The organism is Halobiforma lacisalsi AJ5, assembly GCF_000226975.2.
Lineage (GTDB): Archaea > Halobacteriota > Halobacteria > Halobacteriales > Natrialbaceae > Natronobacterium > Natronobacterium lacisalsi.
In genome coordinates this window covers 3,719,558-3,827,722 of the sequence record NZ_CP019285.1, presented here as the reverse complement: position 1 = coordinate 3,827,722, position 108,165 = coordinate 3,719,558, and the positions used below count along the sequence as shown (strand labels likewise).

119 protein-coding genes and 3 pseudogenes (2 of these 122 only partly in view) are annotated in these 108,165 nt (G+C 67.1%); 71 read left to right on the top strand and 51 right to left on the bottom strand.

Annotation, left to right across the window (positions count from 1 at the left end):
* From CHINAEXTREME_RS22325 to CHINAEXTREME_RS18570, 15 genes are all read right to left on the bottom strand, one after another.
* Positions 1-318: the 5' portion of a hypothetical protein gene (locus CHINAEXTREME_RS22325; protein ID WP_169855122.1), read on the bottom strand. It extends 222 nt beyond the left edge of the window; only the first 318 of its 540 coding nucleotides appear in the window; its start codon is at positions 316-318; its stop codon lies off the left edge, out of view.
* Positions 319-550: 232 nt separating this feature from the next.
* A complete protein-coding gene (locus CHINAEXTREME_RS22320; protein WP_169855121.1) occupies positions 551-1,078 on the bottom strand; it encodes a hypothetical protein in 528 nt (175 codons plus the stop codon).
* A 105-nt stretch (positions 1,079-1,183) separates the two neighbouring features.
* The gene (locus CHINAEXTREME_RS18630) at positions 1,184-2,473 is read right to left on the bottom strand and encodes an outer membrane protein assembly factor BamB family protein (RefSeq protein WP_007140724.1); all 1,290 of its coding nucleotides are present in this window, start codon (positions 2,471-2,473) and stop codon (positions 1,184-1,186) included.
* Positions 2,470-2,841 (bottom strand): DUF3209 family protein, encoded by a 372-nt coding sequence (locus CHINAEXTREME_RS18625; protein ID WP_007140725.1) that lies wholly within the window; start codon positions 2,839-2,841, stop codon positions 2,470-2,472. The genes CHINAEXTREME_RS18630 and CHINAEXTREME_RS18625 overlap by 4 nt, the downstream gene beginning before the upstream one ends.
* A gap of 64 nt (positions 2,842-2,905) precedes the next feature.
* Positions 2,906-4,123, bottom strand: coding sequence for a CbiX/SirB N-terminal domain-containing protein (locus tag CHINAEXTREME_RS18620; RefSeq protein WP_007140726.1), 1,218 nt, complete (start codon positions 4,121-4,123; stop codon positions 2,906-2,908).
* Positions 4,120-4,896, bottom strand: a complete 777-nt coding sequence (locus CHINAEXTREME_RS18615; RefSeq protein WP_007140727.1) for a hypothetical protein — start codon at positions 4,894-4,896, stop codon at positions 4,120-4,122. The genes CHINAEXTREME_RS18620 and CHINAEXTREME_RS18615 overlap by 4 nt, the downstream gene beginning before the upstream one ends.
* Entirely contained in the window at positions 4,893-5,159 is a 267-nt protein-coding gene (locus tag CHINAEXTREME_RS18610) for a ferredoxin (RefSeq protein WP_007140728.1), read from the bottom strand. Before CHINAEXTREME_RS18610 ends, CHINAEXTREME_RS18615 begins: the two co-directional genes overlap by 4 nt.
* A 13-nt stretch (positions 5,160-5,172) precedes the next feature.
* Positions 5,173-6,171: a precorrin-3B C(17)-methyltransferase gene (gene cobJ / locus CHINAEXTREME_RS18605; RefSeq protein ID WP_007140729.1), complete on the bottom strand. Its 999-nt coding sequence runs from the start codon at positions 6,169-6,171 to the stop codon at positions 5,173-5,175.
* Positions 6,172-6,177: 6 nt separating this feature from the next.
* Positions 6,178-7,053, bottom strand: coding sequence for a precorrin-3B C(17)-methyltransferase (locus tag CHINAEXTREME_RS18600; RefSeq protein ID WP_007140730.1), 876 nt, complete (start codon positions 7,051-7,053; stop codon positions 6,178-6,180).
* The gene (cbiG, locus tag CHINAEXTREME_RS18595) at positions 7,050-8,036 is read right to left on the bottom strand and encodes a cobalt-precorrin 5A hydrolase (protein ID WP_007140731.1); all 987 of its coding nucleotides are present in this window, start codon (positions 8,034-8,036) and stop codon (positions 7,050-7,052) included. Before cbiG ends, CHINAEXTREME_RS18600 begins: the two co-directional genes overlap by 4 nt.
* 7 nt (positions 8,037-8,043) lie before the next feature.
* Positions 8,044-8,946, bottom strand: coding sequence for a cobalt-precorrin-4/precorrin-4 C(11)-methyltransferase (locus CHINAEXTREME_RS18590; RefSeq protein WP_007140732.1), 903 nt, complete (start codon positions 8,944-8,946; stop codon positions 8,044-8,046).
* On the bottom strand, positions 8,946-9,809 hold the full coding sequence (locus CHINAEXTREME_RS18585; protein WP_007140733.1) for a cobalt-factor II C(20)-methyltransferase: 864 nt from the start codon (positions 9,807-9,809) through the stop codon (positions 8,946-8,948). Before CHINAEXTREME_RS18585 ends, CHINAEXTREME_RS18590 begins: the two co-directional genes overlap by 1 nt.
* The gene (gene cbiT, locus CHINAEXTREME_RS18580; protein WP_007140734.1) at positions 9,806-10,384 is read right to left on the bottom strand and encodes a precorrin-6Y C5,15-methyltransferase (decarboxylating) subunit CbiT; all 579 of its coding nucleotides are present in this window, start codon (positions 10,382-10,384) and stop codon (positions 9,806-9,808) included. The genes CHINAEXTREME_RS18585 and cbiT overlap by 4 nt, the downstream gene beginning before the upstream one ends.
* A gap of 177 nt (positions 10,385-10,561) precedes the next feature.
* On the bottom strand, positions 10,562-11,929 hold the full coding sequence (locus CHINAEXTREME_RS18575; protein WP_007140735.1) for a cobyrinic acid a,c-diamide synthase: 1,368 nt from the start codon (positions 11,927-11,929) through the stop codon (positions 10,562-10,564).
* A gap of 259 nt (positions 11,930-12,188) precedes the next feature.
* Positions 12,189-13,967, bottom strand: a complete 1,779-nt coding sequence (locus CHINAEXTREME_RS18570) for a M3 family oligoendopeptidase (protein WP_007140736.1) — start codon at positions 13,965-13,967, stop codon at positions 12,189-12,191.
* 281 nt (positions 13,968-14,248) lie between these two features.
* On the opposite strand from CHINAEXTREME_RS18570, the gene CHINAEXTREME_RS21955 reads away from it, so the two are divergent.
* Entirely contained in the window at positions 14,249-14,422 is a 174-nt protein-coding gene (locus CHINAEXTREME_RS21955) for a hypothetical protein (protein WP_007140737.1), read from the top strand.
* A gap of 35 nt (positions 14,423-14,457) precedes the next feature.
* Here CHINAEXTREME_RS21955 and CHINAEXTREME_RS18565 read toward each other — a convergent pair whose 3' ends face one another.
* From CHINAEXTREME_RS18565 to cobN, 3 genes are read right to left on the bottom strand one after another with little or no spacing between them, the layout of a single operon-like run.
* Positions 14,458-15,252 carry a cobalt-precorrin-7 (C(5))-methyltransferase gene (locus tag CHINAEXTREME_RS18565; RefSeq protein ID WP_007140738.1) on the bottom strand — a complete coding sequence of 265 codons (795 nt, stop codon included), beginning with the start codon at positions 15,250-15,252 and terminating at the stop codon, positions 14,458-14,460.
* Positions 15,249-16,073, bottom strand: coding sequence for a precorrin-8X methylmutase (locus tag CHINAEXTREME_RS18560; protein ID WP_007140739.1), 825 nt, complete (start codon positions 16,071-16,073; stop codon positions 15,249-15,251). Before CHINAEXTREME_RS18560 ends, CHINAEXTREME_RS18565 begins: the two co-directional genes overlap by 4 nt.
* Before the next feature lie 56 nt (positions 16,074-16,129).
* Positions 16,130-20,083 carry a cobaltochelatase subunit CobN gene (gene cobN, locus CHINAEXTREME_RS18555; protein ID WP_007140740.1) on the bottom strand — a complete coding sequence of 1,318 codons (3,954 nt, stop codon included), beginning with the start codon at positions 20,081-20,083 and terminating at the stop codon, positions 16,130-16,132.
* A gap of 34 nt (positions 20,084-20,117) precedes the next feature.
* Between cobN and CHINAEXTREME_RS18550 the strand changes: the two genes are divergently transcribed.
* From CHINAEXTREME_RS18550 to CHINAEXTREME_RS18535, 4 genes are all read left to right on the top strand, one after another.
* Entirely contained in the window at positions 20,118-22,352 is a 2,235-nt protein-coding gene (locus CHINAEXTREME_RS18550; protein ID WP_007140741.1) for a VWA domain-containing protein, read from the top strand.
* 102 nt (positions 22,353-22,454) lie between these two features.
* Positions 22,455-24,086: a uracil-xanthine permease family protein gene (locus tag CHINAEXTREME_RS18545; protein ID WP_007140742.1), complete on the top strand. Its 1,632-nt coding sequence runs from the start codon at positions 22,455-22,457 to the stop codon at positions 24,084-24,086.
* 44 nt (positions 24,087-24,130) lie between these two features.
* Positions 24,131-24,982, top strand: a complete 852-nt coding sequence (locus tag CHINAEXTREME_RS18540; RefSeq protein WP_007140743.1) for an alpha/beta fold hydrolase — start codon at positions 24,131-24,133, stop codon at positions 24,980-24,982.
* Between the two features lie 157 nt (positions 24,983-25,139).
* A complete protein-coding gene (locus CHINAEXTREME_RS18535; RefSeq protein WP_029601589.1) occupies positions 25,140-25,862 on the top strand; it encodes a MaoC family dehydratase in 723 nt (240 codons plus the stop codon).
* Positions 25,863-25,897: 35 nt separating this feature from the next.
* On the opposite strand, the gene CHINAEXTREME_RS18530 is transcribed toward CHINAEXTREME_RS18535, so the two are convergent.
* Positions 25,898-26,617 carry a hypothetical protein gene (locus CHINAEXTREME_RS18530; RefSeq protein ID WP_007140745.1) on the bottom strand — a complete coding sequence of 240 codons (720 nt, stop codon included), beginning with the start codon at positions 26,615-26,617 and terminating at the stop codon, positions 25,898-25,900.
* Between the two features lie 132 nt (positions 26,618-26,749).
* Here CHINAEXTREME_RS18530 and CHINAEXTREME_RS18525 point away from each other — a divergent pair, with 132 nt between their 5' ends.
* The 4 genes from CHINAEXTREME_RS18525 to CHINAEXTREME_RS18510 all read left to right on the top strand — a co-directional run bounded on the left by CHINAEXTREME_RS18525 (position 26,750) and on the right by CHINAEXTREME_RS18510 (position 29,901).
* Positions 26,750-27,790: a thiamine pyrophosphate-dependent dehydrogenase E1 component subunit alpha gene (locus tag CHINAEXTREME_RS18525; RefSeq protein ID WP_007140746.1), complete on the top strand. Its 1,041-nt coding sequence runs from the start codon at positions 26,750-26,752 to the stop codon at positions 27,788-27,790.
* Complete coding sequence (locus CHINAEXTREME_RS18520; RefSeq protein WP_007140747.1) at positions 27,790-28,875, top strand: alpha-ketoacid dehydrogenase subunit beta; 1,086 nt, start codon at positions 27,790-27,792, stop codon at positions 28,873-28,875. The genes CHINAEXTREME_RS18525 and CHINAEXTREME_RS18520 overlap by 1 nt, the downstream gene beginning before the upstream one ends.
* On the top strand, positions 28,872-29,135 hold the full coding sequence (locus CHINAEXTREME_RS18515; RefSeq protein ID WP_007140748.1) for a lipoyl domain-containing protein: 264 nt from the start codon (positions 28,872-28,874) through the stop codon (positions 29,133-29,135). Before CHINAEXTREME_RS18520 ends, CHINAEXTREME_RS18515 begins: the two co-directional genes overlap by 4 nt.
* A 100-nt stretch (positions 29,136-29,235) precedes the next feature.
* The gene (locus tag CHINAEXTREME_RS18510) at positions 29,236-29,901 is read left to right on the top strand and encodes an MBL fold metallo-hydrolase (protein WP_007140749.1); all 666 of its coding nucleotides are present in this window, start codon (positions 29,236-29,238) and stop codon (positions 29,899-29,901) included.
* Between the two features lie 100 nt (positions 29,902-30,001).
* On the opposite strand, the gene CHINAEXTREME_RS21580 is transcribed toward CHINAEXTREME_RS18510, so the two are convergent.
* The 5 genes from CHINAEXTREME_RS21580 to CHINAEXTREME_RS18490 form a co-directional block, all read right to left on the bottom strand.
* A complete protein-coding gene (locus CHINAEXTREME_RS21580) occupies positions 30,002-30,175 on the bottom strand; it encodes a hypothetical protein (RefSeq protein WP_156875548.1) in 174 nt (57 codons plus the stop codon).
* A gap of 52 nt (positions 30,176-30,227) precedes the next feature.
* Positions 30,228-31,577 carry an FAD-dependent oxidoreductase gene (locus tag CHINAEXTREME_RS18505; RefSeq protein WP_007140750.1) on the bottom strand — a complete coding sequence of 450 codons (1,350 nt, stop codon included), beginning with the start codon at positions 31,575-31,577 and terminating at the stop codon, positions 30,228-30,230.
* A 124-nt stretch (positions 31,578-31,701) separates the two neighbouring features.
* Positions 31,702-31,953 carry a HalOD1 output domain-containing protein gene (locus CHINAEXTREME_RS18500; protein ID WP_007140751.1) on the bottom strand — a complete coding sequence of 84 codons (252 nt, stop codon included), beginning with the start codon at positions 31,951-31,953 and terminating at the stop codon, positions 31,702-31,704.
* A gap of 22 nt (positions 31,954-31,975) precedes the next feature.
* Positions 31,976-32,560: a DsrE/DsrF/DrsH-like family protein gene (locus CHINAEXTREME_RS18495; protein ID WP_007140752.1), complete on the bottom strand. Its 585-nt coding sequence runs from the start codon at positions 32,558-32,560 to the stop codon at positions 31,976-31,978.
* A 1-nt stretch (position 32,561) separates the two neighbouring features.
* A complete protein-coding gene (locus CHINAEXTREME_RS18490) occupies positions 32,562-32,807 on the bottom strand; it encodes a sulfurtransferase TusA family protein (RefSeq protein ID WP_007140753.1) in 246 nt (81 codons plus the stop codon).
* A 244-nt stretch (positions 32,808-33,051) separates the two neighbouring features.
* Here CHINAEXTREME_RS18490 and CHINAEXTREME_RS18485 point away from each other — a divergent pair, with 244 nt between their 5' ends.
* Genes CHINAEXTREME_RS18485 through CHINAEXTREME_RS18470 form a run of 4 tightly spaced genes read left to right on the top strand, consistent with a single transcriptional unit; the run spans position 33,052 to position 36,533 of the window.
* Positions 33,052-34,245, top strand: coding sequence for an MBL fold metallo-hydrolase (locus tag CHINAEXTREME_RS18485; protein WP_007140754.1), 1,194 nt, complete (start codon positions 33,052-33,054; stop codon positions 34,243-34,245).
* Between the two features lie 15 nt (positions 34,246-34,260).
* Positions 34,261-34,818: a YeeE/YedE family protein gene (locus CHINAEXTREME_RS18480; RefSeq protein ID WP_007140755.1), complete on the top strand. Its 558-nt coding sequence runs from the start codon at positions 34,261-34,263 to the stop codon at positions 34,816-34,818.
* Between the two features lie 52 nt (positions 34,819-34,870).
* Positions 34,871-35,332: a YeeE/YedE family protein gene (locus CHINAEXTREME_RS18475; protein ID WP_007140756.1), complete on the top strand. Its 462-nt coding sequence runs from the start codon at positions 34,871-34,873 to the stop codon at positions 35,330-35,332.
* Positions 35,333-35,369: 37 nt separating this feature from the next.
* Positions 35,370-36,533 (top strand): inorganic phosphate transporter, encoded by a 1,164-nt coding sequence (locus CHINAEXTREME_RS18470; RefSeq protein WP_007140757.1) that lies wholly within the window; start codon positions 35,370-35,372, stop codon positions 36,531-36,533.
* Here the strand turns inward: CHINAEXTREME_RS18470 and CHINAEXTREME_RS18465 are convergent, their stop codons facing one another.
* The 3 genes from CHINAEXTREME_RS18465 to CHINAEXTREME_RS18455 form a co-directional block, all read right to left on the bottom strand.
* The gene (locus CHINAEXTREME_RS18465) at positions 36,534-37,331 is read right to left on the bottom strand and encodes a ZIP family metal transporter (RefSeq protein ID WP_007140758.1); all 798 of its coding nucleotides are present in this window, start codon (positions 37,329-37,331) and stop codon (positions 36,534-36,536) included.
* A 48-nt stretch (positions 37,332-37,379) separates the two neighbouring features.
* Entirely contained in the window at positions 37,380-38,255 is an 876-nt protein-coding gene (locus CHINAEXTREME_RS18460; RefSeq protein ID WP_007140759.1) for a universal stress protein, read from the bottom strand.
* 66 nt (positions 38,256-38,321) lie between these two features.
* Positions 38,322-39,665, bottom strand: a complete 1,344-nt coding sequence (locus CHINAEXTREME_RS18455; protein ID WP_007140760.1) for an MFS transporter — start codon at positions 39,663-39,665, stop codon at positions 38,322-38,324.
* Positions 39,666-39,859: 194 nt separating this feature from the next.
* On the opposite strand from CHINAEXTREME_RS18455, the gene CHINAEXTREME_RS18450 reads away from it, so the two are divergent.
* The 3 genes from CHINAEXTREME_RS18450 (at position 39,860) to CHINAEXTREME_RS18440 (ending at position 43,395) form a co-directional block, all read left to right on the top strand.
* Positions 39,860-42,436 carry a calcium-translocating P-type ATPase, PMCA-type gene (locus CHINAEXTREME_RS18450; protein WP_029601588.1) on the top strand — a complete coding sequence of 859 codons (2,577 nt, stop codon included), beginning with the start codon at positions 39,860-39,862 and terminating at the stop codon, positions 42,434-42,436.
* Positions 42,437-42,522: 86 nt separating this feature from the next.
* Entirely contained in the window at positions 42,523-42,816 is a 294-nt protein-coding gene (locus CHINAEXTREME_RS18445; protein ID WP_007140762.1) for a DUF211 domain-containing protein, read from the top strand.
* Between the two features lie 9 nt (positions 42,817-42,825).
* Positions 42,826-43,395, top strand: coding sequence for a VIT1/CCC1 transporter family protein (locus CHINAEXTREME_RS18440; protein WP_007140763.1), 570 nt, complete (start codon positions 42,826-42,828; stop codon positions 43,393-43,395).
* A 1-nt stretch (position 43,396) separates the two neighbouring features.
* Here the strand turns inward: CHINAEXTREME_RS18440 and CHINAEXTREME_RS18435 are convergent, their stop codons facing one another.
* Together CHINAEXTREME_RS18435 and CHINAEXTREME_RS18430 are read right to left on the bottom strand one after the other, a co-directional pair.
* Entirely contained in the window at positions 43,397-43,933 is a 537-nt protein-coding gene (locus CHINAEXTREME_RS18435; RefSeq protein ID WP_007140764.1) for a DUF1684 domain-containing protein, read from the bottom strand.
* 69 nt (positions 43,934-44,002) lie between these two features.
* Positions 44,003-44,443 carry a thioredoxin family protein gene (locus CHINAEXTREME_RS18430; RefSeq protein ID WP_007140765.1) on the bottom strand — a complete coding sequence of 147 codons (441 nt, stop codon included), beginning with the start codon at positions 44,441-44,443 and terminating at the stop codon, positions 44,003-44,005.
* Between the two features lie 224 nt (positions 44,444-44,667).
* On the opposite strand from CHINAEXTREME_RS18430, the gene CHINAEXTREME_RS18425 reads away from it, so the two are divergent.
* The 7 genes from CHINAEXTREME_RS18425 (at position 44,668) to CHINAEXTREME_RS18395 (ending at position 50,245) form a co-directional block, all read left to right on the top strand.
* Positions 44,668-44,907, top strand: coding sequence for a sulfurtransferase TusA family protein (locus tag CHINAEXTREME_RS18425; RefSeq protein WP_049918404.1), 240 nt, complete (start codon positions 44,668-44,670; stop codon positions 44,905-44,907).
* A 1-nt stretch (position 44,908) separates the two neighbouring features.
* Positions 44,909-46,051 carry an NAD(P)/FAD-dependent oxidoreductase gene (locus tag CHINAEXTREME_RS18420; RefSeq protein WP_007140767.1) on the top strand — a complete coding sequence of 381 codons (1,143 nt, stop codon included), beginning with the start codon at positions 44,909-44,911 and terminating at the stop codon, positions 46,049-46,051.
* The gene (locus CHINAEXTREME_RS18415) at positions 46,051-46,695 is read left to right on the top strand and encodes a DUF1641 domain-containing protein (RefSeq protein ID WP_007140768.1); all 645 of its coding nucleotides are present in this window, start codon (positions 46,051-46,053) and stop codon (positions 46,693-46,695) included. Before CHINAEXTREME_RS18420 ends, CHINAEXTREME_RS18415 begins: the two co-directional genes overlap by 1 nt.
* Before the next feature lie 214 nt (positions 46,696-46,909).
* On the top strand, positions 46,910-48,334 hold the full coding sequence (locus CHINAEXTREME_RS18410; protein WP_007140769.1) for a cytochrome ubiquinol oxidase subunit I: 1,425 nt from the start codon (positions 46,910-46,912) through the stop codon (positions 48,332-48,334).
* A complete protein-coding gene (locus tag CHINAEXTREME_RS18405) occupies positions 48,327-49,328 on the top strand; it encodes a cytochrome d ubiquinol oxidase subunit II (protein WP_007140770.1) in 1,002 nt (333 codons plus the stop codon). Before CHINAEXTREME_RS18410 ends, CHINAEXTREME_RS18405 begins: the two co-directional genes overlap by 8 nt.
* Positions 49,328-49,615 (top strand): hypothetical protein, encoded by a 288-nt coding sequence (locus CHINAEXTREME_RS18400; RefSeq protein ID WP_007140771.1) that lies wholly within the window; start codon positions 49,328-49,330, stop codon positions 49,613-49,615. Before CHINAEXTREME_RS18405 ends, CHINAEXTREME_RS18400 begins: the two co-directional genes overlap by 1 nt.
* Positions 49,616-49,690: 75 nt before the next feature.
* Positions 49,691-50,245 (top strand): class I SAM-dependent methyltransferase, encoded by a 555-nt coding sequence (locus CHINAEXTREME_RS18395; protein ID WP_007140772.1) that lies wholly within the window; start codon positions 49,691-49,693, stop codon positions 50,243-50,245.
* A gap of 7 nt (positions 50,246-50,252) precedes the next feature.
* Here the strand turns inward: CHINAEXTREME_RS18395 and CHINAEXTREME_RS18390 are convergent, their stop codons facing one another.
* Positions 50,253-51,098, bottom strand: coding sequence for a universal stress protein (locus CHINAEXTREME_RS18390; RefSeq protein WP_007140773.1), 846 nt, complete (start codon positions 51,096-51,098; stop codon positions 50,253-50,255).
* A gap of 355 nt (positions 51,099-51,453) precedes the next feature.
* On the opposite strand from CHINAEXTREME_RS18390, the gene CHINAEXTREME_RS21950 reads away from it, so the two are divergent.
* From CHINAEXTREME_RS21950 to CHINAEXTREME_RS18340, 11 genes and pseudogenes are all read left to right on the top strand, one after another.
* Positions 51,454-51,600 carry a DUF7512 family protein gene (locus tag CHINAEXTREME_RS21950; RefSeq protein WP_007140774.1) on the top strand — a complete coding sequence of 49 codons (147 nt, stop codon included), beginning with the start codon at positions 51,454-51,456 and terminating at the stop codon, positions 51,598-51,600.
* A complete protein-coding gene (locus CHINAEXTREME_RS18385) occupies positions 51,601-52,644 on the top strand; it encodes a sulfite exporter TauE/SafE family protein (RefSeq protein ID WP_007140775.1) in 1,044 nt (347 codons plus the stop codon).
* A gap of 96 nt (positions 52,645-52,740) precedes the next feature.
* Complete coding sequence (locus CHINAEXTREME_RS18380; protein ID WP_007140776.1) at positions 52,741-53,148, top strand: helix-turn-helix domain-containing protein; 408 nt, start codon at positions 52,741-52,743, stop codon at positions 53,146-53,148.
* A 187-nt stretch (positions 53,149-53,335) separates the two neighbouring features.
* Entirely contained in the window at positions 53,336-53,869 is a 534-nt protein-coding gene (locus CHINAEXTREME_RS18375; protein WP_007140777.1) for a DUF2243 domain-containing protein, read from the top strand.
* Positions 53,870-54,158: 289 nt separating this feature from the next.
* Positions 54,159-55,184, top strand: a pseudogene (locus CHINAEXTREME_RS18370) (formate/nitrite transporter family protein); the annotation flags it as partial.
* Between the two features lie 74 nt (positions 55,185-55,258).
* Complete coding sequence (locus CHINAEXTREME_RS18365; protein ID WP_029601587.1) at positions 55,259-55,639, top strand: DUF7575 domain-containing protein; 381 nt, start codon at positions 55,259-55,261, stop codon at positions 55,637-55,639.
* Positions 55,640-55,733: 94 nt separating this feature from the next.
* Positions 55,734-56,111 (top strand): annotated as a pseudogene (locus CHINAEXTREME_RS18360) (helix-turn-helix domain-containing protein); the annotation flags it as partial.
* Positions 56,112-56,251: 140 nt separating this feature from the next.
* Positions 56,252-57,496 (top strand): M20 family metallopeptidase, encoded by a 1,245-nt coding sequence (locus CHINAEXTREME_RS18355; RefSeq protein WP_007140781.1) that lies wholly within the window; start codon positions 56,252-56,254, stop codon positions 57,494-57,496.
* 64 nt (positions 57,497-57,560) lie between these two features.
* Positions 57,561-59,096 carry a dihydrolipoyl dehydrogenase gene (locus CHINAEXTREME_RS18350; protein ID WP_007140782.1) on the top strand — a complete coding sequence of 512 codons (1,536 nt, stop codon included), beginning with the start codon at positions 57,561-57,563 and terminating at the stop codon, positions 59,094-59,096.
* Positions 59,097-59,165: 69 nt separating this feature from the next.
* Positions 59,166-60,296 (top strand): bactofilin family protein, encoded by a 1,131-nt coding sequence (locus CHINAEXTREME_RS18345; RefSeq protein ID WP_007140783.1) that lies wholly within the window; start codon positions 59,166-59,168, stop codon positions 60,294-60,296.
* Position 60,297: 1 nt separating this feature from the next.
* Positions 60,298-61,776: a serine hydrolase domain-containing protein gene (locus tag CHINAEXTREME_RS18340; protein WP_007140784.1), complete on the top strand. Its 1,479-nt coding sequence runs from the start codon at positions 60,298-60,300 to the stop codon at positions 61,774-61,776.
* Positions 61,777-61,832: 56 nt separating this feature from the next.
* Here the strand turns inward: CHINAEXTREME_RS18340 and CHINAEXTREME_RS18335 are convergent, their stop codons facing one another.
* Positions 61,833-62,684, bottom strand: coding sequence for a CPBP family intramembrane glutamic endopeptidase (locus CHINAEXTREME_RS18335; RefSeq protein ID WP_007140785.1), 852 nt, complete (start codon positions 62,682-62,684; stop codon positions 61,833-61,835).
* Between the two features lie 269 nt (positions 62,685-62,953).
* Here CHINAEXTREME_RS18335 and CHINAEXTREME_RS18330 point away from each other — a divergent pair, with 269 nt between their 5' ends.
* The 9 genes from CHINAEXTREME_RS18330 (at position 62,954) to CHINAEXTREME_RS18290 (ending at position 69,952) form a co-directional block, all read left to right on the top strand.
* Positions 62,954-63,853, top strand: a complete 900-nt coding sequence (locus CHINAEXTREME_RS18330) for a CPBP family intramembrane glutamic endopeptidase (RefSeq protein ID WP_238593317.1) — start codon at positions 62,954-62,956, stop codon at positions 63,851-63,853.
* A gap of 264 nt (positions 63,854-64,117) precedes the next feature.
* Entirely contained in the window at positions 64,118-64,978 is an 861-nt protein-coding gene (locus CHINAEXTREME_RS18325; protein ID WP_007140787.1) for a hypothetical protein, read from the top strand.
* Between the two features lie 124 nt (positions 64,979-65,102).
* Complete coding sequence (locus tag CHINAEXTREME_RS18320) at positions 65,103-65,552, top strand: hypothetical protein (RefSeq protein ID WP_007140788.1); 450 nt, start codon at positions 65,103-65,105, stop codon at positions 65,550-65,552.
* Positions 65,553-65,625: 73 nt separating this feature from the next.
* Entirely contained in the window at positions 65,626-66,039 is a 414-nt protein-coding gene (locus tag CHINAEXTREME_RS18315) for an abortive infection protein (protein WP_238593316.1), read from the top strand.
* Between the two features lie 255 nt (positions 66,040-66,294).
* A complete protein-coding gene (locus CHINAEXTREME_RS18310) occupies positions 66,295-67,191 on the top strand; it encodes a hypothetical protein (protein WP_007140790.1) in 897 nt (298 codons plus the stop codon).
* A 350-nt stretch (positions 67,192-67,541) separates the two neighbouring features.
* Entirely contained in the window at positions 67,542-67,892 is a 351-nt protein-coding gene (locus tag CHINAEXTREME_RS18305) for a hypothetical protein (RefSeq protein ID WP_007140791.1), read from the top strand.
* Positions 67,893-67,978: 86 nt separating this feature from the next.
* The gene (trxA, locus tag CHINAEXTREME_RS18300) at positions 67,979-68,338 is read left to right on the top strand and encodes a thioredoxin (protein WP_007140792.1); all 360 of its coding nucleotides are present in this window, start codon (positions 67,979-67,981) and stop codon (positions 68,336-68,338) included.
* On the top strand, positions 68,335-69,375 hold the full coding sequence (locus CHINAEXTREME_RS18295; RefSeq protein WP_007140793.1) for an NAD(P)/FAD-dependent oxidoreductase: 1,041 nt from the start codon (positions 68,335-68,337) through the stop codon (positions 69,373-69,375). Before trxA ends, CHINAEXTREME_RS18295 begins: the two co-directional genes overlap by 4 nt.
* Positions 69,376-69,556: 181 nt before the next feature.
* Complete coding sequence (locus CHINAEXTREME_RS18290; protein ID WP_007140794.1) at positions 69,557-69,952, top strand: hypothetical protein; 396 nt, start codon at positions 69,557-69,559, stop codon at positions 69,950-69,952.
* Between the two features lie 92 nt (positions 69,953-70,044).
* Here CHINAEXTREME_RS18290 and CHINAEXTREME_RS18285 read toward each other — a convergent pair whose 3' ends face one another.
* On the bottom strand, positions 70,045-70,530 hold the full coding sequence (locus tag CHINAEXTREME_RS18285; protein WP_010546679.1) for a cupredoxin domain-containing protein: 486 nt from the start codon (positions 70,528-70,530) through the stop codon (positions 70,045-70,047).
* A 115-nt stretch (positions 70,531-70,645) separates the two neighbouring features.
* Between CHINAEXTREME_RS18285 and CHINAEXTREME_RS22090 the strand changes: the two genes are divergently transcribed.
* Positions 70,646-71,098: a helix-turn-helix domain-containing protein gene (locus CHINAEXTREME_RS22090; RefSeq protein WP_029601586.1), complete on the top strand. Its 453-nt coding sequence runs from the start codon at positions 70,646-70,648 to the stop codon at positions 71,096-71,098.
* Entirely contained in the window at positions 71,079-71,798 is a 720-nt protein-coding gene (locus CHINAEXTREME_RS22085; protein WP_202970145.1) for an IS630 family transposase, read from the top strand. The genes CHINAEXTREME_RS22090 and CHINAEXTREME_RS22085 overlap by 20 nt, the downstream gene beginning before the upstream one ends.
* A gap of 94 nt (positions 71,799-71,892) precedes the next feature.
* Here the strand turns inward: CHINAEXTREME_RS22085 and CHINAEXTREME_RS18270 are convergent, their stop codons facing one another.
* A complete protein-coding gene (locus CHINAEXTREME_RS18270) occupies positions 71,893-72,336 on the bottom strand; it encodes a pyridoxamine 5'-phosphate oxidase family protein (protein ID WP_007140796.1) in 444 nt (147 codons plus the stop codon).
* A gap of 239 nt (positions 72,337-72,575) precedes the next feature.
* Between CHINAEXTREME_RS18270 and CHINAEXTREME_RS18265 the strand changes: the two genes are divergently transcribed.
* From CHINAEXTREME_RS18265 to CHINAEXTREME_RS18220, 10 genes are all read left to right on the top strand, one after another.
* Entirely contained in the window at positions 72,576-73,358 is a 783-nt protein-coding gene (locus tag CHINAEXTREME_RS18265) for a sugar phosphate isomerase/epimerase family protein (RefSeq protein ID WP_029601584.1), read from the top strand.
* A gap of 68 nt (positions 73,359-73,426) precedes the next feature.
* Positions 73,427-73,918 carry a universal stress protein gene (locus CHINAEXTREME_RS18260; RefSeq protein WP_007140798.1) on the top strand — a complete coding sequence of 164 codons (492 nt, stop codon included), beginning with the start codon at positions 73,427-73,429 and terminating at the stop codon, positions 73,916-73,918.
* 440 nt (positions 73,919-74,358) lie between these two features.
* On the top strand, positions 74,359-75,510 hold the full coding sequence (gene aroC, locus CHINAEXTREME_RS18255) for a chorismate synthase (protein ID WP_007140799.1): 1,152 nt from the start codon (positions 74,359-74,361) through the stop codon (positions 75,508-75,510).
* A gap of 85 nt (positions 75,511-75,595) precedes the next feature.
* Entirely contained in the window at positions 75,596-76,381 is a 786-nt protein-coding gene (locus CHINAEXTREME_RS18250) for a DUF7847 domain-containing protein (RefSeq protein ID WP_238593315.1), read from the top strand.
* A gap of 68 nt (positions 76,382-76,449) precedes the next feature.
* On the top strand, positions 76,450-77,226 hold the full coding sequence (locus CHINAEXTREME_RS18245; RefSeq protein WP_007140801.1) for a PHP domain-containing protein: 777 nt from the start codon (positions 76,450-76,452) through the stop codon (positions 77,224-77,226).
* Positions 77,227-77,256: 30 nt separating this feature from the next.
* Positions 77,257-77,964, top strand: coding sequence for an HAD family hydrolase (locus CHINAEXTREME_RS18240; RefSeq protein ID WP_007140802.1), 708 nt, complete (start codon positions 77,257-77,259; stop codon positions 77,962-77,964).
* A gap of 240 nt (positions 77,965-78,204) precedes the next feature.
* Positions 78,205-79,251 (top strand): thiamine pyrophosphate-dependent dehydrogenase E1 component subunit alpha, encoded by a 1,047-nt coding sequence (locus CHINAEXTREME_RS18235; protein WP_007140803.1) that lies wholly within the window; start codon positions 78,205-78,207, stop codon positions 79,249-79,251.
* Positions 79,248-80,255, top strand: a complete 1,008-nt coding sequence (locus CHINAEXTREME_RS18230; protein WP_007140804.1) for an alpha-ketoacid dehydrogenase subunit beta — start codon at positions 79,248-79,250, stop codon at positions 80,253-80,255. The genes CHINAEXTREME_RS18235 and CHINAEXTREME_RS18230 overlap by 4 nt, the downstream gene beginning before the upstream one ends.
* Before the next feature lies 1 nt (position 80,256).
* The gene (locus CHINAEXTREME_RS18225) at positions 80,257-81,321 is read left to right on the top strand and encodes an NAD(+)/NADH kinase (protein WP_007140805.1); all 1,065 of its coding nucleotides are present in this window, start codon (positions 80,257-80,259) and stop codon (positions 81,319-81,321) included.
* A gap of 68 nt (positions 81,322-81,389) precedes the next feature.
* Positions 81,390-81,623: a UPF0058 family protein gene (locus CHINAEXTREME_RS18220; protein WP_007140806.1), complete on the top strand. Its 234-nt coding sequence runs from the start codon at positions 81,390-81,392 to the stop codon at positions 81,621-81,623.
* A gap of 15 nt (positions 81,624-81,638) precedes the next feature.
* On the opposite strand, the gene CHINAEXTREME_RS18215 is transcribed toward CHINAEXTREME_RS18220, so the two are convergent.
* Positions 81,639-83,507 (bottom strand): 2-oxo acid dehydrogenase subunit E2, encoded by a 1,869-nt coding sequence (locus CHINAEXTREME_RS18215; RefSeq protein WP_007140807.1) that lies wholly within the window; start codon positions 83,505-83,507, stop codon positions 81,639-81,641.
* A gap of 259 nt (positions 83,508-83,766) precedes the next feature.
* On the opposite strand from CHINAEXTREME_RS18215, the gene CHINAEXTREME_RS18210 reads away from it, so the two are divergent.
* The 3 genes from CHINAEXTREME_RS18210 to CHINAEXTREME_RS18200 all read left to right on the top strand — a co-directional run bounded on the left by CHINAEXTREME_RS18210 (position 83,767) and on the right by CHINAEXTREME_RS18200 (position 87,971).
* Positions 83,767-85,671: a 2-oxoacid:acceptor oxidoreductase subunit alpha gene (locus CHINAEXTREME_RS18210; protein WP_007140808.1), complete on the top strand. Its 1,905-nt coding sequence runs from the start codon at positions 83,767-83,769 to the stop codon at positions 85,669-85,671.
* A gap of 3 nt (positions 85,672-85,674) precedes the next feature.
* Entirely contained in the window at positions 85,675-86,610 is a 936-nt protein-coding gene (locus CHINAEXTREME_RS18205; RefSeq protein WP_007140809.1) for a thiamine pyrophosphate-dependent enzyme, read from the top strand.
* Positions 86,611-86,894: 284 nt separating this feature from the next.
* Positions 86,895-87,971 (top strand): double zinc ribbon domain-containing protein, encoded by a 1,077-nt coding sequence (locus CHINAEXTREME_RS18200; RefSeq protein WP_007140810.1) that lies wholly within the window; start codon positions 86,895-86,897, stop codon positions 87,969-87,971.
* Between the two features lie 27 nt (positions 87,972-87,998).
* Here the strand turns inward: CHINAEXTREME_RS18200 and folP are convergent, their stop codons facing one another.
* Positions 87,999-90,539, bottom strand: a complete 2,541-nt coding sequence (gene folP, locus CHINAEXTREME_RS18195; protein WP_007140811.1) for a dihydropteroate synthase — start codon at positions 90,537-90,539, stop codon at positions 87,999-88,001.
* 212 nt (positions 90,540-90,751) lie between these two features.
* Here folP and CHINAEXTREME_RS18190 point away from each other — a divergent pair, with 212 nt between their 5' ends.
* Complete coding sequence (locus CHINAEXTREME_RS18190) at positions 90,752-91,123, top strand: cupin domain-containing protein (RefSeq protein ID WP_007140812.1); 372 nt, start codon at positions 90,752-90,754, stop codon at positions 91,121-91,123.
* 37 nt (positions 91,124-91,160) lie between these two features.
* Here the strand turns inward: CHINAEXTREME_RS18190 and CHINAEXTREME_RS18185 are convergent, their stop codons facing one another.
* The 3 genes from CHINAEXTREME_RS18185 to CHINAEXTREME_RS18175 all read right to left on the bottom strand — a co-directional run bounded on the left by CHINAEXTREME_RS18185 (position 91,161) and on the right by CHINAEXTREME_RS18175 (position 95,347).
* A complete protein-coding gene (locus CHINAEXTREME_RS18185; RefSeq protein WP_007140813.1) occupies positions 91,161-91,988 on the bottom strand; it encodes a hypothetical protein in 828 nt (275 codons plus the stop codon).
* Positions 91,989-92,043: 55 nt separating this feature from the next.
* Entirely contained in the window at positions 92,044-92,853 is an 810-nt protein-coding gene (locus tag CHINAEXTREME_RS18180) for an ABC transporter ATP-binding protein (RefSeq protein WP_007140814.1), read from the bottom strand.
* A 193-nt stretch (positions 92,854-93,046) separates the two neighbouring features.
* Complete coding sequence (locus tag CHINAEXTREME_RS18175) at positions 93,047-95,347, bottom strand: AAA family ATPase (protein ID WP_007140815.1); 2,301 nt, start codon at positions 95,345-95,347, stop codon at positions 93,047-93,049.
* 154 nt (positions 95,348-95,501) lie between these two features.
* Here CHINAEXTREME_RS18175 and CHINAEXTREME_RS22475 point away from each other — a divergent pair, with 154 nt between their 5' ends.
* The gene (locus CHINAEXTREME_RS22475; RefSeq protein ID WP_007140816.1) at positions 95,502-95,636 is read left to right on the top strand and encodes a DUF7128 family protein; all 135 of its coding nucleotides are present in this window, start codon (positions 95,502-95,504) and stop codon (positions 95,634-95,636) included.
* 80 nt (positions 95,637-95,716) lie between these two features.
* On the opposite strand, the gene CHINAEXTREME_RS18165 is transcribed toward CHINAEXTREME_RS22475, so the two are convergent.
* Together CHINAEXTREME_RS18165 and CHINAEXTREME_RS18160 are read right to left on the bottom strand one after the other, a co-directional pair.
* Entirely contained in the window at positions 95,717-95,962 is a 246-nt protein-coding gene (locus tag CHINAEXTREME_RS18165; protein WP_029601583.1) for a DUF7508 domain-containing protein, read from the bottom strand.
* 2 nt (positions 95,963-95,964) lie between these two features.
* Positions 95,965-96,453, bottom strand: a complete 489-nt coding sequence (locus CHINAEXTREME_RS18160) for a DUF5796 family protein (RefSeq protein WP_007140818.1) — start codon at positions 96,451-96,453, stop codon at positions 95,965-95,967.
* A 154-nt stretch (positions 96,454-96,607) separates the two neighbouring features.
* On the opposite strand from CHINAEXTREME_RS18160, the gene CHINAEXTREME_RS18155 reads away from it, so the two are divergent.
* A complete protein-coding gene (locus tag CHINAEXTREME_RS18155; protein WP_007140819.1) occupies positions 96,608-97,495 on the top strand; it encodes a shikimate kinase in 888 nt (295 codons plus the stop codon).
* Positions 97,496-97,511: 16 nt separating this feature from the next.
* Complete coding sequence (locus CHINAEXTREME_RS18150) at positions 97,512-97,841, top strand: chorismate mutase (RefSeq protein WP_007140820.1); 330 nt, start codon at positions 97,512-97,514, stop codon at positions 97,839-97,841.
* A 19-nt stretch (positions 97,842-97,860) separates the two neighbouring features.
* Here CHINAEXTREME_RS18150 and CHINAEXTREME_RS18145 read toward each other — a convergent pair whose 3' ends face one another.
* From CHINAEXTREME_RS18145 to CHINAEXTREME_RS18105, 8 genes and pseudogenes are all read right to left on the bottom strand, one after another.
* Complete coding sequence (locus CHINAEXTREME_RS18145) at positions 97,861-98,049, bottom strand: PIN domain-containing protein (protein WP_007140821.1); 189 nt, start codon at positions 98,047-98,049, stop codon at positions 97,861-97,863.
* 45 nt (positions 98,050-98,094) lie between these two features.
* On the bottom strand, positions 98,095-99,087 hold the full coding sequence (locus tag CHINAEXTREME_RS18140) for a transposase (RefSeq protein WP_076738695.1): 993 nt from the start codon (positions 99,085-99,087) through the stop codon (positions 98,095-98,097).
* Positions 99,051-99,329: a PIN domain-containing protein gene (locus tag CHINAEXTREME_RS22515; RefSeq protein WP_338013389.1), complete on the bottom strand. Its 279-nt coding sequence runs from the start codon at positions 99,327-99,329 to the stop codon at positions 99,051-99,053. The genes CHINAEXTREME_RS18140 and CHINAEXTREME_RS22515 overlap by 37 nt, the downstream gene beginning before the upstream one ends.
* Entirely contained in the window at positions 99,326-99,586 is a 261-nt protein-coding gene (locus tag CHINAEXTREME_RS18130) for an antitoxin VapB family protein (protein WP_007142607.1), read from the bottom strand. The genes CHINAEXTREME_RS22515 and CHINAEXTREME_RS18130 overlap by 4 nt, the downstream gene beginning before the upstream one ends.
* Before the next feature lie 430 nt (positions 99,587-100,016).
* Complete coding sequence (locus CHINAEXTREME_RS18120; RefSeq protein ID WP_007142605.1) at positions 100,017-100,289, bottom strand: nitroreductase/quinone reductase family protein; 273 nt, start codon at positions 100,287-100,289, stop codon at positions 100,017-100,019.
* A gap of 93 nt (positions 100,290-100,382) precedes the next feature.
* On the bottom strand, positions 100,383-100,943 hold the full coding sequence (locus CHINAEXTREME_RS22315; RefSeq protein ID WP_007142604.1) for a Rossmann-fold NAD(P)-binding domain-containing protein: 561 nt from the start codon (positions 100,941-100,943) through the stop codon (positions 100,383-100,385).
* Between the two features lie 59 nt (positions 100,944-101,002).
* Positions 101,003-101,125: pseudogene (locus CHINAEXTREME_RS22310) on the bottom strand (NmrA family NAD(P)-binding protein); the annotation flags it as partial.
* Positions 101,122-101,496 carry a DUF6069 family protein gene (locus CHINAEXTREME_RS18105; RefSeq protein ID WP_394295316.1) on the bottom strand — a complete coding sequence of 125 codons (375 nt, stop codon included), beginning with the start codon at positions 101,494-101,496 and terminating at the stop codon, positions 101,122-101,124. The gene CHINAEXTREME_RS18105 and the pseudogene CHINAEXTREME_RS22310, both read right to left, overlap by 4 nt.
* A gap of 195 nt (positions 101,497-101,691) precedes the next feature.
* On the opposite strand from CHINAEXTREME_RS18105, the gene CHINAEXTREME_RS18100 reads away from it, so the two are divergent.
* From CHINAEXTREME_RS18100 to CHINAEXTREME_RS18075, 6 genes are all read left to right on the top strand, one after another.
* Positions 101,692-102,063 (top strand): winged helix-turn-helix transcriptional regulator, encoded by a 372-nt coding sequence (locus tag CHINAEXTREME_RS18100; RefSeq protein ID WP_010546672.1) that lies wholly within the window; start codon positions 101,692-101,694, stop codon positions 102,061-102,063.
* Between the two features lie 212 nt (positions 102,064-102,275).
* On the top strand, positions 102,276-103,067 hold the full coding sequence (locus tag CHINAEXTREME_RS18095; RefSeq protein ID WP_007142601.1) for a helix-turn-helix transcriptional regulator: 792 nt from the start codon (positions 102,276-102,278) through the stop codon (positions 103,065-103,067).
* 234 nt (positions 103,068-103,301) lie between these two features.
* Complete coding sequence (locus CHINAEXTREME_RS18090; protein WP_007142600.1) at positions 103,302-103,475, top strand: DUF1059 domain-containing protein; 174 nt, start codon at positions 103,302-103,304, stop codon at positions 103,473-103,475.
* 3 nt (positions 103,476-103,478) lie between these two features.
* Complete coding sequence (locus CHINAEXTREME_RS18085; protein WP_007142599.1) at positions 103,479-104,084, top strand: OsmC family protein; 606 nt, start codon at positions 103,479-103,481, stop codon at positions 104,082-104,084.
* Positions 104,085-104,095: 11 nt separating this feature from the next.
* Positions 104,096-104,863, top strand: coding sequence for a methyltransferase domain-containing protein (locus tag CHINAEXTREME_RS18080; RefSeq protein WP_007142598.1), 768 nt, complete (start codon positions 104,096-104,098; stop codon positions 104,861-104,863).
* Between the two features lie 5 nt (positions 104,864-104,868).
* Complete coding sequence (locus tag CHINAEXTREME_RS18075; protein WP_007142597.1) at positions 104,869-105,369, top strand: hypothetical protein; 501 nt, start codon at positions 104,869-104,871, stop codon at positions 105,367-105,369.
* A gap of 172 nt (positions 105,370-105,541) precedes the next feature.
* Here the strand turns inward: CHINAEXTREME_RS18075 and CHINAEXTREME_RS22655 are convergent, their stop codons facing one another.
* From CHINAEXTREME_RS22655 to CHINAEXTREME_RS18065, 3 genes are all read right to left on the bottom strand, one after another.
* Positions 105,542-105,751: a DUF7351 domain-containing protein gene (locus tag CHINAEXTREME_RS22655; protein ID WP_449289600.1), complete on the bottom strand. Its 210-nt coding sequence runs from the start codon at positions 105,749-105,751 to the stop codon at positions 105,542-105,544.
* Positions 105,752-105,888: 137 nt separating this feature from the next.
* Positions 105,889-106,020 (bottom strand): hypothetical protein, encoded by a 132-nt coding sequence (locus tag CHINAEXTREME_RS22470; protein ID WP_007142596.1) that lies wholly within the window; start codon positions 106,018-106,020, stop codon positions 105,889-105,891.
* Positions 106,021-106,126: 106 nt separating this feature from the next.
* A complete protein-coding gene (locus tag CHINAEXTREME_RS18065; RefSeq protein WP_007142595.1) occupies positions 106,127-106,360 on the bottom strand; it encodes a DUF6684 family protein in 234 nt (77 codons plus the stop codon).
* 137 nt (positions 106,361-106,497) lie between these two features.
* Between CHINAEXTREME_RS18065 and coxB the strand changes: the two genes are divergently transcribed.
* The 3 genes from coxB to CHINAEXTREME_RS18050 form a co-directional block, all read left to right on the top strand.
* Positions 106,498-107,337 (top strand): cytochrome c oxidase subunit II, encoded by an 840-nt coding sequence (coxB, locus tag CHINAEXTREME_RS18060; RefSeq protein WP_007142594.1) that lies wholly within the window; start codon positions 106,498-106,500, stop codon positions 107,335-107,337.
* A complete protein-coding gene (locus tag CHINAEXTREME_RS18055; protein WP_007142593.1) occupies positions 107,334-107,750 on the top strand; it encodes a DUF6789 family protein in 417 nt (138 codons plus the stop codon). The genes coxB and CHINAEXTREME_RS18055 overlap by 4 nt, the downstream gene beginning before the upstream one ends.
* Before the next feature lie 138 nt (positions 107,751-107,888).
* A protein-coding gene (locus CHINAEXTREME_RS18050) for a cbb3-type cytochrome c oxidase subunit I (protein WP_394295315.1) crosses the window boundary here: on the top strand, positions 107,889-108,165 show its start. 1,532 nt of this gene lie beyond the right edge of the window; the window shows 277 of its 1,809 coding nt (coding positions 1-277); the start codon lies at positions 107,889-107,891; the stop codon falls past the right edge of the window.

Below are 108,165 nucleotides of genomic sequence, written 5' to 3'. Positions count from 1 at the left end.
CGTGACTCTGGAGATCGGACCCGGGCCTTCGGCCGTCTCCTCGTCACCCTCTTCGGGTTTGGGCTCCTCCTCGTCGGCCTCGACGTCCGCTTCCTCCGGTGGTTCTTCCGGCGTTTCCGTCTCGCCGCTACCGAGTCCACGGAGTAGCTCCATCGGCTTGCGAACCAACCCGCGAAGGAACTGCCCCGGCTTCCTCGCCAGCGACCCGAGTTGGTCCCGGACGCCACCGGCCAACGATCGAAGCCACGCCGCGGGTTTGCCGAGCATCGATTTCGCCTTGTTCACCAGGGCGCTCGGACCGTCGAGCAGGCCCGTCACTGCCGAGAGCAGGTTCCCGAGCAGGTTGTTCCCTCCCGGCCGAGCGGAGACGTCGAGCGTGACCTGGTTCAGGTTGACCTCGAGGCCGAGCAGATCCAGAAAGAGCCCGTCGAGGTCGAGATGGAGGACGCCGGAGGCGTCGTCGCCCTCGTAGACGTCCTCGGCATCGTCAGCGTGGCCCTCCTCTCGCTCGTCTTCCTCGTCGGCCGGTTCCTCGTCGGTCGATTCCTGGTCAGCCGGTTCCTCGTTCCTCGCCAGCCGGTTCTTCGTTGGTCGATTCCTCGCCAGCCGGTTCCTCGCCAGCCGGTTCTTCGTTGGTCGATTCCTCGCCAGCCGGTTCCTCGCCAGCCGGTTCTTCGTTGGTCGATTCCTCGCCAGCCGGTTCCTCGCCAGCCGGTTCTTCGTTGGTCGATTCCTCGCCAGCCGGTTCCTCGCCAGCCGGTTCCTCGTCGGTCGATTCCTCGTCGGTCGATTCGTCTGCGGAGTCCGGTTCTGCCTCGGGTTCGGATTCGTCTTCCTCCGGTTCCGCTTCGTCGTCTTCCGCAGTCGGCTCCTCGCCCATCTGCTCGTCGCTCTCGTCCTCTCCGCTGGCTTCAGTTTCGGAGGGTTCGTCGTCGCCTTCCTCCTCCTCGGGTTCTTCGACTTCTGCCTGTCCGCCGTCGGGGAGTAGTCTCCGACTCGTTCGATCCGCCCTATCGCCGCCGCGTGGAGGTGGCCCGAGGTCCGGACGCCCTCCGGAGCCGTGGTCGCCGTAGCCCATTGTTAGCGGGAAGATTCACAAGCGACAGCGTTGTGGTGGTTTCGCTTGCGTGTGCGTCCGTACAGGCGGCCGCGCGAGCAGGAAAGAGCGAAAAAAGAACGCCGCTCAGACGACCGATCCGACGCGGAGGGCGTACTCGCCGCGGGTCTCTCCTTGGTCGTGGTACTCGACCGGCTCCTCGATCGCAGCGATCGTCCCGTCGTGGATCGCGGCCGCCGCAGCGATCCCGTCGAACCGCTCCGTGCCGGCCGCGTCTCCCGGTTCGGACTCGAGGTCGAACCAGCGCACCGCGTGGGTGTCCGGATCCCGCACGCGGAAGTTCTGTGCACACGGGGCGACGAGCGTCCCGTCGTCGGACGCGAGCCCGTTCACGAAGCCGCCGAGATCGGCGTCCCACAGCGGGCCGCCCGTCTCGGCGTCGACGACGGCAAGGCGGTGCTCGTTCGGGTGCCGGTGCTCCGTCTCGCGACCCGCCACGGCGTACGTGTTCCCGGTCGCGAACGCGACGGCGCCGTCCGCGAGACACGCGTGATTCGGATAGGCGTACAGCGTCTCCGCGCCGATTTCGGTTTCGACGGCGAGGTCCACCCGCCACCGTTCGGCTCCGCCGGACTCGAGCAGGTAGCCGCGCTTGTCCCCGTGGCTCGCGACCGCCGCGCGGCCGCCCTCGAGGGAGACGTCGCCGACGCGGCGCTCGCCGTCGGTTCCGGGATCCCAGGTCCAGGCGAGGTCGCCCGTCTCGGCCTCGAGGACGACCAGGCCGTTGTCGTGGCGGCCGGGACAGCGATTGTACGCGACCGCAAGCCGTCCCGTGGCCTCGTCGGGATCCAGGTCGATCGCGATCGGCGACGCGTCGGTCCCGTACTGCCAGCGGACCGTCCCGTCGGTCCCGAACGCGTAGACGACGCTCTCCCAGCGGCGCTCGTCGCCGTCGCGTTCGTAGCGCCTGGCCGCGGCGTACAGGCCGCCGTCGTCGTTGGACTCGAGCGCAACGACGTATGGGAGGGCGAACACTCCCGTATCGGCGGGGTCCCCGACGTCCTCGGCCGCCTCGTATCGCCAGCGGGAGTCGCCCGTCTCCGCGTCGTAGCCGACGATGGCTCCGCGTTCGCCGCGGCCGGCGACTGCGACCGTCGGTCCGTCCGCCCCCTCGAGTGTCGTGATCCCGACCGCCTGACCTGGATGGGTCGCCGACCACTGCGGCTCGAGGGAGTCGCGATCGTACGCGGTCACGGTACCGTCCTGCGTCCCGGCGAAGATCCGCCCGTCCGAGATGTGGACGGCCGATCTGGTCCACATGTGACGACTGCGCGCCGGCTCGATCTCGCCGAGTGCGCGTCGACGGAACTCCCCGGAACGCGGTCGGTCGGCCGTCTCGGTGTCCCTCGCGCTCATTCTTCGACCGGGAACGTCTCGTGGAGCGCGTCGTGGGCCTCGCCCAGCCCGTCGACGACGCTCTCGCCCTGCGTTCGTAACCGCTTTACCGCACGCTCGGCGTTTCGAAGCTCGAGCAGTCGCCCCCGCGTGTAGTCGTAAGCGGGATCGTCGGCCTCCATCGCGGCGAGGTCGCTCTCGAGGTCGACCAGGGCCGCGTCGAGGTGGCGTTCGATCTCGGCCAGGCTGTCGGCCTCGACGAGGCCCTCGATCGGTCCCTCGAGGTGGCCCTCGAGTTCCTGTCGTGCGTGTTCGCGGTCGCTGTCGTCCCCGACGCCGAGGACGGTTATCAGTCCGAGTCGTAGCGCTTCGATTTCGTGGCAGCTCATGTCTGATCTCGTGGTTTCGTCGTGTGTTTTCGTCGTGTGGTCGAAGTCGGTTGGCGGACGATACTCACAGCGTCTGGTCGACGAGGTCGCTGACGATCCGGTCGTCCGTGAGGTGTTCCCCGACGATCCGGTCCGTGTCGTCTTCGGCGACGTCGCCGTACCAGACCCCGTCGGGATAGACCGCGACCATCGGCCCGTCGCCACAGCGTCCCAGACAGGACGAGCGCGTAACCCGTGCGTCGCAGTCGTCAGCGTCCCGGACCGCCTGTCGCAGGCGCTCGAGGACGGCCGGCGCGCCCGCCTCGGCGCACGTCCGGTTCGTACAGACGGCGACGTGTTTCGCGGGCGCGTCGTGGCTGTGGGGTTCGTCGTCGACGTCGTCGCGGTCGGCATGGCTCTCCTGGTGGGTCAGCGCACGCAGCATCGCCCGCGCGCCGCCGACGTCCTCCTCGTAGCCCTCGAGGCCGACCTTGTACTTGCACGTGTCACAGGACATCTCGACGCTGTCCGTGCGGGCCTCCTGCCATCGGTCGGCGAAGACGTCGAGCAGCCGGGAGTCGGTCCCGAGCGGGTCGCCCGCGAGGGCGTCGACGTAAGGGTAGTCCTCGTCGAAGTCGGCCGTCCAGTCCCGTACCCGCTGGGTGAGGACGCCGTCCCCGAGCATGTAGGGGAGCACGACGACGGCGTCCGGCCGGTGCTTGGAGAGATCGTGCAGCGTCTCCTCGAGGGTCGGCTCCGTGACGCCGACGAACGAGGCCTCGACGCGGTCGAACCCCCGTCCCTCGTACAGGAGGCGAGCGAGTTTGTGGACGTCGGCGTTGGCGTCCGGATCGCTCGAGCCCCGGCCACAGAGCACGACCGTGACCTCGTCGTCCTCGCGGTCGACGCCGAGGTCCCGCTCGACCGCGGCGGCGCGATCGTCCAGCACCTCGAGCATGGCCGGGTGGATCCCCAGGTGCCTGCCGTTGTTGATCGCCAGGCCGTCGTGTTCCGCACGCGCCTGCTCGATCGAGACCGGGACGTCGTTTTTGACGTGGCTCGCGGCGAACAGCGAGCAGTGGACGACCGTCAGTTCCGAGACGACCGTCGCGAGGTCGGCGATCGCGTCCTCGATCGACGGCTTCGCGAGTTCGAGGAAGGCGGCGTCGACGGGGACGCCGAGCCGCGACTCGAGGCCAGCGGCCAGTTCCCGGACCTGTTCGTTGGACTTCTCGCGTCGCGACCCGTGGCCGACCAGGAGGACGGCTTCGTCGTCGACGCCGGTCGCCGCCGCGTCCGTCACGACTGCTCACCTCCCGAACCTGGGTCGTCACTGTCACCGCCACTGCCACCGTCGCCGAGATCCGCTTGCTCTAGGCTGCGCTCGAGCTTTCGGCGGCGACTCGGCGCGTAGAGGCCGGTCCCCTCGGCGGTCTCGTAGAGCCAGCGTCCGAACGCGGGGACCGCGTCGTCGTCGAGGCCGAACCAGTAGCTCCCCGACGAGGTCTCCGCGACGTCGTCACAGGGGGCGTCGATCGGGTGGTCGGCGATCAGGTCCCGGACGCTCTCGAGGAGTCCCCGGTCTTCGTGGACGAACGAGATGCCGACGGTGCCGCTCGAGGACTTGAAACAGATCGTGCCACAGCCCTCGAGCAGACCCCGCAGGAGTTCGCGCCGGTGGTCCGCGAACGCGCCGAACCGGTAGTTTCCGCGCCCGTCGACAGGGAGTCCGAGCGGCGAGCGGCGGCCGAGCAGCGTCCCGTCGTCTCCGGTGGTCGAGAGCGAGAGCGTGTAGTCCTCCTCGGTCCGGGTGATCGAGGCGTCGTGGGCGTACTCGCGACTCGTGGTCTCGCGGTCGAGGTCGCCACCGTCCGCGCCCGCGATCGCCGCGAGCACGCGAGCGGCACGCTCGTCGCCGGTGACGACCTCGAGGCCGTCTTCCGAGACGCGACCACCGCCCGCGACGTGTCCCCAGAAGTACGCCGACGCCGGGTGGCCGGCGAGGGGGTCGGCCGGAACCTCGATCTCGAGAGCGTCGTCCTTGACCGGTTCGTCCGTCCCGGTGGTCTCGGTCATTCGTCCACCTCCTCGACGATGATCGCGTCCGTCGGACAGGCCGCTGCGGCCCGTCTGGCCTCCTCGAGGCGGTCGTCGTCGAACGCGGCCACCACTCGCTCGCCGTCGTCGCTGACTTCGCCGTCGCAGTCGTAGACCGGGTCCGCGTCGGGATCGATCGTCGCCAGCCCGTCCGGGGCTTCCACGAAGCGCGGATCCCGGGTGAGGCAGGCGAAGATCCCGTCGCAGGCGTCCTTCTCGATCGTGATTTCGTATCGTGGCATGTGGTTTATCGAGTCAGTAGTCGTACTTCGTCTCGTAGCCGCGGGGCCGTACCATCCGGTCGTCCCAGACGTAGGTGTCCTCCGTCCCGACGACGATCGTCGTCGTCATGTCGACGATCTCGCGCTCGCCGAACTCCTCGAGGTCGCCGAGTTCCGTGATTACCACTTCTTCGTCCTCGCGGCCCGCGCCGTGGACAATGCCGACCGGGGTGTCCTCGTCGCGGTGGGTCAGGAGGATCTCGCAGGCTTTTTCGAAGTTCTCGCGGCGCTTCCGACTCCAGGGGTTGTAGATCGTGATCGTGAAGCCCTCCTTCGCGGCCGCGTGGAGCCTGGACTCGATCTCGGGCATCGGCACGAGGTGATCGGACAGCGAGATCGAGACGGTGTCGTTGACGAGCGGCGCACCGAGCCGAGCGCCGCAGGACTGGGCCGCGGGAACGCCCGGAACGACCTCGAAGTCGACCATCGTCGCCGTCGCGCCCTTGGACTCGAGGATCTCGAGTGCCAGCCCGGCGAGCGCGTAGACGTTGGGGTCGCCGCTGCCGACGATCGCCACGTCGTTGCCCGCGAGCGCCCGGTCGATCGCCTCCTCCGTGCGGGAGACTTCGCCGCACATGGGCGTGTCGTAGATCTCGTCGGCCCCTTCGGTGATCTCGTCCGGCAGCAGTTCGATGTAGGTCGTGTAGCCGACGATGTGTTCGGCCTCGTGCAGCGCCGTCTTCGCGCGCTCGGTCATCCCCTCGGGCTGACCGGGGCCGAGGCCGACCGCCACGAGCTGGCCAGGGTCGGCGTCGAAGTCCTCGACGGTCGCGCCGACCTCTTCTTCGTTCGAGTCGTCTTCGGAACTCGAGGCGCCGCATTTCGACCCGCTCGAGTCGTCACTCCCACTCGAACCACCACACTTCGAACTCGAGCGGCTCGTCTCCGATTCGGCGCCCGACGCGCCGCAGTTCGACGTCGATTCCTCGTTTTCAGCGTCCGCGTCCGTATCCGTGTCTGTCTCCGTGCTCATGTGTGGTCAGAAGTCGTCGACGTCACGCCCGCCGCGCGGGGTGACGAGGTACGTTCGGTCGTCGTTGCTCCAGGTTTCGGTCTCGTGGGTGCCGATGATCAGCGAAGTGCCCATCCCCGACACCTTGTCGTCGTGGTCGGCGGCCTCGCCGAGCGTCGTCACGTGCCGGCTCTCGCCGTTGCGGCCGGCGTCCGCACGGCCCGCGTCGTTGACGATCGCCACGAGGGCGTCGTCGGTGCGTTCCTCACGAACGATCTCGACCGCCCGCTCGTAGTTGCGCCAGCAGTTGTAGAGGACGATCACGAAATCGGAGACCGCCGCGGCGCGCAGTTTCTCCTCGATCTCGTCCCAGCCGCGCCACTTGTCCGACAGCGAGACCGTACAGAAGTCGTTACACAGCGGCGCGCCGACGTTTGCCGCTCCGCCGAGCGCCGCCGTCACTCCGGGGACGATCTCGATCGGGACGTCCGTGGCAGACTCCTCCTCGGCCATCTTGAAGATGAGGTCGGACTTGCCGTAGACGGAGGGATCGCCGCCCGAAACGTGGGCGACCGTCTTCCCCTCGCGGACGTAGTCGAACGCCGCGCGGGCGAGTTCGATCTGGCGACCCATCGTCGAGCGAACGATCTCCTGCTGGCTCCCGTCCTCGCGGGTCGCGATCCCGTCCTCGTCGGTCCGTGACTCCGGCGGAATCGTGCCGTCCTCGCGCAGGAACTCCTGGTAGAGGTTCGAGGCGATGACAACGTCCGCGGACTCGATGACCGACTTCGCGCGCTGGGTCATGTGGGCGGGCAGCCCGGGGCCGATGCCGACGACGTAGAGGGTGCCGTGATCGTCGGGGGTACCCTCGGTCGTGTCCGCGTCGGCGTCCTCGGCGCTCATCGGCCGATCGCCACCGTTACCTCGTCCTCGTAACCGATCTTCTCGAGTACCAGTTCCTGCTCGCGCCCCCCGGCGATGGCGCTCGCCTCGGAGACGCCCGGCCAGCCGATCAACTCCTTCGATTTCGAGGGGGTCGGCCCCTCGTGCTCGAGCAGCGTTTCCTTGTCGAAGGCGACGACGCCCAGGTCGCGTTCCCGGGCCGCCTCGAGCAGTCCCTCCTCGTCTTCCTTCCGCGTCGCGGTGGCGACGAACTCGACGTCCTCGAACCCGTACTCGGTGCGCTCGAGGGCCGCCTCCCAGGCCTCGAGGAAGGCGTCCGCGCTCGCGCCGGAGACGCTGCCCGTGCCGATGACGACGCCGTCCTCCTTGTTGCGTTTGAGGACCGTCACGTCGTCACCGACGAGCACCGCCTTCGGGCCGTCCAGTCGGGCGACGGGGCCGAGTTCGTCGTCGAGGACGGCGAGGTTCGTCTGGACGGTCGAATCCCCGTTGACGACGTGGGCGTCCATCGCCTTCGCGCGGGACTCGACGCCCTGCTTGCCGGCGGCCTCGCTCGCGGTCGTCATCGCCGGCACGGCACCCATCGTCGCCAGGTCCTGTGCGACCTGGTTCGCGCCGTGGTGGCCGCCCGTGATCGGGATCGCCCACGTCAACTCCTCGTCGACGACGCAGATCGCGGGATCGTCCCACTTGTCGTCGAGCAGGTGGGCCGTCTTCCGCATCGCGATGCCCGAGGCCATCAGGCCGACGAAACAGTCGTACTCGCCCCAGTGCTCCTCGAAGACGTCGCCGTGGTACTCGAGGATCTCGATCCGCTCGTAACGGTCCGCGAGTTCGGCCGCGATCTCCTCGGCGGTCGCCATCTTGCGTTCGAAGGCGACGATCGCGATCTCCTCGGCGACCTCGCCGTCCGAGTCGGGCGTCGAGCAGTGACCGCCGTCCGATCCGTCGTCGGTCGTCTCAGTGGTGTCGTCCGTACTCATGTCGATGTCAGTCGATCTCAGCTTCGTCGGCGTCGTTCGATCCGCCGTTCGATCCGTCGTTCGCCCAGTCGCCATAGAGGTAGGACCGTTCGTAGCCCGCACCCGTCACGGCCTCGCCGATGACGACCAGCGCCGAGGCGCGGTAGCCGGCCGCCTCGACCCTGTCCGCGATGTCGTCGATCGTCCCGACGATCACGTCCTCGTCCGGCCAGGAGGCGTGGTAGACCACCGCGACCGGCGTTTCGGGGTCGTGGCCGTCCGCGAGCAGCCGCTCCATCGTCTCCCGGACGGCGTGGGTCCCGAGGTAGAGACAGGTCGTCACGTCGCCCATCCCCACGAACTCGGAGACGTGGTCTTCCTCCTCGCTCAGGGTCTTGCCCTGCGGTCGGGTGAACGCCACGTGGTTCGCCACCTCGTTGAGCGTCAGTTGCGTCCGCAGCGTCGCGCTGGCCGCGAACGCGGAGGTGACGCCCGGAACGAAGTAGGTCGGCACGCCTTCGCCCTCCAGGGCGTCCATTTGTTCGAGGGCGGCCCCGTAGATCGCGGGATCGCCGCTGTGGAGGCGGACGACGGTCCGGCCCTCCTCGTAGGCGTCCCGCATCAGGGGAACGAGTTCCTTGAGGTCCTTGCCGACCGAGTTCACGAGTTCGGCGCCGTCGCAGTAGGCCTCGAGGAGTTCGCTGTTGACCAGCGAGCCGGCGTGAACCACGAGGTCCGCGTCCTCGAGCAGTTCCTTCCCGGCGACGGTCAGCAGCCGCGGATCGCCGGGGCCGGCGCCGACGAACGGGATCCCCTCCTGCTCGTCGCCGGCGCTGTGCTCGACGATCCGCTCGTCGAACTCGTCCGGGAGGCCGGACTCCCCGTCGGTATCGATACGATTCTCGCCGTCTGCGTCCGTGTTTCCGGTCATCAGTACCAGTCCCGGTCTCGGTGCCAGTCGCCGCCCTCTAAGGCTTCGCTACGCTCGAGATCGGCCAGCTCGGAGCCGCGAGACTCGGCTCGGATCGGCTCCGCCGTCTCGAGCGTCGCGCTCGCGTCGGTCTCCGCGCTGGACTCGGATTCCGTCGCGCCGTCGGCGTTCGGGGTCTCGGTCTCGAAGGCCGCCGTCGCCGGCTCGACCTCGAGGTCCGCCCGTTCGGCGTAGGCGAGCGTGTAGTAGTCCCGCTCGGCGATCGCGTCGGGGTCGTCGGTGACGACCGTCTCGCCCTGTTCCATGAACAGGCGACGGCCGTAGGTCACCTCGTAGCCGGCCTCGGCGAGTCCCTCGTGGGTCGCGGGCGCGTCGGTGACCTTGAACAGGATCATCCGGTCCGGACCGGTCGGACTCGCGCCGCCGGCGGCTTCCCGTAGCGCGAGTCCCGCCCCGGCCTCTATCTCGACGCCGAGCGCGGTCGCGAACGCGGTCACCGCGCTGACCCCAGGGACGATCTCGAGCTCCACGTCCGGGTGAAACGCCGCCATCGTCCGGTGCAGGTGGCCGAACGTCGAGTAGACGTTCGGATCGCCGAGGGTGACGAACGCGACGTCGCCGTCCGCGGCCGTCGAGGCCACCTCCTCGGCGGCTGCTTTCCAGGCGCTGCGGAGCTTCTCCTCGTCCCTCGTCATCGGGAACTCGAGGTCGCCGATCGTCGACTCGTCGACGTGCTCGAGCGCGACCGTCCGGGAGAGCCGTCCCGGCGAGTAGACGACGTCCGCACGCTCGAGGACGCGCTTGCCGCGGACGGTCACGAGGTCTGCGTCGCCGGGGCCGAGCCCGACGCCGTACAGCGTCATCGCGGCTCACCTCGGTCCGCGCTCCCTTCGGCCGCGCTCCCGACGAGCATGTACACCGGGTTGTCCGCGTCGAAACTCGTCGCGCCGGCGAGTTCGTAGCCGTGGCTCACCTGGAACTGGACGACCTCCTCGAGGAGGTCGCGCTCGCGGAAGGCCTCCGCCGCGGCGCCCGCTACCTCGAGCCGTGAGACGTTCATCACGATCCGGTCGACCCCGGTCTCGACCGCGTGATCGAGGACGGCCTCGAAGTTCCGGCTCCCGCCGAGGAAGAGCGCGTCTGCATCGTCGGGGAGCCCGTCGGGCGCCTCCGCGTTCCGGAGTTCGACGTCGGCGCGCGTCGACTCCGCGTTCGCCGCGAGGTTCTTCTCGGTGGTCTCGAGCCGGTCCGCCTTCCGCTCGAGGGCGGTCACGCGTCCCGCCGTCCGTGCGGCGTCGATCGTGACGGCCCCGGTACAGGAGCCGACCTCCGCGAAGTGGTCGTCCTCCTCGAGCGCGAGTTTCGACTGGAGGACGGCCCGAACCTCGGGTTTCGTCGGTCCGGCCTTCGCGTCGTGTGGCAACGCGATGGATGACATCAGCCGTGAGAACAGTAGCCGTCCCTAAAACAATTGTGTTTGGTGTAGAGCAAATTCGGTTGCGAATTCTCGGTTGTGTTAGTACAAAACGAGTTTCTAACGGTGACGTAACTGTTCACAGACGACGATTTTCACTATGAATCGGGTGTCGTAGCGGGGCCGGATCGAAAACCAGCGCTACCGATGACCGGCGCTCGACTCGAGTACTTCGAGGAACCGGTCGAACGCCCCGCTCTCCGGGTGAACGTGGGCGTACGTCCCGAGCGACTCGTACTCGAGGAGGCCGTCGTGGTCCCCGTCGATACCGTCGCCGCGAACCGTCTCGAACGCGAACCGGGCGTCGCCGTCGACGGCCGCGCTCGAGTAGTGGAACTCGTGGCCGCGGAGTCGGTCGCCGGCCGTCGCCGTGAGTGTCCCTTCGCGGGCCTCGAGTTCGACGTGATCGAGCGCCCGGTAGCGGTCGTGCATGGTCACGTCCGCCGGCAGGATCCCCGCCATCTCGTGGCGATCGCCGTCAGCGGTCGTCAACGACTGGCTCATCGCCATGAGCCCGCCACACTCCCCGAAGACGGGAAGTCCCTCGCTCGCGAGTTCTCCCAACTCGGTGAGCGTATCGGCCGACTCGAGCGCGTCGGCGTGGAGTTCGGGGTAGCCACCGGGGAGGTAGACCCCGTCGCAGTCGGGGACGGGATCGCCCGCGACGGGAGAGAACGTCCGGACCGTTGCTCGTTCACGGAACCGTTCGATCGTCGCCGGATACCGGAAGACGAAAGCGGCGTCGCTGGCGACGGCGACCGTCGCGTCGACGGGGTCGGCCTCCATTTCCGACGTTTCGGGCTGTACGGCCTCGCTCGCCGCCGCCACGAGCCGTTCGACCGCGATCGACTCGGCGGCTTCCCGAAGCGCCTCTCGGGGCAGCGCCGCCTCGTCGCCCATCTCCAGACCGAGGTGCCGGTCGGGGATCTCGAGGTCGTCGTTCGGCGGGATCCGGCCGAAGTACTCGAGTTCCGGCGGCAGAGCGTCGCGGATCCCCGCCTCGTGGCGGCCGCCGTGGGCGCGTTGGGCGACGACGCCCGCGACCTCGATCCCGCGGCCGATCCGGTCGGCGTACTCCCGGAACCCCAGTGCGGTCGCGGCGACGCTTTCCATCCCCGCCGCGGCGTCGACGACCAGCACGACGGGGAGATCGAGCGCCTCGGCGACCATCGCAGTACTCGAGCCGTCGCCGTCGTACAGCCCCATGACTCCCTCGACGACGCAGATAGCGGGGGACGACGTCCCCCGGGCAGACGGGTGTGACCCGTCGACGCCGCCCTCGCCGCGGGCGTAGTTGCGCCGCAGCCCCTCCTCGCCCTCGAGCCAGCGGTCGAGCGTCCGGGAGGGTCGGCCCGCGATCGCCTCGTGGTGGCTCGGATCGATGAAGTCGGGGCCGGCCTTCGCGGGCTGGACGCCGTAGCCGGCGTCCTCGAGGGCCTGGATGATCGCCAGCGTCGCGACCGTCTTACCGACGCCGGAGCTGACGCCGCCGAGGACGAACCCCTTCATCGGTCTCCTCCCCGGGTCGGCACCGGGTTCCGATCGCGGACCGGGGCAATGCGTCCGCACGGGTCGGCTGTGACGTTTCCCATCGTTGTCGCTTGGATTACGACAAGTAGACTTGAATCCGTCGGTGATTTCGCCCGTCGACGGTCGGGCGCGTCGCGTCCCCTGCCGACACGGCCCGCTCGAGGCCGCTTTCGCTCTCTCGTGGGGGTTTCCCGAGTGTGCGACCGCGGTAAATCGATAGGCGCTATATCGATTGCGGCTACAGCCCGTCGAGGTAGCCGTCGAACGTCGCCGCGGCGCGTTCGAACGGGTCGTGCGATCGAACGTCGAGATCCAGCGCCGCGAACGACTCGAGCGGCGGCCGCCGACCCGTTCGACCGAGGAATCCCCGGTACTCGTCCGCCGCGAGCGTTCCATCGCGAAGCCGATCGCGGACCGCGAGCGCCCCCGTCGCGCCGAGAACGTACTGGTAGCTCGAGTAGGGGATCCGCAGTCCGATCCCCTCGATCCGGTCGGCGACGCCGTCGCGGTCGTACACCGGGTCGAACTCCTCGAGCAGGTCGGCGTACGCGTTCCGGGCGCGCTCGACGGTTAGGTCCTCGCCGGACTCGACCGTCGTCGCGAGGGCGTGGTTGTACGCCGCGGTGCGGGCGTTCCGATAGAGGTTCCCCGCGATACACTCGACGAGGCGGTTCCGGGCGTGGGCGGCGAGCGCACCGCCCCGTTCCAGACAGTGCTCCGCGAGCAGCAGTTCGTGCAGGATCGAGGGGATCTCACAGACCGCGGTCGGGCACGTCGCGTACCGCGTCGGCCCCTCGCGGTTGTACGCGACGGCGAGTGCGTGCCCCAGTTCGTGGGCGACGTAGAACGTCGTCCGGACGTCGCCGCGGAAGTTCGCGAGGACGAACGCGCCGTCCGCCGCGGACGACGGGCAGTACGCGGGAATATCGGTCCGCTTGTCCTGCGTGGGGTAGACGTCGATCCGGCGGTCGTCCAGGAACGCCCGCGCTCGAGCGACGTACTCCTCGCCGAGCGGCGCGAGCGACTCGAGGATCAGCTCCCGCGACTCCTCGTAGTCGAGGTCGGGTTCTGGGGGGTCGGCCAGCGAGACACGGCGATCCCACGGCCGGAGCCGCTCGAGGCCGAGCTTCTCGCGTCGAACACGCTGGGCGCGGTGGTAGGGCTCGAGGTTCGCCCGAACGGCCTCGAGGATCGTGTCGTGGACCGGTTCCGGGAGCGCCGGCTCGAGTCCCGACTCCGGATAGGTCCCGCGGAGGTCCCGGTCCCTGATCGAATCGTAGCCGCGGACGTCGGCCTCCGTCGCCGCCGCGGCGAGTTTCTCCGCGGAGGCCCGGACGATCGTCGCGGCGAACCGGTTTCGCTCCGCGTGGTAGGCCTCGTACACTCGCCGTCGGTAGTCCCGGTCGGGGTTGGAGAGTTCAGTCCGGTAGTTCCCCGGCCGAACCTGGACCGTCTCGCCGTCGGGACGTTCGAGGGTCGGCGGATCGAAGTCCGCGGTCGTGATCTCCCTGAGGATCCGATCGGACCCGGACCGTGCTTCCTCGTGGTCTGCGATCACGTCCTCGACGGCCGGCGATCGAACGTGTGACGCCTGTCGCCGCAGGTTGGCGGCGTAGTACCGGTACTCCTCGAGCGGTTCCACGAGGTCGTCGAACGTCCCCTCGGAGAGGTCACCAAGGGCTCGGCGGACTGCCGCGGCGACGGGTTCGAACGCGGCCGTTGCCTCGCGCAGCGCACGCTCGCGGTCCGCTGCCGACTCCGAGTCGGTGTTCACGTTCTTCGACAACTGGGCGTAGAGCTCTAACCGCTGTCGACGCTCGTAACACGCCTCCGTTTCGGCGAGCAGTTCCTCGAGTTCCGCGGCCGTCTCCGGGGTGTCGGCCGCCAGCGACTCCAGCCGCTCGAGTCGTTCGCGGAGGTCGTCGCGGGCGGCGCTCCAGTCCGCCGGCGCGTCGAAGATTGCGGTCAGGTCGAAGCGATACTCCGGGTCGATCTCGGTTCGTGGTGGTAGATGCATTCGTCTCTAGCGACGGTAGGCACTTTCGGCGAAGGCGAAGCAACGGCGACGACGGCGGGCGCGATCGAGCGCCGACTGAGAAGTTAGTTGGTCATGGATCGACCGCTGTTACGGTTCGATTGCACGGGCACCGGTATAATGTCTTCGACGCTGACAGCTCGTTCGACCGAGTGTCCGCGATCACGTCACCGGCCCGACCGGGACCCGAAGGGAACGGGAACGACCGGGCCGACCACCGACGCGCTTACCCGTTTCGATCACGTACTCCGGTTCCGATCACTATGACCGGAGACGACGCCGATCACGGAGCCGAGTACCACCTCCGGGAGGCGCTTCGCCATCTCAACGAGGCGCGGGAGACGGGCGATCTCCGGAAGACGAACGACGTCGCACTCGAGGAGGTCTCCGACACGGTCGCGTCCGTCCTCAACGAGTACGATCAGGACGGGCAGTGAGGTCCCGTCCGGTCGAGGGCGACGCTGACTCCTTCTTACGAGCGCCGAACCGCGAGGACGACCAGATCCGAAAACGGCGTGTCCTCCTTCCCGTCGCCGCCGGCGTGTTCCGATAGCTCCGCCAGCGTCCGTCGATCTACGGTCTCGTCGGCGTGGGTCAACTTCTCGAGCACCAGTGCCTCGAGTTCGGGGTCGGCCCCGCGCTCGAGGAGGAACGCGGCGACGTCGCCGGGCATCAGGTCGTAGGGCCGCGGGAGCACGAGCAGGTGGCGATCCCCGACGGCGTCGGACAGCCGTTCCATCTCGGACTCGAGGTCGCCGCTCTTGTGCAGCGTGACGAACTCGGTCTCCTCCATCGGCGTCCGGGCACGGCTGGCGGCCACCTGGAGCGAGGAGATACCCGGTACGATCCGAACCGGGGTTTCGGGGGCCGCGGTCGCGACGGCGTCTTGGACCTTCCCGACGAACTGGTAGCCCGAGTGGTTCGGATCGCCCATCGCGACGGCGACTCCCGACTCGCCGGCCGCGACGCGGTCGCCGAACGCCTCGAGGGCGTCGGCTTCGTCCCTGTAGCCACACGTGAGCAGGTCCGTGCTGTCGTCCGTCAGTTCCTCGACGAACTCGACGACGGTCGTGAACCCGACGACGACGTCCGCCTCGCGGATCGCCCGCTCGCCCCTCGGAGTCAGGTACTCGCGGTTCCCCGGTCCGATGCCGACGACGTGGACCGGGTCCGCGTGGCTCTCGTCGACGTCGGGCTTGGGTTCGGGTTCGGCGGCCGCGAACGTCGCCGGGTCCGGGCCGGACTCGAGGTCGTAGTCGTCGCTCATGTGCCGTCCCCGTCCCCGTCCCCGTCCCCGTCGGCGTCGGCGTCGCCGCCGTCACCGGATCGAGCCCTGGCCGCTCGAGTCTCCGCCTCGAGGTCCAACTCGAGCCCCTCGGCCCGGACGTCCTTCGCGACGTGGATCAGTTCGTTCGTCAGCGCGGCGGCAAGGCCGCTGCCGCCGCGGCGGCCGACGTGGGTGATCGCCGGGACGCCGTACTCCTCGCTGACCTCACGGATCCGTTCCCGGCTCTCCTCGGCCTTGACGAACCCGACCGGGTTCGCGACGACGACGGCGGGTCGGGTCCCCTGCTCGATGCAGTCCGCGAGGGCGAGTGCCGCCGTGGGCGCGTTGCCGATCGTGACGATCGATCCCTCGAAGGCGTCCTCCTTGTCGAGTTCGAGCATGGCTGCTGCCGTGCGTGTCATTCCGGTCCGTTCGGCGAGTTCCGTCCCGTGGCCGATGGCCTTCGAGACCTCGCAGTCGTGGCCGCGGCCGGTGACGCCGGCTTTCACCATCGTGATGTCGGTGATCACGTCCGCCTCCTCGAGGACGGCGCGAGCGCCGGCCCGAACGGGGGCGTCCTCGTCGTCGCCGAGGCTGTCCGTGCCGGTAAAGCGGACCAGGTGCTGGAACTCGATGTCGCCCATCGAGTGGACCGACTTCTGGCGGATCCGGTCCGCGAGCGTCTCGTCGGGGACGAACTCCCGGACGATGTCCATGCTCGTCTCCGCGATGTCCATCGCGTTCCGGGTGGTCGCGCCGAGGTCGGCGTACTCCTCCTCGAACTCCTGATCGTGGTCCTGATCGTGGTGGCTATCGCTCATCGTGTCTCACACTCGTCGTGTCGGTGTCGGTGTCGGTCGCCGGGCGAACAGCCTCGTCAGTCATCGTTCGATACCTCCACCGCTTCGTTGGTCGTCCGCGCCTCGAGGTCTCCCTCCACCGAGAGGTTCAGGTCCCGCAGTCGGTCGACCGTCTCCTCGTCGGCGTCCCAGAGGTCCCGCTCTACCGCCTCGAGCAGGGTGTCCGTGATCGACTCGAGCGCCCAGGGGTTGACGTCGCGCATCCATTCCTGTCGATCCTCGTCGAAGGCGTACTTCTCGGCGACCTCCGCCCACAGCGTGTCGCTCACGACGCCGGCCGTCGCGTCCCAGCCCAGCGTCACGTCGACCGTCGTCGAGAGGTCGCCGGCGCCCTTGTAGCCGTGCTCCTCCATCGACTCGAGCCAGTCGGGGTTGAGCACCCGCGAGCGCATCGCCTTGCGGACCTTCTCCTCGTTCGTGTAGACCGAGACATCGTCGGGGTTCGAGGAGTCGCCGACGTAGGACGCCGGCTCCTCGCCCGACACCTCGCTCACCGCGGAGATGAACCCGCCGTGGAAGGCGTACCAGTCCGAGGAGTCGAACTCGTCCTGTTCCATCGTGTCCTCGAGTTTCACCGTGGCGTCGACGCTCGAGAGTCGCCGTTCGAAGGCGTCGTGGGCGTCCGACACCCGACCGCGCGACCCCATCGCGTAGCCGCCCCACTGGACGTAGACGGAGGCGAGATCGGCGCGGTCGTCCCAGTTACCCTCGTCGACGGCCTTGTTCGTCCCGGCGCCGTAGCCGCCGGGTTTCGTCGTGAAGACGCGGTGTTTCGCCGCCTTTCGGGCGTCCGACTCGTCCAGCCCGTCCTCGTCCTGCAGTTCTTCGGCCTCCTCCTCGACGTGTTTCTTCACGTAATTCATCTCGTGGGGCTCGTCGAGGTCGACGACCGCGTCGACGGCGTCGTGGATGACGCCCGCGGCCGCGGGGAACGCGTCCCGGAACAGGCCCGAGACCCGGGTCGTCACGTCGATCCGGGGCCGGTCGAGGTCCTCGAGCGGGATCGGCTCGACGTCGTCGATCCGACCGGCATCGGTCCAGACGGGTTCGACGCCCATCATGGCGAGTACCTGGGCGATGGTCTCGCCGCGAGTCCGTACGGTGGGGGTTCCCCAGGCGACGACACCGATCTCCTCCGGATAGTCGCCCGCCTCGTCGCGATGGCGCTCGAGGACGCCCTCGGCGACCTCCTTGCCGACCTGCCAGGCGGGCTTCGCGGGCACCTTGCGGGGATCGAGCGTGTAGAAGTTCCGCGCGGTCGGCAGCAGATCGACGCCGCCACGGGTCGGCGCGCCCGAGCCGCCGGGGGGCACGTACTCGCCCGAGAGCGCGTCGGCGGTGCGTGGAATCTCGTCCTCGGCCCCCTGCACGCGGGGCTGGGCCTCCTCGCAGATGTACGCCAGCACCTCGCGGAGGTCGTCGTGAGCACCCGGTTTCGCCTTCGCATCGCCGATCGTCTCGAGGTCGACGATCATGAGGTTGATGTTGACCTCAGCATCGGGACCGCTCTCGAGTTCCGACACGGGTACGTCGAAGTCGTTCGCTGCCAGCGTCTCGATCAGGTCGACGCTGGTCTCGCGGACCCTGTCGGCGGCTTCGGCGTAGGTCATACCGAGATCGTCGTCGTACTCGCCGGGGGCGTTCAGCATCTTGTCGTAGTCCACACCCAGCGCGCCGGCGACGCTCTCGCGCAGGCTCGGCGCGCCGGGGTTCTCGAGGCGAGTCAGCGCGACGAGGTACTCCACGAGGCGCTCGCCTTCCGGCGGCTCTGACATGGTGTGAAGCCCGAGCCGGATCTGGGTCGTCTTCACGTCGGTGAGGTACTCGTGGACGCGTTCGACGAGTTGGTCGATCGCGAGGTCGTCTCCGCTGACGTCACCCTCGGCGAGGCTCGAGCCGGCCTCGTCGGGGCCGCGGACGTCGGCTTTCTCGTCGATCGTCCCCTCGATACCCAACTCGACCGCGAGGTCCAGTTCCGCGACTTTCTCCCGGATCAGCGTCTCGAGGTGCTCGCCGTCGTCCGCGCGGGCGTCCTCCATCCCCGCCTCGCGGTACTGGTTCGCGAGGTCCTCGAGTTCCGAGAGTTCGTCGTAGGTCCCCGCGGCCCGCATCACGGGGGTCAGGTAGTCGACGATCGCGGCGTAGGAGCGGCGCTTCGCCTGGGTGCCCTCGCCGGGGTTGTTGACGATGTAGGGGTAGACGTTCGGGAGGTCGTCGATCAGTTGGTCCGGCGCGCTCTCGCCGTCGAGGCCGACCGTCTTGCCGGGCAGCCACTCGAGGCTGCCGTGGGTCCCGAGGTGGACGACGGCGTCGGCCTCGAACGCGTTGCGCAGCCAGCCGTAGAACGCGTAGTAGTCGTGTGGCGGCTGCAGATCCGAGTCGTGGTAGACCGTCGAGGGGTCCATCCCGAACCCGCGCGGGGGCTGGACCGTGACGAGCACGTTGCCGAACTCGACGCCTGGAATCGCGAACGGGCGGTCGGGAACCTCGCCCCACTCCTCGACGACGTTCTCCCGGAAGCGCTCGTCGGCGGCCTCGAACCACTCGGCGTACGTCTCCGGCGAAACGGTGTCGACCGAGAGGTCGCGGACGTCCTCCGGCGCGACCCAGCGGTCCTCGAGGGTGAGCTGTGCGGTCAGGTTTTCGACCAGCGTCCGGCCGTCCTCGGGCAGACCGTCGCCGAGGTCGTACCCGCGGGCGTGGAGTTCCTCGAGCAGGTTCACGGTCGACTCGGGGCTGTCGAGGCCGAACGCGGTCCCGATCCCGTCGTCGCTCGGCGGGTAGTTGTGCAGGACGACGGCGACGTTCTTCTCCTCGTTGGGCGTGTGGCGGAGACGTGCCCAGTTGACCGCGAGCCGGGTCGCGTGGTCGATCCGGTCCTCGATCGGGAAGTGGTGTTTCGGCGCGGAGCCGATGCCGGCCTCGTCGTCGGTGCGTTCCTTCCCCGAGATGGGATGGGTGATGACGTTGCCGTCGAACTCCGGCAGCGCCACGGAGAGGGCGAGTTCGAAGCCCATCACGCCCGTATCGCTGGACTGGTATCGTGACCGCGACCGCATCGTCGTCACCGTCTGCAGGACGGGCACCCCAAGGCGGTCGAGGAAGACGTCCTCCGCGCTGTCGCCCTCGTCACTTGCGCTGCGACCGCGCTCGTCCATCGAGAGGGAGAACATAAAGGAAGAGAGGACGGCGTCGACGATCGGTTCGCCGTCCTCGGTTAGCAGCCAGTTGTCGGTTACCCATTCCGCGTCTCGCGGCTTCGCCGCTCGACTTTCCGAGGCGTCGTCCGACGCCTCGCTCTCCTCCTGTTCGTCAGTGTCGGTCGCCGGATTACAGAAGATCGGGAGCGCGTTCGCGCCCTGCTCCTCGAGCGCCCGGATCTGCCGATCGACGTAGCGGGTGTTCTCGTGGGTCCAGTGGGACTCGTAGAACCAGATCGCGACCGTCGGCTTCCCTGGGTCGTGGGTCTCGAGCAGTTCCTCGTACCCGATTCCGGGGTAGTCGGGATGGTAGACGCCCTCCGTGGGGAGGTCGGTCGGCCCGTCGTACTCGAGGTCTCGCCCCTCGTACTCGGCCGCCAGGAACCGACACAGGTTCTCGACGTTGATCGTCCCGCCGCGCTCGAGGTAGTCGTAGACGCGGTCCCGATGCTCGGTAGAGACCGTCGTGTCCTCGAGGGCGAACGCATCGCCGGTCGCCTTGACGATCAGCGGGACGCCGGCCTCCTCGAGCGCTCCCGTGGCGTACTCGTAGCCGGGCATGCTGTCATCGGCCCCGTGGAGCCAGAAGATCGCCGCCGCGGCGTCCCGGAGGTCGTCGACGAACGCCTCGATGTCGGCTTCGTCCTCGAGGTCGCTCTCCGAGCGGACGACCAACTCGATGTCCGTTCGTTCGTCGGCGAGCCGTTCGGCGGCCCGCCCGATCGATCCGAGCTCGTTCTCCGTCGCCGTGTAGATCCCGATCCGTGTCATCGAGTTTTTAAACCTCTATTGTATTAGCTCAACCATGGTTGCAAACGCCGGGGACAAAAAGCTATCGTCGCTCCCCTTTCCGGCGATCGTCGGCCAGCGGGAGCTCAAGCGAGTGTTGCTCGCCGTCGCGGTCAACGACGACCTGGACGGAGCGTTGATCGCCGGCGAGAAGGGGACCGCGAAGTCCACGGCGGTCCGCGGACTCGCAGACTTGCTCCCCGACCAGCGTGCCGTCGCGGACTGTCCCTACGGCTGTGACCCCGAGGACCCCGCCCTCCAGTGTGCCGACTGTCGAGACCGGGACCCGGACGAACTCCCGGTCGAAACCCGGCCGGTCCCGCTCGTGACGCTCCCGCTCGGCGCGACGCGTGATCGGGTCGTCGGCACCCTCTCGGTCGAGGACGCGCTCGCCGGCGAGGCCGACTTCGATCCCGGCCTGCTGGCCCGCGCCCATCGGGGGATCCTCTACGTCGACGAGGTGAACCTGCTCGAGGACCACCTGGTCGACGTACTCCTCGACGCCGCCGCGACCGGCGTCAACACGGTCGAACGCGACGGCATGAGCGTCTCCCATCCGGCCGAGTTCACGCTGATCGGAACGATGAACCCCGAGGAGGGCGACCTCCGCCCACAGTTGCGTGACCGGTTCGCGCTCCGGGCGGCCGTCGAGGGGTGTCGGGACGTGGCGGACCGCGTCGAGGTCATGGATCGCGTGCTCGAGGACGGAAGCGACGACGATGCGGGCGACGGAGACGGCGGCGAGCCGTCGACGGGGACGGCGTTCGCGGACGATGTCGCCACGCTCCGGACGGACCTCCGCGAGGCTCGCGAGCGACTTCCCGAGGTCTCCCTCCCGAGGGAGTTCAAGGAGGAGATCGCGCGCCTCTGTCTGGATGCGGGCGTCGACGGCCACCGCGGCGACGTGGCCATCGCCCGGACGGCGACGACCCTGGCCGCGCTCGAGGGCCACACGACGGTCATCGAGTCGGACGTCCGCGAGGCGGCCCGGTACGCGCTCCCGCATCGGCTCCGCAGCGATCCGTTCGAGGAGCCGCCGGACCTCGAGGAGTTGCTCGAGGAACGGTTCGACGAGCCCCGCGAGGAGGGCGACCCGGAGGACGACGGCGACGGCGAGGAGCGATCCGACCGCGAGGACGAGTCGACCGCCGATCGGGACGGGAGCGACGGTGATGACGGTGCGGACTCGCCCGGCAGCGTCGACGATGACGGTACGGAGGCGGACGACGGGTCCGCAGACCGCTCCGGGCGGTCCGGCGACGGCGATCCGAACGGGAACGAAAAAGGTGAGGGAGGCGGAGAGGGCGAACCCGCGCCTACGACGCTCGAGGACCGTTCCGGCTCGAGTGACCCGACGGACTCGAGCAGGGAGACCGACTCGAGCGGGGACGGTCCCGAAACCGACGGAAACGAGAACGCGACCCCCATCGTTCCCGGCCAGCGGCGCGCCGAGATCGGGGACGCCGCGGCTCCCGACCTCGAGTCGGCCGACCTCGAGGACTCGCCGGATGCGGCGGCCGCCGGAGCCGGGGACAGGGGGTCAGCGACGCCGAGCGCGAACAATCGGGGTGCACGCGTCAGGACCGAACGCGCCTCGGCTTCGGGTGACGGCCCCGTCGACGCGGCGGCGTCGGTTCGCGCGGCGGCCTCCCGAGGCGACTCGAGCGTCCGCGAACGTGATCTCCGGCGGTCGGTTCGCGCCGGCGACGCGGCGGCGACGATCGTCTTCGCGGTCGACGCCAGCGCCTCGATGCGGCCGGCGATGCGGGCCGCGAAAGGCGTCGTCCTCGAACTGCTGCGGGACAGCTACCGCCAGCGGGACCGGGTCGCGTTCGTGACGTTCGCGGGCGACGACGCCGAGGTCCTGCTGCCGCCGACGGACAGCGTCTCCCTCGCCGCGCGCCACCTCAAGGAACTCCCGACCGGGGACCGGACGCCGCTTCCGGCGGGGCTCGAGACCTCGCGGCGCGTCCTCGAGCGGGCGGAGACCGAGGCGTCGGTGGTCGTCCTCGTCACGGACGGCCGGGCGAACGTCGCGGACGGCAGTCCCACGGCGGCGACTCGGCGGGCGGCCCGCGGACTGGCGGACAGCGGCGCGCGCGTGCTCGTGGTCGACGCTGGGGGAGAAGATCGGCGGGCCGATCTGACGGACGTGATCGCCGAGGAGACCGGCGGTCGGCTGGTGGACCTGTCGGCGCTGTCGCCCGCGGTGATCCGAACGGAAGCAAACGCGGCGAGCGAGAGCGACTAGCGCGAGAGAGTACGCGATATCGACGGACGGCGGCGAGGTTCGGCTGCGTATCAACACTCACTTGAAGCCCCTCTTCCCTTTTCCGACGAGATCACATCGAGCATGAAGGAGGACGATCCAGCGGCAGTTGAAGCGGAAGCGGAAGAGGGGGAGAAGGCTACCGGAACCACGGACGAGATCGCGTACGGAATCGAGGACGAACCGCCCCTCGGCGAATCGGCGGTGCTCGGGATCCAGCACTACCTGACGATGGTCGGGGCCAACATCGCGGTCCCGCTGATCCTGGCTGAGGCGATGGGCATGCCCGACGGGATCCGCGCCCAGTTCATCGGCACGTTCTTCGTCGTCTCGGGGATCGCGACGCTCGCCCAGACGACGTTCGGGAACCGGTACCCGATCGTCCAGGGCGCGCCGTTCTCGATGCTCGCACCGGCCCTCGCCATCGTCGCGGTCGTCACGGCCGGCGACCTCGGGGGTCTCGAGGGGCAACCGGCCTGGCAAGCGGCCCTGCTCCAGTTACAGGGGGCGATCGTCGTCGCCGCGCTCGTCCAGGTCGCGATGGGCTATCTGGGGCTGGTGGGCAAGCTCAGACGGTACCTCTCGCCGGTCGTCATCGCGCCGACCATCGCGCTGATCGGTCTGGCGCTGTTCGACGCGCCGCAGGTGACCGGCCCGGACCAGAGCTGGTGGCTGCTCGGGCTCACCCTCGGGCTCATCCTGCTTTTCTCCCAGTACCTCGAGTTCCAGCACCGGGCGTTCAGACTGTATCCGGTCTTGCTCGCGATCGGCATCGCCTGGATTGTCGCCGCGACGCTGTCCTGGCTCGGCGTCCTGAGCGCCGGTCACCCGGGACACGTGCCGCTCGGCGACGTGACCGACGCGTCGCTGCTGTTGCCCATCCACCCGCTCCAGTGGGGGACCCCGCAGGTGACGACCCCGTTCGTCGTCGGCATGTTCGCGGGCGTACTCGCCTCGATGGTCGAGAGCATCGGCGACTACTACGCGGTCGCGAACCTGACAGGGTCGGCCGCGCCGAGCGAGAAGCGGATCAACCACGGGATCGGGATGGAGGGCCTGATGAACGTGTTCTCCGGCCTGATGGGGACCGGCGGGTCGACCTCCTACTCCGAGAACATCGGCGCGATCGGGCTCACCGGCGTCGCCTCGCGGTACGTCGTCCAGATCGGCGCTGTCGTCATGCTGATCGCCGGCTTCGTCGGCTACTTCGGCCAGCTCATCGCGACGATCCCGGACCCGATCATCGGCGGGCTCTTCGTCGCGATGTTCGCCCAGATCGTCGCCGTCGGCGTCTCGAACCTGCGACACGTCGACCTCGACTCCTCGAGAAACGTCTTCGTCGTCGGCTTCGCCCTCTTCGTCGGGCTGGCGATCCCGGAGTACATGGCGAACTTCGAGAGCACGCTCGCGTTCCGCGCCGCCATCGACCCACAGGCGACGCTCGCCCCGCTGCTCGAGGCGGGCCCCGTCGCCGGTACGGTCGTCGCGGCCTGGCTCGAGGCCGCGGCGCTCGCCGTCGTCGACACCGTCTTCATCGTCGGGTCGACGGGAATGGCCGTCGGCGGCCTGGCGGCGCTCGTGCTCGACAACACGATCCCCGGGAGCCGCGAGGAGCGCGGCCTCGCGGAGTGGAGCCGGATCGCCGAGGACGACTCCGAGTTCGAACCGTTCTGGGACCGGTGGCTCGAGGGCGGCGGTGACGACGACTCGCGCTAGGTCCGGCAGACAGTATATATGCGCTCGGCACACAGTCGGTGTCGATGGCAACGTTCCCGTTCGACGACGGCTCCGGCTCCCTCTGGTACGACGTCCGCGGCGACGGCAGGCCGCTCGTGTTCGTCCACGGCGGCTGGATGAACGGCCGCTCCTGGAAGCCACAGGTCGAGCACTTCGCCGACGACTACCGCGTCGTCACGATGGACCTTCGCGGCCACGGCAACACGGGCTCGACCGACCGCGATCGGTACTCGATCGAACTCTTCGCCGACGACCTCGAGGCGTTGCTCGGTCAGCTAGAGGCGGACGCTGACGCTGAGGCCCCCGAGCCGATCCTCTGTGGTCTTTCCCTGGGATCGATGGTCGTCCAGGAGTACCTCCACCGCAACCCGGACCGGGCGGCCGGCGCGATCCTCGCGGGCGCACTGCGTTCGATGCCGCCGGTCGACCTGCCGACCGGCATCAAGGGGTTCGCCTCGCCGCTGCCGGCGGTATCCACCTCGCTGTCGATGGCCGGCCCGCGGGCGACCTTCCGATCGTTGCTGTACTCGATCCGCGCGACGACGGGGCAGCGGTGGCTCTCCGTCGACCCGGCAACCCAGTCGTCGGCCATGGAGGCCGTCGGCGAGGTCTCGAACGCGGAGTTCCGGAAGGTCTTCGACGCCCTCTTCCGGTACGATCCCCCGTCGCTGTCGGGCGTCTCGACGCCGACGCTCGTCGTCCACGGCGAACAGGAGGCCCCACCGGTCGTTCGCCAGGGTGAGCGTATCGCGGCGACGGTCGACGACGGCCGGCACCTCACGCTGGACCGGTCGGGCCACCTGGTCAACCAGGACCGGCCGCGGGCGTTCAACGACGTGAGTACCAAATTCCTGGGTGGGATCGCGGCGCTCTAGCTGGCGGCCCCCCGTTCGCGTTCGACCAGTTCGAAACGTGAACGGTCACGATCGCAGTGACAATACGATTTGGCAACGACGCCAAGGGACGCGATCGCAAACTAGTCGTCGTCGCTTCGCTGGCACCGCTCTCGAGCGAGCCGGCGACGTATTCACCATGAGCACTCACAGTCCGGACTCCGAGACGTCAACCGTTACACCGGTACGCGAGCAGTGGTCCAGCATCTCGAAACACGTGTTCAACAGCTATCTCGAGGCGAACAACGCGCTCCTCGCATCGATGGGTGTCCAGCCGCCGACGGCGTCGGAGACGAGCGACGCCGACCGCGACTGCGTGAACTCGACGACCGTCGAGTCGCCGCTGGCCGAACTCTCCTTCGGCGACGAGGCGTGGCTGACCGAACGCTCCGTCGAGGAACACGACGAACTCGGCGTCGGCGAGTACGTACGGTTCACCAAACGGATCTCCGAGCCCGACGTCTCGGCGTTCGCGACCGCCTCCGGCGACACCAATCGCCTCCACCTCGAGGACGGGTTCGCCGAAGGGACGATGTTCGACGGTCGCATCGCACACGGCACGCTCGTCGCCGGGACGATCAGCGCCGCGCTGGCCCGGTTCCCGGGGACGACGGTCTACCTGTCTCAGGATCTCGAGTTCCTCGCGCCGGTCGAAATCGGCGACGCGGTCACCGCGGAGTGTGAACTCCTCGAGGACCTGGGTGACGATCGGTATCGGGTGCGAACGACGGTTTCGTCGGTTGCCGACGACGGCGACGGCAGCGACGACGGCGACGGCAACGACGACGGCGATGAGAACCACGACCGGACGGTCATCGATGGCGAAGCCGTCGTCACGATCTCCCCGCTTCCGGACGAATAAGAACTGCAAGCGCGCGTCGGTTCGCTCTCTTTCGCTCAGTCGTCCTCCCCCATTCCGACGGACTCGAGCGCGACCTCGGTTCCCTCGCTTTCTCCGGGAAGGATGTCCCCCAGCGACGCGCCGACCGCGGCCGCGGCCCAGACGATCGTCGCCCGTGCGAAGAACTCGAGGGGCGTCGGGTCGCCCGCCGCGTGTCGGCCCCACAGCACCAGCAGGAACACGGCGGTGAGAAACGACACGGACAGGACGCCGAGCAATCGCCGCGGGACGATCCCGAACAGGGGTCTCGATACCTCAACGTCCCGGAAATCGGTCCAGTAGAGTAACCCGTGGGTCAGGAGGACGATGAACGTCACGTTCGCGACCAGCGCGACCGGGATCCCGGCGACGGTCGCCTCGAGGAACCACGCGGCGATCTCGAAGACGCCGTCCTCCACGACCATCGGTAGCGACAGCAGGACGCCGCCGACGAACCCCTCGGCGACGTCCCGGGTCGTGTACCGCTGGATGCCGTTGCTGACCGACCGACCACCCGGGACCCGCTCGAGCATCCGCCGGACGCTGCGGACGTCGGCCCGCTCGGAGGGGCTCGAGACCGACCGCTCGAGTTCGTCCAGGCGCTCGAGGACGTCGTCGACGTCGACGGCGTCCCGGTCGTCCTCCTCGAGCGCGTACTCTCCGCGGGACTCGCCCTCGCGGTCGCCTGGTCCGTCGGCGCCGCGGTCCGTGCCCGACTCCGGCTCCGACTCGCTCATACGGGGACAAGCGACGGCCGGCACAAAAGCGTTCCTCGGAGGCGGGCGTCGGGCCCCGCGAGATACCTATAACTACCCTCGTGTGGAACCCCCGCTCGGGTATCCATGGGAGGAGTTACCGAACTACAAGCCATGTTCGAGGACATGGTCACGGCCCGATACTACGAGGAACGACTCCAGGAGGAGTACCTGGAGGGGAAACAGCCGGCTTTCGACATCTCGGCCGGCCCGATCCCGGGGGAGCTGCACCTGGCCGCCGGCCAGGAAGCCGCGGCCGCGGGGGTCTGCCGGCACCTACGGGACGACGACACGGTGACCGCGCCCCACCGGCCACACCACGTCGCCATCGCGAAGGGGGTCGACCTGAAGCGCATGACCGCGGAGATATTCGGCCGCGAGACCGGCCTCTGTGGCGGCAAGGGCGGGCACATGCACCTGTTCGATCCCGACGCGGGCTTTGCCTGCAGCGGGATCATCGCCGAGGGGTGTCCGCCCGCGGTCGGGGCCGGACTCGCCGCGAGCAAGCGAAACGAGGACAGCGTCGCCGTCGCCTTCCTCGGGGAGGGCGCGATCAGCCAGGGCGGCTTCTTCGAGTCGCTGAACCTCGCGGCGGTCCGCGAACTCCCGGTGGTCTTCGTGATCGAGGACAACGACTGGGCGATCAGCATGCCCAAAGAGCGCGTCTCGGACGTCGCGGACGGCTCCCGGCGGGCCGAGGGGTTCGACATGCCCGGCACCCGCGTCGACAGCGACGACGCCGTCGCCGTCTCCGAGGCCGCGAAGGAGGCCATCGGCCGCGCTCGAGACCGCAACGGGCCGTCGCTGCTCGAGGTACAGGTCCACCGGCGGATGGGTCACTTCATGGGGGATCCCCAGACCTACCGCCCCGAGGCCGACCAGGAGGCGGCGGCCGACCGCGACTCGATCGAGCGGCTGGCGGCGGAACTGCGCCGACGCGGCGTCGAGGACGAGACTCTCGAGTCGATCCGGGAGGACGCCCACGAGCGGGTCGACGAGGCGATCGAGTGGGCCAAGGACCAGCCCGAACCGTCGCCCGAGGACGCCTACGAGGACGTGTTCGCGAACCCGCCGTCGGGCGTGACCGACGAGGAACCCGCGTACGACCTGGGGACGGACGCGAGAGCGGGTGTGGAAAGCGGGGGTGATGACTGATGGCGGAATCCGAACCCGAACAAGAGCCCGAAGCCGAGACCGCAGGCGACGCCGAACCACAGGTCGTCGAGCGCGACCTGACGATGAGCCGCGCGATGGTCGAGGCGATCGCCCACGAGATGCGCGAGGACGAGGAGGTCTTCTACATGGGCGAGGACGTCGCCGACTACGGCGGCATCTTCGACAGCACCGAGGGGCTGCTCGAGGAGTTCGGCCACGACCGGATCATGGACGTGCCGATCAGCGAGACGGCCTACATCGGGGCCGCCGTCGGGGCCGCACAGGAGGGGATGCGCCCGATTGCGGAGCTGATGTTCGTCGACTTCTTCGGCGTCTGTATGGACCAGATCTACAACCAGATGGCGAAGAACACGTACATGAGCGGGGCGAGCGTGTCGGTTCCGATGGTGTTGACCACCGCCGTCGGTGGGACCTACAACGACGCCGCCCAGCACTCCCAGACGCTGTACGGCACCTTCGCCCACCTGCCGGGGATGAAGGTCGTGGTCCCCTCGACGGCGTACGACGCGAAGGGGCTGATGCACAACGCCATCCGGGACGACGACCCGGTCGTCTACATGTTCCACAAGCGACTGATGGGGATCGGCTGGATGCCCGCTCCCGACGGGCCGAAGACGCCCGTGCCGGAGGAGGCGTACACGATCCCTTTCGGCAGCGCCGATGTGAAACGCGAGGGCGAGGACGTCACGGTCGTCACGCTCGGCCTGCACGTCCACCGCGCGCTCGAGGCCGCGGCGGAGCTCGCCGACGACGGGATCGACGCCGAGGTGATCGACCTGCGGACGCTGGTGCCGCTGGACACGGAGACCGTCCGCGAGTCGGTAGCGAAGACCGGTCACCTCGTGGTCGTCGACGAGGACTACCGCTCCTACGGCGTCACCGGCGAGATCATCGCCTCCGTCGCGGAGGACCGGCTGGCCGACCTCGAGGGCGTCGAGCGGGTCGCGGTGCCGGACGTGCCGCTGCCGTACTCCAGGCCGATGGAGAACGAGGTGATCCCGGGCGCCGAGGACGTCGCGGCGGCGGTCAGGAGCGTTCGGTCGACCGAATCGGGGGCAGAATGAGCGCGGGCGAGGACCGCGTCGCCGTCGATACGGACGCCGTCTGGCCGGACGACGCCGAGGAGGACGAGGGCGTCGTCGTCAACTGGTTCGCCCGCGAGGGGAGCCACGTCACGGAGGGCGAGACGATCTGCGAGTACCAGGTCGAGAAAGTCAGCGTCGACGTGCCCGCGCCCGTCGCGGGCGAACTCGCCGAAATCGTCCTCGAGGAGGACGACGAGGTAGAACGCGGGGCGACGCTGGCCTGGATCGTTCCCGAGTGATCGTCCCGCCCTCGCGACCGCTCCCGTTTCTCCCGCACGAGCGACGGCGGGCGTCGGCTGGGCGGCGGTACTAAGACCTAGCGCGGTGCAGCTACCACCGATGTCCGTCGACTACGACTCGCTCGCGTTCGAGCGACTCGGCCACGCCAGCGTCCGCATCGAAACCGACGACGGCACCGTCGTCTACGTCGATCCGTGGAGCGACGTACTCGAGGGCGAACCCGGTGACGGCGACGTCGTCTTCGTCACCCACGACGACTTCGATCACTACGATCCCGACGCCATCGAGGCCGTCGCCGGCAAGGATGCGACGGTCGCCGTCTACGAAGACGTCGACACCGCCGACCTCACGTTCGACGTCGTCGACCTCCCTTACGAGGGGGAGGTAACGGTCGACGGAATCGACGTCAGAACCGTCCCGGCGTACAACGATCCCGGCGGGGACCACGTCGACGACGACGGCGAGCCGTTCCACGCCGACGGGGAGGTGATCGGTCTGATCCTGGATCTCGAGGGGACGACCGTCTACGTCCCCTCGGATACGGACTTCCTCCCGCACCACGAGGGGATCAGGGCGGACGTGTTCGTCCCGCCGATCGGGGGCCACTTCACGATGGACCGCCACGAGGCCGCGGACTTCGCGCGCAGCGTGGAGCCGGAGCTGGTGCTGCCGGTCCACTACGATACGTTCGACCCGATCGAGACCGACCCGGAGGCGTTCGCGTCGGACGTAGAGGACGCAGGGATACGCGTCGAGTTGTTCTGAGCGGAGGGGAACGAGGACGGGGACGAGGCCGGCGACAAGGTCGACGGGCGGCGAGGCGGGGTCGGAGGGGAAAGGAGACGGGGCGGCAACGGCGAACCGCCTACTCGTCGTCCGATTCTGCGCCCTCGAGTTCGGCGATCGCGTCCGCGACGTCCGAGTCGGTCGCTTCCTCGAGTCGCTCGAGATCGTCCCGGTTGCAGTACGGGTCCGACTGCTTTCGTTCGGTAGGGTCCTGTTCGCTCATCGTCGACTCCTGATAGTCGCCCTTTGGCATCGAGTCAGGTCATATGTTGCGACTGTTCTCAGAGCCTGAAGTCACCTCGCCGTTACCCGTCGACGTTCCCCTCGAGGACCTTCGCCGCGGTGAGGATCGGGTCCCAGACGGGGCTAAAGGGCGGTGCGTACGCCAGATCGAGGTTGCGGAGTTCGGCGACGGTCAGTTCCGCGTGTACCGCCGTCGCGACCGTGTCGATCCGCTTGACTCCCTCCTCGCCGACGACGCTCGCGCCGAGGACGCGCCCGCTCTCGCCGTCCGCGACCAGCGTCACCGTGAGTTCGGTCGCGCCCGGGTAGTAGTGCGGACGCGTGGCCGCATCGATCGTCACGGAGACGGGATCGAAACCGGCCTCGCGCGCCCGGTCGTCCTCGAGGATGCCCGTCCGGGCTGCGCCCAGGTCGAAGGCCTTGACGATCGCCGTGCCGGCGGTGCCGCCGGTCGGCGTGGGATCGCCCGCGACCGTCGTCCCGATCGCCCGTCCCGCACGGTTGGCCGTGAGCGCGAGCGGGACGTGATCGGGCTCGCCGGTGACGACGTGGTCCTCCTCCGCGCAGTCGCCCGCCGCGAAGACGTCCTCGTAGTTCGTGCGGCCGTACTCGTCGGTCGCGATGGCCCCCGTCGGCCCGAGGTCGATCCCCGCCTCCTCGGCGAGTTCGACGTTGGGGGCGACGCCGACGCCAACGACGACCAGGTCGGCCGACACCGCGTCGTCCTCGAGTTGGACCGTCTCGACCCGGTCGACGCCGCCGAACCCCTCGACCGCCGTCTCGAGGTGGAGGTCGACCCCCTGCTCGCGGAGGTGGTCCGCGACGGTGCTGGCGGTCGCCTCGCCGAAGGGCTGGAGGATCCGTGGCAGCATCTCGAAGACGGAGACGTCGATCCCCCGTTCGACGAGCGCCTCGGCCATCTCGACGCCGACGTACCCGCCGCCGACGATGGCCGCCGTACGAGGCTCCTGCTCGTCCACGAAGTCCTCTATCGCGTCCGCCTCGTCCATGCTCCGGAGCGTGAACACGCCCTCGAGGTCGAACCCCTCGAACGGCGGCTCGACCGCCCGCGCGCCGGTGGCGATCAGCAGGTCACCGTACGGCTGGTCGAACCGCTCGCCGTCGGCGTCGACGGTCACCGTCTTGGCCTCGGGGTCGATCGCGACGACCTCGTGGCCCGTTCGGAGGTCGACGTCGCGTTCCTCCCGGAACTCCTCGGGCGTGACTGCCACCAGGTCCTCGAGGTCGTCGACCTCTCCTTTGACGTAGTAGGGCATGCCACAGGCTGCGTACGAGACCCAGTCGCCCTTCTCGAAGACGACGACCTCGCGGTCGGGGTCCTCGCGCTTGGCTTTGCTCGCGGCGCTCATTCCTGCTGCGTCGCCGCCGACGATGACGAACGGATCGGTCATACTCGGGACTAGCACGGCGGACGAGTAAAGTATTTCGTAGGTTACCCAATATTAAAAACAAATAAGGTCCGTCCGTAGAGACGGTCGCATCGTCGCTCCGCGACGAGAAATCCGTTTCAGGGCTTCAGGAGAGGTCGACACGTCCGTTCGCGTGGACGGTCACGTCGTAGCCGCAGTACCGAAAGGTGACGCAATCAGCGGGACTCGAGTCCCCGGAGGCGGTTCCGTCGAACAGTCGGTTCAGCGCGGACGCGTCGACGGCGTGGTTGATCGGTGGCTGCAGCTCCGTGGGGGCGACGTCCTCGGCGTCGGCGACGGTCTCGACGACCCGCAGGGAGAGCGGCGTCTCGGACGGCCGATGGGAACTGTCGGTCATACTGGGGAGTGGTGTCGGCGCGTTAGACGAGCAACTGGACGTCGGACTCAGCCATGTGCTGGAGTGCGGTCGCCGCGCCGACGCCGGTGGTGACGCCGTCGTAGAAGTCGTCCTCGTCGTAGTCCATCAACTCGATCGTCATCTGGCAGGCCTGTAGTTCGACGCCCTGGTCCAGCGAGAGGTCGATCAGTTCTTCGATGGTCGCCGTGTCGTTCTCGTCGATGCGCTTTCGCATCATCTTCGTCGCCATGGCGTCCATCCCGGGCAGGGCCGCGAGCGCGTTCGGCATCGGCATGTTCGGGTTACCGACGGCGCTCAGCTTGAGGTTCTTCGAGTTCTCCTCGTGGAGGATGTCCAGCCCCCAGAAGGTGTGGAAGACGACGACGTCCCAGTCGAAGGCGGCCGCCGTGCTCGCGAGGATCAGCGGCGGGTAGGCCATGTCGAAGGTGCCCTGGGTAGCGATGATCGTCATCTTCTTTCCGCCGTCGTCGTCGGCCGCGTCGGCGACAGACTCCTCGAGTTCCGCGACGCGCTCGCGGAGGGCCTCGAGTTCGGCGGCGGCATCCTCGTCGCTGTCGATCGATGACGGCTGGGTGTCCGTGCTCATTTTAGTTGGTCTTTTTCACGTAGTGCGTGTACGTGCCGTCCCCCTCGACCTGATCGAGGAGTTCGACGCCGTCGGTTCCCTTCGCCCAGCCCTGGATGTCGCTCATGCTTCCCGAGTCGGTGGCGACGACCTCGAGCACCTCGTCGGCTTCGAGGTCGTCGATCGCTTGCTTGGTCTTGACGACGGGCATCGGGCAGGACTGTCCTTTCACGTCTAGGGTCTCGGTGGATTCGTATTCCGAACTCATGTGTGATCTGTTGCTCTGTATTGGAGCTATCACACAATATTGTCTGTTCCCATAAAAGCGTATCGGTTATTGTTCGCCACGTGAATAGCCGCTATTCGTCGGGAGACTATTTTGAAGGTGTATCCGCGCACGAGGGTCGTTTGAGGGCTGTTTATGCATACGCACCCGTTCCTTGTATTGTGCAGTAAACGAAATACTATACAAACTCTTAAGTGGGAGCGGCCGATACGGGGAACTGTACAACATGGACGAAATGGACTTCCCGACTCCGGACGTGACGGTCGACTCCGTGACGCCGGAAGCGCTGAAGGCCCGAATCGACGCCGGCGAGGAACTGACGATCCTCGACGCGCGGATGCAAAGCGACTACGAAGAGTGGCGAATCGACGGCGAGAACGTCGAGTCGATCAACGTCCCGTACTTCGAATTCCTCGAAGACGAGATCGACGACGACGTTCTTGGACGAATTCCGGACGACCGCGAAATCACCGTCCTCTGTGCGAAAGGCGGCGCCAGCGAGTACGTCGCGGGCACGCTGAAAGAGCGCGGCTACGAGGTCGAACACCTCGAGGACGGGATGAACGGCTGGGCGCGCATCTACGAGCGCGTCGAGGTCGACCGCTACGACGGCGCGGGGACGCTGTACCAGTACCAGCGCCCCTCGAGCGGCTGTCTCGGCTACCTCGTCGTCGACGGCGACGAAGCGGCCGTGATCGACCCGCTGCGTGCGTTCACGGATCGGTACCTCGACGACGTAGACGAACTCGACGTCGACCTGACCTACGCGATCGATACGCACATCCACGCGGACCACATCTCGGGCGTCCGCGCGCTCGATGCGGTCGGCGTCGAGGGCGTCATCCCCGAGGCGTCGGTCGACCGCGGCGTGACCTACGCCGACGAGATGACCCTCGCGGCGGACGGTGACGAGTTCGAGGTCGGCGACGCCACCATCGAGACCGTCTACACGCCCGGGCACACCTCCGGGATGACCTCGTACCTGATCGACGGCTCGCTGCTCGCGACGGGCGACGGTCTGTTCGTCGAGAGCGTTGCCCGCCCCGACCTGGAGGAGGGCGACGACGGCGCGCCCGAGGCCGCCGCACAGCTCTACGAGTCGCTGCAGGAACGCGTACTCACGCTGCCCGACGACACGTTGATCGGCGGCGCACACTTCAGCGACGCCGCAGAGCCAGCCGAGGACGGCACCTACACCGCACCGATCGGTCAGCTCGAGGAAGAGATGGACGCGCTGACGATGGACGAAGACGACTTCGTCGAGCTGATCCTCTCGGACATGCCGCCCCGTCCGGCCAACTACGAGGACATCATCCCGACGAACCTCGGCCAGCAGGAGGCCGACGACGAGGAGGCGTTCGAACTCGAGCTCGGCCCGAACAACTGTGCCGCCAGCCAGGAGTCGCTGGCCGGTGACTAACGCCGCCCTACCCGAATGGTAACCGAACTCATCGACCCGGCGCTGTTCGAGACCCTCTTCCCCGAAGGGATCAGCCGCTACGCCGTCGGGGGGCTGCTCGTCGGCCTCGGAGCCGTCGTCATCTACCTCGGCACCGGCATCCCGGCGGGGGCGAGTACGTTCCTCGAATCGACGCTGTCGTACGTCTCGGACCAGTCGCGGTTCCAGCGGTACCGCGGCTCCCGGGACTGGCGCGTCGTCTTCACGCTCGGGATCATCGCGGGCGCGGCGGCGTACGCGATGTCGTTCCAGTCGGGGCTGGTCTCGAGCGGCCTCTACGAGCCCGGGACGACCGGCCAGTTGCGCGAGATCGGCGGCTTCACGATCTGGCTGACCGAGGTCCAGCCGTGGCGGCTGTTCCTCGGCGGAGTGCTGGTCGGCATCGGCACCCGGATCGGCAAAGGCTGTACGTCGGGCCACGGCGTCTGTGGCGTCGGCTCTGCCTCGAAGACGTCGATCGTCGGCGTGATCACGTTCATGCTCGTGGCGATCCTGACGGCCCAGACGGTGATGGCACTGGGGGTGAGTCCATGACGGACGGGATTCCCGGACGAGCCGCTCGAGATGGCCACTGGGGTGACGAGGCATGAGCGAGGACCGACATCCCCTGTTCATGCCGCTGATCTTCGTCGGCGGCCTGATCTTCGGATTCGGCCTCGGGTTCAGCCACATGGCCCAGCCCGAAGTGGTCCTGAACTTCCTGCAGTTCCAGGACTTCGGGCTGGTGTTCGTCATGTTCGGTGCAGCGATCGTCTCCGGCATCGCCTTCGCGGTGATGCCGCGGCTGTTCGACCGCGCACCCCTGACCGGCAACACCTACGGCCGCCGGCTGAAGCCGTTCGACCGCAACGTCCTGATCGGCGGCGCGATCTTCGGCGTCGGCTGGGGGCTGTCGGGGATCTGCCCCGGCGCAGCCTACGCCAGCCTCGGCATCGGCAACGTCACCATCCTCTGGGCGCTCGCCGGCATGTTCGTCGGCGCGTACCTCCAGGGGTACTGGCGCAGTCACCGGACCGGGAGCGAGACCGCTCCCGCGGGCGCCGACTGATTTCCCCCGAACCGACAACCGTATTTTCGCCCCTCCAATGGAACCCCTACCACTACTGACGTTCGTCGTCGCCGCACTCTCGAGTCTGTTCATGGCCTGGGCCATCGGCGCTGGCTCGAGCGGCGCGACCCCGTTCGCCCCGGCGGTCGGCGCGAACGCCGTCTCGACGATGCGGGCCGCCTTCTTCGTCGGCATACTCGGGTTCGCCGGCGCGGTCACGCAGGGCGCGAGCGTCTCCAAGGCCGTCGGCCGCGACCTGGTCGCCGGTGTCTCGCTCCCGCCGACCGCCGTCATCGTCGTGTTGCTGATCGGCGCGGGCCTGATGGCGATCGGGATCGTTACCGGCTACCCGATCGCGACCGCGTTCACGGTCACCGGGTCGGTCGTCGGCGTCGGGTTCGCCCTCGGCGGCGATCCGGCCTGGGGGAAGTACGCCGAGATCGGCGCGGTGTGGCTCCTTACACCGTTTATCGGCGGTGGTGTCGCCTACGGCATTGCGAGTCTCCTTCCCCGACCCGACGTCCCCGAACGTGTCAGCGTCCCCCTCCTCGCGGGGCTGGTCGGGGCCGTCGTCGCGAACCTCGAGTTCGCGTTCTTCGCGGGCGTCGGCGGGACACTCGCGACCGCCGGTGCCGGCGTCCTGCCGCTCGAGGGGACGACTGGCACAGCCGTCGTGACAGTGGTTGCCGGCGTACTCGCCGGTGCCATCGTCCGCTGGGACGTCTCCCGGGACGAAGCCGGCGGGTTACGCCGGTTCCTGCTCGTACTCGGCGGACTCGTGGCCTTTTCAGCGGGTGCGAGCCAGGTCGGCCTCGCGGTCGGCCCGCTGTTGCCGCTGTTCGACGCTGCCGTGGTGTCGCCGCTTGCCATCCTGTTCGGCGGCGGCGTCGGCATCCTGGTCGGCTCCTGGACCGGTGCGCCGCGGATGATCAAGGCGATCTCCCAGGAGTACGCCTCGCTCGGCCCGCGTCGGTCGATCGCGACGCTTACCCCCTCGTTTCTCATCGCCCAGACGGCGGTCCTGCTGGGGGTCCCGGTCTCGTTCAACGAGATCGTCGTCAGCGCGATCGTCGGCGCGGGGCTCGCCGTCGGCGGCGCCGGCGTCAGCCCGCGAAAGCTCGCGATCACGGTCGGGGCCTGGATCGTGTCGTTCCTCCTGGCGTTCGGGCTGGGCTACGGCTCGATGGCGGTCGTCGGCTGATCAGACGAACGTCAGCGGCACCATCACGGCCACGCCGAGGACGATCCCCGCGACGAGTTCCGGCTTTCCGCCGTTGGGGAGCCGATCACCGATCTCGAGGGCTTCGGGGATGAACTCCGAAAGGACCAGGTAGATCATCGCCCCCGCGGCGAAGCCGAAGCCGTAGGGGAGCAGTTCCCGCGCGACGCGGACGAACGCGAAGGCGATGACCGCCCCGATCGGCTGTGGGAGACTCGAGAAGACCGCCCACCAGACCATCTTCCACTTGGAGACGCCCATGGCCTTCAGCGGGATCGAGATGGCGGTCCCCTCGGGGACGTTGTGGATCGAGATCGCGATCGTCATGAAGATCGCCAGCACCGGGACCGTAAAGCCGAGGATCTGCGTCCCGCCCTCGAGGCCGAGGTCCGCGAAGGAGACGCCGACGGCGATCCCCTCGGGAAAGCTGTGGACGGTCAGGATGCCGAGAATGAGCACGAGTTTCTTGAAGTCGGCCTCCTCGTACTCGCGGGGGTCGATGTCGGCGTCCATGAGGACGTCGTGGGCGACGACGACTAGCACGACGCCGACGGCCATCCCCGCGAGGATCTGGGGCGGCGTTCCCTCGACCAGCCCTTCCTCGATGAGGCCGAACACCGACGCCGAGACCATGATCCCCGACGAGAGCCCCCACAACACGACGTTTCCCCTGTCGCTGATGTCGTCGAAGAAGAAAAACGGCAGCGCGCCGACCCCGGTCGCGAGGGCCGTGATGAATCCGGCGACGAAGACGAACCCGAGGTTCTCCAGCAGTCCCATCGGTACCTCGGACCTCGGGCGGGACGTATAAATTACCAGCGGAGCCGGCTATTCCTCCGGAATCTTCGGCTTCGCCACGAGGACGGGGACCGGCGCGGTCCTGAGCACTCGCTCCGTGACCGACCCGAGCAGGCGCTGCTCGAGTCCGGTCCGGCCGTGGGTTCCCATGACGACGAGATCGACGTCCGGCTCTGCCGCACGCGAACGGATTTCCCGCGGAGGCGAGCCGAACTCGACTTCGGTCGCGACCTCGTCTGCCCCCGCGTCGCTCGCGACGGTCGCCGCCTCGGCGAGGTGATCCCGCGCGTCGTCGGCCAGCCGATCGGCGATCGAGTCGACGCCGCTGGCGATCCCCAGCGCGGGTTCGTCGACGACCGAGAGCAGGGTGACCGACGCGTCGTGTCGGGCCGCGAGTTCGCTCCCGCGGCGAACCGCCGCCAGGGCCAGGTCGCTCCCGTCGGTGGGCACCAGCACGCCGTCGTAGGGATACGCTCCGGGCACATCGTCGTCGGCGCGGACCGCGAGCACCGGCGTTTCGGTTTCGTGGACGACACCTTCCGTGACACTGCCGAGAACGTACTTCCCGGGTCGGTGCCCGTGGGTCCCCATCACCACGAGGTCGGCGGGCTCCGAGTCGGCGAACTCGAGGATCACGGACCGCGGATCGCCCTGGACGACGTCGTCGACGACGGCGACGTCGTACTTGTCGGCCACCTCCCGCGCGTCGGCGATCACCTCCTCCCCTTCCCGCTCGAGGGCGTCGACGACCGACTGCCCCTGCCGAGTGAGGCTGGGCCGGTTCGTGTCGGCGACGTAGAGGAGATGAATCGTCGCCCCGTGGTCGGTCGCTATTTCGAGGGCGTGCTCGAGCGCCGCCGTCGCCGCGTCGCTGCCGTCGACGGGGACCAGAACGAGGTCGTACATGCGTCGACCTTCGACCGCCGGTCGTATACGCCTATCCCCGTGGAGCGGGGGAGGTCGTGGCCGGGATCAGGCGTACGCTTCGAACTCCTTCCCAAAGACCAGGAAGTAGCCGGTGCCGACGACGCCGATCGCGGCGGCGATGGTGAAGGCGACCTCCGGGCTCACGAAGTCCCAGAGGTAGCCGCCAAGCGCCGCACTCGGGATGACGATCGTGTTCCGCAGCAGGTAGTAGGTGCCGGTGACGCGGCCGCCGGCCCCCCGTTCGGCCGGGCCGACGATCAGCGCCTTGTGGGAGGGGAGACCCGCGAACCGGAGCCCGGAGAACGCGAACACCGCGACGAGCACGGCGGCGCTCGGCGGCGTATTGATGAGCACGACCGGGAAGATCGCGTAGACCGCGAACCCGACCGCGACGACGGGTTTGAGTCCGACGTACTCGGCGGCTTTCGCGGCGGGTGCCATGATCAACAGCGCGATGAACATCTCGACGCCCAGCAGGTAGCCGAAGAACGCCGCCGGCGAGAGGTCGACCGCATAGGAGAACCCGCCGACTGCGATCGTCGTCTCGAGGCCGACCTCGAGGAACTGGGTGACCACCAGCACGAAGAAGACGTAGACCATCCCGTTGGCGAACCGCACCAGCGTATCGCCGACCAGGAGCGGCCGGAGTTCCGCGGGCATCTCCCGGAGGTCCCGACGGATCCGGCCGATTCCCTCGAACGCGCCGCCGAACGTGTCCTCGCTGGCATCGTAGAGGAGGTGCTGGACGACGGTGCCGACGATACCGAAGACGACCGCTACCGCCAGCACGTACCGGAAACTCACCGTGAACTCGGGGTGGAGGTCGATGAGGACGGCGGCGAGGACCGGGCCGATCAGGAATGCGGTTCGACGGAACGTCTCCGTGCTGGCGAACCCGGCGGCCAGCCGCGAGGGGTCGGTCGCCTGTTTGACGACGGCGAAGGTCGCGCCGAGGCCGAACGACTTCCAGGCCTGCGCGAGCACCAGGCCGACGAAGATCCAGACCCACGGCTCGATCATCACGCCCGCGACCGTGAACGCGCCGATCGTCGGCGCGAACAGCCAGACGGCGAACCCAACGGTCGAGACCAACCCGAACAGCGTCAGCGCGTACCGGGAGCCGATCCGATCCGAAATCGCGCCGCCCGGGTACGGGTACAGCGCGGAGATGATATTGCCGAACGTTCCGAAGAGCCCGACGACGAAGCCGGACGCGCCGAGCGCGACCATGTACTCCGGGATGAACCGGTTGGTCATCTGGAAGCCGAGGCTGAACGCGAACATCGCAAGCGAGAGCACCAGCACGTCCCGCTCGAGCGCGAAGAACTGCCTGAACGTGTCTATCGGCCCCGTTTCCTCGGTATCGACCGTGACTTGTTCCTGACTCATGGGTATCGTGGTCCCCTCCGGGTCGCCCGTTCGGTCGAACGGATCGCTGCACAGCGGATCGCCGCGCAACCGGGAACCGTATCGACCGCTTGCCGTTGGCTACTGCGCGCCACGACTTCGTGTTCACGGTGTGGCTCGCCTTCACCGGCCCGACCGGCGTACCACTATGGGTTTCCGGGAGAAACGTCCACTGGATGAGGTCGCCACACGACGCTTCTCCGGAAGCGGTGCTCGAAACCCTCGACTCTCGTCCGGAGGGTCTCTCCGACGCCGAGGCCCGGCGACGGCTCGAGGAGTACGGGGAGAACGAGATCGTCCGGGGCGGCGGCCGGTCGCCGTCGACGATCCTCGTCGCGCAGTTCGACAGCGTGCTGATCTGGGTCCTGCTCGTTGCGGCCGTCCTGTCGGTCTGGGCGGGTCAGGCCGTCGACGCCGTGTTGATCACTATCATCGTCGTGGCCAACGGGATCTTCGGCTTCGTTCAGGACTACCGGGCCGAACGAAGCCTCGAGTCGCTGCGGGAGCTGGCAGCGCCGACGGCGACCGTTCGACGGGACGGCGAGGAGGTCCAAATCGGGGCGACGGAACTCGTCCCCGGGGACGTGATCGTCTTCCGGGGCGGTGACGTCGTGCCCGCCGACGGGCGACTACTCGAGGCGACCGAACTCGAGGTCGACGAGGCGGCCCTGACCGGTGAGAGCGTTCCCGTCGGGAAGTCGACCGAAGCGGTCGAGACGGACGCGCCGCTGGCCGATCGGACGAACCTGGTCTACAAGGGGACGAACGTCACCCGCGGCAAGGGCGAGGCAGTGGTCACCGGGACCGGGATGGAAACCGAGGTCGGAGGGATCGCCCGGGAACTCGCTGCGACGAAGGAGACGCAGACGCCGTTGCAGTCGGACCTCGACCAACTGGGGCGGACCCTCGGACTCGGCATCCTCGTCCTCTCTGCGCTCGTCGCGCCGCTGTTGATCCTGCGGGGCACGGAACCGGTCCAGGCGGCGCTGACCGCCGTGTCGCTCGCCGTCGCCGCCATCCCGGAGGGGTTGCCGGCGGTGGTCACGCTGACGCTCGCGCTGGGTGTCCGGACGATGTCGGCCGAGAACGCGCTCGTCCGGCGGCTACCGGCCGTCGAGGCGCTCGGTGCCGTCGACGTCGTCTGTACGGACAAGACCGGCACGCTCACCGAGGGGCGGATGACGGTCAGCCGACTCTGGGTGAACGACGCCGTCCGTGAGTTCGACGACGCGCCCGCCCCGGCCGACCTCGAGGAGCGCGAGCGACTGCTCCTGCGGATCGGGGCGCTCTGTAACGACGCGACCCTCGAGGAGGGGGACCCCACCGAGCGGGCGCTGCTCGAGGCCGCCGATCGGGCCGACCTCGAGCAGGATCGTCTCGCGGCGGACTACCCGCGGACCGACGAGGTGCCGTTCTCCTCCGAGCGCAAGTGGATGGGGACGGTCCACCGCACGGACGAGGGGACCGTCGGCTACGTCAAGGGCGCTCCCGAGGTCGTCCTCGAGCACAGCGATCGAGTCCTGACCCACGACGGGCCGGCGGCGTTGACGGACGAGCGCCGGGACCGGATCGAGGCCGCGGTCCGTCGGTTCGGGGACGACGCGCTCCGGGTGCTGGCGACGGCCTACCGCGAGGACCCAGAGGGGGCCGACGACCTCGGGGACGGGCTCACGTTCGTCGGGCTGGTCGGGATGATCGACCCGCCGCGGACGGAGGTCGCCGACGCGATCGCGGCGACGAAACGGGCCGGCATCGCCGTCAACATGGTGACCGGCGACAACGTCCGGACCGCGCGGGCGATCGCCGACTCGCTCGGGATCGGCACCGAGGTGCTCGAGGGGCGGGAAATCGAGGGGATGGACGACGAGACGCTCCGCGAGCGGGTCGCCGAGGTCGACGTCTACGCGCGAACGTCGCCGGAGCACAAGGTCCGCATCCTCCGGGCGCTGCAGGACCGTGGCCACGACGTCGCGATGACAGGTGACGGCGTCAACGACGCCCCGGCGCTGAAAAACGCCGACGTCGGCGTCGCCATGGGAATCCGCGGGACTGACGTCGCGCGGCAGGCGTCGGACGTGGTCCTGCTGGACGACAACTACGCGACGATCGAGCGGGCGATCGAACGCGGGCGGGCGATCTTCGACAACGTCTGGAAGTTCGTCGCCTACCTCCTGAGCGCGAACGTCGCGGAGGTGGCGATCGTCTTCGTCGCCTCGCTGTACGGCTACCTCATCCTCCCTGCCGTCCAGTTGCTGTGGATCAACCTGCTGACCGACGGGCTGCCGGCGCTGGCACTGGGTGCCGACCCCGAGGGAGAGGACGTGATGGACAGGCCGCCCCGCGATCCGGAGGGCGGGATCATCGGCCGGCAGATGGTCACCCTGATCGGTGGGATGGGAGCCGTCACGACCGTCGTCCTGCTCGTGCTCATGTTCGCGACGCTCGAGGGCGCGCCGGAAACGACGCCGTACGCGATGACGATGGTGTTCACGGGTTTCGTCTTCCTCGAGTTCGTCGGCCTCTACGTGATCCGCTGGCTGCGGGAGACGCCGACGCTGTCGAACCGCTGGCTCGTGGCCGCCGTCGCGGCCTCGATCGCCCTCCAGCTCGCCGTGCTTTACACGCCGCTGAACCGCTACTTCGGGACGGTACCGCTCGAGCCGACGGACTGGGGAATCCTCGCCGTCGTCCTCGCGGTCGCGCTGCCGGGCTACCTCGGGGTCGCGTCGGTCGCGAGGCGACTGGAGCGGTAACCGCCCCCTCCTCCTCACGGGACGGTCGGGACCGGGGGTGAACCCGTCCCCCGCCACTAAGGTCGTCCGGCGCGAACCTCACGCGCATGACACCGCCGATCCGGCGAGTCGTCCTCGACGTCCTGAAACCGTACGAGCCCGACATTCTCGAGTTCACGGCCGCCGTCGCCGATTGCGAGAGCGTCGACGGTGTCAACGCCGTGCTCGTCGAGACCGACCGCGAGGTCCAGACGCTCAAGCTGACGATCGAAGGCGACGACGTCGATACGGACGCGGTCGAAGGGACCGTCGAGACCGTCGGCGGGAGCGTCCACTCGATCGATCAGGTGGTCTGTGGCGATCGGCTCGTCGAGCAAAGCGGCACGCCGCAGGATCGGTGAGGCCACCGCATGGACGCCATCCGCACCCTCCTCGAGGACGACGACGTCAGATCCATCTCGCGGCGGTACTTCATCTCCAACGGGTTCGACGGGACGCTGACGAGCATCGGGGTCGTCGTCGGCGCGTATCTCTCGGGCGTCGACGAGGGGCTCACCGTCGTTACGATCGGACTCGGGGCGGCCGTCGGGCTCGGAACCTCCGGCGTCTGGAGCGTCTGGGAGATCGAACGCGCCGAGAAGCAGGCGGAACTGATGCGGATCGAGCGCGCGATGTTGACCGACCTCGAGGGGACGGAAGTACAGGAACGCCGCAAGGGTGCACGCAAGATCAACGCGGTCGCCAGCGGCATCGGCCCCCTGATCGGGATCGTCCTCCCGCTAGTGCCGTTTCTCGGCCACGGCGTCGTCTTCTCGTTGCTCGAGGCGACGCTCGTCGCCGTCGGGGTCGGCGTCGCCCTCCTCTTTACGTTCGGGGCCTACCTCGGCTCGATCTCGAAGCAGAACTGGATCGTCGCCGGGGTCAGGATGGGGCTGGCCGGTATCGTCGTCGCGATTCTCAACCTGTTCCTCCCGGGCTGAATCAGTAGGCCTTCTCGCCGGCCTCGATCGCCACCTCGAGCCAGTTTTCCGTCGGCGGGAGCGGACACTCGTACCGGTCCGAGTAGGCACAGGTCGGGTTGTACGCCTCGTTGAAATCGAGGATCCAGGTCCCGTCGTCGGTGCGGTGGCGGTCGGCCTCGAGGTCCAGATATCGACCTGCGCCGTAGGTCTCGTCCCCGCTCGTCGCGTCCCGGAAGGGGACCCAGAGCCGGTCGTCGTCGGGATCGGCCTTGTAAGCCTGCAACGAGACGTCCTCGCCGTCGACAGTGAACCGGAACTGGCCCCATCGCAGGTACTCCCGTTCGCCGTCGGTGCTCGTCCCGACGGTGACCCGTTCGGGATCGTCGTACTCCTCGAGGGGGAGTTCGAACCGGTAGTCGCCGTCGACCGGGTAGTACTCGAGGCCGTCGAAGGACTCGCGCTCGCCATCGGGCAACGGCGAGCGCGGATGTTCGCCGAAGTACTGGTCTTTCTCCTCGCGTTGCGTCTCGAGCGCCCGTCGCCAGTCGGTGGTCATGGTGGTGCAGTGGTCGTATCGTCGGTCGTCCGTCCGATTCGTTCCTCGGGCCGAGTCGAGCCCTCGCCGTTACGTGTGTTGTTCGATCAGGCCCTCGAGCGTCCCGCGGTTCTGTGCCCCGACCATCCGCTCGACCGGCTCGCCGTCCGCGTAGAGGACCAGCGTCGGGACCCCGCGCGCGCCGAGTTGCTGGGCCAGTCGCTGGTGAGCGTCGACGTCGACTTTCGCGACCGCAGCGCCGGTCTCGGCGGCCAGCGCTTCGATCGTCGGCTCGAGCATCTGACAGGGGCCACACCAGTCGGCGTAACAGTCCACGAGCACGACGTCGTACTCGTCGACGACCTCGTCGAGGTGGTCGCTCCCCTCGATGTGGATCGGCTCTTCGGGTGTCCCGTCGGCGTCCTCGAGCGACTCCTCGCCGTCCTCGAGGCGCTTCTGGAGTTCGCGCTTTTTCTTTTCGCGAATCCGCTGTCGTTCGTCGTCGAGATTTCCGTTCTGGGAGTCAGCCATCACGCAGTCGTTCGCACTCGATCACTATAATGGTTGTGTACAAAGGAAACAATATCTGTCGCAGGAACGGACCGAAGAAGCAGCCGACTGATCCAGCCCTCCGTATCCGTGGTCGTTCGTGATATCCGAGGAGGACCTCATATACCCTTCGACGATTCCAGCCGACAGGGGTTACTGAGATTGTTTATATTGCACAAAACTATAGACACAAACGTGATCGAACGATGTCCAACGCAATATCCCCTGACGTAACGATCGACTCGCGTGGTGCGACGTGTCCCGGCCCGCTGATGGACCTCATCGGGAAGGTGAAAACGCTCGAGCCGGGCACCGTGGTCGAACTGCAGACCACGGCCCGCAACTCCACGACCGACGTTCCGGAGTGGCTCGAGGAGGCAGGCCACGACCTGCTCGAGATCGAGGAACTGGACGATGAGTGGCGTATCTACCTGGAGGTGAACTGAGATGCACCGAGTCGCCATCGTCGGCGGCGGAACCGGCGGTACCGTGCTCGCGAACCGGCTCGCCGACGAACTTCAGCCGGAGATCGAGGCCGGCGAGGTCGACGTCCGGCTGATCACGGCCGACGAGCACCACGTCTACAAGCCGACCTTCCTGTACGTCCCGTTCGGAAAGAAGACGGTCGACGACGCGAAACGGCCGATCGAGGAGCTGGTCGACCGGCGCGTGACGCTGACGATCGACGAAGTCACCGACGTCGACACCGAGCGAAAGCAGCTGTCGCTGGCCGAGAGGGCGACCGCACTATCCTACGATCAGCTCGTGCTGGCGACCGGCGCGACCCTCGAGCCCGAAGCCGTTCCCGGCCTGGCGGAGGGTGGCCACCACTTCTACGGCCCCGACGGTGCCGAGGCGCTGCGGGACGAACTGGCCGCGTTCACCGAGGGACACCTCGTGTTGAGCGTCGTCGGCGTCCCGCACATGTGCCCGGCCGCACCCGTCGAGTTCGTCCTGATGGTCGACGACTGGCTCCGCGAGCGCGGTCTGCGGGAGGAGGTCGAACTCACCTACACCTACCCGATCAACCGCGCCCACGGCCTCGAGCCGATCGCCGACTGGGCGAGCGACCTGTTCGAAGAGCGCGACGTGAACCTCGAGACGTTCTTCAACGTCGACGAGGTCGATCCCGACGCCGAGGTCATCGAGACCGTCGAAGGCAAGGAACTCGCGTACGACCTGCTCGTGGCGATCCCGCCCCACCGGGGGAGCGACCTCGTAACCGCGGCCGGCCTCGGCGAGGACGGCTGGGTCGACGTCGACAGGCACACGCTCGAGGCCACGGCGGCCGAGGACGTCTATGCGATCGGCGACACCGCCGACGTCCCGACGAGCAAGGCCGGCAGCGTCGCCCACTACGAGGCGGGCGTCGTCGCCGACCGGATCGCCAGCCGCGTCCGCGGGACGGTTCCGACGGCGACCTACGACGGGAAGACCGTCTGCTTCCTCGAGGCCGGGATGGACGAGGCGACGTTCATCGAGTTCGGCTACGGGGAGGAGCCGTACGTCCGTGAGCCGTCGACGCCGCTGCACTGGGCGAAACTGGGGTACAACGAGTCGTACTGGCTGACCGCACGGGGGTTACTCTGATGTCCGAGACCGAAGCCGAGTCCGAACCCGGGGCCGACGCCGGGACCGAACCGCCGGCGGAACTCGATGAACTGATCGCCGAGCACCCCGACGAAGTCGCGCGGTTCCTCGAGCGACTCGACGTCGTCAACGACCTCCTCGACACGGCGGACCTGGCGACGGCCGCGATGGACGACCGCATGGTCCAGGAACTGTCCGGTACCGCGACGAACCTCGGTGCCGCGGCGGACGGGCTGGCGACGGACGAGGTCGCACGGCTCGGCGAGGCGACCGGGGAGAACGCCGACGACCTCGCGGACGCACTCGAGACGCTCGCCCGGCTACAGCGGTCGGGGACGCTCGACGACCTCGTCGCGCTGGCGGACCTCGCCGCGCTGGCCTCGAACGCGATGGACGACGGGATGGTGACCGACCTCGCGGCGACCGGGACGCGACTCGGCGAACTGGCGGACACCGCGAGCGACGAGGACACGGTTCGAACGCTCGAGTCGCTGCTCGAGGCCGTCGGCGAGGCGAGCGCCGACCCACCGGAACCGGTCGGATTCCGCGGGCTGGTGAGCGCCCTCCGGGACCTGAACGTCCGCCGGGGCCTCGGATTCGCGATCGCCGTCGCCCGCGGGATCGGGAAACGGCTCGGACGATAGTTCAGCGTTGAGCCACTACCCGCTATTCCGCCGGTCCTCCCCATTCCTCCCATGGCTCGTCGACGGCTTTCGGACCAAACTCGCGTATAGGGCGTCAAAACTTCCTATTTCGACGTTCGAACCCGAAACGCTACTCCCGACCGACCCCTACCGTTAGCCGACGGCAGTTCCGATTCGAATCGCATCGTTTCCGGCCACGGTTCACATTCACGACATGATCGATCCAGTCACCGGAAGTCGGCTGCAGTTCGCGCTCACGACCATCGTGCACATCATCTTTCCCGTGATGAGCATGGGGCTTGCCCCGTTTCTCGTCTACTTCACGTGGAAAGACATTCGAACCGGGAAGCCGATCTACGAGCAGTTGCGCAGGTTCTGGACGCGAATCTTCGCCGTCAGTTTCGTCGTCGGCACGGTAACCGGCATCGTCCTCGAGTTCGAGTTCGGAACCAACTTCGCGGCGTTCTCGACGACTGCCGGGGAACTGTTCGGCGGTCCGCTCGCTCTCGAGGGGATGATGGCGTTTATGCTCGAGGCGACGTTCCTCGGCATCTTCGTGTTCGGACGTGACCGGGTGGGCAACGTCCTGTACATGATCTCGGCAGTCGCGGTCGGCGTCGGAACGTGGCTCTCGGCCGTCTGGATCCTGATCGCCAACTCCTGGATGCAGACGCCGAGGGGCTACGAACTGGCGACGGAGAACGGACAGACGATCGTTCACCTGGTCGATCCGATCGCTGCCTACGCAAACCCCAGGTTCCCGTGGATGTTCGTTCACATGCAGAACGCGGCCGTCGAGTCGGTCGCCCTGTTCATGGCAGGACTCGGTGCCTACTTCATCTTCCGCCACCACGTCTGGGGCTACCCCATCGAGGACGTCGAGTTCTGGGAAACGACGCTCAAAATCGGGATCGTCGCGTTGCTCATCACCGCTCCGTTGCAGGTGCTTCATGGCGACCTCTACGCCCGACACGTCTTCGAGACCCAGCCCCAGAAGTTCGCCGCGATGGAGGCCGTCTGGGAGACCGATGCGTACGTTCCGGAGTATATCGTCGCCTTTCCGACGAGCCTTCAGGACCTGCTCGATCCGCGAGCCAAGGATATCTTCGGCATCGGCATCCCCGGCGGCGCGTCGTGGCTCGCCAGCGGCGGCGATCCGCAGGCGACGATCCAGGGACTGAACGAGTTCGAAGGCCCGCAGCCGCCGGTCGCACTCGTCTTCTGGGCGTTTCGGATCATGGTCGCGCTCGGGTTCTGGTTCGTCCTGCTCGCCGTCTGGGGCGGCTACCGCTGGTGGCGTGGCGAACTGCTCGAGGACGACCTGCTCCACAAGGCGCTGATGGGATCGACGCTGCTCGGAATCGTCGCGGTCGAACTGGGATGGATCGTCACGGAGGTCGGCCGCCAGCCGTGGGTCATTCAGGACGTGCTGCGGACGAGCGAGGGCGTCTCGTCAGGCTTGAGCGGGACCGAAGCGACGGTGACACTCGTCGGCTTCGCCGTCGTCTACCTCGGACTGCTCGCGCTGTATACGTACGTCGTCGTCCGTATCGTCCGGGCCGGTCCGCCGGACGTGGCGTCGGTGACCCCCACCGAGGGATCGGACGCGACCGCACCAGAGGTGAGCGGCGATGACTGATCCGGCGTCGCTCTCGAGTGAGCCGCTATTCGGGCTTCCCCTTCCCGACCTCTGGTTCGGACTGTTGTTTTTCATCTTCGCTCTGTTCCTGTTCCTCGACGGGTTCGACTTCGGCGTCGGCGTCCTGTTCGCGACCCGCGACGACGAGGAGGAGCGGGAACGGTTGCTGGCCGCGATCGGGCCGTTCTGGGACGGCAACGAGGTGTGGCTCGTCGTCTTCGGCGGCGCCATGTTCGCTGCGTTCCCGGCGGTCTATGCCAACCTGTTCAGCCGCCACTACCTGTTGATGTTCGCTATCCTGGGGGCGCTCATCCTCCGTGGACTCGCCCCCGAAATGTACGAGCAGCGCCACGACGAGGCCTGGCAACGCTGGTGGGGCCGATCCTTCGTCGTCGGCAGTCTCACGGCTCCGTTTTTCCTGGGCATGTTCACCGCGAACTGGCTGTTCGGCGCGACGGCGATCGTCACACTCCCCGGAATCGTCGTCGGCCTCGCCGTCGTCGCGCTGACCGTCGTCGACGGCGTCGCGTTCCTCCGGCTGAAGACGCGAGGTGAGCTCCGGGTCGATCTCAAGACGGCCGGCTACTACGCGCTCGCGGCATATCTCGCACTGGTCGTGGTGACGTTGGGTGCCGTCTACTGGACGGCGCCCGCGTTGCGCCCTGACCTGTTTTCCGTTCCGATCGCCGCACTCGTCGTCGCTACGCTCGCGTTCGCCGGGGTGTACGCGGCGGCGACGCGAACGGACCGCTACTACGTCGCGTTCGGCGCCGCCGCAGGGCTCGTCTTCGCCCTGGTCGCGATCGTCGCCGGCCTGCTGTATCCGACGATCGATCCGGTCGCGGGACTGACTGTCGAGTCGGCCATCGTCTCGACGCTGCCGCTCAACCTCATGTCGATCGGAGCGGCCGTCCTGCTTCCGCTCGTGTTCGTCTACTTCGTGGTCCTCTACTCCGCGTTCAGCGGCCCGATCGAAGCGGGTGAGTCGTACTGATGTGCCCCGACACCGACCGCGGCGACGCCCCCACTGGCCCCGATGACGGATCGTCGCTCGAGCCCGTCGCCACACCGCCGCGACTGAGTTCCCGGATTCTTGTGACCTGGTTCGAGCTTACCCTCGTCGGTCTCGCTGGCGGATTCCTCGGGGCCGCAGTCGAGGGGCCGCCCGGATTCGTGATTTATCTGGCGGTGTCGCTGCTCACCGTCGGTATCGTCTTTCATAACGTGAACGAACTCGTCAAGGGATGGCTTCGCGCCTCGAGCACCCGGGCTCCCGAGTGACGGTGGCAGTGGCGGTGAGACCGTCCGTTCCCATCAGATCGGTACCGTATTGCACTCGGCCCTCGACTACCACGCATGGGCTTTCATACGTTTCCCGTCGATCGCGCCGACGCGCTCGAGGACCCGTCGCGGTACCGGTTTTGTTCGCGAGAGGAACTGCTCGAGATGCTCGATCCATCCGGCGACGACGTCGTCGCCGACCTGGGCTCGGGAACGGGCTTTTATTCGCGGGACGTCGCTCCCTTCGTCGGGACGCTGTACGCCGTCGACGTTCAAGAGGAGATGCACGAGTACCACCGCGAGGCTGGACTGGCGGAGAACGTGGAACTCGTCACGGGCGGCGTCGCCGCGCTGCCGTTCGACGACGACGGCCTCGACGGCGCGTTCTCGACGATGACCCACCACGAGTACGCCGACGACGAGACGCTCGCGGAACTCGCCCGAGTGATCCGGCCGGACGGGCGACTCGTCACGGTCGACTGGTCCGCCACGGGGGACGGCGAGGACGGGCCGCCGGTCGAGGAGCGGTTCGGTCCCGACGAGGTGGTGGCACAACTCGAGCGGGCGGGGTTCACGGTCGAGCGGGTCCACGACCGGCCGGAGACGCTGGCAGTCGTCGCCCGTCGTTGACGGCCGTTCAGGCCGTCCGCTCCGGCGGCACGAGCAACACGTTGCCGTCGGCTCGAGCCACGATGTCCTCGGAGACGCTGCCAAGCAGCAGACGTCGGAGCCGACTGTGTCCGCGGGAGCCGACGAGAATCGTCGTCGGGTCGTATTCGGTTTCGGCGGCGAGGATCTCGTCCGCTGGATCCCCCGTCCGCACGTCCGTTCGCGTCTCGATCCCCCAGTCCTCGAGCCGACCGGCCAGTTCCCTGAGGCGGTCCGCCGGCTCCTGGTCCTCGGGGAGGCCGGGATCCTTCGGCGTGTCGACGTGAACGAGGGTCGCCTCATCGGTCGCGTGACGGAGGTACGAGAACGCCTCGAACGCCCGGTCGGCGTTCTCCGAGAAGTCCGTCGCGTACAGCATCCGCTGGAAGAGGTGCTGGCGAACCACGTCGGGGTCGTCGGCCTCGCGTTCGACCCGGTTGACGAGCAGTGGCGTCACCGTCGTCCGCGCGAGGTTGCGGGCCGTCGAGCCGATCACCCGGTTCTCGAGCGGACTCTTCCCCCGTGAGCCGACGATCGTCATGCTTGCGCCGATCGTCTCGGCGATACCGGTGATCCGACGGTGCGGGGTCCCCCGCACCACGTGCGTTTCGACGTCGAAGCCGGCGTCCTCGATGACCTGTCGGTACCGTGACAGCGCCTCTTCGCGTCGCTTCTCGAAGTCCATTCCGGGCATCCCCACGTGGACGTTCGACGGGATGACGGTCACGAGGTGGATCTCTTCGACGCCGATCCGACCGAGACACTCGAGGCAGGTTTCGTTCTCGATCGTCGCCTCGCTGGCGGCCGAGAGGTCGGTTGCACAGAGCGCTTTCATACGCGTCGTACGTGACGACGTAACAATATTGTTTCGGTGATTCAATACTGGGGCCGCGATTCGCCACGAAAGCCGTTTAGTACGACCGGACGAGGCCGAACTGGTTTGTAACCCGATTAGTTTTTCCGCCGCTCGATAGCCTTTCCCCAGGTAGCGCGCGCGACGATCAGGGGCCGGCGAAAGTCGATCCCCGGTATCTCCATAACTTATCCGAATATCTCCGTTGGATAGCCGTGTGATTGATCGCAGTAATATTGTACACTTAGCCCAAAAGCGTTATAGGCATCCCACGGGTAGACGGAACTGAGCAGAAAACCATGATCCGCACACAACTGAGTCACGGAGGTCGATACCGATGATTGACCTCGCAACGTATTCGGAACCGGTACAGGCAGGCGCTCTCGTGGGTGCCGTCCTCCTCGAGGCGATCGTCCTCTACGTGGGGTACGGTGCGCTCGAGCGGGTCGCAACGCCAGTCGTCGACCGACTCAAGCACGCATAGATGGAACCGTTTGGAATCGCACTGACGACGCTCGCGCTGTTCGTGAGCTTCGGCTTCATGGTCGGCGTGCTGTTCGGCTTCTTCGGCATGGGCGGCTCGTTCCTCGTCACGCCCGCGTTGCTCGTGATGGGGTATCCCGCCCGTGTCGCCGTCGGGAGCGGTATGGCTTTCGTCTTCGGGACGGCCGTGATCGCGACGCTGAAACACCACGACCTCGGGCAGGTCGACTACAAGCTCGGCGGGTTGATGATCGTCGGCACGACCGCCGGCATCGAGGTCGGTAGCCTCCTCGTCTATCGGCTCGAGGACCTCGGGCTCGCCGGCGGGGTCATCGGTATCACGTACGTCGGGCTGTTGGGGACGATCGGACTGTTCGTCACCCGAAACGCACTCAAAGACGACGGCGGTGACGGCTCCGGCGGAGGTGGCCACCACGAGGCCGCAAACGAGGAGATCGATGCCGACGATATCCCGGATATCGCCAAGAAGATCCAGTCGTACCGCGTGCCGCCGATGATGACGATCGCGGGCGGTATCCAGGTTTCGCTGTGGATGATCCTCGGCGTCGCGTTCGCCACGGGACTGCTGTCGGGTTTCCTCGGCGTCGGCGGCGGATTCATCCGGATGCCCGCGATGTTCTACCTCATCGGGGTTCCGGTACCCGTGGCCGTCGGGACCGATCTGTTCGAGATCGTCTTCTCGGGCGGGTTCGGGGCGTTCACCTACGGGCTCAACGGCGGCGTCGACCTCTCGATCGTCGCGCCGCTGCTCGCGGGGAGCGCGCTCGGCGCACGGATCGGCTCGGCCGCGACCAGCATCGTCAACGAGGACGACATCAAGATCTACTTCGGGCTGATGCTGCTGGGCGGCGCGGTCGCCGTTGCGTTCCAGCAGGCCGGGGACTACTTCGGGATCGAGGCGTTCAACACGGTCGGCTTCGCCCTGATCCTGCTCTCGGCGTTCATGGTCGGCGGTGCCGTGATCTACAGCACGGTTATGACGATGCGACGCCAGGCGAAGACGGCCGCGGCCTCCGCAGACTGACCGATTCGACGGTATCCACCGCTATTTAAGCGGTTTCTCGAGGTTGTACAATATTCGCACAACCCTTATACCGGCTCGGCCCCTACCCCTGGTAAGATGGCTAGTTCGATGGCGGAACAGCTTCAGCAGGACATGGAGTGTGAGGGTCTGCTGGAGTGTATCCACGGATTGAAACAGCTGGACAAGGAGTGTTTCCGGGTGATGGTCGAGAGCGACGAGGCCCTGACGATCGACGAGGTCGCCGAGCGGGTCGACCGCGAACGCTCGACGGCGTATCGCTCGATCCAGCGACTGCTCCAGAGCGGCTTCATCCAGAAGGAACAGATCAACTACGACCAGGGCGGCTACTATCACGTCTACTACCCGACGGACCCGTCCCAGATCGCCGACGACATGCAGCGCAAGCTCAACGACTGGTACGCGAAGATGGGCCAGCTCATCCAGGAGTTCGAGGACAAGTACGAAGACGCCGACGCTGGCACCGAGATTCCCGCCGGGGGATAACGCCGCCCTCGAGGGTGAAGCTGGGGCTCGAGGCTCGAGCAGGCACTGTCGCGATCCGATACGGGACTTCGGTCATCCGGTGACCGGTGATCGGTAAGTGGAACTCGAGAGCGCTATTTCTTCGCGTCCGAGAAACGCTTGCACCAGACAGCAGTGTACGCTTTTTGCTCACCCGCGACGGTTCGGTATGGCCAGCGACGACAATACGTGGTTCGGACTGCACGAACGGGTGAAACCGCTCGTCCGGGCCGGTCTCGTCCTCGGGATCGGACTGGGCGGGTTCGTCGATGGGATCGTGCTGCACCAGATTTTGCAGTGGCATCACATGCTTTCGGCACGGACGGATCCAACCGTCCTCGCCGATCTACGGCTGAACGTCGTCGCTGACGGGTTCTTTCATGCCGCCACGTTCTTCTTTACGGTCGGCGGGGTCGTCCTCCTGGTACGTGCGTGGCAGCGGTCGAACGTCCCGTCCTCCGGACGGGCGCTCCTGGGATCGACGATCGCCGGCTGGGGCGTATTCAACCTCGTGGAGGGGATCGTCAACCACCACCTGCTCGGGATCCACCACGTCCGGCCGGACGGGCCGGGCGGTGCCCTCCTCTGGGACGTCGGTTTCCTGCTGTCCGGGGTCCTCTTCATCGCCGGCGGGTACGCCGTGATCCGACTCGACGACCGGACCGTCGCCGGACCGCGGGAGGACCCTGCAGCAAGCGATTGACCCGTTCGAGATTCCGGTGTGTCGGCCCCGATCGTCGCGGTGAGTCACAGGGATCCGAGTCGCCGCGCATCGGGGCTCACGTCGGCGGCACGGTGGTCGTCGGAATCGATCCGTCGAATCGTGTGATCTCGGTTTTCCTCCTGGCTACCACATCGAGGAGCCGATCGAACCATTTATGCCGCTAACTGACCGATTAGTTAGTGAATTCGATCCGCCGGCCGGGTTCCGGCTCCGTCGTTGCCCGGATCCGGACGATCAGGCGGTAGAAATCCTCGGATTCGGATCTATCATGGGTTCTCCTGAAGACGATCACACCGGTTCGCCGGCGGACTGGCGGACCGATACCGACACGACGAACGGAAAAGCGACGGGGAGTACGACCGGTCGAGAGGAGACCGTTCGAAACGCCGTCGAGCGCTCCAGAAGCGGTGCTCCGGCGGCCGGTTCGGTCGTTCACGATCGGTTCTCGTCGGACGAGGTGTTCCAGCGGATCGTCGCCGCTGCAGACGAGGAGATTACGTCCGGGACTCGCGAACTGTTCTTCAGCGGGCTCGCGGCGGGGTTTGCGATCACGCTTACCTTCCTCCTCTATGCGTCCCTGTACGGGACGACCGACGGCCACCCGATACTGAGCGCGCTGTTGTATCCGCTCGGCTTCATCAACATCATCATCGGCGACTATCAGCTGTACACTGAGAACACGCTCCCGCCGGTCGCGCTGACGCTCGAGCGGTTCGCGAGCGTGCCGGCGCTCCTGCACCACTGGCTGGTCGTCCTGGGGAGTAACTTCCTCGGCGCGTTCCTCGGCGCGGCAGCACTCGCGTGGGGTGGCGTCCTCTCCGGGGAGGCAGCCGAGGCCGGCGTCCACCTCGGAACCCACGGGCTCGAGGTCGGCTGGTGGAGCCTGTTCTTCAAGGCCGCGTTCGCCGGGCTAATCGTCGCGGGCGTCGTCTGGGTCTCGTTCGCCGTTCGGGACACGCTGTCCCGGATCGTCGTCGTGTACATGGCGTTTCTGGCGATTCCAGTGGGAAACCTGTTTCACGTGGTGACCGCCTTCACCGAGCTTTCGTACGCGACACTCGCCGGGGAGGTTGCCTTTTCAACCGGACTGGTCGGGTTCGTGCTGCCGGTGTTGCTCGGGAACACGCTCGGCGGCGTCCTCCTCGTCGCCGTCGTCAACTACAACCAGACGAGCGAACGCCGGCTCGAGTCGGCCCGCTTCGAGGGGATCACGCGTCGCCTCTCGCTCCGCGAGTGGGCGTTCGGCAGCCTCGTCGGTCGAGCATACGTTCCCCTGCTCGAGGCGGCCGGCCGGGAGAATGCGGAGTAGTCGGGAGGACCCGATCGGAGGGCAGAAGGCTTACTACTGACTAACTGTTCAGTCAATACATGGATGGACGCTCGTCCGCGAAGCGGCCGTGGCTCGCCGCCATTCTCACGCTGCTGGCAACGGGACTCGGCCAAGTGTACGTCCGCCGATGGTTGCGTGCGGTGGGATGGGTCGCCCTGTCGCTACTGGTTGGAGTCGCCTTCGTCCCCGAATCGGCGCTCGCGAACCCCGGGACGGCCGGAGTACGGGACGTTGCTCCGATCGCCGCCGTCGGTCTCGCAAGCGCCATCGATGCCTACGCGCTCGCTACAAGACACAATCTCCGTCTCGAGGCCGAACGCGCGGTCCGGTGCTCGAACTGCTATCGCGAACTCGAGGCGGACCTGGCGTTTTGCCCGTGGTGTGGGACCGAAGCGACGACCGGCGACGATGCGGACTGACTCCCCACGCGCCGTCTCCAATTCGAATTGTACTAAATTGTGTAGAACGCACACAACTATTATCAGGGACGGGAACGTACCGTATCGTACGATCATGGCAAACTCGATGGCCGACCAACTCCAGGGGGAGATGGCGTGTGAGGGGCTACTGGAGTGTATCCACGGCCTCAAGGGACTCGACAGGGACTGCTTTCGGGCCCTCGTCGAGGCGGACGATCCGCTGACGATCGACGAGGTGGCCGACCGGGTCGGACGGGAGCGATCCACCGCGTACCGCTCGGTCCAGCGACTGCTCCAGAGCGGAATCGTCCGGAAGACGCAGGTCAACTACGACCAGGGCGGCTACTATCACGTCTACTCGCCGGCCGATCCCTCTCAGGTCGCCGCGGACATGCAGCGCAAACTCAACGACTGGTACGCGAAGATGGCCCAGCTCGTCCGGGAGTTCGAGGACAAGTACGGGGACGCGGACGGGATAGAAGCGACCAGAAAACGAACGGAAACAGGAACGGGAACGGGAACGGAAGCTGGGACCGACGTGAACGTGAACGCGAACACGGATACGGACACGGACACGGACACGGACACGGACACGGACACGGACCGCAACCCATGAGGTCCCCTTCGACCATCTCTTCCCTTCAGGACCGACGCGACGCGGTCGCCGACCGCACGCTCGAGCTCGTCGGCCTCGAGACCACGAATCCACCCGGAAACACCCGCGAGAGCGTCGCCCTCCTCGAGTCGTGGTTCGACGACCTCGGCCTCGAGACCGACCGGGTGGCGACCGACCCTGAAAAGCCGAACCTGCTCGCGACCCTGCCGGGCGACGGCGAGCGAACGCTGCTTTTCCTCGGGCACCTCGATACGGTCCCCTACGATCCCGACGGCTGGTCGTACGACCCGCTCGGGGAGCGCGTCGGCGATCGAATCTACGGTCGCGGCACCACCGACATGAAGGGCGCGGTCGCCGCGATGGTCGAAGTCGCCCGCGCGTACGTCGAGACCGGAACGACGCCGCCCGTGACGCTTTCGTTCGTGTTCGTCAGCGACGAGGAAATCGCGGGCGAGGCGGGTGTCAGGGCCCTCCTCGAGCGCGATCGGCTCGCGGCCGACGCCTGCGTCATCGGCGAACCGACCTGCGACGCGGAGCGAGCGTCGATCACGGTCGCAGACCGCGGGAGCATCTGGCTCACCCTCGAGGCTACCGGGGAGGCCGCCCACGGCTCACGTCCGATGCTGGGCGAGAACGCGATCGATCGCCTCTGGGCGGCCCTCGAGGACGTCCGCGGTCGACTCGAGTCCCGCCGGCTATCCGTCCCCGGGGCCGTCGAACCCGTCCTCGAGGAGTCGGTCGACTACTACGCCCCGGCGATGGGCGAGAGGACCGCACGCCGGCTGTTCGAGCGACCGACGGTCAACCTGGGGACGCTCGAGGGCGGCGAGGCGGTAAACAGCGTGCCGCGGGAAGCGACGGCCCAACTCGACGTCCGGCTGGCACCCGGCGTCGAGACCCCGGCCGTCCTCGCCGACGTTCGCGAGTGGCTCGTGGACCACGAGGGCGTCTCGATCGCGGACGTCGGCTGGAGCGTCGGCACCTACGAGGACCCCGACGCGCCGGTCGTCGCGGCGACCCGGAGCGTCGCGACGGACGTCCTCGAGGAGGACGTCTTCCGACGCAGTGCGACCGGCGGTGGCGACGCCAAGCAACTGCGAAACGCCGGGATTCCGACCGTCGAGTTCGCCGTCGCAACCGACACGGCCCACGCCTGCGACGAGTACACGACCGTCGACGCCCTCGCCGCGACGGCCGAGGCGTACGCCCGGCTCCCCGGCGCATTCGCGTCTTTTTCGTAATCGTAACCGTTCGGCGGCGCTTTCAGCCCTCGGTTTAACGACCGTCGGCGGCTGTGATAGAGATATGGAAACGCACGACACGGAAGTCGACTTCCTGGTCGTCGGCTCCGGCTCCGGCCTCGACGTCGCGAACGCGGCGGCGAACCGCGGCCAGTCGGTCGCCGTCGTCGAGAAGGGGCCGCTCGGGGGGACCTGTCTCAACCGCGGCTGCATCCCGTCGAAGCAACTGTTGTATCACGCGGAAGTGCTCGAGACCGTCGAGCGAGCCGAGGAGTTCGGCATCCACGCCGAGGTCTCCGACGTCGAGTTCGCGGAGATCGTCCGCGAGGTCAACGACGACGTCGCCGACAGTGCCGAGTCGATCGAGCGGGGCTTGCGGTCCTCCGACCGACACGACTTGCTGCGCGGCGAGGGCAGCTTCGTCGACGATCGAACCCTCGAGGTCGTCGACGGGCCCGACGCGGGCCGACGTCTCAGCGCGGAGACGGTTCTCGTCGCGGCCGGTACCCGTCCGGCGATCCCGCCGATCGAGGGGATCGAGGACGTCGACTATCTCACGAGTCGCGAGGCGCTGGAACTCGAGTCGCCGCCCGATCGGCTGATGATCGTCGGCGGCGGCTACATCGCGGCGGAACTCGCGCACTTCTTCGGTACCTTCGGTAGCGAGGTGTCGATCGTCGGCCGGCGGCCGCACCTGCTCCCAGCGGCGGACGAGGAGGTCGGCGCCGCGTTCACCGAGCGGTACGCCGACCGGTTCGAGGTCCACACCGGATACGAAGCCGTCGCCGCGAGCGAGTCCGGCGGCGAGGTCGCCGTCGACGCGCGCCCCTATCCGCCGGTGTGGGACGACCCCGACGCACACGACCCGGTGACGGTGACCGGCGACACCCTCCTGATCGCGGCCGGCCGTCGGCCCAACTCGGACCTGCTCGACCTCGAGGCCACGGGCGTCGACACCGACGAGCGCGGGTTCGTCGAGACCGACGAGTACCTGCGGACGAGCGCCGACGGCGTCTGGGCGCTGGGCGACATCGTCGGCGAGTACCTGCTGAAACACAACGCAAACCACGAGGCCCGCGCCGTCGCCCGGAACCTGTTCAGCGAGGGACTCGAGCCGGTCGACTACTCGGCGATGCCTTTCGCCGTGTTCGGCTCGCCCGAGGTGGCCGGCGTCGGCGCTCGAGAGGGGGAGCTCCGGGAGGCGGACCGGGAGTACGCGACGCGGACGTATCGGTACGAGGACACCGCCCGCGGCCAGGCGATGAACGCCGAGGGGTTCGTCAAGGCGATCATCGAGCCGGAGGGCGAGATCCTGGGCTGTCACATCCTCGGTCCCGAGGCGTCGAACCTCATCGAGGAGGTCGTCGTGGCGATGACGGCCGGTACGGGGACGGTGTGGGACATCCGGGAGTCGGTCCATATCCATCCCGCGCTGTCGGAGGTGGTCGATCGAGGGTTCGCGGGCCAGTTTACGCGTCGGGGTCCGGGTGCTCACGAGCACGAGCACGAGCACGAGCGCGGACACGGGCACGGGCACGAGCATACCCATCATAACCACAATCACGACCACGAGGACGAGCACAGCCACGACCACGAGTGAGCGAAACGGTTTCCCGCCGCTCGAGAACGTCAACACAGATACATATGCGATGCGGTCGAACCGATCAGTATGAACCGCAGTCGTTCGCTTCGCCGTCGGATCGTCGTGCTCGCCTTCGTCGCTATGCTGTCGCTCTCGCTCGGTGCGGGCGTCGCCGCCGCCCAGTCGTTCGAGGGCGTCTCCGGGACGGTCGTCGTCGAGGACGGCGAAACCGTCGACGGTATCGACGGCATCGCCGGATCGGTCGTCGTTCGTGGCACGATCACGGGCGATATCTCGGGCGCCGCCGGAAGCATCCACGTCGTCGAGGGTGGAACCGTCGAGGGATCGATCGAAGCCGCCGCGGGGAGCCTCCGCATCGACGGTGACGTCGGCGGCGACGTCGCCGTCGGCGGCGGTCACGTCGACGTCAGTGAGACGGGCCGGATCGGCGGCGACCTCGAGGCCGGGACCGGTTACCTCTCGGTCGACGGGACGATCGACGGCGACGTGCGTGCCGGCGCCGAGACGATCGTGCTGGGGCCGAACGCCGACGTCGGCGGTGAGTTCCGCTACGACGCCGACAGCTTCACCGAGGATCCGGACGCGACCGTTGCGAACGGCGTCGTACAGGACCCCGGGATCGGCGACGACGTCGGCGGGATCGGCGGGGGTTTCACCGTCCCCGACTGGGTCGGAACGGTGTACGGGCTCCTCGCAAACCTGCTGCTCGGGGCGATCCTGCTCGCGGTCTTCCCGGTTTTCTCTTCGGGCATCGCCGGCCGCGTCGCGGACGGACCGGTCGCGTCCGGCGGCGTCGGGTTCCTGACGCTGATCGCCGTGCCGATCACCCTGGCCGCCGCCGCCATCACGATCGTCGGGATCCCGCTGGCCATCCTCGGTGCGTTCGCCTTCGGGCTCGCGATCTGGGTCGCCGCGGTCTACGGCCAGTTCGCGATCGCTACGTGGGCGCTGGGCCTCGCCGGCGCGGACAACCGGTGGCTCGCGCTCGTGGTCGGCCTCGTCGCCTTCGCGCTCCTCGGCCTGGTCCCGATCCTCGGGGGGCTCCTCGAGTTCGTCGCGTTGCTGCTCGGGCTGGGTGCGCTCGCGTTCGGCCTGCGGGACGCCTACCGGGCGCGCCGCGGCGGATCCGCCCGCGGTCGCCAGACGACGCTCGACGAGGTCGGAGACGAGGGTGCCGGCTCCGAGGTGAGTTCCTGACGTGGCAAGCGACCCGTCCCGACGGCGCTTCCTCGGGACGTCTGCACTCGGGCTGACCGCGTCCCTCGCGGGCTGTCTCGGCCTCGGCGGTGACGGTTCGGAGTCGCTCCCCGCCCACCTCGAGGAGCGGATCCCGACGCTGCTCGAGCGCTACGACGTCCCCGGTACGAGCGTCGCTCTCGTCGAAGACGGGGCGGTGACCTGGACCGGAGCGTACGGCGAGGCGGATCCCGCGGCCGGCCGTCCGACGACCGAGGACACGCCGTTCCGGGTCCAGTCGATCACGAAGTCGGTCACAGCGTGGGCCGTGATGAAGCTCGTCGAGACAGGCGAGATCGACCTCGAGGATCCGATCGAGCGCCACGTCACGAGCTGGGAGCTGCCGGACGCCCCTCACCCGTGGGACGAGGTGACTGTCCGGCGGCTGCTCTCCCACAGCGCCGGCATTCCGCCGGGAGGCGGCGGCGAAGTCGAATCCGGCGGGGAGCCGCCGTCGATCCAGACGGTGCTCTCCGGCGCGGCCGGCACGCCGGCCGCTCGACCCGTCGAGGAGCCCGGCACGTTCCGGTACTCGAACCCCGGCTACGCGCTGCTCGAGCTTCTGGTCGAGGACGTCACGGGGCGGGACTTCGCGGCCTACGTGGACGACGAGATTCTGACGCCGCTCGGGATGGACGACGCTACGTTCGACCGGGACGACCTCGAGGCAGACCTGGCGATCGAACACTACGTCGACGGAACGCCGGTAGAGACGGCTCCGGGGCCGGTCAGGGCCCACGGCGGGCTGTACGCGACCGCCGAAGACGTCGCTCGGTTCGTCGCCGCGAGCACGGCAGGGGCCGACGGGGAGCAACCGGGCCGGGACGTGCTCGAGCCCGAATCCGTCGCGAAGATGCACGAGCCGGCCGTCGAGACGACCGGATTCTACGACCTCGCGACCGACGGTGCCGGGCTTGGCCACTTCGCCGAGACCCTCTCGGGCGGCGAGCGAGCGGTCATGAACGGGGGACAGGGCCCCGGCTCGTGGAACTGGTTTCACGCGGTCCCGTCGACGGGCGATGGGATCGTGATCCTCACCAACAGCGAGCGCAGCGTCCAGCTCATCGCCGACATAGTCGATGCGTGGGCCGATCGGAGCGGGCTGTCGACGCCCGCCCTCGCCAGCACCGCACGCTGGATTCGGTTCCCGGTCTGGATCCTCGGTGGGATCGCCCTCGGGCTAGCCCTGCGACTCGGTTACGGCCTGTTTTCGGGGGTACGTTCGTTCGCCCCGCTGTCGGAACGTGACCGGATCGCTCGAGCCGCGTTAGCCGGCCTCGCGGTCGCGGCGGCCGGCCTGTGGTGGGCGGTCGGCCGGGAGTTCTTGGGCTACTTCCTGCCCGTGATCGCCGACTGGCTCGGGCTGGTGCTGGCCGCGATCGCCGCCCTGGCGGTCCTGACGGCGCTGTTCCCGCGTACGGACGGTGCCGAGACGTCGTGACCTGGGGAGTGAGGAGGTTGAGAGGTGAGCACGCGTCGGACCGTTGCCGCTGGCCCCTAGTCTCGGTTGACCAACCGGTTCCCCAAACCCGAGGGTGTCACCCATTCCTCGTGTAGCAGTATCAATAGGCAGAGAACGACCGTAAGGTAGAACGTGTACCGACCGACCACCTCCGACGGACCGAGCGTCTCTCCGGTGACGTTGATGGCCGTGTGGTAGATGATCGCCGCGAGGACGCTTTCGGCCGTGTTGTCGTAGATCCAGGCGTAGATGATCTGGGTGAACAGCAACCCGGGAAAAAAGAATGCCGGATCCGGATCGGCCGTGGCTGGGCCGTAGTAGCCCTCCATCAGGAACAGAGGGACGTGCCAGACGGCCCAGACGACTCCCGTGATCAGGCCGACCGCGACGACGCCGCGGACCTCGAGGAGTCGGTGGACGAAGTAGCCGGTCAACCCGATCTCCTCGACCGTTCCGGCCAGTAGCGTAAACGTCAGGAAAAACGCCAGCGCGTTCGGGGAAAGCAACCCGGAAATCGAGGGGTTCAGCGGTTGCCCCGACGTGCCGGCGAGCAGCGCGATTCCGGCGGCGAGGAGCGTCATCGCCGGCTGGAGGAAGATGCAGATGGCGTACCACCGGCGGCTGATCCGACGGACGTTGACGGTCCGATCCCAGAGGTCTCGCAGTCCCGACCACGCTCCCAACCGGTACGTCAGGAGGATGCCGCCCAGCAACGGGCTGAGCGCCCCGACGTAGAACAGCAGCGAGTACGGAACCGTCCAGACGACCTCCCCCGACAGCACGATGAACGCCCAGAAGAACCACGCCCAGCCGAGGTAGATGATGACGAAAAAATATGGGTTCGTCGTGCGCGGGACGATCGCCGAGAGTCGTGTTCCAGGGCTCATCGTTCACCTCACGTATGGGTTCTTCGGGCGGCCTCCTGAAACCCCGGCGGGGGGCATCCACCGCTTCGGGCTCGTTCGGGTTGCACGATCCCCCCGAGAGAACGTGTTCGACGTTCTTACGGCGTGAGAATCGTAGCGTAGGAATTTTTGTCGGTCCACGAAACCTCTCTTATGCGCGAGAGCAGCCGTCGATGTCCCGACTTCTCTCCGTGCCGGGTACGTACGGGACCGACCGGACCGTTCCTCCAGCGCGGAGGTGACGAAATCACATGACCTCGAGCGAGTCACTCCCAAGGGGGCGGTTCGGCAGGCTCGCACGCAGGATGACGCCGTGGGGGTTCCCGCTCGTCTACCTGGGCTGGGCGTACGTCTGGTGGGCACCGATCGTCGGCTCCGACCAGTCGGTGTGGACGTTCCCCAACGTCGCGCTGTTCGTCGTCGGCGGACTGAGTCCGCTGCTGGCCGCCCTCCTGCTTTCGTGGCTCACCGAGGGCGGGGCCGGGATCAGGGACCTCGGTCACCGGCTGATCGATCTCGGGCGGATCGACGCGCGCTGGGCGCTGCTCGTCCTGCTGTACTGGCCGATCTTCAACCTTCTCGTCGCGGGCGCTGCGCTCCTGGTCGGCGTCACGTCCGATCCGCTCGAGTTCATCTCGACGGATCGGCTGTTCGATCCGGCGGCGACGGCCGCGATCGTCGCCTTCGCGTTCGTCTTCCCCCTGGTCGAGGAGATCGGGCTGCGCGGGTACTGGCTCGACCGGCTGCAGGAGCGGTTCAGCGCTCTCACCGCGGGCGTGATAAACGGGACGACGTGGGGGATATGGCACGCGCCGTTCGTGCTCTTCCCCGGCTACTACGCGAACACTACCTTCGATCCCGACCTGTCGTGGTGGATCCCGAGCATCGTCCTGGGCACGCTCGTCACCGTCTGGGTGTACAACAATACGGGGCGAAGCATCCTCGCGGTGCTCTGTTTCCACGCGTTCGGGAACATGACCGGCGAGGTGATGGGCTTCGGTCCGGAGATGTACCCGTTCGTTCTCGTGGGCTACGGCGGGGCGGCCCTGATCGTCGTCCTCGCGTTCGGCCCTTACTCGTTGCGTGGATGGGAGACGCCGCTCCCCCGACCGGAGGACAACGGCGAGTCGACCTCGAGCGGACACCGGTAATCCGTCGACCGCTGACGATCCCGCGATCCGAAAGCCGCAACGCACGGTTGGTATACCAGACGCCGATACCTCGCGCTGACCGGGGCGTCAAGCGCACTACAGGATGGCGCCGCTCGAGACGGGGCTACCAGCGTCAGGAGTTCTCGTGACGACCGGTAGCCGACACGCGGAGCGACACACTGATCGCCGACTCGAGGACGACCGGAAATCCGGAGCACACATACCCTTTATCGGCGCTCGAGGCGTCCGTACGACCGAAGACCGATGACGCCTGCTCCCCTCCAGCGTTGGCAGGTCGCCGCGACGATCGGGATCGTGATCCTGTCGGCCGTCTCGAGCCTGCTCGGCCTGTTCCGACCGGGACACTATCCGCCTGCGCTGCTCCCCGCGTTCTACGTGCAGGATCTCTTGCTCCTCGTACTCGCCGTGCCGGTCCTGGCCGTCGCGCTCAGGTACGCGATGGCCGGTTCGCTGCGGGGCCGGATCGTCTGGCTCGGCGCGCTCGCCTACATGACCTACATGTGGATCTCGATCGCCCTGCAGGTCCCCTTCAACCGGTTCTTCCTCGGGTACGTCGCCCTCTTTTCCCTCTCGATGTTCACCTTTGTCGGCGGGGCAGTGTCCGCCGACGCCGACGCCGTTCGCCGGTCGCTCGCCGACCGGGTTTCCGAGCGCGTCTACGGCGCCGTCCTGATCGTAATCGCCATCGGCCTCGCGACCCTGTGGCTGGCCGAACTCGTCCCCGCGACCCTCACCGGGACGCCGCCGCTGCTCGTCGAGGAGATGGGGGCGCAGGCGCTTGTCTCGCACTTCGTCGACCTCGCCATCGTCGTGCCGGCCCTCCTGATCGCCGGTGGCTGGCTCTGGCGGGGCCGTCCCTGGGGTTACGTCTTCGCCGGCGTCGGGCTGGTGTTCGGCGCGTTGCTCGCCCCGACGATCGCGGGCATGACCGTCGTGCTCGTCCTCGGGGGCGACGTGACGGTGCCGCCCGTGGCGCTCGTCTTCACGATGGCCCCGATCCTGCTCGCCGCCGTCCTCGCGGGACGGTACGTCTCCCTGCTGTCGGGCGCCGAACGGGTCGCCTCGAGCGACGAGGGGAGCCAGCCGAGCACGGCAGACGGCTGATCCCACCCTCGAGGACGACTGCGAGCGGCGTTTCACGCTGCTCGCAGGGCGTGTAGCGGCCGGACGTTCTCCGCAGCCGGGAATTAGCAGGTAGAGATATAGTCAAGATCGTCGTATATAGAGCATGAACACCGTACTCAAACTCGTCGGCAGCCTGTTCGTCGGCGTCCTCGCCTTCCTGGTGGTCGGGATCGGCGTGACCGAAGCGCTCGACCCCTACGTCTGGCCATCCCTGATGCTGGGACTCCCCGCCGGACTCGTCGCCGGGATCGCCCTGATCCCGCTCACCTACCTGGGCTTCACCTACCGCGAGGAGGTCGCCGCCACCGGCCAGGCGTCCGAACGAACGGCGCGGCGCCTCCGAGCGACGGTCGCGGGGATCGCCGGTTTCGTCGTCGGCGGCGGCCTCGCGACGGCGGCTCTCTCGACGGGGGCGGTCGGCCTCGCGACGGCGATGCTCTTCGGCGGGCTCCCCGTCGGCCTCGTCGTCGCGGCGGTGGCCGCATTCCTCGCCTCCCGGCGCGGCCGATCGGACCGCACTGCACCCGGTTCGCCTCCGGCGAACTCGTCGTGACCCCCTCTCCGACGGCTCTTCTCGAGTGTCACTATCGACGACAGTTATTACGGTCGCGTTCGTAGTGACGCCCGTGACGACAGCCGTCGACGGCCGCAAAACGGGGCTGTTTCTGGCCCTCGCGTTCGGCATCTCGTGGACCGGCGCGGCCGGCCTGTTTCTCTCCGGGATCGAACTGAACTCGACCCTCGGGACCGTCCTCGTCGTCCTCGTGTTCATGTGGGCTCCCGCGATCGCGGCGATCGTCGTCCAGCGGTGGGCCGAGGAATCCGTTCGAGCCGGGTGCGGGCTCTCGCTCGGGCGGCTCCGCTGGGTCCTCCTCGCCTTGGTCGCCCCCGTCGGACTCCTCGCGGCGACGATCGGCGTCGGGCTCGTCGTCCCGGACGTCTCGCTGACGACCGACTACGCGGCCTTTGGCGCTCCTCGCGACCGTCGCCTGCGTCGCACACGACAGGTACGTCGCCGCCGAGCGGATCACGGCCGGTGAACCGCTCTCGCCGTGGGGCCGACGCTGAGTGCGTGACTCGAGGACGCGGACGAATCGCGTGCGAGGGACGCCGGACCGAACGCCGACGCGTCCGCTCTCGACGGTCGAGAATCGGGTTCCTTCTTTATCCTGTTCGACGGCCTAGAGATGGTGAGCAACGATGTACTTCTCCCCACCCCGTCCCGAGTTCGGCGAGAGAACGGCGGTGACGAAGACTGCATTCGGGACCGCGTTCGGCGTCCCACGAGGTCGACCGTGACTCACACCGCCGGCACGCTCCCGCGGCCGTACGTGCTCGCTTCCCTCGCGACGATCGTCCTCACGGGGATCGCGACGACCGTCGGCCTGTTCGTCCCCGGCTTCTACCGCGACGCGCCCGTGCTCCTGCCGCAGGTCTACGGCCAGGACCTGCTGACGCTGGTCGTCGCCCTGCCGGTCTTCGCGGTCGCGTTGTACTACGCCGCCCGGGGCTCGCTGCGAGGATACGTCGTCTGGCTCGGCGTCGACGGCTACCTCCTGTACACCTACGCCTCCTACGCGTTCATGACGGCGTTCAACGAACTGTACCTGGTCTACACGACGTTGCTGTGGCTCACCCTGTACACGTTCGTCGGTGGGCTGGTTCGACTTGACGTGACCCGCGTGAAACGGACCGCAGAGGGCCTGTCCGTTCGCCCGTACGTCGCGTTTCAGGCGCTGCTTGCGGTCTTGGTCGCATTCCTGTGGCTGGCGGAGATCGTTCCGGCAACCCTCGAGGGCACGACCCCGGTGAGCGTCGCCGAGGCGGAACTCCCGACCTCGGTCATCTATTCGCTGGATCTGGGGATCGTCCTCCCGGCGTTCGTGCTCTCGGCGTACTGGCTCCGACAGCGCCGCGCGTGGGGCTACGCGTTCACCGCCGTCCTCCTCGTGAAGGCGGCGACCCTGGGGTTGGCCGTACTGGTGATGGCTGTGTTCCAACTCCGCGACGGGCAGGTGGTTCCCGTCCCCGTCCTCGCCATCTTCGGGCTCCTGACCCTGACGAGTCTCGTGCTGCTGGCCCGATTCTTGCACTCGATCGAGCCCCGAGACGGAGACGACCCGTCAGTCCCGACGACCGGCGATGGGGCTGCGACGGCCTCGAACCGGTCGCGGAGCGATGGGTCGCGGTAGCCGATGCCGTTATCGGGGGGTCTTCGGCCTGCCGGCGTTCCGATCCGGGTCGGTGTGACGCTTGTGGGACCTCCTCGCGAGGTTTCCGGCGACAGGGGCAGACGACCCGACGACACGATTCGGCTCGTATTCGGCTCATCAGGTACGACCGTCGGTACCGCATCCAGAGCATCGATTCGGGCGAACGGTTAACTCCGTGCAGTGGTACCTATGAACGTGGTACAGCGGATCGCCCTCACGAACGACCGACTCGGACCCGGCGGCGGGGCAGTCAGCCGATCCGGTCCGCCGTGGCCGATTCCCGGCCACGTCACTGCGGCCGGATCGAAACTCCGGCCGGCGATACGACGATGACGGACGAGAGCGTCGGAATCCCCTCGCTCGAGACGCTCGACGAGTTGGCCGACCGGATCCTCGAGCACGCCGTGGCGGAGCTCGATCCCGAACGGACGACGCTCGAGGTGACCGGCTACGCCGACGGCGACTACCGGATCGAGGCCTACGAGACGATCTCGATCCGGATCGACCCCGACCGGGACGAGGAGATCTGGGAACGCGTAGCGATCCGGTACGACAGGCGCAGGGAGTGGATCCAGCGACGCCACTACCAGGAGATCGGGGGCGAGGAGACGACGGTCGAGGTCCGGGACCTCGAGGCGTACCCCGACCCGGTAGCGATGGCCGAAAGCGAGGGCGAGTGACCGCCGGCGACGGACCACCCTTTACCATACGGTATTGTACAATACACACAAAACCTTTAAACACTACCGACCCCTATCGGGAACTGATGGCAACTGATGCACACAGCGGATCGAGCGGTACGTCTCCGGACGACCCCGTCCACGTCGACGGCGGGGCACACCTCGACGACGTCGTCGACGAACACGACGTCGTCCTCGTGGACTTCTACGCCGACTGGTGTGGCCCCTGTCAGATGCTCGAGCCCGTCCTCGAGCGGCTGGCGAGCGAGACCGACGCCGTGATCGCGAAGGTCGACGTCGACGAGAACCAGCCCCTCGCCGGCGAGTACGGCGTCCGGGGGGTTCCGACCCTCCTGCTTTTCGCGGGAGGCAACCAGGTCGAACAGCACGTCGGCGCACTGCCGGCGGACCGACTGCGGAACATGATCGACGAGTACACCGAATGAACGAGGCAAGCGACACCACCGAGGTTCGGGACGTAGTGATCGTCGGGTCCGGCGTCGCGGGTCTCTCGGCGGCCGTCTACGCCGCGCGTGCCGACCTCGAGCCGCTCGTGCTCGAGGGCCCCGAACCGGGCGGCCAGTTGACGCTGACGACCGACGTCGAGAACTTCCTCGGCTTCCCCGAGGGGGTCGGCGGGATGGAACTGATCCAGCGCGGGAAAGAGCAAGCCGAGCGGTTCGGCGCGGAGTTCGCCCACGGGACGGTCGAGGACGCGACGCTCGCGGAGCGGCCGTTCGAACTCGCGCTCTCGAACGGCGACGTGGTTCGAACGCGAGCGCTGATCGTCGCGACGGGCGCGAGCGCCCGCTGGGTCGGCGCTGAGAACGAGGAGGAGTTGATGGGCTACGGCCTCTCGACGTGTGCGACCTGCGACGGCGCGTTCCACCGCGGCGACGACGTGCTCGTGATCGGCGGTGGCGACTCGGCGATGGAAGAGGCGCTGTTCCTCGCGAAGTTCGCCGACAGCGTCACCGTCGTCCACCGACGCGAGGAGCTGCGGGCCTCCGAACTGATGGCCAAGCGTGCCCGCGAACACGAGGACGTCGAGTTCCGCTGGAACACGGAACTGCTCGAGATCCGCGGCTCCCAGGAGGAGGGCGTTACGGGGGCGACGCTGGTCCATCACCCGGACGGCTATCCGACGGAGAAACTGGGAGACGGCGCGGACGTCGACCGCGAGGAGGTCGACGTCGGCGGGATCTTCTACGCCGTCGGCCACGAGCCCAACACCGCGTTCCTCGAGGACACGCCGATCGACCTGGCCGAGTCGGACCACCTCGAGACGCTCGAGGGGATGACGACCGAGACGACCGTCGACGGCGTCTTCGCCGCGGGTGACGTGATGGACCCCGACTACCGGCAGGCGATCACGTCGGCCGGAACGGGGAGCATGGCCGCGCTCGACGCGGAAGAGTGGCTCGACGAGTGGGAGGCGCGCAGCGATGCCCCTGCCGTCGCCGAGGCGCAGGCGGACGATTGACGGGGTAGCTCCCGATCCGATACTCGATCGGTAACCGTCGTTTACTGTCGGTTTCCTGCTCGTTGCTTCGACCGCTACCGGTGACTCCGAGCGGATCCCTTTCTGATGGGTTTCCCTCCGTTACATAGTAATGGGAAAACCACAAAATACTATATTCGTGTTCAGTCTATTTCGGCGTACGATGAGCGAATTTCGTTCGAAACGGGCACGCTCCGGAAGCGGCTGGACGGTCGAGGTCGAAGAGGGCGTGATGACCTGGGTATTCCGTCCGGGGATGGACCTCGAGGCGTTCGAAACCGAAGCCTACCCAGTCTACGAGGACCTGCTCGCCGAGCGCGACGTCGAAACGCTCGTAACGGTCGTCGAACTCGAGGAACCGTTCACCAGGGAGGCCTTCGAGGTCTGGGAGCGTGCCGCCCTGAAGGCGAGTGACGCGGGCGTCGACCGGTGGGCGCTCGTCGCCGACGGGGCCAAGGCCCTCTCGCTGCGGGGACGGATCGACGTCGGTGACCTGGACGTCTGTACAACGGAGGAGCGGACGGAGGCGTTCGCCTGGGCAGAGACTCGAGAGGAGTAGAACACGGGTTCGGTCGACAGCCGGTTTCCCTTCCGGCCACTTAACGGCGCTGAGACGGCGCTCTCGAATCGCTCCGATCCGGTGGCGGGCGGTTAGTCGGACTCGGACTCGAGATCGAACCCGGGCTCGACGACGAACATGACGCCGGTAAAGTCGTCTCCGTCAGGCCTCGAGCAGCCGATCTCGTACTTGCCGACGAACGGGAACTGCCAGGCGTGGGCGGCTCCGGTGTCGTTGCCGCTCCACCGGCATGGGTCGGGGATGTCGATCGGGTAAATCTCGTAGCCGGGTTCACCCCACGTCCACTTGACCGTCGCCAGCCGTTCGACCACGACCGGATCCGGCTCGAACCGCCCTTCTCCGTCGGGATCGACCCGGATATTCACTTCGTCCTCGCCGGTCCGGTCGACCGGATCGTACGCCTCGAGTTCGTCGAGCCCGGTGTCGTATCCGGTGGCGTTGTCGTCTTCGTCGGCGCTCGTACCGTCGGTATCCGCCCCGTTCTGGCCGTCGTCGTTCCCGTTCCCGTTTCCGTCCCCGTTCCCGTCTCCGAGACAGCCGCCGAGCGCCGCCGTCATCCCAGCGGTTGCGACGAATCTGCGGCGGTTCCACATCGTAGGTCGATCTAGCGACTAAGTGTAGCTTCAACTGTGAACGTACCTGCTTATCTCCTCTGAACGCGTATCTACTGGAATGGGAGCGAAGAAATACGTCGTTGAGCTGTCCGAGGAAGACCGCAACACGCTTGAGTGGTTCATTTCGACCGGGGAGCGGAAGTCTGAGGATAACACCCGAGCACGGATTCTGCTGAAAGCAGATGACGGGCTCACTGATTCAGAAATCAGTGAGCACGTCGGCTGTCATCCCAAGACAGTTGCCAACACGCGCGAAGCCTACTGTGACCGAGGGCTCGCGGCGATTCATCGCCGCAAGCCCGACCGCGAATACGATGTCAAAATGGATGGCCACGCTGAAGCCCATCTCATTCGACTCGCCTGTAGCGAACCCCCGGAAGGACACGCTCGCTGGACGCTCCATCTCCTTGCTGACGAACTCGTGACGCTTGACGAGATCGACTTCGAGTCGATCTCTCACGAAACCGTCCGACAGCGTCTAAAAAAACACCCTGAAACCGCATCTCTCTGACTACTGGTCGATCCCAGCCGAGAATGACGCTGACTTCGTCTACCACATGGAGGACGTTCTCGACCTCTACCACGAACCGTACGATGAGACGCGTCCAGTCATCTGCTTCGACGAGTCCAGCAAAGCACTCCGTGGCCACGAGAGCGACCCGCTCCCGGCGCGACCGGGAGCGGTCGCCCGTGTCGATCACCGCTACGAACGCAACGGAAAACAGCGGATTCACTTCGCCACGGAACCGTTGACTGGCTGGGTGAACGTCGAAGTCACCGAGCGGCGACGCACCACCGAGTTCGTCGACCGGATGGTTGAACTCGCAGATGACCACTACCCGGATGCGGACTGCATCCGGGTGGTGGTCGACCAGCTCAACACGCACAATCCTGCCGGCTTCTATCAGTTCTTTCCGCCGGATGAAGCTCAAGCGTACTTGGATCGATTCGAGTTCCACTACACGCCCAAGAAAGGAAGCTGGTTGAATATGGCCGAGATCGAACTGGGTGTGCTCAAACGGCAGTGTCTCGACCGTCGAATCTACCACGCAGCGACTCTCCGGTCGGAGGTCGCTGCGTGGCAAGATCATCGGAACGCGGCTGACCGACTCATCGACTGGCAATTCACCATCGACGACGCACGAATCAAGCTACGCCGGCTCTACCCGGTCGAAATTGAAGTCGAAGAAGACCGGCAAGTCCAGGGTTGAAGCTACACTAAGCGACGATAATCGTTCGGCCGATTTCGACACACGTACCACAGCTACGCGACCGATATCGCTATTCGAATCGGTCGGCGAACACTCATTCGGGCACGCTCTTCCGTCCGGTCAGTTCGTCCGGAACGAGCCGGAAGTCGACGAAGTCGATCTCGTCCCTCGGGCGGTCGAAGACGTCGACCGTGGGGATGTGGACTGCCCACATCCCCTGGACCGCCGCCGACTCCCCTTCGACGTCGGTCAGTTCCTCGAGTTCGCCGGTCGCGATCACGCTTCGCCAGCCGTCGTCGACCTCGCCGTAGGTGACGAACGAGACGGGGTCGTCGACGGCCTCTTCCTTTCGCGTTCCGGGCGGGAACGAGAGCCTGAAGTAGAAGTTCCCGGCGTCGGCGTAGTAGCCGTACGACACTGGGAGCGATGCCGGCGACTCCCCGGCGTCCGTCCCGAACGAGAGGACGCCGGTGCCGCCGTTGCCCAGGAACTCGTTGCGCTCCTCCTCGGACAGGGTGACCCAGCGAAGTCCCTCCATCCGGATTCGCTACCACGGCGACGGGAAAAAGGGTTCACCTACAGTCACGTGCGCTGGCAGTATCGCGGCGCTGTTTGACCTCGAGCGGACGAGTCGGTTACGCGTGAGAGTCATGACCCGACGCTCGAGCCGGCGAGAACCGTCACCACAGCTATGGGGCTTCCGGCCTGTGCGTCGGTATGGGCGCGGATACGGATCAGGACTCGGACCCGAACCCAGACTCCGACGCTGACACCCAGATGGACCTGCCTGCGAACGCCGAAATCGGACTCACCGTCGGCGACTCGCTCGAGCGGCTGGCGGACACGATTTCGGGCTTCGACTTCGCGGAACTGTCGATCGGTGAGGGCACCGTCCCCGACGACATCGACGAGGACCGACTCGAGGCGCTCCTGGCCGACGCGGACGCCGATCTCTGCGTTCACCTGCCGTTCGAACAGGTCGTCGCGACCCCGGTCCCGGAGATCAACGACGCGATCATCGACTCCCTCTCGCGACTGCTCTCGTGGGCCGGGACCGTCGGCGCGCGGAAGGCCGTTCTCCACGGGACCGCCCGGAATCCCCACGACACCGATCTGCGACCGGTCTTCGGGGACCAGCTCGAGGCGATCGGAGCGGCTGCCGACGAGGCCGGCGTCGAACTCGTCGTCGAAAACGTCGGCCACCAGCGGCGGGGGCTGCCGCTGTCGGTGCTTGGCGATCTGGCGCGCGAGACGGAGACGGCCGTCTGCTTCGACGTGGGCCACGCCTACATGGAGGACGGCGACGACGGCGTCGACCGGTTCCTCTCGGACTACGGCGCGTCAGTCTCGCACCTGCACGTCCACGACGTCCGGAGTCGGGGGGACACGCACCTCCCGATCGGCGCGGGGGAGGTGGATTACGGCATCGTCGCCGACCACCTCGCGGGCTTCGAGGGAACCGTCGCCGTCGAGGTCTTCACCGACGATCGGCCGCTGTTGCGGGACACCGCCGAGCGTGCGGCGGCCGCGCTCACGGTCGACTCGGGGAGCGACGCATAGGCGTCTGCCTCCTCGGTGAGCGGGAACCGCCCTGCGGTGTTAATGCGGAGGCCGTCGAAGGCCTGCGCATGACGTTCGTCGTCCCCTTCGACGGATCGGAACTCGCGGAAGCCGCCCTCGTCAGAGCAGTCGAGTACGCGCGGGCGCTCGACCAGGAGATCACGACCGTCACCGTCGTCCCCGAACGAAAGCGGTACGCCCGGGAGAAAGGGTGGATCGACGAGGACGAACCCTACAATGTCGAGGTGACCATCGGTCGGCTCCGGGAGCGGGTCCACACGCTAGCCCCCGACGCGGCGTTCGAGTACGAGCGAATCCGGGAGTTTCCGCCCGAAGACCGGATCGCCGACCACGTCGAGCGACTGGCCCGCGAGCACGACCCCAGCGTGGTCTTCCTCGGGAGCGATAACGTCGGCCGTGTGGTGACGCCGCTGACCAGCGTCGGCGTCCACGTCGCGTCGGAGCAGGACTACGACGTGTTCATCGTTCGCCAAGCGGAGCCGCCGAAACTCGAGGTCCTCGAGCCCCACGAGGAGTTCTACGACGAGGAGTCCGACTGACTCCCGGCGGGTCGACAGGGCACGCTCGCTTGCGCACAGCGTCGTTCGTGCGATTTTTCGGTCCAGTCCCGTCGCCGACCTCGAGGGGGGTTCCTCCGACCCCGTCGTGAGGCGCATGCGGCCCGATCTCGATCGGGAGTGCGGATTTTCACCTGCGAGGGATCCTCGAGCGGCGGCTGTTCGGCCCACGGGACTCGAGCGAAGGAAGCGACTGCGTTCGGCGCCGGCTGGGTGATCCCGTCGGCCGCTACGGCGAACTGTCAACCCGGTAGGGCTCCGGCCGGGACAGACTCGACCTGGTTGGACTGCACAGGGGTTCACCCCCGACGAGATGCCGGTGCCGTTCGCGGCGGTCGAACTCGGAGCGCTGTAGCTCCTGCCGTGCCAGCACTTGCAGGAATCCTGGGTTGCTAAGTGTCCCCGTCCCCGAGGGGGCGGTAATGAACGGCAACCGTTTCGGTCGCCTCTTCCAGGTGACCACGTTCGGCGAGAGCCACGGCGAGGCGATGGGCTGTACCGTCTCGGGCTGTCCTGCCGGCCTCGAGCTCTCGGAGGAGGACATCCAGGGGGACCTCGATCGGCGCAAGCCGGGCCAGTCGATGATCACCACGAGCCGCGGGGAACCCGACGACGTCTCGATCAAGTCCGGCATCCAGGACGGTTACACCACGGGAACGCCGATCGGACTGGTCATCCAGAACAAGGACGCGCGTTCGGAGAAGTACGAACCCTTCATCACCGCGCCACGACCCAGTCACGGCGACTTCACCTATTCAGCGAAATTCGGGACGCGCAACTGGGGCGGCGGCGGCCGCTCGTCGGCCCGCGAGACGGTCAACTGGGTCGCCGCAGGGGCGATCGCGAAGAAACTGCTCGAGCGGGAAGGGATCGAACTCAAGGCCCACGTGAACCAGATCGGCAACGTCGAGGCGCCCGACGTGAGCTTCGAGGAGATCAAGGAACACAGCGAGGAGAACGACGTCCGGTGTGCCCATCCCGAAACCGCCGAGCGGATGCAGGAGTTGATCGAGGAATACCAGCAAGAGGGCGACTCCATCGGCGGCTCGATCTACTTCGAGGCCCAGGGTGTCCCGGCGGGGCTGGGCGCGCCCCGCTTCGACTCCCTCTCCGCGCGACTCGGGCAGGCCATGATGTCGGTGCCGGCGACGACGGCCTTCGAGTTCGGGCTCGGCCGGGAGGCTCGAGAGTGGACCGGCAAGGAACGCAACGACGACTGGGAGTTCGACGACGAGGGTAACCCGACCCCCGTCGAGAACGACCACGGCGGCATCCAGGGCGGCATCTCGAGCGGCGAGCCGATCTACGGCGAGGTGACGCTGCACGCACCGACGTCGATCCCCAAGAGCCAGCAGACCGCCGACTGGGAGACGGGCGAGATCAAGGAGGAGCAGGTCATCGGCCGCCACGACCCCGTTCTGCCGCCCCGGGGCGTGCCCGTCGTCGAGGCGATGCTCGCGCTGACGCTCGTGGACTTCATGCTGCTGTCGGGCCGGATCAATCCCGACCGCGTCGACGACCAGCCCGGCGAGTACGACACCGATTACCACCCGAGCAACCCGCGAAACGAGTAACCAGAACGTAACGCGACGCTGTGGCGTTTTCTCGGTCGGAGAATCTGCTCGTCGCTTCAAGAGACGCCCGTGAGAGGTCACGGGTATGAGCGTCATTGGGGCGTTGTCGACCGCGCTAGCTACGATTCGAAAGAACCCTGTCATTCTGGTGGGAGCGCTACTCTTCACGCTGTTCAGCGAGAGCTACGTGCTTCTCGACGCCTACGCGGGTCCGATCGCACAACTGCTTTCGGTTCCCGTATCGATCTTCGTCACGCCGTTTTTCCTCGGGGGATTCATCACGATGGTCGACGAAGGGCTCGAGGGCTCGACCCGTCTCGGGTCGTTCGTCCGTGGCGGGAAGGAGAACTACGTGTCGCTGCTCGGTGCGACGATCCTCTTTTTCGCGATTTTCACCGGTCTCGGGTTCGGCGGACTCCTCCTGATGGCGTTCATCGGAATCGGTACGGCCGCCGCCGGTGGTGGGGGAGGTGGGTTCCTGGTCGCCGGCATTCTTCTACTGGGCCTGTTCGCCGTCGTCCTCCTGTGTCTGCAGTTCTACGATGCTGCGATCGTCGTCAGTGACGCCAGCGCGTTCGACTCGTTCTTGCAGAGCATTAGCCTCGTCCGGCGGAACTTCCTCGGCGTCGTCGGCTTCTCCATCGTTTTCGTCGTGATCAGCCTGCTCGGGCAGGGACCGGGAATGGTGTTGTACACGATGGCCCTCGAGTTCACCGAAACCGGCGAGACCATGGTCGCCTCCGAATCGACGTTACTGCTCTCGGCTGCAGCGACGGTCGTCTTCGGAACGCTCGGGCTGGCCTACGCTTACACGTACTTCGTAGCCTATTACCGAAGTCTGATCGAGCGGGGCCAGACCGCCGCGGCCTAACTGTCACGTAGGAAGCCGTCGTCCGAAGCCGGCGTAACGCCTAACTCTCGCATCGACGTGAACGGGGTATGGAGGACTTCCACGTCCACTCGAACTACTCCGACGGCGAGTTCCTCGAGGGGATGGTCCGGGCCGCCGAGGCCGCCGATCTCGACGGCGTCGGGTTCGCCGACCACTGCAACGTCGCACCGCGGGACCGGATGGAGTGGGTCCGCAGCGTTTACGGGTTCAACCTCGATCTCACCTACGAGCGGCGACGCCGCGCGCTCGAGCGCCTGCGCGAGGAGGCGTCGATCCAGGTCTACGACGCCGTCGAGATGGACTACGATCCGCGAGACGAGGAGGCGATCCGGGAGTTCCTCGAGGAAGCCGGCTTCGACTACGCCATCGGGAGCGTCCACGAGGTCGCGGGGGCGAACGTCCAGGTCGCCTCGCAGTTTACCGACCGCCCGGAGGCCGAACGCGACCGGATCGTCGACGAGTACTTCGACCGGCTCGTCGCCCTGATCGAGTCGGAACTGTTCGACGTCGCTGCCCACGTCGATCTGCTCGAGCGGACGAGACCGTTGCGGGGCCGTGCGACCCGCGACCACTACCGCCGGGTCGCCCGCGCGCTCGCCGACTCCCGTACGGTTCCCGAGATCAACGCCGGTCGCGCCCTGACCGACGCGAGTGTCGTTCATCCCGCGGAGGCGTTCCTCGAGGTCCTGCGCGAGCACGACGTGGCCGTCACCGTCGGGACGGACTCCCACGCCCCGGGGGAGATCGGCGATCGGGCCGAGTTCCTCTCCGAGTTTTTCGACGAGTGGGGGCTCGAGCCGGTCGACCCGCCGGCGCTCGAGTGATCGCGGACGCCGCCGACGTCGATTCCTTTTTTGCAGGGTGAACGAAAGAACGAACGCGTGACACGAGTCGACACCGTCCTTTTCGACCTCGACGACACGCTGCTCCGGTACGAGCGGTCGCCGGGCGAGGTGTTGCGAGCCTCGTTCGAACGCTCGGGAATCGAGCCGCTGTTCGCCGTCGAGGAGTACTACGACCGCTACGACGAGTTCGCTCGACAGTGTGACTCGATGGACGAACTCCGGCACGAGTGTTTCGCCGCGCTCGCCGAGGAGAACGGGTACGACCGTCGGCTGGGGAGAGACGTCGCGGCGGCGTTCGCCGAAGAACGCGACCAGTCGAACGTCGAACTGTTGCCGTCGGCGGCCGACGTACTCGACGACCTCGCCGACGACTACCGGCTCGGCGTCGTCACCAACGGGGCGCGGGACGCACAGCGGCGGAAAGTCGCCGCCGTCGACCTCGAGCGGTGGGTCGACACAGTCGTCGTCGCCGGCCACGACGCCCCGCCGAAACCGGACCCGGAACCGTTCGAACGGGCGGTACGGGCGCTCGAGGCGACAGCGGAGAGGACGGTCCACGTCGGGGACTCCCTCGAGACGGACGTCGCCGGCGCGACCGCTGCCGGACTCGAGTCGGTCTGGGTCTCCGACGGTACCGATCCCCGGCGGTACGACCCGACTTACCGCGTCGGCTCGGTCGGGGAGTTGTCTTCGCCGCCGTGGGTCCCGGACGGATAGCACATCGGCGGTTGGCGAGCGGGACCTCCTCTTTCGCGAACCGATGCGGACATACCGACGGGATCGGTAACGTGCCCGGAAGGTCCGCTCGAGCGCGGCGATCCGCCGATGCTCGAGTGAAACTGAGACTTCGAATTTCTTCACCATCGATCGTGTTTGATGGATCGATAATCGAATTTTACCACGGTATGGTAGACGCTAGCACATATATCGGATGCCGTTGTAGCTCCGAGTTGCCGCATGGCAGACTACGACCTCGAGAGTGCGGAGGGACGAGTCGAGGCGTTGCGCCGGATGGTACTCATCCGTGCGTTCGACGAGGAGGCGGGGGATAGATTCGCGGACGGAGAAATACCGGGGTTCGTCCACCTTTACATCGGGGAAGAGGCGGTCGGCGTCGGCACCTGCGGGGCCCTCGAGCCGGACGACTACATCGCGAGCACCCACCGCGGGCACGGCCACTGTATCGCGAAGGGGCTCGATCCGAAGTACATGATGGCCGAACTGTACGGCAAGTCGGAGGGCTACTGCAACGGCAAAGGAGGATCGATGCACATCGCGGACGTCGACGCCGGCATGCTCGGGGCGAACGGCATCGTCGGCGCGGGGCCGCCGCTCGCGACGGGCGCGGCGCTGTCGATCGACTATCAGGACCGCGATCAGGTCGCGGTCGGGTTCCTCGGCGACGGGGCCGTCGCCCAGGGGCAGGTCCACGAGGCGATCAATCTCGCATCGACGTGGGATCTGCCGGCCGTCTTCGTCGTCGAGAACAACCAGTACGGCGAGGGGACGCCGGTCGAGGAGCAACACAACGTCGACAACCTGAGCGACACGGCCCAGGCCTACGACATTCCCGGGCTGACCGTCGACGGGATGGACGTCATCGCAGTCTCCGAAGCCGTTTCCGAGGCACGCTCGCGGGCCCGCGCCGGCGAGGGCCCGACGCTCGTGGAGGCCGAGACCTACCGGTACCGCGGCCACTACGAGGGCGACGAGGAGCCGTACCGCGACGAGGAGGAGATCGAGCGCTGGAAGGACCGCGACCCGATCGAATCGTTCACGGAGCGACTGATCGACCGCGGCGAACTGACCGAATCCGAGTTCGAGGAGATGCAGGCCGAGGCCGAAGCCGAGATCGAAGCCGCGATCGAGTACGCCCAGGACGCCGACCCGCCGGAACCGCGCGAGGCGTACGACGACATGTTCGCCGAGATGCCGCCGGAGATCGAACAGTTCGCCAGCGCCGCTCGGACCGATGGCGGCCGTCCAGGGGGTGACCGACCATGACCGCACAGGTCGAACGCGAACTCGAGACCGAAACCGAGGAACTGACCGTCAGGGAAGCGATTCGCCAGGCCCTGCGCGAGGAACTCGACCGCGACGAGGACGTCTTCCTCATCGGGGAGGACATCGGGAAGTTCGGCGGCGTCCTCGAGGTGACCGGCGACCTCTACGAGGAGTTCGGCGACGAGCGAATCAAGGACACCCCGATCAGCGAGGCCGGCTTCACCGGGGCAGCGACGGGTGCGGCGGCGACTGGAACCCGGCCCGTCGTCGAACTGATGTTCTCGGATTTCAGCGGCGTCGCGATGGAACAGATCATGAACCAGATGGCGAAGATGCGGTACATGTTCGGCGGAAAGGCGGAGATGCCGATCACCGTCCGAACGACCGAGGGCGGCGGCATGGGTGCCGCCAGCCAGCACTCGGGGACGGTCCACTCCTGGATCGCTCACTTCCCCGGGCTGAAAGCCGTCGCTCCCGGGACCGCCGCGGCGGCGAAGGGGCTGACGAAGGCCGCGATCCGGTCGAACGATCCGGTCTTCGTCTTCGAGAACAAGATGATCTACGAGCAGACCGGCCAGGTTCCGACCGACGAGGACTTCACCGCCCCCATCGGCGAGGCTGCAGTCGAACGCGAGGGCGAGGACGTCACCGTCGTCGCGACCCAGCGGCTCGTCGGCGAGTCGCTCGAGACCGCCGAGAGCATCGCCGACGACGTCGACGTCGAGGTGATCGACACCCGCTCGCTGTACCCGCTCGACACGGAGACGATCGTCGAGAGCGTTCGCAAGACCGGTCGGCTGATCGTCGCCGACGAGAGCCCGCTCTCGTACGGGACCCACGCCGAGATCGTCGCCCGCGTCCAGGAGGAGGCGTTCTTCAGCCTCGACGCGCCGATCCAGCGAGTCGGTACGCCCGACACGCACATGCCGTTCAGCCCGCCGCTCGAGACCGAGGTGTTGCCCGACGGCGACGACGTACGGGCGGCGATCGAACGGATCTCGTAGCGTGGTCGACGCCGATCGGTCCCGGTCCAGCGCCCGGGTCGGCCTGCTCGTCAACCCCGCCGCGGGCCGGGACGTCCGCCGGCTCACCGGCGGCGCGAGCGTCGTCGACAACTACGCGAAACGTCGGGTCGCCGAGTGCGTCCTCGAGGGGCTGACCCTCGCCGACCCGCCGGTCGAGGTGGTCGCGATGCCCGATCGGACCGGCATCGCCGTCGACGCCATAGAGACCGCCGACGAGTCGCTGGCGACGGATCTCCTCGAGATGGACCTCGAGGGGACGGCGGCCGATACCCGGACCGCGGCGGCGCGTTTCCGCGAGACTGTTGACGCGGCGGTCGTCCTCGGCGGCGACGGGACGACCCGCGACGTCGCCGGTGAGATCGGTCCGGTGCCCGTCGTCGCCGTGTCGACGGGGACGAACAACGTCGTTCCCACCCCGATCGACGGCACGCTCGCGGGTGCTGCGGCCGCGCTCGTCGCTTCCGGGGCCGTGCCGGCCGACGCGGTGACGACGCGCCACGGGCGGGTCGAAGCCGAATTGCGATCCGGCACCGCATCAGGCGACGGCCGCCGGCTGACCGCGCTCGCGTCCGCCGAACTCTCGTCGCGGTCGTTCGTCGGAACCCGCGCGCTGCTCGATCCGGCCGACCTGCGGGGCGGCGTCGTCTCCCGGGCGCATCCGGGAGACGTCGGCCTCCCGGCAGTCGCCGGCGCGCTCGTGGACTCACCCGTCGCCGGGGAGGATCCCGGCGGCGTCGCGGTTCGCCTCGAGGAGCCGTCCACGGCCGACCGGACCGTTCGCGCGGTCGTCGCGCCCGGCGTCCTCGCGACGGTCGGGATCGAGTCCTGGCGATGGCTCGAACCCGGCGAGTCCGTGACGTTCGACCTCGCGGACGGCGTCGTCGGCGCGGACGGCGAGCGCGAACTCGAGGCCACCGACGCGACGGCCGAGCTGCGGCCGATCGAGGACGGCCCGCGTCTGGTCGACGCGTCGCGGGCCCTCGAGATCGGCGCCCGAAACGGCGGGTTCGACGTCGGTTCGACGGCGTCGTCGGGGCCCGAATAGCCGGTCGCCGGCCCCGGGTTTCGTTTTCAGGGCAACGGTTTTGCCGGGGGCGACGGTTGGTGGGTCCAATGCGTCGCGACGAACTGATCAACCTGCATGCCCTGTTGCGCGAGATTCGAGGAGCGATGGCGGATCGTGGCGACGTCCACCCGGAAGCGTTCGCGGCCTACGACCACCAGCGAACGCGCCCGATGCACGTCCACCGGGCGAAGCGGGATCACAAGCGGGCGGTGCGGCTCTTGCTCTGGGGAATCGTCCGTTCTATCACCGTCGAAACGGAGGTACCAGCGCCCCGGCAGTGAACCCCCGACACGGATTCAGTGGCGGTCCCACGAGAGGTCCAACTCGAGGTCTTCCCGGAGCAGTTGCGAGACGTGACAGCCCCGCTCGCCGAGTTCGACGATCCGCTCTACGGTCTCGTCGTCCTCGTCGGACTCGAGGTGGATCGTCGCCTCGATCGACTCGACGCTCCCGTGTTCGGGGTCGGCGTCGGTCGTCACAGAGATCTCCCCGACGTCGGCGTCGCGCTTGTCGGCCTGGTAGCGCGTGCTCAGGGAGAGACAGGAGGCCAGCCCCCCGAGGAAGACGTCGACCGGCGTCGGATCGGTTTCGGTGCCGCCCCTGTCCGCGGGTTCGTCGTACCCCCACTCGAACGAGCCCGCTTCGATCCGGCCGCGCATGCCGTCGGGGTTCGTCGCGGTGACGGTGCGGCCGGGCATCTCCGTCCCATCGCTCGAGCCAGTCGTCCCGCTGCTGGAACCGGCTCCGTCGGCGATTCCGGCGGCGGTCGCTCCCCCGGCCTCGAGGTCGACCTCCGCCGGCAGCAGCGACGTCGGCTCCTCGAGGTGGCCGACCAGCGTCTCGAGGAACCGGGCGGCGTCCGCGCCGTCGACGACCCGGTGGTCGAACGAGAGGTCGAGCGGGAGGTGACGTCGCCACTCGACGTCGCCGGCTTCGGTACGGACCGGCTCCTCCTCGATCGCATCGACGCCGAGGATCGCCACCTGCGGCGGGTTGATGATCGGATCGAACGACTCGACGCCGAGGACGCCCAGGTTCGTCACCGTGAACGTCCCGCCGCGCAGGTCGTCCATCGTGTAGTCGCCGCTCAGGGCGTCGTCCACGAGGTCGCGGCGTTCCTCGGCGACCTCCGACAGGGACTTCGAGCCGACGTCGCGCAGGACCGGCGCGATCAACCCCTGTTCGACGTCGACGGCGACCCCGAGGTTGTGCTCCGCCCAGATCCGGTGAGCGTCGTCCTCGAAAGTCGCGTTGAACGCGGAGTGGTCCTCGAGCGTCGCCGACACCGCCAGCAGGAGGAGGTCCTGGAGGGAGACGTCGGTCTCGAGGGCGTCGTCGGCGGCGTCGACCGCGGCGAACAGCGCTTCGGCGTCGGCCTCGCGATGGACGGTCACGTGGACGGCCTCGCGGTAACTCTCGCTCAGCCGCGAGGCGATCGTGCGACGCATCCCGTCGAAGGCGCGTTCTTCGGCGAGGGTCCTGCCGCCGGCCGCCGTCTCCGCGGCTTCGGCCGCGGCCTCGACGTCGTCTTCCGTGATCGCACTCTGGTAACCCGTTCCCTCGACGGACGCGAGGTCGACGCCCAGTTCCTCCGCTCGCTTTCGGGCGCGCGGGGAGGCGTTTGGCTGGCCGACGTCGGCTGCCTCCGCGGCCGCCTCGACGTCGTCTTCCGTGATCGCACCCTGGTAGCCCGTCCCCTCGACGGTCTCCAGGGCAACCCCCAGCTCCTTTGCACGCTCTCGAGCGCGCGGGGACGCACGCACGTCCCCGTCATCGCCGCCGGCGGTGCTCTCGTCCGCCGCAGCAGTGCTTGCCCGCCCGGCTTCGACGCTGCCCGGTTCGGCCGTCTCCTCCGCGTCGGCCTCGCTGCCCTCCTCGAGGTCGAGATCCGCCTCGGCTTCGGCCTCGAGGTCGTCGATCGACTCGTCTTCCGGTGCGACGATCCCGATCGGCGTCCCCGGCGGAACCTCTGCCCCCGCCTCGAGATAGGTGCGCCGGAGGACGCCGTCTTCCCTGGCGTCGACTTCGCCGACGCTCTTTTCGGACTCCACCTCGGCGACGAGGTCCCCCTCTTCGATCGACTCCCCCGATTCGACGTGCCACTCGAGCAAGGTCCCGCGTTCCATCTCGAGGCCGAGTTTCGGCATCCGGACGATGTACCCCATGCGTGAAGGTACCACGAACGGACGGTAAAAGATATCGTCGACCCACAATGTGGTTGGCCGATGGCGTCCAACTCACGGATCCGTCCGTCGATGAACGGAAATCGAGGTCGGCAGTTAGCGGTACAGTAATAATCTTTCATTCGTAATTCTGAACGACTGCCCATTCTTCACGAAAAATTCTTGGTAATGTATAGCAAAGGCTTTAGGTTCAGTAGGGGAAATCACAGGTACGGTTGGCCCACCGGCCACTGATTTACCTATGAGCGACGACGAACTCATCTGGCGAATCGCAGGCGGTTCCGGAGACGGAATCGACTCGACGAGCCAGAACTTCGCGAAAGCGTTGATGCGTTCGGGGCTCGACGTATTTACACACCGCCACTATCCGTCACGGATACGGGGTGGCCACACGTACGTCGAGATCCGGGCCGCAGACCACGAAGTACAGTCGCGGGGGGACGGCTACAACTTCCTGCTGGCGCTCGGTGACTCGTTCGCCCGCAACCCCAGCGAGGACGCCTACTACGGCAACGAGGAACTCAAGCCCCTCTCGGAGAACCTGGACGACCTCCGCGAGGGCGGCGTCATCGTCTACGACGAGGGCCTCATCAGCGAGGAGGACGTCGAGGAACTGAACCTCGAGGAACGTGCCGAGGAGAACGGCTGGCACGTCTACCCGATGGACCTGCGCGGACTGGCGAAGGAACACGGTCGCGAGGTCATGCGAAACACGGCCGGGGTCGGCGTTACCGCCGCGTTGCTCGACATGGAACTCGAGCACATCGAGGACCTGATGTCCGACGCCATGAGCGGGGACGTCCTCGAGTCCAACCTCGAGATCCTCCACGAGGCCTACGAGATCGTCGAGGACGAGTACGAGTTCGAGCACGACCTCCGTGCCCCCGAGGGCACCCACGAGACCGAGCAGGCGCTGCTGTCGGGATCGAACGCGATCGCTTACGGCGCGATCGACGCCGGCTGTCGGTTCATCTCCGGCTACCCGATGACGCCGTGGACCGACGTGTTCACCATCCTCAGCCAGAACTTCCCCGACATGGGCGGCGTCTCCGAACAGGTCGAGGACGAGATCGCCGCGGCGGCGCTCGCGGTCGGCGCGAGCCACGCCGGCGTCAAGGCCATGTCCGGTTCCTCGGGCGGCGGCTTTGCCCTGATGAGCGAACCGCTCGGCCTCGCCGAGATGACCGAGACGCCGCTCGTCCTTGTCGAGGCGATGCGTGCCGGTCCCTCGACCGGGATGCCGACCAAGCCCGAGCAGGGTGACCTAGAGCACGTCCTCTACACGAGCCAGGGCGACTCCCAGCGCGTCGTCTTCGCGCCGGGGACGATCGAGGAGGCCTACGAGCAGACCCGACTGGCCTTCGACATCGCCTGGGACTACCAGATCCCGGTCATCCTCATCTACGACCAGAAGCTCTCCGGCGAGAACAAGAACGTCGACGTCGACTTTTTCGACCGCGAACCGTCGCCGGACCTGGGCTCGACGCTGACCGAGGAAGAGCTTCGCGAGGCCGCACACGATAACTCCGGGAAGTTCAAGCGCTTCGACTACGAGAACGCCGAGAACGGCGTCGCGCCGCGCTCGCTACCCGGCCAGCAGAACGGTCGCTACCTCGCGACGGGGAACGAACACAGCCCCGTCGGTCACATCAGCGAGGACCCCGACAACCGCGTCTACCAGATGGACCGACGCCTCGAGAAACTCGAGTCGATCCGGGAGGAACTCGACGAGGAACGCGAGTCCACCCAGACCTACTTCGGCGACGAGGAGGCCGACTACGGTATCATCACCTGGGGCTCGAGCCAGGGTGCCGTCGAGGAAGCCGTTGGCCGCCTGAACGAGCAGGGTCACTCGGTAAAGGGCATCAGCGTCTCCGACATGATGCCGTTCCCCGAGGCCGAGATGACGGAGTTCCTCGAGAGCGTCGACGAGGCGATCGTCGTCGAGATGAACGCTACCGCCCAGTTCCGCGGCCTCGTCCAGAAGGAACTCGGCCGCTTCGGCGAGAAGATGACGAGCCTGCTGAAGTACAACGGCAACCCCTTCGAGCCCGCGGAGATCGTCGAGGGATTCGAGGTCAACATCGCCGACGAGGACCGCGAACCGACTGCACAGGTACGAATCGAACCCGCTGCAGGTGACTAACCCATGAGTGCATTCAACGCGATCGGAGACGAACGAGAGACCGACCGGGAAGAGTATACGCCCGGTGTCGAACCGCAGCCGACCTGGTGTCCGGGCTGTGGCGACTTCAGCGTCCTCAAATCGCTGAAGCAGGCGCTCCCGGAAGTCGGTCGCAACCCCGAAGAAGTACTGACCGTCACCGGGATCGGCTGTTCGGGCAAGCTGAACAGCTACCTGGACACGTACGGCTTCCACACGATCCACGGCCGAGCGCTGCCGGTCGCCCGCGCAGCGAAGCTCGCGAATCCGGACCTCGAGGTCATCGCCGCGGGTGGGGACGGCGACGGCTACGGGATCGGTGGGAACCACTTCATCCACTCTGCCCGCGAGAACCACGACATCACGTACATCGTCTTCAACAACGAGATCTTCGGCCTGACGAAGGGCCAGACCTCGCCGACGAGCCCGAAGGGCCACAAGTCCAAGACCCAGCCCTCGGGGAGCGCGAAGACGCCGATCCGGCCGCTGTCGCAGTCGCTGACCGCTGGCGCGAGCTACGTCGCTCGTACGGCCGCGGTCAACCCTAACCAGGCCAAGGAGATTATCGCGGAAGCGATCGAACACGACGGGTTCGCACACGTCGACTTCCTCACCCAGTGTCCGACCTGGAACAAGGACGCCCGTCAGTACGTCCCGTACGTCGACGTCCAGGAGTCCGACGACTACGACTTCGACGTCACGGACCGGGAGGAAGCCGCCGAGATGATGCGCGAGACCGAGAACGTCCTCAACGAGGGGACCGTCCTCACCGGCCGGTACTACGTCGACGAGGACCGTCCGTCCTACACCGAGGAGAAGCGCGCCGTCGGCGAGATGCCCGACGAACCGCTAGCCGAGCGCTACTTCGACGACGACGCCGAGTGGGAGCGGAGCTACGACCTGCTCGAGCGCCACAAATAACGCCGTCGACGACGAGACGTCGGTTCTCCGTTTTCGCGTCCTTCGTTCGTCGGTCGCTCTCCGCGAGTCCTGCGTGTCGTCGGCCGGTGAACCGCCTCGGGTCAAGTGGTTCGAGACGCCTCTGGCGTCTCGTCATCACGAAAATCGAAGATTTTCGAACGACGCCGAGGCACTCGGCCTGCTCCGCCTGTAGATTGTTACCGAGAACGTCTCCCGGTCGCACCCGGACGTCAACGGGGGTATTAATTGATAGCAGATCAATAGGTCGAACGGGAACCCAACACATGCCCTCCGAGAACCCGGCGGCCGGTTCGCCCCGCGAGTGCCCCGACTGCGGAGCCGACGCGGCCCCCGACGCGAACTTCTGTCTCCAGTGTGGCACGGTACTCGAGGAGTCGTCGCTGCCGACGTACTGCCCGTCGTGTGGTGAGCCGTTCGACCGCGGCGACGAGTTCTGTTCGAACTGCGGGGAGCCCCGGACCGGCCTCGACTCGAGCGGGAGGTCGACGTCGTCCTCGCGGACCTCCCGCTCGAACGCGAACTCCGGCGTCGATCGGGATCGGGCGGCCCGCCGGGCGTTTCGCCGGCGGGTGCGTCGCTACCTCGAGGCCGGCTGGACACTCGAGCACGATTACGGCGACCGAGTCGTCCTCGTCGACCGCGACGTTGGCTCGATCCCCGTCCACGTCGTCCTCCTCGTTCTCACCGGCGGGCTGGGCAACCTCCTCTACGGCTGGTACCACTACTCCGAACTGGCCGAGCGCCGGCACCTCTCCGTCGACGGCCGGTCAGTCCGGGCTCCGGGGGCGCGGGAGCGGTCCGCGGAGGGATCGGACGCGACCGGCGGGAACGCGCTGGCGACGCTCTCGGCCTACCTGCTGACGGCGTTCTTCCTGCTGATCGGCGGCGTCCTCCTGATGGCGGGGCTCACAGGCGGCTCTATCGCAGCCGGGCTCTTCGGCCTCGCGTTCGCCGCGCTCGGACTCTACGCCGCACCCGCGTTCAGGCGACGCCTCGAGCGCAGACACGGGATCACGGCCTTCGGCCGGGTCCGGACTGTGGACCACCGGGTGGTCGGTCCCGGTGAGACCGACGACGAACGGTGTGTGGTCTGTAACGGCCCGTTCGACGGGGGCGTGGTCCGCCGACGCCGGGACGAGACGGTCGTCGCGGGAGTCCCCGTCCGAACGCACGCGATGCGGTACAACCACTACTGTCCCGACTGTGCCGAGACGGATCTCTTCGGGACCGCCGCGGGGCCGGCAGGGGTCGACGACCGCGACTCGAGGCCGAGCCTGGACGAACTCGATCGGGAAACGGCTGCGGACCCGTCAGAACGGCTGACCGACGAACGGGAGTGAGAACGACCGAGGGCGTTCCGGCCTGCGCTACCACTCGAAGCGGTCCGGATCCCGCGCCGCGAGGGCCGTCCGTACCGCCGCGACGTTCTCGGGGACGTCGTGGACCCGGACGACGTCGGCACCCCGGTCGGCCGCGAGGGCCGTCGCCGCCACTGTCGCCTCGAGTCGATCGCCCGCTTCGCGGTCGACGTGACCGAACATCGACTTGTGAGAGTGGCCGACGAGGATCGGACAGCCCAGCGCGCGCAACTCGTCAGTGCGACCGAGCAGTTCGAAGCTCTCCCGAGGGGATTTGCCGAAGCCGAGCCCCGGATCGACGACGACGTTCTCGCGGTCGAGGCCGGCCTTCTCGGCGAGCAGGATCCGTTCCGAGAGCTGGTCGATGACGTCCTCGACGACGTCGTCGTACTCGACGTCACGGTCCGGGACGACCGGCGCGTCGATGCTGTGCATCACGACCAGACCGGCGTCGTGCTCGGCCGCGACGAACCGCATCTCGGGGTCCTCGAGGCCGGAGACGTCGTTGACGATGTCCGCGCCGGCCTCGAGGGCGGCGTCGGCGACGGCCGCCTTGCGCGTGTCGACCGACACGTGGGCATCGAGACCGCGGTCGCGGATCCCCTCGATCACGGGGACGACGCGGTCGATCTCCTCCTCGATCGGGACGGGGTCGGCACCGGGACGGGTCGACTCCCCGCCGACGTCGATCACGTCGACGCCGGCCTCGACCATCGCCTCGGCGCGGGCGAGCGCATCCTCGAGGGCGTCGTACTCGCCGCCGTCGTGGAAGCTGTCCGGCGTGACGTTGAGGATCCCCATGACGGCGGTGCGGTCCGCCCAGGGCCAGCGGTCGGCCGCCGTGACTCCAGCGTCGTCGGTCCGCTTCGTGGTGTCGTCCGTTCCCGGCGCGGTGACGGTAGCGTCGTCCACGTCCTGACTCTCGATTTCGAGCGTCGATCGGAGTTCCCGTGCGACGTCCGCGAGCCCGGATGGCCCCGACTCGTCGTCGATCGACTCGAGCAGCTCCTCGAACTGTGCGAGGGTGCCCATCAGGACGGCGTCGACGCGCTCGTCGTCGTTGCCGGGGCTGTGGCCGTGTCCGGAGAGGGCACAGTCCCCCCCGAGCCGGAGCAGTTCCTCCTTCAGGCGGGTGGCCCCCCGATAGCTCAGGTTCGTCTTGACGACGCGGTGGACGGCGTTCTCGCCGGTTCGGTCGGCGTCCTCGGCCGGGACGTTCGCCTCCTCGAGGGTCTCGCGGGCGTCCTCGAGATCCTGGATCCGTTTGGGGACGCCGTCGACGGTCCAGCGCGAGCGGGCCTCCGCGACCGCGAACAGCGATCCGGCCACGAGCACGCAGTCGTCGGCGTCGGCGGTCTCGAGGGCCGCGGCGAGCGCGTCCGGGATCGACGCCTCGGTTCGGACGTCTCCGGCACCGGCATCGTCGAACACGCGGGCGAGCACCTCCCGGTCCTCGGCGCGGTCGAGGGGCGGTTCGGCGGCGACGACGGTCGTCGGCGTCGGGAGCGCGGCGGCCATCTCCCGGTGGTCCTTGTCGTGCATCGCGCCGACGACGAAGTGGAGGTCGTCGTACTCGTAGGTGCCGAGCGTCTCGGCGAGGGTCTCGCAGGCGCCGGGGTTGTGCGCGCCGTCGAGGACGACAAGCGGCTCGGTGTCCATCACCTCGAACCGGCCGGGCCAGTGGGCGCTCCGGAGGCCGCGGGCGATCTCGTCGGTCGAGACGTCGGCGACCTGCCGGGCGAGCGTCGCGGCGATGCCCGCGTTCGCGGCCTGGTGGGCGCCCGGGAGCGGGATCCTGGTCTCTATGTCCCAGCCGTCGCCGGCGATCGAGACGGCGGCTTCGGTGTGGTTCCGGCGACCGTCGTAGGTGACCCTGACGTCGGGATCGGTCCCGCTTTCACGACCGACCGTCACCACTTCGCCGGCGACCTCCCGGATCGCCTCGAGCGGGTCGCCCGAGACGCCGGTGACCAGCGGCGCGTCGTCCGGGGCCACGTGAGCCTTGTCCTCGGCGATCTCGACCTCGGTCTCGCCGATGATGCCCGTGTGCTCTAAGGTGACGCTGGTCACCGCGCTGGCGACCGGATCGACGACGCTGGTCGCGTCGTAGCGGCCGCCGATGCCGACCTCGAGGACGGCCACGTCGACCTCTTCGCGGCCGAAGTGCCACAGCGCCATTCCGGTCATCACCTCGAAGAACGTCGGGGAGTCGCCGTCCGCTGCCCGCTCGGTTACGTACTCCCGGACCGCCTCGACGTAGTCGGTGACCGCCGAGCGGGGGATCTTGCGCCCGTCGACGCGGATCCGCTCGCGCAGGTCCTCGAGGTGCGGCGAGGTGTAGAGCCCGACGGTTAGCCCGGCCTCCCGGAGCGTCCGCTCGAGCATCCGGGCCGTGCTCCCTTTGCCGTTCGAGCCGGCGATCTGCACGAAATCGACGTCCTCGTGGGGATCCTCGAGGTGGGCGAGCAACCGTGCGGTCGACTCCGTCCCCGGCTTCGGACGGAACCGCCGCAGACCGAAGCAAAAGTCCGCCGCCTCGTGATACTCCATACCCGAACCAGCCAGTCCGGCCGCTTTAGCGTGTCGGACTCGGGTCCAGCGTCGGTCGGGTCGACCGTCCGGTTGCCGGACCGTCCCGCGGTTCGTGGGTCGTCATCCCGGTCCGCGGTCCACGGACGTCCGACATGTTCGGCGGAAGGCCGACGTGGCGAACCGACCAACGTTCGCACGCTTGTTTAGGCCAACCTAAACAGTCGATACCCATGCCAGCGACAGACTTCGACGCCGAACGGCAGTACGACGACGAACAGTTCTCCGCACAGCCCGTCTTCGCGAACGACCGGATCAAAGTCGTCCTCGGCTACTTCGAGCCCGGCCAGTTCATCCCCGTTCACGCGCCGGGCAGCGACGTCGCCATCTGTGTCCGCGACGGATCCGGCGTCGTCCGGGAAGGGGACGAGGAACACCGGGTCGAACCCGACGACGTGGTCGTCGTCCCCGCCGACGTCGACCGCGGCGTCCGCGCCGACGAGGACGAACGGCTCGAGGCGATGCTCGTGACGAGCCCGCCCCCGACCGACGCCGAGCACGACCCCGTCCGCGAGGGGCTGCGCCGCGGCGTGTTCGATCCCTGAGTCGCGCTACTGGAGACAACGGTACCGTTTTCGCGGTTCAGACCGGCTCGTCCGCCCCGACCGAACCCCCGCTTGCCCGCAGCCGGGACCGGAGCCGGCGCTCGAGCGCCCAGACGACGGCCAGAACGACGGCGTAAGGCCCGAACAGCAGGATGTGAACGGGGCTGTCGGTCGTCACGAAGACCTCGAGGACGAGGACGTACGGGACCGCCGGGAAGAGGGCAAGCGGCGCGAGCGCGCCGTCCTCGAACAGCGCGGCGAGCGGAACGGCCGTCACGGCGGCTGCGAACGCGAAGACGACGGACGTCAGCGCGGGCGGCCTGATCCCCGCGTCGACGACCAGCAATGACGTCGCGATGCCGACGAGGACGGCGGTTCCAACGACGACCGCGTAGCGGCTCGACCGCTCGAGCGGCCCATCGGGCAGGTTCCGGAGCCGCCCGTCGCCGATGCTGTACCGCCGACGGAGCCCGAACTCCGCGACGGCCAACAGTGCGGCCAGCGCGAGCCAGAGGTACCAGGCATCGACGTAGCTGCCGACGTGCGTCGGCCCGTCGACGACGACGTACTCCCCCAGTTCGCCCCACTCGGGAGCGGGAGTGGTCACCTCGAGCCGGACCGTTCCGGCGACGAGTCCGAGGAAGCCGAGGGCAGGAGCGACGAGTCGGGCGGAGGCCGCGAGAAACAGCGGGACGAAGCCGACCAGAAACGCGGCCAGTACGACGAGCGCGGTTTCGCCCGTCGACTCGAGGGCGGGATAGTCAGCACGGGCGTACAGCGCGACGGCGACGGCGGCGTTGCCGACGCCGCCGACGAGGCCGGTCGCGACCGCCGCCGGGGAGGGACGAGGAAGCGAAGGGACCATGCACGGAGCTTCCACGGCCGATCACCTGTAGATTTACCACCACGTTCGTGACGACTCATTCGGGCGAGGAGTTCGCCGCCACGTCGTCGGCCCCTCGGTCGGGCGACTCCCGAGTCACCTCGAGGAACGCGTCCTCGAGGCTGCGAGCGTCGCCGGTCTCCGCGCGGGATTTCAGCGTCTCGGGGTCGCCCTCCGCGACGAGGCGACCGTCGTGGAGGACACCGATCTCGTCGGCCAGTTCGTCGACCACCGGCAGGATGTGCGTCGAGAGGAAGATCGTCATCTCGCGGTCGGCGAGTTCGGCGATCGTGTCCCGCATCGTCCGCGCGGCACGGGGATCGAGCCCGCTCGTGGGTTCGTCGAGGAAGGCCACTGCGGGTTCGTGTAACACCGCCTGAATGACGCCCACCTTCTGGCGCATTCCCTTCGAGTACTCCTCGATGCGTTTGTCGGCGTCGGCGAGCAAGTCGAACCGGTCGAGCAGCGACTCGATGCGGTCCGTGACCTCGCGTTCGGGCAGGTCCCGCAGTCCGGCGACGTACTCGAGTTGTTCGCGCCCGCTGAGTTCGTCGTAGATCGGCGGCTCCTCGGGCAGGTAGCCGATGTGGGGCGTGACGCGTTCCCGGTCGCTGATGGGGTGGCTGGCGACGCGGGCGGTGCCGGCAGTCGGCGGGGTCAACGTCGTCAGCATCCGCATCGTCGTCGTCTTACCCGCGCCGTTCGGGCCCAGAAAGCCGTAGACGGTCCCACGGTCGACCGCGAGGTCGAGGTCCGCGACGGCGGTCGTCTCGCCGTAGCGCTTCGTCAGCCCGGACGTCTCGATGGCGGGGGCGGAGGCGTCACCGTCGGCAGGGGCGGAAGGCATACCTCCCGTTTCGTCCCCCAGGGGTTAAAGCCGTTACTTCGTTGTCAATTGCGTCGAGCGGGGTCCCGCGTCGGCGTGCAGTCATAGCCCTCCTCCAGGGGTGGCCGTCGCTCGCTTCTCGGACCCACAGGTGCTCGTGTCTCTTTTCGGGATGAAGACCGCTATCGGACCCAAGGCGAGCCGACACCGAAATTCAGCGGTCGATCGACTCCTTCGCCTCCGCGAGGTGACGACGCTCGATGACGACCTCGTCGGCCCGTTCGTTGGCCGCCTCGGGATCGTACTCGGTCGCGACCTCGCGGATCGCCTTCATCGAGGCGTTTCTGACCAGTGCCTCGAGGTCCGCGCCGGTGTATCCCTCGAGTTCGGCGGCGAGTTCGCGCACGTCGACGTCCTCGTCCAGCGGTTTCCCGCGGGTATGAACCTCGAGGATCTTCTCGCGGGCCTCGCGGTCGGGTTCGCCGACCAGCACGTGGGTGTCGAGTCGTCCCGGGCGCAGGAGTGCGGGATCGATCTGCTCTTTGCGGTTCGTGGCGGCGAGCACGACGAGGTTGGGGTTTTCCCGCATTCCGTCGAGTTCGGTCAGCAGTTGCGAGACGACGCGTTCGGTGACCTCGTGGCCTTCCCCGCGTGCGGCCGTGATTGCATCGATCTCGTCGAAGAAGACGATCGACGGCGCGGACTGGCGGGCACGTTCGAACACCTCCCGGATCGCCTTCTCGCTCTCGCCGACGTAGCGGTCGACGATCTCCGGACCGTCGACGCGGACGAAGTTGACGTCCGTCTCGCCGGCCAGCGCCCGGGCCAGCAGCGTCTTGCCGGTCCCCGGCGGGCCGTACAGCAGGACGCCCGACGGCGGGTGGGTGTTGGTCTCCTCGAACAGCCGATCGTAGGTCAGGGGCCACTCGACCGATTCACGCAGAGTCCCCTTCGCGTCCTCGAGGCCGCCGACGTCCGAGAAGTCGGTATCGGGCGATTCGGCGACGTACTCCCGCATCGCGGACGGTTCGACGGATGCCAGCGCCTCGTCGAAGTGGCGCTTCTCGACGACCGGATCCCGGTTCCACTCGACCCGATCGCCCGCGTCGGTCGGCCGGTCACGAATCGCCGCCATCGCCGCCTCGCTCGCGACCGCGTCCAGGTCGGCGCCGACGAATCCGTGGGTCCGGCGGGCGATGGCGTCGACGCTTACGTTGTCAGCAAGGGGCATCCCGCGGGTGTGAACCTCGAGGATCTCCTTTCGACCTTTCTCGTCGGGAACGCCGATCTGGATCTCGCGGTCGAACCGGCCGCCGCGGCGCAGGGCAGGATCGATCGTGTCGACGCGGTTGGTCGCACCGATGACGATCACTTCGCCGCGGGCATCGAGACCGTCCATCAGCGTCAGTAACTGGCCGACGATGCGGTTCTCGGCGTCGCCCTCGTCGTCGCGAGCGCCCGCGATGGAGTCGATCTCGTCGAAGAAAATGATCGTCGGGGCCTCCTCGCGGGCCCGCTCGAAGGTTCGGCGCAGTTGTTCCTCGCTTTCACCCTTGTACTTGGACATGATCTCCGGGCCGGAGATCGTCTCGAAGTGGGCGTCGACCTCGTTGGCCACCGCGCGGGCGATCAACGTTTTCCCGGTGCCCGGCGGGCCGTACAGCAGGACGCCCGACGGTGGCTCGACGCCCAGCCGCTGGAACAGCTCCGGCTCCGACAGCGGGAGTTCGATCATCTCCCGGACCAACTCGAGTTCCTCGTCGAGCCCGCCGATGTCCTCGTAGGTGACGCCGGAACTCGGCCCGGAGCCGCCGCCCGTCTCGGAGGAGTCGCCGCCCTCGAGTTCGGTCTCGAGGTCGGCGTCGTCGGTGTCAGTATCGGTGCTGCCGGCGGACGTATCGGTCGACCCGGTGGACCCGGAACGCTCCGTGCTTCCGGATCCGGAACTCACCCGATCGGGTTTCCTCCCCTGCGTGTCGACGATCCGGATCGTCGTCGTACTCGAGATGCGCACGTCGCCGTCGGGATCGGTGTCGACCACCTTGAATGGCTCCTGGCCGAACCCCTCGACGCGGATCTGTTCGCCGGCCCGGACTGGCCGGTTCCGAAGTTTCTTGGTCGCCTTGCGCTCGGCGACCTGGCGCTCGTCGTCGGACAGCGAGGGCGGGGCGATAAGCGTCACTCGCTGGGCCTCCTGAATCGACGACTTGTCTTTCGTCCGGACGACGACGGTGTCGCCGACGTGGACGCCCGCGTTCGCCCGCGTGTCGGCGTCGATCTGGACCACGTTCTCGGGCACGGACGGATCGGCTGGCCACATCTTCGCGACGGTCGTCGCGTCGCCCTCGATGACCACCGTATCGCCGCTCAGAACGCCCAGCTGTCGCCGCGCGAACTCCGGGATCCGCGCCACGCCGCGCCCGGCGTCCCGTTTCTCGGCGGCCCGTACCGTTAGCTCCACGCCGTCGCCGTTCGCGCTCGAGCCCGGGTCCGGGTCCGGATCCGACCCACTCATGGAGCGTACGTTCCGGCCGGGTCGCCTTGAGGGTTGCCCCGCCGACTTCGTCGACCTCGCCGATCTCGCCGGTCTCGCTGGTCTCGCTGGTCTCGCCGACCTCGCCAGTCTCGTCGGAGAAACGCATTTGAGGGTTCGCGTCGCATCCTCCCGCATGGTCGTCCAGACCGAGCGGGACGACGCGACGTGGTACGAGTGTGAAAACTGTGGGTTGCTCTTCGACGAGAAGTCGGACGCCGCCGAACACGAGCAGCGCTGTGACGACACCGAGCCGTCGTACATCCAGTGACTGCCACGCCGCCGTGCCCGCCCCGGCGACGGGCACGGTGAAGCGTAGCGATCCGTTCCCTCCGGCGACGAACGCCTCCGTTACTCGAGGCGTTCCCGATGCTCCTCGGCGAGTTCGCGGGCCCGCTCGAGGGTATGCGTCTCGGTCCAGCGCACGCGGTCGCCGTCGCCGTAGGAAAGCGCCGTCTTGAGTTCGTCGCGCAAGACGCCATGCCCGATAGAGCGGACAGTACCGTCCGCGTCGCCGAGTTCGTAGACACCCGGCCGGTCCGGCGCTTTCGCGACCGCGTCGCGATCGAGATCGGTCCAGGGTTTCTGCAGTGGCACGGTCACTCCTCCGTGGCGTCGTTCGGTTCGGCGGCTTCCCCGCCGTCCTCGTTTTCCCCGTCGTCCGTCTCCGCGACCAGTTCGTAGGCGTGCTCGCTCAATTCGTCCTCCGCGAAGACGAATATCCGACCGTCGACCGCCGAGACGTCCGCCTCGACCCGGATCGAGTACCCCTCCGTCGAGACCGTCACGCCCGGATACAGCACCTCCTCGTCGTCGCTCTCGAGCATGACTCGCCCGACGCCGGTCGTCTCGAGGATCCCGTCGTGAGTGTCGCGGTCGTTGACGTAGGTCATGACGCCCTCGACGCCGTCGGGGTCGGTGACGAGGACGTGGACGTCCTTCCCCGGTGGCGTGGTGATCGACCCCTCGACGGGTTTCGGCGGCCCGTGGTAGAACACCTCGCGGCCGTCGAGGTACTGGACGACGACGCCGCCGTCGACGAGGTCGACGCCGATCGTACTCGGGGCGACGTTGCTGCGCGTGGTCATCGCCCGATCGTTCGGTCGGATGGGGGAAAAGGCGTGCGTTCTGGCCCGCGTTCGGTGCCGAGCCGGAAACCGAACGCCGCGACCACGTGACGCACCCGTGTGCCGTGCTCACCCGGATCGTCAGCCGTAAGTATCCGTCCACGAGTGTACGGATATGGACGGCCGCGCCGTTGCTCCCGCAGCCGGGACGGTTCTCAACGCACTTGCGACCGGAGTCGGCTCCGCGTTCGCTATCGACCTCGAGACGACAGCCACGGTCGAACTCACCGACGACGGCGACGTTCACGGCCGGATCGACGGCCAGCCCGACGCCGACGCGACCCTCATCGAGCGCTGTGCCGAACTGGCGATCGACGAGTACGCCGATCGTGCGGGACTGGCCGACGCCGCGGTCGGCGCTCGCGTCCGCACGGAGAGCGAGGTGCCGATGGCCTCGGGGCTGAAAAGCTCGAGTGCCGCGGCCAACGCGACGGTCATCGCGACGCTCGACGCGCTCGGGATCGCCGACGCCGTCGACCGGATCGACGCCTGTCGGCTCGGCGTTCGGGCTGCCCGCGACGCCGGGGTCACCGTCACCGGCGCGTTCGACGACGCGAGCGCAAGCATGCTCGGGGGCGTGACGGTCACCGATAACGGCACCGACGAACTGCTCGCGCGCGACGAACTCGACGGCGACTGGTACGCGCTCGTCTACACGCCGCCCGAGCAGTCGTTCAGCGCGGACGCGAACGTCGACGCCTGCGAGCGGATCGCCCCGATGGCCGCCCTCGTCGAGGAACTCGCCCTCGACGGGCGCTACGGCGAGGCGATGACCGTCAACGGTTTCGCCTTCTGTGGCGCGCTCGAGTTTCCGGCTGGACCGCTGGTAGACGCCCTTCCCGACGTCGCCGGCGTCTCGCTGTCCGGGACGGGACCGAGTTACGTCGCCGTCGGCGAGACGGACGCACTCGAGGCGGTCCGGGAGCGATGGGACGAGCGCAACGGGACGACGCGGTTGCTGGCGACGCGAACCGACGGGACGCGGACGCGGCCCCGTAGCTGAACGGAGACAGTACACCATGACTCGAGACACGACCGACGACGAACGGAACGAACGGACCGAAACGCGAATCCCCGACGAGATGAGCCTCGACGAACTCCGAGAGGAGATCGAGACGATCGACCGCGAGATCGTCGAGTTGATCGCCCAGCGGACCTACGTCGCGGATACGATCGCACAGGTCAAAGACGAGAAGGGGCTGCCGACGACCGACGAGGAGCAGGAACAGCAGGTGATGGACCGTGCGGGCGAAAACGCCGAACGGTTCGACGTGGACGCGAACCTGGTGAAGGCGATCTTCCGGCTGTTGATCGAACTGAACAAAGTTGAGCAGCGTGAAAATAGGTAACAGCTCACACAATAGCGCCTTAGTACGACCGTACTTCGAGGTCGTCGATACGTCCAAAGTGCTCGCTGTTTCTCGTGATAACCGGTTCGTCGTTGAGAAGCGCAGTCGCAGCGATGATACAGTCTTCTCGCTCGATCCGTTCACCGCCGTTGATTAGCTCACCGGAGAGTTTTCCGGCTTTTCGCATCACGGTGTGGTCGGCGCTCACGACGTGTTTTGTTTCCAGTACCTCGAGGGTGTCATAGAACTCTTCTCACACCGTGATGATGGTGCTTCCCGGATTGTCTCCGCGTTCATAGTTGGTGATGGCGACCACGAGGCGCAGACAGAGTGCGAGGAACACCTGCGCTCGTGCGTGGACGCGGCCTCGGGCGTGCGTTCGCCCGAGGCCGCAGTCCTTGACTGATTCGTTGGTTCGTTCAACCCCCGTACGGCGGTTGTACGTCTCATCCAACGTGGATTGCTTCAGTTGAACGTCTTCGCTGTGTTCGTCGATGCGGTCTTCGACTCTGTACTCGATATCTTTCGGCTCGTCGGTGTTTCGCGCGTTGTACGGAGCGACTGGCACGACCCCTGCGGCCAGCAGGTGGTCGTGCCAGTCGAGCGTGTCGTAGGCGCTGTCTCCAAGCATCCAGATCGGTGTGGAGACGGCGAGCGCGTCACGCGTGACGCGCATCGCCGTCTCCTCTGGCGCTTGCTTACTCTCTGTGAACTCCGCCGCAATCGGGATCTTTTGTCCGGTCGAGACGATCGTACAGCCGTAGCCGTGGTAGTACTCGTCGTCGGTTGGATCGTAGCACTTCGACGCGTCTTGATCGGCAGGCATCGCCCTCACGTCAGTTGAATCGATGCAGTAAGTCAAGTCGAGCAGGCCGCGGCGGGCGGCCTGCTCGACGAGTCGGCCAAAGACCTCGTCAACGACGTGTTCGAGGTCGGTGAGAAAGCGATCGACCGCGTCTCTGGACGGCGGTCGATCGAACCCACAGCTGAGCCAAACAACCGTGTTCCGAAGCTCTCGCTCAACCGGACGAATCCCGTAGATGTCCTTGTAGTAGCAGTGGAGGAAGCCACGCATCAACTCTGGTGGTTCATGCTCTCGTGTTCGCCCCGTCTGCGCCGGGGCGAACACGTCGAACTCTTCGAGAAACTCGAAGGAGAGGTGCTCGAACAACGCTAGCGTCTCGGTCTCCGCGACATTGAAGAACGACTCTACCGAAGGATCATCTTGCAGGGTCGCTGAGGCCATACCATCTCAGCATTCACCCTGCTCTTTGGTGTGGTAATCGTTCTATGACACCCTCGTACCTCGAGAATGCGGTCTCGCTTCGTCTCCTGTGTTCGAGACCGAGCAACGCCCTCGTAGAGCTCCAAAACCGTCACAGAGGACACTTTTTGCGGTCGCGCTTCTTTTTCGACAATATTGAGAAGTCGTTTTGCGCTTTCATCGCCCCGAAGTAAGTCGATAATGAACGATGTGTCCTGAATCATTCCGACGTCTTGTCGTCTACGGCCTCGCCTAACTCTACTGTGAGGCGGTCACTCCGCACTCTGGACTTCGTTCGTCCCTCTTCGATAGCGGCCTCGAGGTCTGCCGCCTCGTCCCCGGAGAGGATTCCCGTGACCTCGTTCCACGACCGTTCTCCAGCGAGGCGCTTGACGGTTTCACTGAAGCTTTCACCCTCTTTTTTTCGGGCTTTCAGCCGCTCATAGGCCTCCTCGTCGAGTGAAATCGTTTTCGTCGCCATTGCAGTACACAGTACTACATGCATGCTTAAAAATGCTGGTTCGAAGCCCCTCCTCTCGGTAGAAAGATGAGCCTCTGTAATGAAAACCGGCAAAAGATGCGGAACAGTATGACGTGAGTTATAGACCTGAACAAAGTGGAGCAGCGGGAAAACAGGTAACCGAATTCGTGGGTATCTGGCCTTCCGTACCGGCTGTGCCGGCTTACGGGGTGTGTAGCGGTGGTTTCGGGCCAATACCGAAAGGGGGGGCAGGACGACTCTCCACCGACGAATTTAGCGTACCGGGGGGTTGTGTCGATTAGTTCGATCTCGACGACGACGGTCCCCGTGACACCCTCCTCCAGTTCGTCCGGGATCGGTTCCCTGTCACCGTTGATCCGGATGCCGAGACGCCGAGCGGCGTCGGTTCCGTGTCGATCGACGAACTCCTTCACGTACTCCGCGACGTCGTCCGGTTCCGGATACGGCGTTGTAACGCCCGAACGGGAGAACGGGCCTTCCCCCGGAGATGAAGTTCGCCCTCCGCCCCTCCCTTCAGATTCCGCCACCAGGGGCTGTGCGTGGTGACGAGGATACGACCGTCTTTCACCCAGTACCCGACCGGGGTCGTGTACTCGTTGCAGGTCTTTGCGCCGGTGAACGTCAGCACCGTCACCGAATCGCTGACCAGGGTGTGAAGCGGCGACCGCAACAGCAGTTCCATTAGCGGATCGATGACAGTGTATGCGGCCTCCGGAACGGACGGGCCGCGCGTCTCGACGTTACTCTCGTCGTCGCTGCCCGCGATCGTACCGTTTCATCGATCGTCGCCCGTACTCGAGTCGGCGTCACTCGTGGCCAGTTGGCTGACCGTCGTGGTTTCGGAATCGGCCCGAAATTTGTCCGCATACGCTTCGACGAACGCTCGCATATCGCGTGGCCGCCGACCGAGAATCCGCTGGCTGTCCCCGGTAACGCGACCGGCTAACCCGAGGCGTGCCGTCGTGTAGATGCCACACATGAGGACGATAAAGCCCAGCCCCGTTCCGCGCCGACGCATGCGCACACCGAACTCTAACACGGAGGGCCTCGGATACGTAATCGACCGCTCGAGAACGTCGCTAAAGACGTTCGCGACCTCGTGATAGTCCAACGCTTCGGGGCCGGTGAGGTCGTAGGCTCGATTTTCGTGGCCCGATTCGGTCAGTACGATCGCCGCGATTTCTCCGAGGTCCCGTGCGTCGACGAAACTCGTTTTTCCGTCGCCGGCGGGGACGAATATCTCGTCGTGTTCGACGACGTCGGTCCGGTGCACTTCGAGGAGGTTTTGCATGAAAAACGAAGCCCGGAGCAGCGTGTGGGCAGCGTCGGTCCCCACGTCTCGGGTTTCTCGAAATCGAACTCCACGACGTCAGCGGTGGCAGCGTCCGGGAGCGTAGACTGCGCGGCTTCCGGATCACGAACGCCGACTCGGACGTCATCGGGACGGTCCGCAAGTGCGCCAACGACGTGTCGTCCGACCGTTCCGGTCGCTCCCGTGACGAGAACCGTCCTCGTCAACGTTCACGCCCCCAGTAGACGAGCGTGCCGACCGACGCCGCGGCGACGACGACGTGCATGATCATGAGCAGGACGACCCCAAGTACAGTGGCTACCGGGTCGACAGCGAGCAAGGCGAGGTCGGGAACGAACGAGAGGATCAACACACCTCCGGCGACGCGTATGAAGGTGCGGTCGACGTCCGCTCCGTACCGAGCCATCAGGCCGTAGACGACGGTCGCACCGACCGCTCCGAGCGCCGACAGAAACGCGACCGGCGGGAGCGTCAACGCCTGAAATCCGGGGGCGATATCGAACGTTTCGGCTCCGACGACCAGAGCCGCGTTTGCGAGCACGGCGAGTACGACGGCGAGTCCGCCGCGAACCGGCAGAGATCGGCCGTAACGCCGCCTTTGTGTGGTGATGTTTTCAGTCACACCTAATACTACGAGCTTTGAAGTGATATACTCTCAACTTCGCAGTATCGGAGTCACTACCGGGCTTCGAAGCGAGCTAGGCGGCGTTGTCCCCCGTCAGCTGTAGCGGGACGGCAGAACTGCTTTCACTACGGATTTCGAAGCAACGGTATGGCCCACGAGAGCCGATCACCACCGCTATCGGACGGCGAACACCCCGCTCGAGAGCTGATGGATCTCCTCGGCCGGGCCCACGCGCTGGCGATTCTGTACTACGTGACGCGGCGGGAACAGCGACCGTGGCGATTCAACGAGTTGGAAGCGGAACTCGACATCTCGCCGAACACGCTGTCGAAACGGCTCGAGGAGTTGACCGACGCGGGCCTTCTCACGCGGCGGTCCTACGACGAGATTCCACCACGGGTCGAATACGAGGCGACGACGAAGGCCCAGGAACTGAATCCGATCTTTAAGGACCTTCACGTGTGGGCTGAACGACACTGGCCGGAGGTAAACGAGGCGTTCGAAAACGAGGAGAACTAGGCTCGAAGGGGCCCGCCGTACCCGACGGAATATCCGAAAACACCGTTTACGTCGCAGTTTCCGTTTGAAATCGACACCCGACTGGCATGTCAGTAATACGAATATTTTGCCCCTTCGGACGATAGAAGTTGCGTGTTACAGGTAGACCGCGCCAAAAGTAGGGTGGTTTTTTCAATCCATCGTCTGTAGCGACACGTATGGGAAATACTAACATGGATTCGCCGCTCGACGACATCGCGTACCTTACGCGATCCGAACACCGTGCGCCAGCGCTTATCGCGCTCAGCGTTCGTCCGCGTAGCCGATCCGAGCTCTGGGAAATGACCGGCGTATCGGAGTCCACGATCAGACGGACTCTGAGCGAATTCGAAGACCGCAACTGGGTGTACAGGGATGGGTATCAGTACGAGGCGACACAGATGGGCGCCTTCGTTGCCTCGGCGATAGCAGAGTCGATCGACAGGATCGAAACCGAGCGGCAACTGCGTGGCATCTGGCGATTACTCCCGGACGAAGAAACCGGGTTCACCATCGACATGTGTTCGGACGCGACCGTAACCGTCGCCGACCCCGAGGAGCCCAGCCGTCCCATTAGCAGGTTCTGTGCGCTCTTCGAGGAGACGGATCGGTTGCGAGTGACCGGACTCGACGTCGCCATGCTCGACTCGTGTAAGACCGAACTCTGCCGGCGGATCGTCGAAGGGATGGAAACCGAACTCATCAACCCGCCGAGAGTGGCGGATTACATCCGCTCGGACTGTCCGGATCTCTTCTCCGAGGCACTCGAGAGCGGCAATCTCGATCTCCGACTACACGACGACTTACCCCCGTTCGGGGTCGGTCTGTTCGACGACCGAACCGCGATAATCGGGTACGATCCAGAGGGTGTTGCGGTTCGGGTTCTGGTCGATACCGACGCGACCGACGCACGCCAGTGGGCGGAATCGACCTTCACTGTCCACCGACGAAAGACGCCGACGCTGCCACTCGAGAACGATCTGTGAAGGGGAAAACGGGTGTCAGTGATGGAATCGACAGCGGGCGCGGTGGATGGCGTACGCTCGTACTTTCGGCCTCCATAGCTATGACGGCGGGTTTTCAGCACCTGAGCGATCGTCAGCGGCTGCAGACTCCGGCGGGGTCTGCGGAGAGCGGTACCTCCTGCCCAAATGTCACAGGTTAGTTATGTGTCCTTGCAACTCGTTACCATCCATTGCCGCAAGGCAAGGGAGACTACGATGGCAGACGCATACAAACTCGACTGTGAATCGGAGTCGGCCGATTGCCGCTTCATCATCCAGTCGGAGAACGAAACCGAAGCGATCGAACTGGCCAAGAAGCACATGCAGGAGGACCACGGGCAGGACTACTCGGACGACGAACTCCGGGAGGCTCACCTCCAGGTCGTCTGATCTATGGGAACCGAACGACACCTCTCCCATGGCGTCGATACCGAGGAACTCGACGCGTTCGCGGAACACGCCGCCGAAAACCCCGAGGACGTCCAGCTCGGACTGAGCGCCCGATCGATCTACGAAGGGACGTGCGCCCACAGTCTGGCGACGATAGACTCGTACGTCCTCGGCAACGAGACGATCGACCGGGGTACCCGCGCGTACACGATCCCGTACGGCGGGTGGAAGGAAGTGCTCGAGGCCGGCGGCTGGGTCGAAGCGACGGATCGGATGGAACCGATCGAGGTCGCGCTCTCCGCACTCGCCTCGTGCATCAACGTCGGCATCACCATCAATGCCGTCGCGAACGGCGTCGACATCGACCACCTTGAGACGCGCGTTCGTACCGAGTTCGACCCGAGCGTCCTCTTCAGCGTGGAGGATCTCGGGAACGCCGACACCGTGTTCGAAAACTTGACCGCGGAGATCGAGATCGAGAGCCCCGACCTCGACAAGGACGAGGTCGACGAGTGGGCCCGGCGGGCGCCGGTCTACAATCTCGTCTCCCTCGACCAGGACGTCAACCTCACGGTGAATACGCCTGCCGAGGTGGGCGCCGACGACTAGGGGGGAGACACATGGCAAACTCACTCGACGTCGACAAACTGGAACGGGCTGTCAAGTCGGTCTATCAGGACGTCGCGGCGGAGCCGGACGAGGAGTATCACTTCGAGATGGGGCGCGAACTGGCGGAGCGTCTCGGCTATCGGCCGGAGCACCTCGATCACGTTCCCGTGGCGGCGACGGAATCGTTCGCCGGCGTCGGATACCATTTCGACCTGGCCGATATCGAGGAGGGAGACGACGTACTCGACCTCGGCAGCGGATCGGGGATGGACGCGTTCGTCGCGGCCCTCCACGCCGGAGCGGATGGACGCGTGATCGGGCTGGAAATGACGGACAAGCAACTCGAGAAAGCCAGGACGTTGCGCGACGCCGCGGGGCTGGAGCACGTCTCGTTCGAGCACGGGTACATCGAGGACGTTCCCTTCGACGATGGGACCTTCGACGTGGTCATCTCGAACGGGGTGATCAACCTCTCGCCGGACAAGCCGAGGGTGTTCGAGGAAGCCTCCCGAGTGCTCGCCCCCGGCGGTCGGCTGGCCATCTCCGATATCATCAGCGAGGAGGAGATGCCCGAGAGCATCAAGAACGACGAAGACCTCTGGGCGGCCTGCATCGGTGGGGCCCAGCAGATCGACCGGTATACGACGGCCATCGAGGCAGTCGGCTTCTCGGTGACGGAGGTCCGGGAGAACACGCAGTACGAATTCGTCTCGGAGCGGGCGGCCAACGCGTGCGAGAAGTACGGCGTCAAGAGCATCTCGCTCGGAGCAACCACGTGATCACTATGGCGACAAACCAACCGACTGCGGACGAACAGCAAGAACGTGTACAGTACGAGTCACGGCTCCGGAACGGATCCCTGCTGATGACCCTCGCGGGGATCGGGTTCGTCGGCTACGGTGTCGTGTTCCTCGTAATGAATTTCGTCGGGAGCGGCTTCGAACTCGGCGTCAGTACGTTAGGCGGGATGACGACGGCCGATCTCGAGCCGACGGTGGCGTACTACATCAGTCACCTCCACGTCGCCACCGCCGCGTTCATCATCTCGACCGGTATCGCCGTTGCGAGCCTCTCGTGGTACGGGGTACGCCAGCGGCTTACCTGGGCATGGGCGACGGCGATCATCGCCGCCGTCGTCGGCCTGGCACTCGCGTTACCGATGCACTGGACGGGCGATGCGTTCGCTCACGACTGGGTGACCCATCTCGGACCGATCTACCTGGCGACGATCGTGTTCGTCGTCGGGGTTGCGTTGTCGTATCCAGGGGTTCGGAACGCCGGCTGATTTCCCCGATCATGTTTTCGCTCGCTAGCTCAGTAGCGTTCGTCGTACTGCATACGAGCCACGGCGCGGAGGTGACCTTCACGGAGTACCTGTTTCGGGTCCTCGCGTCTCTGTTGTTCTTCGGTGCTCTCGGTGTCACCGCGTTCTGGACCGTCCGGGCACTCGGAGTCGTCTATTCGGGACTCCGCAGACGACGGGCCAGTCGACGGGCAGCCGAACGCCGTTCTCGACGCTGAGTCGTCGGCCACAGTTCGCAGGCGTCGGCGAACTCCGACGGACTCCGTTCGCGGGCGGCGCTCGGCGGCACCCCGACGTTCAGAACCCTGTCGTCGCACTCGTGGCAGTCGATACGGAACCGGCCGCCGACGTACTCGCCCCGCAGGTCGGACGAACCGCAGTCGTAGCAATCTCCCGGACGTCGAAGCCCTCCAGCACGGTGTCTTCGGTGTAAATACCGGCCTCATGCAGTTTGGGGTTCGAACGGCAACCGATCGCCTCGAGCAGCGGTTCCGACGCAGCCTAAAACGGGACGCTCGCGCCGGTAAACGCTGCGAGGTAGACGAGTCCAGCCACCAGCGCGAGCAGGAGGACGGCCATCATGTACGCGAACGCTCCCTGGGGCGTGTATACGGACGGGAACGGGTGCGCCATCGGTTACGTATACGAGCGCCGACCGCTTAAACTCCCGACCGGAAATCGTCGTCGGCAACGGGCGCGCCGTGTGCAACCCGTCGATCCGACGTCGACCCGCGCTCGGTCACCCCGACGACCGGGTCGCGTCCCGTTCGATCACTCTGGCGACGAGGTACGTGGCACACACGAGGACGAGCAGCGGGAACAGCGTCAACGTGTGGGTGAGGACTACCGCCAGCGGATCGAACTCCCAGGGCGACGCCACCTCGAAGAGTACCGCGAAGTAGGCGAGGATGAGCACCGGGACCGCGTTGATCGAGATGTCGACGACCGTTTCTCGAGAGAGCCACTCGAGCATACGCCAGCGTTCGTCTGCGAGCGGAATAAACCGTACCCCGGATCGCCGGTAGCGCAGGCGGTACGGGCGCCGCCGAACGGGACTGGCTGTTCCCGGACAAACGCTTATGCCGGGAGTTGATGTAGGCCACCCCGTGGATGAGACGGACACACCGGGCCGCCGTCGCGGCCGTGCTGTTCGGCTTCACGCTCGCGGCGGTCCCGATCGTCGCCGTCGCCGGTTCGGGATCGGGGTCGGTGACGAATCAGCTCATCCGGCGGCTCAACCGGCAACTGCTCTATCTCGCGGTGCCGATCGCGGTCCTCGTCGAGGTCATCCTCCTCTACACGGTCTGGCGGTTCCGTAGCGACCGGAACGGCGGCGAGGAGCCGCGACCGACCCGTGAGAACCGACAACTCGAGATTACCTGGACGATCGCGACCGCGATCGTGTTGCTGTTCGTCGGCACGGCGTCGTTCCACGCGCTGGCCCACCCGGCGGTATCGACGCTGCCCGACGGCCCCCACGGCGGCCAGGAACCGGGCGGAGCGCCCGAGGGCGCCGTCGAAGTGAACGTCACGACCGAGCAGTGGGAGTACACCTTCGAGTACCTCGACGAGGACGTGACGACCGACGACGAACTGGTGCTCCCCGCGAACCGGCCTGTGTACCTGTACGTCACCTCGGAGGACGTGATCCACTCCGTCCACGTGCCCGGGCTGGGACTGAAACAGGACGCCGTGCCGGGCGAGACGCACCTCATCCGTACGGAACCGACGGAAACCGGGGAGTACCGCCTGTACTGTGCCGAACTGTGCGGCGAGGGCCATCCCGAGATGCTGTCGACGGTCCGGGTGGTCGACGAGGACGGGTACGAATCGTGGCTGACGGAACGAGCGGACGGAGACGCGGCCTCCGACTCGGACGACGAGTCGGGCACCGAGTCGACCGACGGGTCCGACAACGAGTCGACCGACCGTGTCGGAGGTGGTCCATGAAGCGGTTCTCGAGCGCGATCGCCGGCGGCGTCGCCGGGACCGCGGTGATGTCGCTGCTGCTGTTGTTGCTCGAGGTCGAAACCCGGTCGGCCCTGGAGATTTTCTACGTGATCGCCCGGTTCATCGGGACCCCCGACGACCCGGCCGTCGGGTTCGCGCTGTTCTCCGTCGCCGGCACGGTCGCCTGGCCGCTCCTGTTTCTCGCGCTCGAACCGTACCTCCCGCGCGGACCCGATCCCGCCGCCCGAGGGGTCGTGTTCGCTTCGATCCTCTGGCTCCCGTTCGTGATCACGGGGCGGGGCGACATCGGCGGACCGCTGCTGGTCTTTTTCGGGGCGTACACGCTGTTCGCACACTGGGCGTACGGTTTCACCCTCGGTGCGGTGTACGGCCGACTGTTCCGGCGTGCGTGATCGACGACCTTGCCGTGTGTCGACACAAACCTTTACCAGCCGTTCGTTGAAGTCGCTTCCAACCGTGCGGTGCCGACGGTCCCGATCCCGGTTCCCGGTTCCGATCAGCCGGTCGGCACCGCCGTCCTACGATTCACGATGCTCGAGACGATCCCCGGAGTCGTCGTCGCCGCGGTCATAGCGGCCGCGCTCCTTACGTACTATCGCCTCCGAAGCGGTCGACCGGCGCGATCGTTCGCCGACGGCGGGACTGCGTCGGTGACGGTCGGATTGACCGGGACGGAGAAACCGGCCGGCCTCCTGCGATGGTTCACCACCGTCGACCACAAGGACATCGGGCTGTTGTACATCCTGTTCGGGACGGCCGCCGCGCTGTGGGGCGCGACGGACGCGATGATGATCCGGACCGAACTGC

Bases quoted from the DNA above. Each gene is read 5' to 3' on its own strand.
- CHINAEXTREME_RS21950 (WP_007140774.1), top strand. From the start codon at position 51,454: ATGATTGACCTCGCAACGTATTCGGAACCGGTACAGGCAGGCGCTCTC.
- cbiG (WP_007140731.1), bottom strand. From the start codon at position 8,036: ATGAGTACGGACGACACCACTGAGACGACCGACGACGGATCGGACGGC.
- CHINAEXTREME_RS18215 (WP_007140807.1), bottom strand. From the start codon at position 83,507: ATGGGGTACATCGTCCGGATGCCGAAACTCGGCCTCGAGATGGAACGC.
- CHINAEXTREME_RS18470 (WP_007140757.1), top strand. From the start codon at position 35,370: ATGGAACCCCTACCACTACTGACGTTCGTCGTCGCCGCACTCTCGAGT.
- CHINAEXTREME_RS18095 (WP_007142601.1), top strand. From the start codon at position 102,276: ATGGATTCGCCGCTCGACGACATCGCGTACCTTACGCGATCCGAACAC.
- CHINAEXTREME_RS18475 (WP_007140756.1), top strand. From the start codon at position 34,871: ATGAGCGAGGACCGACATCCCCTGTTCATGCCGCTGATCTTCGTCGGC.
- CHINAEXTREME_RS18150 (WP_007140820.1), top strand. From the start codon at position 97,512: ATGACTCGAGACACGACCGACGACGAACGGAACGAACGGACCGAAACG.
- trxA (WP_007140792.1), top strand. From the start codon at position 67,979: ATGGCAACTGATGCACACAGCGGATCGAGCGGTACGTCTCCGGACGAC.
- CHINAEXTREME_RS18325 (WP_007140787.1), top strand. From the start codon at position 64,118: ATGACGCCTGCTCCCCTCCAGCGTTGGCAGGTCGCCGCGACGATCGGG.
- aroC (WP_007140799.1), top strand. From the start codon at position 74,359: ATGAACGGCAACCGTTTCGGTCGCCTCTTCCAGGTGACCACGTTCGGC.
- CHINAEXTREME_RS18615 (WP_007140727.1), bottom strand. From the start codon at position 4,896: ATGACCGAGACCACCGGGACGGACGAACCGGTCAAGGACGACGCTCTC.
- CHINAEXTREME_RS18200 (WP_007140810.1), top strand. From the start codon at position 86,895: ATGCCCTCCGAGAACCCGGCGGCCGGTTCGCCCCGCGAGTGCCCCGAC.
- CHINAEXTREME_RS18155 (WP_007140819.1), top strand. From the start codon at position 96,608: ATGGACGGCCGCGCCGTTGCTCCCGCAGCCGGGACGGTTCTCAACGCA.
- CHINAEXTREME_RS18180 (WP_007140814.1), bottom strand. From the start codon at position 92,853: ATGCCTTCCGCCCCTGCCGACGGTGACGCCTCCGCCCCCGCCATCGAG.
- CHINAEXTREME_RS18205 (WP_007140809.1), top strand. From the start codon at position 85,675: ATGAGTGCATTCAACGCGATCGGAGACGAACGAGAGACCGACCGGGAA.
- CHINAEXTREME_RS18600 (WP_007140730.1), bottom strand. From the start codon at position 7,053: ATGAGCGCCGAGGACGCCGACGCGGACACGACCGAGGGTACCCCCGAC.
- CHINAEXTREME_RS18075 (WP_007142597.1), top strand. From the start codon at position 104,869: ATGGCGACAAACCAACCGACTGCGGACGAACAGCAAGAACGTGTACAG.
- CHINAEXTREME_RS18335 (WP_007140785.1), bottom strand. From the start codon at position 62,684: ATGAGCCCTGGAACACGACTCTCGGCGATCGTCCCGCGCACGACGAAC.
- CHINAEXTREME_RS18220 (WP_007140806.1), top strand. From the start codon at position 81,390: ATGCGTCGCGACGAACTGATCAACCTGCATGCCCTGTTGCGCGAGATT.
- CHINAEXTREME_RS18550 (WP_007140741.1), top strand. From the start codon at position 20,118: ATGGTTGCAAACGCCGGGGACAAAAAGCTATCGTCGCTCCCCTTTCCG.
- coxB (WP_007142594.1), top strand. From the start codon at position 106,498: ATGAGACGGACACACCGGGCCGCCGTCGCGGCCGTGCTGTTCGGCTTC.
- CHINAEXTREME_RS18505 (WP_007140750.1), bottom strand. From the start codon at position 31,577: ATGACCGATCCGTTCGTCATCGTCGGCGGCGACGCAGCAGGAATGAGC.
- CHINAEXTREME_RS18090 (WP_007142600.1), top strand. From the start codon at position 103,302: ATGGCAGACGCATACAAACTCGACTGTGAATCGGAGTCGGCCGATTGC.
- CHINAEXTREME_RS18430 (WP_007140765.1), bottom strand. From the start codon at position 44,443: ATGGCTGACTCCCAGAACGGAAATCTCGACGACGAACGACAGCGGATT.
- CHINAEXTREME_RS18400 (WP_007140771.1), top strand. From the start codon at position 49,328: ATGTGCCCCGACACCGACCGCGGCGACGCCCCCACTGGCCCCGATGAC.
- CHINAEXTREME_RS18355 (WP_007140781.1), top strand. From the start codon at position 56,252: ATGAGGTCCCCTTCGACCATCTCTTCCCTTCAGGACCGACGCGACGCG.
- CHINAEXTREME_RS18265 (WP_029601584.1), top strand. From the start codon at position 72,576: ATGGACCTGCCTGCGAACGCCGAAATCGGACTCACCGTCGGCGACTCG.
- CHINAEXTREME_RS18245 (WP_007140801.1), top strand. From the start codon at position 76,450: ATGGAGGACTTCCACGTCCACTCGAACTACTCCGACGGCGAGTTCCTC.
- CHINAEXTREME_RS18495 (WP_007140752.1), bottom strand. From the start codon at position 32,560: ATGAGCACGGACACCCAGCCGTCATCGATCGACAGCGACGAGGATGCC.
- CHINAEXTREME_RS18140 (WP_076738695.1), bottom strand. From the start codon at position 99,087: ATGGCCTCAGCGACCCTGCAAGATGATCCTTCGGTAGAGTCGTTCTTC.
- CHINAEXTREME_RS18465 (WP_007140758.1), bottom strand. From the start codon at position 37,331: ATGGGACTGCTGGAGAACCTCGGGTTCGTCTTCGTCGCCGGATTCATC.
- CHINAEXTREME_RS18185 (WP_007140813.1), bottom strand. From the start codon at position 91,988: ATGGTCCCTTCGCTTCCTCGTCCCTCCCCGGCGGCGGTCGCGACCGGC.
- CHINAEXTREME_RS21955 (WP_007140737.1), top strand. From the start codon at position 14,249: ATGACCGGAGACGACGCCGATCACGGAGCCGAGTACCACCTCCGGGAG.
- CHINAEXTREME_RS18235 (WP_007140803.1), top strand. From the start codon at position 78,205: ATGGCAGACTACGACCTCGAGAGTGCGGAGGGACGAGTCGAGGCGTTG.
- CHINAEXTREME_RS18320 (WP_007140788.1), top strand. From the start codon at position 65,103: ATGAACACCGTACTCAAACTCGTCGGCAGCCTGTTCGTCGGCGTCCTC.
- CHINAEXTREME_RS18490 (WP_007140753.1), bottom strand. From the start codon at position 32,807: ATGAGTTCGGAATACGAATCCACCGAGACCCTAGACGTGAAAGGACAG.
- CHINAEXTREME_RS18460 (WP_007140759.1), bottom strand. From the start codon at position 38,255: ATGTACGACCTCGTTCTGGTCCCCGTCGACGGCAGCGACGCGGCGACG.
- CHINAEXTREME_RS21580 (WP_156875548.1), bottom strand. From the start codon at position 30,175: ATGCCAAAGGGCGACTATCAGGAGTCGACGATGAGCGAACAGGACCCT.
- CHINAEXTREME_RS18190 (WP_007140812.1), top strand. From the start codon at position 90,752: ATGCCAGCGACAGACTTCGACGCCGAACGGCAGTACGACGACGAACAG.
- CHINAEXTREME_RS18520 (WP_007140747.1), top strand. From the start codon at position 27,790: ATGGCGGAATCCGAACCCGAACAAGAGCCCGAAGCCGAGACCGCAGGC.
- CHINAEXTREME_RS18365 (WP_029601587.1), top strand. From the start codon at position 55,259: ATGGATGGACGCTCGTCCGCGAAGCGGCCGTGGCTCGCCGCCATTCTC.
- CHINAEXTREME_RS18510 (WP_007140749.1), top strand. From the start codon at position 29,236: ATGTCCGTCGACTACGACTCGCTCGCGTTCGAGCGACTCGGCCACGCC.
- CHINAEXTREME_RS18305 (WP_007140791.1), top strand. From the start codon at position 67,542: ATGACGGACGAGAGCGTCGGAATCCCCTCGCTCGAGACGCTCGACGAG.
- CHINAEXTREME_RS18500 (WP_007140751.1), bottom strand. From the start codon at position 31,953: ATGACCGACAGTTCCCATCGGCCGTCCGAGACGCCGCTCTCCCTGCGG.
- CHINAEXTREME_RS18260 (WP_007140798.1), top strand. From the start codon at position 73,427: ATGACGTTCGTCGTCCCCTTCGACGGATCGGAACTCGCGGAAGCCGCC.
- cbiT (WP_007140734.1), bottom strand. From the start codon at position 10,384: ATGTCATCCATCGCGTTGCCACACGACGCGAAGGCCGGACCGACGAAA.
- CHINAEXTREME_RS18380 (WP_007140776.1), top strand. From the start codon at position 52,741: ATGGCTAGTTCGATGGCGGAACAGCTTCAGCAGGACATGGAGTGTGAG.
- CHINAEXTREME_RS18055 (WP_007142593.1), top strand. From the start codon at position 107,334: ATGAAGCGGTTCTCGAGCGCGATCGCCGGCGGCGTCGCCGGGACCGCG.
- CHINAEXTREME_RS22475 (WP_007140816.1), top strand. From the start codon at position 95,502: ATGGTCGTCCAGACCGAGCGGGACGACGCGACGTGGTACGAGTGTGAA.
- CHINAEXTREME_RS18410 (WP_007140769.1), top strand. From the start codon at position 46,910: ATGATCGATCCAGTCACCGGAAGTCGGCTGCAGTTCGCGCTCACGACC.
- CHINAEXTREME_RS18440 (WP_007140763.1), top strand. From the start codon at position 42,826: ATGGACGCCATCCGCACCCTCCTCGAGGACGACGACGTCAGATCCATC.
- CHINAEXTREME_RS18230 (WP_007140804.1), top strand. From the start codon at position 79,248: ATGACCGCACAGGTCGAACGCGAACTCGAGACCGAAACCGAGGAACTG.
- CHINAEXTREME_RS18210 (WP_007140808.1), top strand. From the start codon at position 83,767: ATGAGCGACGACGAACTCATCTGGCGAATCGCAGGCGGTTCCGGAGAC.
- folP (WP_007140811.1), bottom strand. From the start codon at position 90,539: ATGGAGTATCACGAGGCGGCGGACTTTTGCTTCGGTCTGCGGCGGTTC.
- CHINAEXTREME_RS18405 (WP_007140770.1), top strand. From the start codon at position 48,327: ATGACTGATCCGGCGTCGCTCTCGAGTGAGCCGCTATTCGGGCTTCCC.
- CHINAEXTREME_RS18445 (WP_007140762.1), top strand. From the start codon at position 42,523: ATGACACCGCCGATCCGGCGAGTCGTCCTCGACGTCCTGAAACCGTAC.
- CHINAEXTREME_RS18455 (WP_007140760.1), bottom strand. From the start codon at position 39,665: ATGAGTCAGGAACAAGTCACGGTCGATACCGAGGAAACGGGGCCGATA.
- CHINAEXTREME_RS18120 (WP_007142605.1), bottom strand. From the start codon at position 100,289: ATGGAACTGCTGTTGCGGTCGCCGCTTCACACCCTGGTCAGCGATTCG.
- CHINAEXTREME_RS18395 (WP_007140772.1), top strand. From the start codon at position 49,691: ATGGGCTTTCATACGTTTCCCGTCGATCGCGCCGACGCGCTCGAGGAC.
- CHINAEXTREME_RS18130 (WP_007142607.1), bottom strand. From the start codon at position 99,586: ATGGCGACGAAAACGATTTCACTCGACGAGGAGGCCTATGAGCGGCTG.
- CHINAEXTREME_RS18080 (WP_007142598.1), top strand. From the start codon at position 104,096: ATGGCAAACTCACTCGACGTCGACAAACTGGAACGGGCTGTCAAGTCG.
- CHINAEXTREME_RS18175 (WP_007140815.1), bottom strand. From the start codon at position 95,347: ATGAGTGGGTCGGATCCGGACCCGGACCCGGGCTCGAGCGCGAACGGC.
- CHINAEXTREME_RS18535 (WP_029601589.1), top strand. From the start codon at position 25,140: ATGAGCACTCACAGTCCGGACTCCGAGACGTCAACCGTTACACCGGTA.
- CHINAEXTREME_RS18250 (WP_238593315.1), top strand. From the start codon at position 75,596: ATGAGCGTCATTGGGGCGTTGTCGACCGCGCTAGCTACGATTCGAAAG.
- CHINAEXTREME_RS18630 (WP_007140724.1), bottom strand. From the start codon at position 2,473: ATGAGCGCGAGGGACACCGAGACGGCCGACCGACCGCGTTCCGGGGAG.
- CHINAEXTREME_RS18610 (WP_007140728.1), bottom strand. From the start codon at position 5,159: ATGCCACGATACGAAATCACGATCGAGAAGGACGCCTGCGACGGGATC.
- CHINAEXTREME_RS18515 (WP_007140748.1), top strand. From the start codon at position 28,872: ATGAGCGCGGGCGAGGACCGCGTCGCCGTCGATACGGACGCCGTCTGG.
- CHINAEXTREME_RS18570 (WP_007140736.1), bottom strand. From the start codon at position 13,967: ATGCATCTACCACCACGAACCGAGATCGACCCGGAGTATCGCTTCGAC.
- CHINAEXTREME_RS18295 (WP_007140793.1), top strand. From the start codon at position 68,335: ATGAACGAGGCAAGCGACACCACCGAGGTTCGGGACGTAGTGATCGTC.
- CHINAEXTREME_RS22515 (WP_338013389.1), bottom strand. From the start codon at position 99,329: ATGATTCAGGACACATCGTTCATTATCGACTTACTTCGGGGCGATGAA.
- CHINAEXTREME_RS18375 (WP_007140777.1), top strand. From the start codon at position 53,336: ATGGCCAGCGACGACAATACGTGGTTCGGACTGCACGAACGGGTGAAA.
- CHINAEXTREME_RS22470 (WP_007142596.1), bottom strand. From the start codon at position 106,020: ATGGCGCACCCGTTCCCGTCCGTATACACGCCCCAGGGAGCGTTCGCG.
- CHINAEXTREME_RS18100 (WP_010546672.1), top strand. From the start codon at position 101,692: ATGGCCCACGAGAGCCGATCACCACCGCTATCGGACGGCGAACACCCC.
- CHINAEXTREME_RS18270 (WP_007140796.1), bottom strand. From the start codon at position 72,336: ATGGAGGGACTTCGCTGGGTCACCCTGTCCGAGGAGGAGCGCAACGAG.
- CHINAEXTREME_RS18625 (WP_007140725.1), bottom strand. From the start codon at position 2,841: ATGAGCTGCCACGAAATCGAAGCGCTACGACTCGGACTGATAACCGTC.
- CHINAEXTREME_RS18285 (WP_010546679.1), bottom strand. From the start codon at position 70,530: ATGACGGCGGCGCTCGGCGGCTGTCTCGGAGACGGGAACGGGGACGGA.
- CHINAEXTREME_RS22090 (WP_029601586.1), top strand. From the start codon at position 70,646: ATGGGAGCGAAGAAATACGTCGTTGAGCTGTCCGAGGAAGACCGCAAC.
- CHINAEXTREME_RS18450 (WP_029601588.1), top strand. From the start codon at position 39,860: ATGAGGTCGCCACACGACGCTTCTCCGGAAGCGGTGCTCGAAACCCTC.
- CHINAEXTREME_RS18485 (WP_007140754.1), top strand. From the start codon at position 33,052: ATGGACGAAATGGACTTCCCGACTCCGGACGTGACGGTCGACTCCGTG.
- CHINAEXTREME_RS18480 (WP_007140755.1), top strand. From the start codon at position 34,261: ATGGTAACCGAACTCATCGACCCGGCGCTGTTCGAGACCCTCTTCCCC.
- CHINAEXTREME_RS18065 (WP_007142595.1), bottom strand. From the start codon at position 106,360: ATGCTCGAGTGGCTCTCTCGAGAAACGGTCGTCGACATCTCGATCAAC.
- CHINAEXTREME_RS18525 (WP_007140746.1), top strand. From the start codon at position 26,750: ATGTTCGAGGACATGGTCACGGCCCGATACTACGAGGAACGACTCCAG.
- CHINAEXTREME_RS18390 (WP_007140773.1), bottom strand. From the start codon at position 51,098: ATGAAAGCGCTCTGTGCAACCGACCTCTCGGCCGCCAGCGAGGCGACG.
- CHINAEXTREME_RS18345 (WP_007140783.1), top strand. From the start codon at position 59,166: ATGAACCGCAGTCGTTCGCTTCGCCGTCGGATCGTCGTGCTCGCCTTC.
- CHINAEXTREME_RS18545 (WP_007140742.1), top strand. From the start codon at position 22,455: ATGAAGGAGGACGATCCAGCGGCAGTTGAAGCGGAAGCGGAAGAGGGG.
- CHINAEXTREME_RS18420 (WP_007140767.1), top strand. From the start codon at position 44,909: ATGCACCGAGTCGCCATCGTCGGCGGCGGAACCGGCGGTACCGTGCTC.
- CHINAEXTREME_RS18585 (WP_007140733.1), bottom strand. From the start codon at position 9,809: ATGACGCTGTACGGCGTCGGGCTCGGCCCCGGCGACGCAGACCTCGTG.
- cobN (WP_007140740.1), bottom strand. From the start codon at position 20,083: ATGACACGGATCGGGATCTACACGGCGACGGAGAACGAGCTCGGATCG.
- CHINAEXTREME_RS18540 (WP_007140743.1), top strand. From the start codon at position 24,131: ATGGCAACGTTCCCGTTCGACGACGGCTCCGGCTCCCTCTGGTACGAC.
- CHINAEXTREME_RS18330 (WP_238593317.1), top strand. From the start codon at position 62,954: ATGACCTCGAGCGAGTCACTCCCAAGGGGGCGGTTCGGCAGGCTCGCA.
- CHINAEXTREME_RS18560 (WP_007140739.1), bottom strand. From the start codon at position 16,073: ATGAGCGATAGCCACCACGATCAGGACCACGATCAGGAGTTCGAGGAG.
- CHINAEXTREME_RS18590 (WP_007140732.1), bottom strand. From the start codon at position 8,946: ATGACCGGAAACACGGACGCAGACGGCGAGAATCGTATCGATACCGAC.
- CHINAEXTREME_RS18085 (WP_007142599.1), top strand. From the start codon at position 103,479: ATGGGAACCGAACGACACCTCTCCCATGGCGTCGATACCGAGGAACTC.
- cobJ (WP_007140729.1), bottom strand. From the start codon at position 6,171: ATGAGCACGGAGACAGACACGGATACGGACGCGGACGCTGAAAACGAG.
- CHINAEXTREME_RS18160 (WP_007140818.1), bottom strand. From the start codon at position 96,453: ATGACCACGCGCAGCAACGTCGCCCCGAGTACGATCGGCGTCGACCTC.
- CHINAEXTREME_RS18415 (WP_007140768.1), top strand. From the start codon at position 46,051: ATGTCCGAGACCGAAGCCGAGTCCGAACCCGGGGCCGACGCCGGGACC.
- CHINAEXTREME_RS18425 (WP_049918404.1), top strand. From the start codon at position 44,668: ATGTCCAACGCAATATCCCCTGACGTAACGATCGACTCGCGTGGTGCG.
- CHINAEXTREME_RS18350 (WP_007140782.1), top strand. From the start codon at position 57,561: ATGGAAACGCACGACACGGAAGTCGACTTCCTGGTCGTCGGCTCCGGC.
- CHINAEXTREME_RS18435 (WP_007140764.1), bottom strand. From the start codon at position 43,933: ATGACCACCGACTGGCGACGGGCGCTCGAGACGCAACGCGAGGAGAAA.
- CHINAEXTREME_RS18575 (WP_007140735.1), bottom strand. From the start codon at position 11,929: ATGAAGGGGTTCGTCCTCGGCGGCGTCAGCTCCGGCGTCGGTAAGACG.
- CHINAEXTREME_RS22320 (WP_169855121.1), bottom strand. From the start codon at position 1,078: ATGGGCTACGGCGACCACGGCTCCGGAGGGCGTCCGGACCTCGGGCCA.
- CHINAEXTREME_RS18565 (WP_007140738.1), bottom strand. From the start codon at position 15,252: ATGAGCGACGACTACGACCTCGAGTCCGGCCCGGACCCGGCGACGTTC.
- CHINAEXTREME_RS18530 (WP_007140745.1), bottom strand. From the start codon at position 26,617: ATGAGCGAGTCGGAGCCGGAGTCGGGCACGGACCGCGGCGCCGACGGA.
- CHINAEXTREME_RS18385 (WP_007140775.1), top strand. From the start codon at position 51,601: ATGGAACCGTTTGGAATCGCACTGACGACGCTCGCGCTGTTCGTGAGC.
- CHINAEXTREME_RS18290 (WP_007140794.1), top strand. From the start codon at position 69,557: ATGAGCGAATTTCGTTCGAAACGGGCACGCTCCGGAAGCGGCTGGACG.